The organism is Virgibacillus halodenitrificans (genome assembly GCF_001878675.1).
GTDB lineage: Bacteria > Bacillota > Bacilli > Bacillales > Amphibacillaceae > Virgibacillus_Q > Virgibacillus_Q halodenitrificans.
In genome coordinates this window covers 3,747,545-3,862,887 of the sequence record NZ_CP017962.1, presented here as the reverse complement: position 1 = coordinate 3,862,887, position 115,343 = coordinate 3,747,545, and the positions used below count along the sequence as shown (strand labels likewise).

Here is a 115,343-nt window from a genome sequence, read left to right as displayed (position 1 = left end):
ACCATTAAAAGAAGCATTTAAAGCTTATGATTTAATGAAGCGTCCAGAGCTTAGCTATGAATTGGTTGATCAAATGCTTCCAGAGCATGCGAACCTTCCTGTTGATGTACAGGAACAGGTTGGCATTCAAATTAAGTATGAAGGATATATTAATAAAGCAAAAGAACAAGTTGCCCGCATGTTGAAAATGGAAGACAAAAAAATTCCAGAGGATATCGATTACGATGCAATTAGCGGTATTGCAACTGAAGCGCGAGAGAAGCTTAAAAAAGTTCGCCCTCTATCTGTAGGTCAGGCATCACGGATATCTGGTGTAAATCCGGCAGATGTTTCCATATTACTTGTGTATATTGAACAAGGGAACATTGCCAGGGTAGCAAATTAGGTTTTGAATACATGATGCTTTACAGAGAGAAAATGCTTTATTAGAATTTTAAGAGGCTGCCATAAAGGTAGTCTCTTATCCCATACATATATAAGGAGATAAGTCTTTATGAATCCAGAACAATTTTCACTTGCATTGATGGATAAAGGTATTGAGTTAAATGATCACCAAAAAAAGCAGTTTTCTATTTATTATGAGACATTAATTGAGTGGAATGAAAAAATTAATTTAACTGCACTTACAGATAAACAGGATGTTTATTTAAAACATTTTTATGATTCTATTTCTGCAGCATTTTATGTAGATTTTAATACAGTAGAAAATATATGTGATGTTGGGGCAGGAGCTGGTTTTCCAAGTCTGCCATTAAAAATTTGCTTTCCGCACTTACAAGTAACTATTGTTGATTCGTTAAAAAAGCGAATTGGTTTTTTAAATGAATTAGCAACAAAATTGGAAATAGATAATGTGGCATTTTATCATGATCGTGCTGAGAACTTTGGCAAGCATACACAGTTTAGAGAAACATTTGACATTGTTACAGCAAGAGCTGTAGCTCGAATGTCCGTTTTGAGTGAATTATGTCTCCCTTTAGTTAAAAAAGGTGGCAGTTTCGTAGCAATGAAGGGTGCACAGGCGAAAGAGGAAATATCTGTTGGAGCGTCTGCCATTGAATTATTAGGTGGTACGTTACGTGAAACTTATACCTTTACCCTTCCAAATGAAGATAGTGAGCGATCCATTGTAATCGTCGAAAAAACAAAAAAAACCCCAAAAAAATACCCAAGAAAAGCCGGCACACCAAACAAAGATCCAATAGAATAGTTTAATAGATGTGGAGAAAGAAGCAACAATATATTTACTGATTTAATACTTTTATTCTAGTAAATGTGGTAAAATGGTAATAGGAACAGACGAAAAAATGAACTACGCAACAGGTTTGTTGTTGCGTTTTTTCTTATTAATTGTTTTTAATTAATTATTTATGTGATTACGTCTATTCATAGAAAATGTTTCACGTGGAACATTTTCTATTTTATACATAGATTGATAGTTTGTTAAAGTATATAAAGGTGGTGTCTTATAGTGGTAAAGCCTTTTAATAGAATCTTTGGTTTGGGAGACAACAAGGCAGATGCTGAACCGGAAGAGGTAGATTTCCATCCAGATGAAGTGGTTCAATTACCTGTACAAAATATTGAACCAAACCGTTATCAGCCAAGGTCTATCTTTAATGAGGAAAAGATAAAAGAACTTGCCCAGACTATTCATACACATGGGATGATTCAGCCCATTGTGGTTCGTAAGATAGAGGATGAAGAAAATAAATATGAATTGATTGCAGGTGAGCGAAGGTGGCGTGCCGTTCAATCACTTGGTTGGGAAAATGTTTCAGCTATTATTCGAGAAATGACGAATGCTGAAACAGCCTCTGTAGCATTGATTGAGAACCTGCAAAGGGAAGAATTAACCGTTATAGAAGAAGCAACAGCTTATGGGAAATTACTGGAGTTGCATGGGATTACACAGGAGGCTTTAGCTCAGCGTCTTGGTAAAAGCCAATCTACTATAGCGAATAAGATTCGGTTATTAAAACTCCCTGAAGAGGTACAGCAATCTATTTTAAATAAAGAAATTACTGAGCGACATGCTAGAGCACTAATCAAATTGGGAGATCCAGAGAAGCAATTAAAAGTATTGAAGGAAATCCTGGAAAACGATTTAAATGTAAAGCAAACAGAAGAGAAAATTGCTAAAATGAATGAGCCTCAGGCTGAGCCGAAAAAGAAAAAAACGAAGTTAAAAGGCTTTAACAAAGATATTCGGATCGCAATGAATACCATTCGCCAATCCCTAAGTATGGTTTCGGATACAGGTGTAGAAGTAGAATCAGATGAACAAGAGTTGGATGACTGTTATCAAATTACAATTAAAATACCTAAGAAGAAATAATTTATCTTATACTTCATGTTCAACGCCCATCTTAGTTAAGGTGGGCTTTTTGCCAATAAATATTAAGTGAGAGAAGTATGAGTGATATAAGGACTTCAAAAGATCCACTATGTTTAAAATAACTTAATGATTAAATGAGATTAATAATGAATTACAATTCGCATTTTATTCGGCATTTTTTCTTTATTAATGATAGAATAATATGTATATAGTTTAGGTAGGTGTCAACATGGGAAAAATAATGTCCATCGCAAATCAAAAAGGTGGCGTAGGGAAAACAACTTCATCTGTTAATCTGAGTGCATGTCTTGCACATTTGGGTAATAAAGTATTGCTTGTAGATACAGATCCCCAAGGAAATGCAACTAGTGGGGTGGGAGTTAATAAAGCAGATGTAAAGCATTGTATTTACAATGTACTTGTAGAAGATATGCCAGCAGAAGAAGTATGTATCCCGACAAGTGTAAACAACTTAGATATTATTCCGGCAACCATTCAACTTGCAGGTGCGGAAATAGAACTTGTACCTACAATTTCAAGAGAAATTCGCTTGAAGAAATCATTAGAAGAACTGAAAGAGACGTATGATTATATAATTATAGATTGTCCACCATCCTTAGGGCTACTAACCTTGAACGCCTTGACCTCCTCGGATACAGTGTTAATACCGGTGCAGTGTGAATATTATGCGTTGGAAGGGTTAAGTCAGCTTCTAAATACCATCCGTTTAGTCCAAAAACACCTCAATAAGCAATTAATGATTGAGGGTGTATTATTAACAATGTTAGATGCTAGAACAAATCTTGGTATCCAGGTTATAGAAGAAGTAAAGAAATATTTTCAGGATAAAGTGTATAATTCCATCATACCTAGAAATGTAAGGTTAGGCGAAGCACCCAGCCATGGACAACCGATTATCACATATGATCCAAAATCAAGGGGCGCAGAAGTATATTTGGAGTTAGCAAAGGAAGTGATGGCCAATGGCGAAAGGGTTAGGTAAAGGGATTAATGCTTTCTTTCCAGATATTGAAGAAAAAGAGGATGACATCATTCAAGAAATTGCAATTACTGAGTGTAGACCGAATCCATATCAACCAAGAAAGACATTTCATGCAGATGCAATTGAGGAATTAAAGGATTCCATTCTTGAATATGGGATTATTCAACCTCTTATTGTCAGAAAGAGTATTAAAGGCTATGAAATTGTAGTCGGTGAGAGACGTTTTCGAGCAGCAAAGGAAGCAGGGCTTGATAAGATCCCTGTTGTCATCAAGGAATTAACCGATGATAAAATGATGGAACTGGCTTTACTTGAAAATTTACAGCGTGAGGATCTAACACCAATTGAAGAAGCACAAGCGTACGCTAATTTGATGACAGAATTGAAGGTTACACAGGAAGAATTGGCGAAAAAGTTAGGGAAAAGTCGTTCTCACATTGCAAACATCGTCCGTCTTCTCTCTTTGCCTGAACAGGTAATTGCATATATTAATAATGGAGAATTATCGATGGGGCACGGCAGAGCTTTGTTAGGTTTGAAGGAAAAGGATAGAATAATTCCTTTTGTAAACAAAATCCGTCATGAAAAACTAAATGTGCGACAGGTTGAACAACTGATTAATCAGCTAAATGAAAGACCTGTAAAGAAAAAAGAGAAACCGAAAAAGGATATATTTTTACAGGAAAGAGAGTCGATCCTTAGAGAGAGGTTTGGCACATCTGTAAATATTCATCGAGGTAAAAGAAAAGGGAAAATCGAGATTGAATTTTACAATGATGAAGACCTGGAACGTATCATTGAAACACTTGAAAAGTAAATAATGCTTCATTTTTTGGACGATTATCTTTAAAAAAGCGTTAGAGCTGGAACTGAACAGGCTCCTGCTATTAAGCTTTATGTAGTTCAAAATCTTATAGTTTTTAATGGAAGGACTGGCGTAAGAGATCGTCAGTCCTTTATTATCATTTTATATAGGGGGAAGGCAAATGATATATTTTGATCAGGCTGCATCCTCATTTCCGAAGCCACCACAGGTTGTTGAAGCAATGGTCCGTGTAATGACCACGACAGGTGCTAATCCAGGAAGAGGCGGACACAAAATAGCTAGGGAAGCAGCCGATATCATTCGTAGAACAAGAGAAAAAGCAGCAAATATCTTTGGTTGTACGGATCCTAAAAAAGCGCTTTTTTATAATAATGCGACGGTAGCCTTAAACCAGGCAATTAAAGGGTTAAGCTGGGAGCATGGAGATCATGTTATTTCTACTTCCTTGGAGCATAACTCTGTAAGAAGACCTCTTGAATACATAAAAGAAGCATTTGGTGTAGAGATAACTTATATACCGTGGTCCTCAGATGAAGAACAATTTACAAAAGCAATTCAGCAAGAGATAAAGGGAAAAACAAAATTAGTAGCACTGACTCATGCCTCGAATGTGACTGGTGCAGTACTCCCTATAGATAAAATATTAGATGTAGTGAGAAATAAAGGAATTATTACATTAGTGGATGCATCACAAACTGCCGGCCATATCCCTATCCATATGAAAGAGCAAGGGATTGATATGCTTGCTTTCCCGGGGCACAAGGGCTTACTTGGTCCACAAGGTACAGGAATGCTTTTGTTGGAAGGTGATATCACTTTAAATCCTTTACATCATGGTGGGACAGGCAGTTTTTCTGATACCCCACATCAACCAGAAAACTTACCGGAAAAATTGGAGAGTGGCACGTTAAACACACCTGGAATTGCGGGGCTTTATGCGGCCTTGGAATGCTATGAAGAGCGAAAAGGTGAAAATGTTCCACGTGAAACAATCTTGATTAGAAGGTTGGAAGCCGGGTTAGAAAAGATCCCGGGAGTAATTTGTTATGGTGTGGAAAACCATAAGCTGAAAATGCCAATTGTTGCTTTCAACATTCAAGAGGTTAACTCACAAGAAATAGCAACCATTTTAGATTCACATTACCAAATTGGAGTACGTGCTGGTTTACATTGCAGCCCGTTAGGCCATGAAACTCTAAACACGCATGGGCAAGGGGTTGTCCGTGCAAGCTTAGGTATATATAATACGGAAAAAGAAGTAGACACTTTTCTAAATGCAATAAAAGAAGTAGCAATGGCTTACGCAGATTTTGATTAATTGGAGTTGGGTTGAATGGTTTTATATGGAACATTGGTAAATGGGGTATTAATTATTGTAGGAAGTCTGTTAGGATTATTTTTTACGAAAATTCCTGAAAGATATAAAGAAACTGTTATGCACGGAATAGGGCTTGCTGTTATTCTAATTGGATTACAAATGGCATTTTCCACCGAAGTTATTATTATTGTGTTATTAAGTTTATTGACGGGGGCTGTGATTGGGGAGTTACTACATGTGGAAGAAGGGTTAAATCGTCTGGGTTCCTGGATTGGAAGTAAATTTGCCAGTGATACAGGTGATGGATTCAGTGTGTCTCAAGGATTTGTTACTGCCTCCCTTATATTTGTTATTGGTGCTATGTCTGTCATAGGTGCCTTAGACAGTGGGCTTCGCGGAGATCATGAGATTTTGATTACGAAAGGGGTTATTGACGGTTTTGTTGCACTTGTGCTTACCACGACACTGGGCTATGGAGTTATCTTCTCTGTTGTTCCTGTAGTTGTATACCAAGGGGGAATTGCTTTATTGGCAACACAAATAGATAGATGGTTACCAGAAGCGTTTTTAAATGGTCTTATCGTGGAACTGACCGCTGTAGGTGGACTATTAATTCTGGCGATTGGTCTAAATCTATTAAAAATAACGAATATACGGATAGGGAATCTATTACCATCTATCTTAACAGTAGCTTTTATTTATTACATTTATCAGTTTTTTGTTTAAATCCCTATTTACATGCAAAAAATGCTGTTGAAAAAACCAGATTTATTCTATTTTTTAGCTAAAATTAGAATGAGTCTGGTTTTTTAGGTTCTAATATATATTGGGGTTCTGCAGTGATATGGAGAATAGAAAAAATACGAACAAACTAAGAATATAGAGGCTGCATAAATCACCGCTACGGGGAAATATTCCGCTTTCCGCGGGCGGCTGATGAGCCTCCTCACGCTACGCGTTCCGGGGTCTCATCGAGGCCTCTCCTCCCGCAGGAGTCTCCATATTTCCCCTTCGCTAAGAATTGCTTTTTAGAAATAAATGACTTTAGTTTTAGGAGAAAAAAGCTCGTTTAACATCTTAAAAGATAAGTGGAAAGACCACTCCGCATTTGAATTTTGAAGATGATACAAAATGATTGGAATGGAAGATGGCAATCTATGAATGTCACGTCCTGGGACTGGGGCTGGGGCTGCGCTAACTCGCCCCATCAAAGAGCGTTTGCGCTAACTCGCCCCACCGAAAACATTTGGGATTGCGTTTGCTTGTCCCGTCAAAAATAACTGTGGCAACGATTGCATGACCAACTTCCTCGAAAAAGGAAACCGCTTTTTAGGGTGGCGTAATACTTATAGTAGTTTTCACTAGTTTGCAGTTTCCTTCTAACTATGAATAAACAAAATACGATTGTATCCTCTCATTTGCAGCATAACCGTTTTTATAAGGATGTTAGCTAAAGCAAGGTGCTTCCACTTACATCGTTTTTTCTTTGTTTATTGGTAAAACAATTGCAGGCTGGGTGTGTTGATAACAAAGCCGCTGATCTATATATGCCAATAACTCGGAAATTTTTGTTGCCATATCCATTACGATTGATAATCTGGTATTTTGTAATACAGCATATTCCATAAACCCACTTATATTAACTACCCCAGTCACATGAATATCTCCCACATCAGGTAGACGCTTATTTAAGGCGGCTCCGGGGCTAATTGGGCCTGTTCCAGCTATAAGCTGACCAATGGATGTGTTTTTGCCGAGGCAGGCATCTATTGCGATAATAAAGGGGTTCCTGTGTTTTGACTTTATTTTATCCAGATAATCTTGCAGGTTAGTTGCATGCACAGGTTGATGCAACGTACCATAGATTGTTAAATGTTTCGGATTGAGCGAGGACAACAAGGAGCCAGCCAGTGGACCAAGCGCATCCCCTGTAGATCGATCTGTTCCAATAAAAACAACAATATAATCTCGTGGAGTTGTGGGAAACCAGGAGATTAATTTTTCTCCTAAAGAAGTTTTTAGCTCTGCTTCCTGGTAAAACATACGAAAACTTTCATTTTTATTTTTGAAACGATTTATAAGACTCATAGCTTATCCTCCAGAAACATATTGGTATAGTATACGGAAATTTTCAAAAATCTATACATGGATTCTAAAATATTGGAGGAAAAGTAATGATACGTGCGGGGCTGAAATGGATGTTTTTAATCATAGGAACAACAATTGGGGCAGGGTATGCATCGGGCAGGGAATTATGGCAATTTTTTGGGCATGAAAGTGGACTGGCTATTCTATTGTTTATTATTTTCTTTTCTATCTGTTGTATGGTAATTATGGATATAAGTCACAAAAAAGAATCTACGCAATACTTGCCTGTATTAAAGGAAATTGTTGGGATAAAATTAACCGGTGTATATGATGTCATGATTTTTTTGTATCTATTTACAACTACTGTCGTAATGATTGCGGGGAGTGGGGCAACTGGAAGAGCGTTTAATTTTCCATATATTTGGGGAATAGGTATTATGATATTTGCCTTGATTATTTTATTTATTAAGGATATAAATGGATTATTATCAGTTAATCAATTTGTGTTGCCTCTATTATTAGGTGGGCTGTTATTTGTATTGATTATGTTTACGTACGATCAGAATCTTTCTCTATTTTCCCATTGGCATGAGCAACGAAATTGGACGGCAGCATTTCCTTTTACAGCGTTAAATATTTTACCGTTAATTGCTGTGCTTGGTGCGATTGGAAATAAAGTTAAATCAAAAGGTGAAATTGTAATAGCATGTGTTGGAAGTGGCTTGATTTTAGGGATTATTACATATATATATAATAATAGTCTTATACAGATTGCGGACGAGATCCTCGTGTATGAAATTCCTTTATTCGCCATTTTAAAGCACTATCCATTGGAAATGCTTATCTTCATGAGTATCTTATTATGGTTTGCTATATTTACAACAGCAGCCTCGGGTGTGTTAGGTATTGTAACAAGGGTACAGGAATTTTTTCGGTTACCATTGTGGATCATTGTTGTTATCACACTAATCACTATGCTGCCATTGACTGCATTTGGGTTTTCAACCTTGGTAAGTTATCTTTACCCAATCTATGGGATACTAAATTTATATGTACTTGTCCGATTATTGCTATTTCCATTGTGGAAAAGAACAGATTCCCCTCCCACCTCATAAAAAACAACACACATAGAATTACTATAGAAAAGCACCAGGGAACATAGGAGGTATAAGCATGGCTACAAAAAACGAAGTAGATTTAGGTGAAGATATAGAAAAAGTTAATGAAGATATAGGGCATTTATGGGATTTTTTGTTCTCTCCCGACCTGTGGATTTCCATTGGAATTGCCGCATTGAAGATTTTCTTCATTGTAATTGTTGCCTTAACATTTGTTCGTATATCCAGAAATCTGGTTGACAGACTGTTTAAACGGCGGGAAAAGGGGCCAATTCGGCTTACAGAACGACGCGAGAATACGTTAAAAAAATTAATTAAAAACGTTGTGGCATATGTCGTTTACTTTATTGCGATTATGATGATCCTGGATAATGTGCTTGGATTTCAAGTTGGAGCTCTATTAGCAGGGGCGGGGGTTGCCGGCTTAGCTATTGGTTTTGGAGCGCAGAATCTCGTTCGTGATATTATTTCCGGCTTTTTCATTATCTTTGAAGATCAATTTTCTGTAGGAGACTATGTCGGTGTAGCCGGAATAGAGGGCACTGTAGAAGAGATTGGACTTCGTACTACCAAGGTGCTTAGCTGGACAGGTGAAATGAATATTCTACCTAATGGGAACGTCACCCAGGTAATCAATTATTCGGTACACAATGGGTTATCTATAGTAGATATAAATATTCCTTATGAAAGCAATGTGGCGGAAGCGGAGCCGCTCATTGAGGAAATCGTGGAAACCTTACCAGATAAATATGACTTTATTGTAGGTAAACCGGAAATTATTGGGGTACAGAATTTGGATGTATCTCACTTTGTAATTAGAGTTATTGCAGAAACACTTCCAGGCTTCCAATGGGCAGGTGAACGGAATATCCGCAGGGAAATTCAACATAAGCTATATCAGGAAGGAGTCGAAATACCATCACCACGTATTGTTATGTATTCCGGAAATGAAAAAGATAATATTTTAGACAAAAACAGAGAGCGTGGCCAATAACTTTTGTTATAATGAGAGTAAAAAAAGGAGAAAGAGTTATGGCGGAAACTGAGTTTGGACTAAATGATGTTGTACAAATGAAAAAACCTCATCCGTGTGGAGAAAACAAATGGAAAATTATTCGCATGGGGATGGATATTCGAATTAAATGTTTAGGCTGTGGCCATAGTGTTATGATTCCGCGCAGAGAATTCACAAAAAAGCTGAAAAAGGTTATTGAAAAGGCGGAGCAGGAGTAAAAAGAAGCCACCTGTACTTACACTTTAAATCCTAATGGACCGAGCTTAAGAACTGATGAAAGAGATAGCTAAATAAATAATAAAAAATAGACGAAAGAAACGATTTAATGGTACGATAGGAGCGGAACGGTTAAATTCGTAGATTTGGTCGGTGAAAAAGCAAAAACAGGCCTTTGGATAGCGCCTGTTTTTGCTTTTTGTTAACTTGTCAATTTGAAAGCAAGTATCTATAATTAGGATGACTAACGCGTTCATATGAATGAAATCCTTAAGGAGTGAAAGTTGCATGGCATTAACAGCAGGAATCGTCGGGCTTCCCAACGTAGGAAAATCAACACTTTTTAATGCTATTACACAAGCTGGTGCAGAGGCTGCAAACTATCCATTTGCTACCATTGACCCGAATGTGGGAATTGTTGAAGTGCCTGATCATCGTTTAAATAAATTAACAGAACTAGTAAAGCCAAAAAAGACAGTACCAACAGCATTTGAGTTCACAGATATAGCTGGTATTGTGAAAGGCGCAAGTAAAGGGGAAGGATTGGGGAACCAATTTTTATCTCATATTCGCCAGGTTGATGCAATCTGTCAGGTGGTACGTTGTTTTGAGGATGAAAACATCACCCATGTGTCAGGAAAGGTTGACCCAATAGAAGATATTGAAGTAATTAATTTAGAGTTAATTTTAGCAGACTTAGAAACTGTTAATAAACGGCTCCAACGTGTAGAGAAACTTGCCAGACAGAAGGATAAAGAAGCAGTTGCTGAGCAGACAGTCCTTGAAAAGATAAAGGAAGGGCTGGAAGAAGAAATTCCAGCTCGTGCATTGGAATATTCAGAAGACCAATGGAAGATTGTAAAAGGTCTTCATTTACTAACAAGTAAACCAACCTTGTATGTAGCAAATGTAAGTGAGGAAGAAGTAGCCGACCCTGAGGGCAATACTTATGTCCAACAGGTGAAGGAATATGCTGCAAAGGAAAATGCTGAGGTTATCGTGATATGTGCAAAGATCGAAGAGGAAATTTCTGAACTTGATCAAGAAGAAAAGGAAATGTTCCTGGAAGATTTGGGTATTACCGAGTCCGGCCTGGATAAATTGATCAAAGCTTCCTATAACCTACTTGGGTTGGCGACTTATTTCACAGCTGGAGAACAAGAAGTACGTGCATGGACATTTCGTAAAGGAATCAAAGCCCCACAGGCAGCGGGTATTATTCATACAGACTTCGAAAGAGGTTTTATCCGTGCAGAAACAGTTTCCTATGGAGACCTAGTGGAAGCAGGCGCCATGGCTCAGGCCCGTGAAAAAGGGAAAGTCCGCTTAGAAGGTAAAGAGTATATTGTGCAAGATGGAGATGTTATTCATTTCCGATTTAATGTGTAAGGACTAGCAAAGACGTGACAAGAAAAATTAGTATATTGCTCTAAGTTAACAAATTATAAACGATCTTAGACCAAGCAAAGGTACAAGCACCTTGCCAAACAAATGATGAAGTTTTATTAAAAGGTTAATAACGTAAAAAAGGATCTCTCGAAGGCTTGTTATTTTAAAAAAGATTTGGTATAATACAACATTGTGAGTAATTAAATTTACGATTACTCCTTGCTCTCATGAAATATTGGGAGCCGTTAAGACCAAAAGGAGGTGTAACGGATGAGAAAATACGAAATCATGTACATCATCCGCCCAGACATGGAAGAAGAAGCTCAAACAGCTTTGATTGAGCGTTTCAATGGCATTTTAACTGATAATGGGGCGGAGATTGAAAAAGTTGATGAAAAAGGCAAGAAGCGTCTTGCTTATGAAATCAATGATTACCGTGATGGATACTATGTTATCATTAACTTCAGCAGTGATGAAAAAGCAATCAATGAATTTGATCGTTTAGCTAAGTTCTCTGATGATATTATTCGTCATATTGCAGTTCGAGAAGATGATCAATAATAAGGAGTGGTTCTGATGTTAAATCGTGTCGTACTTGTCGGCAGGTTAACGAAGGATCCTGATTTACGTTATACACCAAACGGAGTTGCAGTAGCTAACTTCACCATAGCAGTTAATCGACCTTTTTCAAATCAGCAGGGCAATCGCGAAGCTGACTTTATTAACTGTGTTGTTTGGCGTAGACCGGCAGAAAATCTCGCTAATTTCATGAAAAAAGGTAGCATGATTGGTGTAGATGGCCGTGTACAAACACGTACATTTGAAGGACAAGATGGTAAAACTGTTTTTGTTACAGAAATTGTGGCAGACAGTGTACAATTTTTAGAATCAAAAGGCTCGTCTCAGGATAGAGGTCAGGGTGCATCAGGATTCCAGCAAAACAGTAACCAGAACCAATTTCAACCGAATCAGAACCAAAATCAAAACCAGAATCAACCTCAAGAGGACCCTTTTAGAAATAATGGGGAACCTATCGATATATCAGATGATGATCTTCCTTTCTAAGAAGGAAGCGTAAATAAATTGAAGGAGTGATATAAATGGCAGCTCGTCGCGGACGTGCAAAGCGTCGTAAAGTGTGTTATTTCACTGCAAACGGTATTACCCACATCGATTATAAAGATGTTGACTTGCTAAGACGTTTCATTTCAGAGCGTGGGAAAATTCTTCCTCGTCGTGTAACTGGAACTTCTGCAAAATACCAACGTAAACTTACAAGAGCAATTAAACGTGCTCGTACAATGGCATTATTGCCTTTCGTAGCAGAGTAATAGTATAAGGTTATTCTAAATAACTTAAACGTAACCCGGATCATGGATAATGATTCGGGTTATTTTATGTTCCTCTAATTTTGATTTTGCAGTTTTAGAGGTTCTAATAAATATGTTGAGACTTTCTAATGATTAGGAAAATACACTCCGAATTAACTTTTGGTGAAATTGTAAACAGGGTTTTGGGAAAATAACGTATGGTAAGCAAACTATAGCTAATTCTTAAATATCTTCGGCAGATACTTCCACTCTGCTGCCGATTAATATCGTCTCCGGCAGATACTTCCACTCTGCTGCTGATTAATATCCTCTTCGGCAGATACTTCCGCTCTGCTGCCGATTAATATCGTCTCCGGCAGATACTTCCACTCTGCTGCTGATTAATATCGTCTCCGGAGGATATTTCCACTCTCCAGCTGATTAATATCGTCTCCGGCAGATACTTCTGCTCTCCAGCCGATTAATCCCTTCTCCGGCGGATACTCCCACTCTGCAGCCGATTAATCCCTTCTCCAGCTGATACATAAGATTGTCTCCATCCTCTAGTTCGCAATTACCTCCAATATGAATGTACCACAAGAAAAAACCTTCAAAATTGGCATTCAGCCGGGTTTGAAGGTTTTTTAAAATACAGTAAACAGTTTTTAATTCTTTTTTCTGCGTTTCGGATATATAGAAATAATGGCAACTAAAAATGCAAAGGAATAAATAAAAAATAAGCCAAGATAGCTGTCATTCACTTTGAATAGTAAGGCGAGTACCGTGTATAACAGAAAAGGAATGGTTGTTGTAAAAGCCGTCATTTTCCAAAGGATAGCGAAGCGTAATTTTCGGTCCATCAGCTTAGCTATTCCTGTCCCAATATAAGCTATAACAGAAATCATAATGAAAACGAGAACAGTCATTGGTAAGTAATAGAAAATAAAAAAGTAAATAAACAGAAAGAATATATTTAATTCTGCACTTATCCCCTCCGCAGATGTCAGCCTGTCAACAAGGGAAGGCACAGAGACAATAAACAAGAGTAAAAACATGTAGATGACAGCAATGTCCATTCCAATTCGATTGAGCCAGAATGTTGCCTTTTTGGATGGCAGTTTGATACTATGGAGAAACGTTTGCAAAAAAATCAATGGACTTCATCCTTTAATGGTAAATAATTAAGATAGAGTAGTTTTTAATCAATAAAATAAGATGCTGTTCCAGGTGTCACAAATGATGCTAAGAACACAACCAAAAACTAGAAATTTAATATGTTGCCAACATAGTATTTTGTAGTTGGCGGCCCTTTCTATTATAATTGATAAGAGTGAATAAAAACTGCTTTAGCCATGAATAATCCATGACAATTTCATGTGCTGGGCACTGTATGTCGCTATATTATAAAAGGTAATTTATTCCCTGGAAAATAGTTATTTCCACCAATTTCGACACCCTTTTCGAGGGAAATCATGTTATCATATTATAATGACATAAATATAGAATGTAGTCGAGGTGCTTTATGAATCAGTCAAAACGATTAAAAGAAGGGGCACTTTTAACAGCTATTTTCATTGTATTGATATTAGTTAGTGTATTCGTTCCTGTTCTATCTTTTTTCGCAATGTTTGTATTGCCGGTTCCCTTTGTGATCTATGCATCACGTTATGACTGGCGGCCAGCATTGATCATGCTTGCTGTTTCCATGTTATTATCTATCCTGTTTGCTACCTTATTTTCATTACCAGTTACACTTCTAATGGGGTTAGGCGGGATTATGATTGGAAGTGCAATCTATCGTAAACTAACTCCATATGAGACTTGGGCACGAGGAACATTTGGGTTTATTATTGGTCTATTGTTTGCTTTCGTTTTTACGCAATATGTATTTGGTGTGAATTGGGTAAATGAACTTGAGAATATGATGAATGAATCGATGGATATGACGATAAATACGTTTGAACAATTTGGAATGGGTGAACAGACAGAGGAAGCCCGCGAAATGCTGGAAGCTTCTTTAGATATGCTTGTAAATCTGTTACCTGTATTTATTGCTCTAATTGCAATAGGATTAGCTTTTCTTAGCCAATGGGTAAGCTATAAAATAATTCGACGGTTGGATAATAAAGAGATTAAGTTTCCACCATTTCGTCACTTGCGATTTCCCGTATCGCTAATATGGGTATATTTCTTTGCATTGATTATCACACTAATCGTTTCAGAGCAATCAAACATTTTTCATTTAGCGGCAGAGAACTTACTTGTGTTGACAGGGGTCCTCATGGCAATTCAAGGATTTTCATTTATTTTCTACTATGCGCATCATAAGAATATGTCTAAAGCGATTCCGATCCTAATTGTTGTACTTACGATCCTATTTCCTATGCTGTTTTTCTATCTCGTACGGATTTTAGGTATTATTGATTTGGGATTCGGATTAAGAGATCGTCTTTCAAAGAAAGAGTAGTGATGGAAGAGAAAAAAGGCGTCAATTCGTAGGGAGCTGAATTTTATGCAAGACCTAAAAAAGAAGCCAACATTTCGGAGCCATTTATGGGTGATTTATTTATTATCCATTCTCCTGTTATTTGGGATTTGGTATTTTCAATGGATTCTTGGCTTGATTATGACCCTGTTGCTTGCTGCTTCTTTCTACTACAGTATAAGGTCAGAAATTATTTTACAAAATGAAGCAGAAAAATATATAACCACTTTATCTCATCGGATAAAAAAGGTGGGGGAAGAGGCATTGCTGGAAATGCCTTTTGGTATCGTTTTGTATAATGAGGATTATAAGGTGGAATGGACCAATCCATATATGAATCAATTTGCCGAGGACGATACATTAGTTGGTAAGTCTTTACATTCCCTTGGGGATGAATTAATTCCGATGATTAAAGAAGACAAGGAAGAAATATGGTTCGAGCTGGAGGGCTATAAGTTTCAGACAACCGTAAAAAAAGAAGAGCGTTTGCTATACCTTTTTGATCGTACATCCCAGGTAGAGCTGCAAACACTTTACTATAACGACCAAACAGTGCTTGCAATTATCTTTTTGGATAATTATGAGGAAATCACGCAAAACATGGATGATACGACGAAAAGTCAGTTGAACTCACAAGTAACTTCAGTGTTAAATGAGTGGTCGAAAAGCTATGGTCTATACTTGAAGAGAACATCTCAGGAGAGATTTCTTGCGGTTGGCTCAAAGGAAATTTTAAAGAAGCTGGAAAAGGTTAAATTCGATATTTTAGATGAAGTACGTGAATTAAACGGGGAGCAAAACAATCCTGTGACATTAAGTATTGGAGTGGGCGCAGGCAATGTAGAGCTACCTGTACTTGGACAATTAGCTCAATCAAGCTTAGATTTAGCACTTGGCCGTGGTGGTGACCAGGTTGCCATCAAAGATGAAACAGGGAAGGTTCGATTCTACGGTGGTAAAACCAACCCGATGGAAAAACGGACCAGAGTACGTGCACGTGTTATCTCACATGCGTTGAAGGAATTGGTGAAGGTTAGTGATAATGTCATAATTATGGGACATAAATCACCTGATATGGATTCCTTAGGCGCAGCAATTGGGATTTTAAATATCGCTAAAGCAAATGGCGTAGAGGGCCATATTGTGTTCGATCCGGATGATGTAGATACAGGTGTATACCGATTAGTGGAAGCAATTAAAGAAGATGAAGATGTCTGGCAGTATTTTATTGATCCAGATCATGCAGAGGCAATTACAGGAAATAGAAGCTTGGTAGTCATCGTGGATACACATAAACCTAGTATGGTAGCACATGAACCATTGCTTCATTTATCCGAATATAAAGTTGTCATTGACCATCATCGGAGAGCTGAAGAATTTATTGAAAATCCTACCCTTGTTTATATGGAACCATATGCGTCCTCTGCTTCGGAGTTAATTACAGAGCTATTGGAATACCAGCCGAAAGCATTAAAGTTAAAAATGCTTGAAGCAACGGCTTTATTGGCAGGAATTATTGTCGATACGAAGAGCTTTACATTGCGTACAGGGTCAAGAACCTTTGATGCAGCAAGTTATTTGCGAGCTAAAGGTGCGGACACTGTATTAGTTCAGCAATTTATGAAGGAAGACCTTGATATTTACGTTAAGCGTAGTAAATTGGTTGAACGTTCTGAAGTATATCGGGGACATATAGCTATTTCGAAGGCCGAGGAAGGTCAGGCTTATGGACCTGTACTTATAGCACAGGCGGCAGATACGCTGCTTACCATGAGTGGAATTGATGCTTCATTCGTTATTTCAGAAAGAAAAGATGATAGAATAGGAATAAGCGCACGTTCCTTAGGTAACGTGAATGTGCAGGTTATTATGGAAAAAATGAATGGTGGCGGGCATTTGACGAATGCAGCTACTCAAATAGAAGATACAACTATAGAAGATGCAGCAAATTTATTAAAAGATATACTTGATGAGTATTATGAGGGGAGAGAAACAGAATGAAAGTAATTCTATTAAAAGACGTGAAGGGCAAAGGAAAAAAAGGGGAAGTAAAGAACGTTTCTGATGGCTATGCACGTAACTACCTTTTAAAAAATAATTTAGCTGAAGAAGCAACAGCTGGTAATTTGAAAGCATTAGAAGCTCAACAGCGTAAGACAGAGCAGTTGGAACAGGAAGAAAAAGAGGAAGCAATGGATCTGAAAGACACGCTTGCAGATCTAACTGTTGAATTAAAAGCTAAATCAGGCGATAATGGCCGACTTTTTGGCTCTATTACAAGCAAGCAAATAGCCGAAGCCTTGCAAAAAGAGCATGGACATAAAGTTGATAAGCGGAAGATTGAACTGGATGAGCCAATTCGTGCATTGGGTTACACAACAGTACCTGTGAAATTGCATCCAGAGGTTTCCGGCTCTATTAAAGTTCATGTTTCAGAGAAATAAGGACAACGATTATCTTATTTACAATTTACGACGTTAGAAAAATTGGGAAGGCGGGCTCACTTTTTGGTGAGCCTTCTTCTATCCTCAAGGGAGGGGGCAGCAAATGAGTGAAGTATGGAGTGATCGTACACCACCGCATAATTTGGAAGCAGAGCAATCCATTTTGGGAGCTGTATTTTTAGATCCTGAGGCATTTTCGACTGCATCGGAATCTTTAATACCGGAAGATTTTTACCGTGCAAGTCATCAGCGGATTTTTTCTGCAATGATGAAGCTTGCTGATCGTGGTGAACCAATTGATGTTGTTACTGTTACATCCTTTTTGCATAATGCAAAGCAACTAGAAGAGATTGGTGGCGTTTCTTATCTATCTGAGCTGGCAGAAAGTGTGCCGACAGCTGCCAATATAGGGTACTATTGTAAAATCGTTGAGGAAAAAGCTCTCTTACGGAGACTTATTCGTTCAGCAACAGACATTGTTACATCAGGATTTGAGCGGGAAGATGAAGTAGAAGATGTTTTAAATGAAGCAGAGAAGTCCATTCTGGAGGTTTCCGGCCGCAAAAATTCCGGAGCATTTAAAGCAATTAAAGATGTACTTATTGATGTATATGATAATATTGAACAGCTTCATCATCAAAGCGCTGACGTAACCGGGATTCCTACTGGTTTTCGTGATTTGGATAAGATTACTTCCGGTTTCCAGCGAAATGACTTAATTATCGTTGCTGCAAGACCATCTGTTGGTAAGACGGCATTTGCCTTAAACGTTGCTCAAAACGTCGCTGTTAATACAGATGAAAATGTAGCGATATTTAGTTTAGAAATGGGAGCTGACCAACTGGTACAACGTATGCTTTGTGCAGAAGGGAATATTGATGCACAGCGCATGCGTAATGGTCAGCTGCAGGCCGATGACTGGAGTAAGCTTACGATGGCAATGGGAAGTCTATCAAATGCAGGTATTTACATTGATGATACACCGGGAATCCGTGTTGCTGACATTCGCTCAAAGTGTCGTCGTTTGAAACAAGAACATGGTCTTGGAATGATTTTAATTGATTATTTACAGCTCATCCAAGGTAGTGTTAACTCAAAGGAAAACAGACAGCAGGAAGTATCTGAAATATCACGTTCCCTTAAAGGGCTGGCTCGTGAATTAAATGTGCCATTAATTGCTTTATCTCAGCTTTCTCGTGGAGTAGAATCACGTCAGGATAAACGTCCGATGATGTCTGACTTACGTGAGTCAGGAAGTATTGAGCAGGATGCGGACATTGTAGGATTCTTATATCGTGATGATTATTATGATACAGAATCAGAGAAACAGAATATTATAGAAATCATTATTTCCAAGCAACGTAATGGTCCTGTCGGTAATGTAGAGCTGGCCTTCGTTAAGGAATACAATAAATTCGTTGATCTGGATCATCGCTATTCAGAAAGTGATGTCCCGCCAGCACCAGTGCAAGTATAGATAACAGCCTTTTATAGGGCTGTTTTTTTGTGTTTTATTTTTCGGGATCGGAAGCTAGTTCATGAAAATAAAGTAGCTATTCCTTAAAGTCAGACACTACATAAGGTGCTAAGGTTACTTGGGCTCTGCAGCGGATTATTCTCGTCTATTGCCGATTGACACTTCTTACAGTGAATAGTCCCTACTTACTGCTAATTAAAACAACCAATTGCATAGCTATAAATCTCTCGCTCCCACTTCCTTTCAACTATCCTATTAACTTACGGTTCTGTAGCTCAGCCAACTGAATAACCGTTAACCTTCTATTAATCTATGAAAATAACCGAACGATAAAATATTATATTAACTTATTGTTCGCATTTAGGATTGACGACATAAAGGAATACTGGTAAAATAACAGTTGTGATTATTAAAACCATATGATTTAGATAAATTAAGTGGAGGTGCGCTATGTCCTCAGTAGTAGTAGTTGGAACGCAATGGGGCGATGAAGGGAAAGGTAAGATTACTGACTTTCTATCGCAAAATGCCGAGGTGGTTGCTCGTTATCAAGGAGGGAACAACGCTGGGCATACAATTAAGTTTGATAATGTGACATATAAATTACATTTAATTCCTTCAGGGATATTTTTTGACGATAAAATCTGTGTCTTGGGTAACGGAATGGTTATTGACCCCAAAGCATTTGTAGAAGAGGTTGCCTATTTACATGAACGCAATGTATCTACAGACAATTTACGTATAAGTAACCGGGCACATGTTATTTTACCTTATCATTTAAAATTGGATATCTTGCAGGAAGAGGAAAAAGGCGTCAATAAAATTGGGACAACTAAAAAGGGAATTGGCCCTGCCTATATGGACAAGGCAGCACGGATGGGCATTCGGATTGCTGACTTGTTGGATAAAGATGCTTTTCGGGAAAAACTCGAGCAAAATCTGAAAGAAAAGAATCGCTTGTTTGAAAAAGTGTACGAAGTTGATCCCCTGCATGTGGAAGATATTTTAGAAGAGTATTATGAATATGGCCAGCAAATGGCTCCATATGTTTGTGATACGTCTGTTGTATTGAATGATGCGCTTGATGAAGGCCGACGTGTGTTATTCGAAGGTGCACAGGGCGTCATGCTTGATATTGACCAAGGAACGTATCCGTTTGTAACTTCCTCCAATCCGATAGCAGGTGGGGTTACTATCGGATCAGGTGTTGGTCCGACTAAAATCAATCATGTTGTAGGTGTTTCGAAAGCATATACTACACGTGTGGGCGATGGTCCGTTCCCTACTGAGCTTCATGATGAGATTGGTGATCAGATTCGTGAGGTCGGACGAGAGTATGGAACAACTACTGGGAGGCCGCGAAGAGTTGGTTGGTTTGATAGTGTAGTTGTACGCCATGCACGTCGCGTCAGCGGCATTACTGATTTATCTTTAAACTCTATTGATGTACTTACAGGAATTGAAACATTGAAAATTTGTGTTGCCTATAAGTATAAAGGTGAGGTTATCCATGAGTTTCCGGCAAGTCTATCCGCTCTTGCTGAATGTGAGCCGGTGTATGAGGAAATGCCAGGCTGGACAGAGGATATTACCAATGTGAAAAGTTTGGACGAATTACCTGCGAATGCGCGTCATTACCTTGAGCGTATTTCTCAACTGACACAAATTCCATTGTCCGTCTTCTCTGTAGGTCCAGACCGCTCGCAGACGAATATAGTAAGAAGTGTTTATAGCTCTTAATATAAAATTAACCTGAAAAGGGGTTGTCTCTATCTAGTGGAGATGACCTCTTTTTGTAAGTGGTTGAGATCTGTTATGGCGTTTGCGTTTATGAAAGACATTGCTGTGGGATTTTACGCGCTCAATGTCCGTCATTCCGCTTATGAAAGACATTCCGGCCTGATTTTGCGTTCGCAATGTCCATCATGCCACTTATGAAAGACATTGCTGTGGGATTTCGCGCGCGCAATGTCCGTCATCGCCCTTATGAAAGACATTGCTTCCGCTTCGATTTAGCGCGCGCAATGTCCGTCATGCGGATTATGAAAGACATTCCCGCCTGATTTCGTGCTTTCAATGTCCGTCATCCCACTTATGAAAGACATTCCCGCATGATTTCGCGCTCACAATGTCCGTCACCCTACTCATGAAAGACATCCCCGCCCTATTTCACGGGCGCAATGTCCATCATGCCACTTATGATAAACAATGCCACATGATTTCACGCGCGCAATGTCCGTCACCCTACTCATGAAAGACATCCCCCAAGCCCCCAACATGAGATAAACTATATTTTTCCTTTTGCTAATACACGCCAATGAAAGACATTTACCTGAAAGTACGATAAAATAAAACTTAGTAATATGTTAAAGTAAGAGTTAGATTGTAATTAATAAAGGATGTGTCGAAGATGGGTCAAAAGATATTAGTTGTAGATGATGAACAACCAATTGCAGATATATTGAAATTCAACTTAGAAAAAGAAGGTTATGAGGTTGTATTAGCACATGATGGCGATGAGGCAATTGAGGTTGCTGAAGCTGAAAAGCCGGATTTAATTTTATTGGATATTATGCTTCCCAATCGTGATGGCAATGAAGTATGCAGGGAAATCCGGAAAACACAGTCCATGCCAATTATTATGCTGACAGCCAAAGATTCGGAAATTGATAAGGTGCTTGGTCTTGAGTTAGGTGCAGATGATTATGTGACAAAGCCTTTCAGTAACCGGGAGGTAATTGCACGTGTGAAGGCGAACCTGCGTAGACAGCAAGCTGTTCCGGACGATAAAGTAAAAGCTACAAAGGACATAGAGATCGGGGCGCTTGTTATTCATCCTGATGCATATGTAGTATCACGAAATGGGGTTCAGATTGAGCTTACCCATAGAGAATTCGAGCTGCTTCATTATTTAGCAAGACATATGGGACAAGTAATGACGCGTGAGCATCTATTGGAAACTGTGTGGGGTTATGATTACTTTGGCGATGTGCGGACTGTTGACGTAACAGTAAGAAGACTTCGCGAAAAAATAGAGGAGAACCCTAGTAACCCTACGTGGATCGTTACAAGAAGAGGTGTGGGCTATTATTTACGCAATCCTGAGCAGGAGTAATTGCTAATGAACAAAGTCGGTTTTTTTCGCTCTATACAATTAAAGTTTATAATTATTTATATTTTATTATTACTTGTGGCGATTCAGGTTATTGGATCTTTTTTCACCAATGAATTGGAAGCAGAGCTCCGGGAAAACTTCTTTACGTCCATTAACGATCGTGTGCAGCTCTTAAGCTATAATTTGGAGCAAGCATTTAATAGGGAGCGAATGGAGGATGGGGAAGGACCCACATTACAGCAAGAGGTTCAAAGCATTATTTCAGATGTTGGGCCAGATGATATTACGAGCCTGCAAGTAATTAATAACCAAAGCCGGATTATTGCTACAAATGATTATAGTTCGCAGGGAGATATCGGAAAGAAAACAACGAGAGATATGGTACAGCAAGCATTGGTAACAGATTCTGTGCAGTCAGGGGAAATGTTTGATCAGGCAACCAGGCAGCAGGTTTTTGTCCTTGCCCAACCTATTTTAGATAGTGACGGTGTGGCCGTTGGGGTCATTTATTTAAAGGCATCTATGGAAGGTGTAAATGAACAGCTGCAAAATATTAATGAAATTTTTCTTAAGGGCTCCATCCTTGCAGTAACAGTGTCTGCTTTTATAGGTATATTGGTAGCAAGGACGATTACAAAACCGATCATTGAAATGCGGAGACAGGCCCAGACAATGGCTAGAGGCGATTTTACCCAAAAGGTAAATGTGTATGGTCGAGATGAAATTGGTCACCTGGCAGAAACCTTTAATGATTTGAACAGCCGATTAAAACACTCCTATGCAACGATTGAAGAAGAGCGGCGAAAGCTAAGCTCGGTTCTATCCAATATGTCAGATGGTGTAATTGCTACAGACAATGTCGGGGCTGTTACGTTAATGAATGAAGCAGCAGGAAGATTAATTGGTCATAATCCGGATGAAATTATTGGAGAAAATCTGCTGGATATCTTTCAATTAGAAGAGAAGATCGTTGATATAACAGAGCTTCATGACAGTGGATCGATTATTATTGATTTAAGTACAGAGGAACAAGAGTCACTAGTACGTGCTAACTTCTCTACAGTGCTGGATGATGAGGACGAGCTTACCGGGTTTATTACCGTAATCAGTGATGTAACAGAGCAAGAGAAAATTGAACAGGAACGCCGTGATTTCGTATCCAATGTATCTCATGAGCTGCGTACACCATTAACCACAATGCGAAGTTATATTGAAGCATTGACAGATGGTGCATGGGAAGATAAGGAAATTGCTCCTAAATTCCTTGGTGTTGCACAAAATGAAACGGAGCGTATGATTCGCATGGTAAATGATCTGTTACAGCTTTCTAAAATGGATGCAAAGGAACATCCGTTAAAGAAAGAAAGGACAGAATTCATTAATTATTTTCATGGGATAATTGATCGCTTTGAAATGAACGTACCTGAACATATTTCACTAAAACGCGAGCTTCCGAAAGGGAAATTCAATGTTTGGCTCGATCAGGATAAGATGACACAAGTGCTTGATAATATTATATCCAATGCGATTAAATATTCACCAGAGGGTGGTAAAATAACACTCCGTGTGGAAAACAGGCGCCATCATATTCTTGTCAGCATCCAGGATGAGGGTATGGGAATTGCTTATGATAAACTTGAAAAGATTTTTGAACGTTTTTATCGGGCAGATAAGGCCAGAACACGTAAATTGGGTGGTACTGGATTAGGACTTGCCATTGCAAAAGAGCTGGTAGAAGCACATCACGGTAAAATCTGGGCAAAAAGTAAAGAAGGTAAAGGGACAGCAATCCTCTTTACACTTCCGCTAATGAATCAGAAGCGGAGGGGATTATAATGAAACTGGAAACAGCTAAGTCATTTGCTCTGGTTGTATTGGTCGGTGTCAGTTTGTTATTAACCTTTGGTTTATGGACATACCAACCCAATCAAACCCCAGTAGGCGGACCAGATTTGTTGAAGGAAATTGATATTGGTGGGATGAAAGAAACTAAAAAATCTTTAATTGAACCGATAAGTGTTATTTTTCATACAAATGGGGCACATTTTGGTTATGATGAGCCTGATAAGCGCCAAGGGTTTTACAATGAGCTGCAATCTACGGTTCTCTACGATTTTAGAGCTGGAGAGAAAAAAGGTGATATTCAACCATATGACATCGAGATGATCTATCCAGATGATCTCCCTATGGAAATTTTGCCGTATTTATTTTCTTTTAAAGACGATATAGAGGAATTTCCTACATGGTCCTTTGACCGCATGTACTTTACGTTTATAGAAGAATCCTCTTCGTTAAAAATACAATTTATCTCCATTGATAACAGACATAAAGCAACAGCTGTAATTAATGATTCACAAATCTATAGTAGGCTATGGAAAACGATTGATTCACAAAAGAATCTTACAGAATACCTTGTCTTTAAGGAAGGTAAAAGAGATATCTTTTTTCCAAGCGGAAGCCCTGATGTAAAAAAATGGTCTTTATCTGTAAGTAGTATTCCGGCAACAAAGCTTGTAAATGATTTATTCCTGGATCCATCCAGAGTAAGTCGTTCCATTGCATCCTCTATTACGGAGGGAGAAGTATACTTCACGGATGGGGTACGAGAACTCAGTGTGGATCACAATGGTAATAGAATGGAGTTCTTTAACCCCATTACATCTCAATATCAGCAGAAGAATCCCTTGGAATTATTAGACAGCAGTATTGAAAAAGTTAACGGACATAAGGGCTGGACAGAGGAATTTAATTTAATGGATATCGAGCCATCGATAAATAAAATAACATATCAAATGTTTTACAGAGGATATCCGGTCTTCAATAAGTATAATATGGCTTCCATTAGCCAAGAATTCCGAAATCAAGATCTATACCGTTATCAACGCTCTTTGTTTAAATTAAATAATTCATTAGGAAAAGAATCCGTATATATTTCGTCAGGTGAAGAAGTATTAAAGGAAATTGAGGGTATGGATAGTCAAAAGAAGCAAAACATTTTGGACATCAAGCTAGGATATGAGCTTAAATATCAAGAAAATGACCTTAGTGATTACGTGACGCTCGAGCCCACTTGGTATGTAAACTATAATGGGGCATGGGAGCAAATAAATACCACTGGTAATAACAAAGCGGAAGGAGGAAGTTAAGGATGCAGTGGAATCAAATAAAAACACTATTTATCCTTTGCTTTCTAATTCTGGATGTTTATTTACTAATGCAATTTATGGAAAAGCAGGAACGGGCAGATGTTGGTGTGTTGACCAGTCAGGAAGAGACTTCCTTTGAATCTAAGCTGGAACAAGAGGATATTACCATTAGTGATAACGAAGTAGAAATTGAAAAAGATTCTTATATTTCTGTACTAAGGAGAGAATACAGTGATAAAGAATTAAGCCAACTAGCAGATTTGGATAAACAGGATGTTGAAGTAATTGATAAAAACTTGATTGTTTCCAAATTTGAAGAGCCGATTGCTATTCCTGATAAAGCACAGTCTGCCGATATTAGTAAACTGGTGAAGAGTCATATTATCCACCCGGAGGATTTTACGTTTTGGGGGTGGAATAAAGATAGAAATGCATTGCTTTTTTTTCAGGAAAAAGAGAATAGGCCAATTTACTTTAATGAAAACGGCATGCTCCTTGTTTATTTAAACAAGGATAATGAGATGGAATATTATACCCAGACAATGCTTGGCGAAGCAGAGGAACAAGGGGATTTGCGGACACTTACGAAACCAATGAAAGCAATTGAAATATTGTATAATGCGAATGAGCTATATGCTGAGGATAATATTACCAATACGGAGATTGGTTACCATACAAGGATTCCGTTAGCCAATGGCAAGCAAGTGTTTGCGCCAACCTATAAAATAACCGTGAATGACGAACGCAACTATTTTATTAATGCGATTGAGGGACATATTTTCGCAAGTAATGACACCGAGTTTATTGGCGATGCCATTCAATCGACGTTAAGTAAGATCAAGAAATTAGAGGATGAGGTAGAATGGAAAGATAGCATTCTACAGCTTTTAAATCAAAAATTGCAAGTAGAAGGTAGTAGAGGTGAGGAGTAATGACATTGCGTTTTAGTGTACTGGCTTCTGGCAGTACAGGGAATGCATTTTATATAGAATCAGAAAAGGAAAAAATTCTTGTAGATGCTGGCTTGAGCGGGAAGCAAATCGATCGTTTATTTCAAGAAATCAACATCGACCCATCCAAGCTGACAGGAATTTTGGTTACTCATGAGCATAGTGATCACATTAAAGGCTTGGGGATAGTGGCTCGCAAATATAACCTACCTATTTATGCCAATGAGAAAACCTGGAAAGCCATGGAGCGCTCAATTGGAAAGCTTACGACAGACCAAAAATTTCATTTCGGTATGGAGGAAGTAAAAACATTTGGTGACATGGATATCGAATCGTTTGGAGTATCACATGATGCCGCGGAACCGATGTTTTATACTTTTCATCATGATAATAAGAAGGTTGCGCTTGTTACAGATCTTGGGTATGTATCTGAACGGATCAAAAAAACCGTCGAGGATGCAGATGCTTATATTTTTGAGGCAAATCATGATGTAAGTATGCTACGTATGGGAAGATACCCTTGGAATGTAAAAAGACGTATTCTTGGTGATTCAGGTCACGTATCCAATGAAGACTGCGGCCTCGCATTAACAGATATTATTAGTAATCGTACGAAACGTATCTATTTGGCGCATTTAAGCCTGGATAATAATATGAAGGATCTTGCCCGCATGTCTGTGGAAAGTGTGCTGCAGGAGCGGGGCATTAAAATTGATTTGCATGATACTGATCCAAATTCCCCGACATCCTTATATGAAGTAGTATAATTGGTAGGTGCTATTTACTTTGAAAACAGCGTTTCATTAAAGAAACGCTCCCTTTTCTTAGTCTAGCTCCAGCGCCCAGCAACTAGCAGGGGTTCTTGATGGGGCGAGCATTTAGCGCAGCCCCAAACTTCGATCTCCTTTCTACGATAAGTCAACATCGATTCGCTATATAGCTCATCGTGTTTCCTTTATCTCACGCAGGAGACCTCCAGTTTGTACGTTGCTAAACGGGCGCTTGCGCTTTTCTTAGTTTAATTTTTCATAAATAAGGAATAACTATATTGATTATGTTTATTTTTTAGGATAGGGGTTGGATATATGGGATACTACGATCAAAATTACAGACCAAATCCGCATAGAAAAAAATCCGGCGGGTGGTTAGTCCCCGTTTTGCTAGGAATAATTATTGGTATATTATTAGTTGTTGTGGTTATGCCATCCATTCAGGAATCAGGGTTATTACCTGGTAATGAAACTGCTGGAGATTCCTCCAGTTCAGGAGTGAAGCAAGATGGCGATTCAGTAAATTCCACAGTTAATGTGGATGTAAATACTCAAATAACAGATGTAGTTGAAAAAGTATCCCCGGCGGTAGTTGGTGTTGTGAATCTTCAACGGCAAGGTGATTTCTGGCAGCAGCAACAAGAGGATCAGGAAGCGGGAACGGGTTCTGGTGTTATTTATAAGAAAAAAGATGGAACCGCCTTCGTTGTAACAAATCACCACGTAATTGAAGGTGCGGATACAGTGGAAGTAGTACTTGCAGATGAGACAAGTATTAAAGCGGAAATAGTCGGAAGTGATTTATTTTCAGATTTAGCTGTATTACGCATGGATGGAGCGGATGTGGATCAAGCCATTGAAGTGGGCTCATCTGGTGATGTGAAAGTGGGAGAACCTGCTATTGCAATTGGTAACCCACTTGGCCTGATGTTTTCCGGATCTGTTACACAAGGGGTAATTAGCGGTAAAGAACGTACCATTCCACAGGATTTTAACCAGGACGGGCGTGCAGACTGGCAAGCAGAGGTTATACAAACAGATGCAGCCATTAACCCTGGTAACAGTGGTGGAGCGTTAATAAACATAGACGGCCAGCTTATCGGTATAAACTCGATGAAAATTAATCAGACAGCTGTAGAGGGAATTGGTTTTGCTATCCCTGTCGATTCAGCTATGCCGATTATTAATGAGCTCGAAACACAGGGAGAAGTGACTCGACCATATATTGGTGTGGAAATCTATTCATTGGATGAAGTGCCACAGTCGGAATGGAGAAACTCTCTTAATTTACCGAAAGAGATTGAGGGCGGCGTATATGTGTGGAGCGTGGAACCATTGTCTCCAGCAGATAAGGCCGGCTTAAAACGTCTTGATGTTATTACAGAGCTTGATGGAAAACCAGTAATGAATATGATTGATTTACGTAAGATTCTTTATCAGGAAAAGAAAATAGGTGATGAAGTGAAAATCACTTATTATCGTGATGGAGAGAAGAAAGAAACAACGTTAAAATTAGGAGAGCAATAAAACGAAAGCTATCTTTCACCGTTTAGGCGGAAGATAGCTTTTATTATCCACAGAATTATAAAGTTATGCACAGTTTGTGGATATAATTAAAGTCGAAAATCAATATATGGTGTCGAAATTTTGTGCGGTAACAAAATAGCTACGAACATTTGTGCATATGTGGATTAAATTGTGGATAACTAGTAGATTTTAACATATAAAAGATGCTTATCCACTGGTTTTCAACAGAAAATGGTTAGTTTCCAAAAGTTATGCACATTATACTTTTACGCGTACTTGCTGCCAGATAACTAATAAAAGAATAAGCATGACAATATCCAATCTTGCTTCAAAAGCAAAGGAAAGGAATCCTTCTGTTAGTAAGACTGGGATTTTTGTTAAATATAATGCGCCAAGCATAATTAAAATTAAAGGTGGTACTGCTAGATGAACATACATCCTCCCGACAAGAAGCATTCCACAAACCACCTCCGTAATGGCTATCAAAAATAAAGTTGCTTCAGGAAAAGGAATACCAAGATTGTGAAAGACCCCTCTAAAATCACTTACAAGCAATGCAACAATCCCAGAAGTAATAAAAACATAACCAACAGCATAGCAAATCCAAGGGTATGCCTGCATATGAAATTGTATTTTTTTCATTCGTTTTCCCTCCTTAAATAGTTAATTAACTTATGTATATGTTAATGAAAGGACAACCTTGACAAGCATTTCAAAATAGATGAAGGAAGTAGGCTTGAAGGGAAAACAATTTCTACTTACTAGGAGGGAGAGGGCCATGTCTAAGTGCTTCGAGTCGATCTTCTTGCTTAACACAGAGCAATAAACTTATAATCTACTGTAGTCTTCAGAAAATAATGTAAAGGAAGTACATAGATGATACGACGATTTTTCTCTTATTATAAGCCACATAAACGCTTATTTATTATTGATTTCACTGCTGCAGTCATTGTGGCTATTTTGGAACTGGCCTTCCCGGTTGCAGTCCAAAGCTTTATTGATAAATTACTGCCAGAGAAAAACTGGGATGTAATTATTACCGTTAGTATTTTATTATTACTGGTTTATTTATTAAGCTCTTTCCTTCAATATATTGTTACCTATTTAGGTCACAAACTTGGATTAAATATTGAAACAGACATGCGTCAGGATCTTTTTAAGCATGTGCAGAGTCAATCGTTCCGTTTTTTTGACAATACAAAAACCGGTCATATTATGAGTCGGATAACAAATGATTTATTCGATATAGGTGAACTGGCACATCATGGACCGGAAGATTTTTTTATTTCCATTATGACTTTTATTGGTGCGTTTATTATTATGTTTACAATTAATATGAAGCTCGCCTTTATTATTTTAATTGCAGTACCCATTCTTATTTTTCTTATTGCCTTTAGTAATATAAAAATGAATAAAGCGTGGCGAACGATGTATGAGAATATTGCCAGTGTTAATGCAAGAGTAGAAGATGCGGTTTCTGGTGTCCGTGTCGTTCAGTCGTTTACCAATGAAGCTTTTGAAATGGAGCGGTTTACAAAAGATAACTATAAGTTTCGAAGGGCAAAGGCAGGAGCATATAAAGTAATGGCAATTGTCCATTCCAATATCTATATGCTTATGCGGCTCATTACGCTGCTCGTACTTGTTGTTGGAGCTTGGTTCACATACACTGGGCAGCTTTCTACGGGAGAACTGGTGAGTTTTGTACTTTTTGTAAATGTGTTATTTAATCCGATTCAAAAAATAACCGCCCTATTGGAATTGTATCCAAAAGGGATGGCTGGATTTAAACGATTTACTGAATTACTTGATACAGAAGCAGAGGTACAAGACCAACCGAATGCTAAGCAAATAAGCCATCTAAACGGAGATATTTCATTCAATAAGGTGACCTTTGGTTATGAGAAAACACAAGAGCCTGTACTAAATGCGTTGAGTTTTTCTATCCAAGCAGGAGAAACCATTGCCTTTGTTGGTCCATCAGGTGCTGGAAAAACAACTATATGTTCCTTAATTCCTCGTTTTTATGATGTGGAAAGTGGGAGTATTACAATTGATGGAATAGATCTTAGAGATATGACGAAAGAGTCGTTACGAAAGCAAATTGGGATTGTCCAACAGGATGTGTTTCTGTTTACAGGCACGCTGAAAGAAAATATTGCTTATGGAAATAGAGATGCTACAGATGAGGAAATTAAGCATGCAGCAAGACAGGCACATATGGAGGAATTTATTAATGAACTGCCTGATGGATACGAGACACAGGTTGGAGAACGAGGACTTAAGCTTTCCGGAGGGCAAAAGCAGCGAATTGCTATTGCACGAATGTTTTTAAAGAACCCTCCAATTCTCATATTAGACGAAGCTACATCTGCGCTTGATACAGAGACAGAAACGATTATTCAGAAGGCGTTAACTGAGCTGGCAAAAGAACGTACAACACTTATAATTGCCCACCGGTTAGCAACAATTAAAAATGCGGATCGGATTATGGTCGTTACAAAATCAGGTATTGAAGAAGAAGGCAGTCACGAAGAATTACTTCAGCGTGACGGTATTTTTGCTCATCTGCATAAGGTACAGATGAAATAAAGTGTTTACTTCTATTCAGGAAAGGGAAAATAACTGAATTACATTATTTTCAGAAAAATTATACACATTTGCTTGTGCGTAAATGTGGATAAGTAGTTAAAATAACTTCAAAATTTGTCGATATTTCCCGGGAAATACTGAGTAAAAAATGAAAATAATTAAGTATTATAGTTGTTTTAAAGGGTGGATATTTTTTGAGCTGTTAATGCAGCGAAGCCGGAGATGGTTCAGAGATGTATTGCTGGAGGGTATTTCTCTGGTAATAAGTATTTTTAACGTCATCTGTATTTCTTAAAATTGGATACTTATTTTTTTTGAATTTCATGCTGAATTTCCAGCTTTAGCGGGAATAATAAAGGTAGAAGGAGTGGAAAGATGAAAAAAGTAGTAATCGCGATACTCATTATGCTTTTACTTTCGGCATGTATGAGTAATACGGAGGAAAATACAAAAAAGGAAAATACGGATGGGACAGGCTCTATTACGTTTGAGGAAACGGGGATTACCGAAGATACCTTGCAAAAGTTTCCTGAGTATAAAACCTTTAAGAAAAATATAGATTTACAAACATATCATGCCCAAATGAAGGATGAAAGTAACGAAAAACGTGTGATTGTCTTTTTGAATGATAAGCAAAAAGAAATTTATAAAAGTGTTTATCTAAAAGGTACAAAAAGAGTGAAAATTATTAAGCTAAGTGAGGATGAAGTGATGGTTAATAAAGTGCTTAGCTAGGGAATAGCTGTTTTCAGATATTAATGCATAGAAGAAGCAGAGATAACTCGAACGTAAATAAAATAAATAATAAAAAGAAGCACGCAGCTTAAGAGCAACGTGCTTCTTTTTATTAGGAGGATGTCCATGCTCCGCCATTAATGTGAATAGCTTGTCCGGTCATATAAGAGGATTCATCCGCAGCGAGCATAACATATGGCCAAGCATGCTCGGATGGTTGACCTGGTCTTTCCATTAAAGTATCCTGTCCAAAGTTTTCTACTCCGTCTTCATCAAAGGAAGATGGGATAAGCGGTGTCCAAACAGGACCGGGTGCAACTGAATTTGCACGAATACCTTTTTTGGCCAGACTCTGAGCAATACTTCTTGTCCATGCTGTAATAGCGCCTTTTGTAGCAGAATAATCCATGAAAATTGGATTACCTCGATAAGCATTAATGGAAGAAGTGCTAATAATAGAGTCTCCTTCCTTCATATGTCGTACAGCAGCTTTTGTTAAATAAAACTGTGAAAAGAAGTTAGTCCGGAATACTTCCTCAAATTGCTCGCTGGAAATCTCCAGAACATCTTCTCGTACATATTGAATTGCTGCATTATTAACTAATATATTTATCTTACCAAATTCCTCTACTGTTTTTTCCACGAGGTCAATACAATGTGACTCATCCTTTATATCACCAGGGAGAAGTAAACAACTAGCACCTTCTTTTTCAACTAGCTTCTTTGTTTCTTCCGCATCATCATGTTCATCGAGGTAAGATATTGCTACATTCGCGCCCTCTTTGGCATAAAGGATGGCAACCGCTCTGCCAATTCCGCTATCCCCACCTGTGATAAGCGCTGCCTTTCCTTCTAATTTATTACTTCCCTTATAGTTCAATGGTTGCGCAGGCTGAGGATTCATTTTCGATTCTATTCCAGGCTGCTTCTCCTGTTTTTGTCTAGGTGTACTTCCTTTTTGCATTTCTCTTGGATCCATGTTCAGCTACCTCCTTGAAGTTTTTATGTCTATGCTGTATGTTAGTCTATTCCACAGCTGGGGAAGGCCAAAACCTTATTTCAAAAGATGATATACTGCTCAGAAATCAAACCCTCAACAAGTATTTTAAAGCCAAATAAAAAAGAAATTCCCTGACAGTAGGAATTCCTCAACTTAATTAATCCTGTTTACTCTTAGTAGGATCGCAGTCTGGATACGCTAGGTCGGTGGATTCGGCTAGTTTTATAAGATAATAGCATTCCTCTCTAGCCATATGATCTGCCATTAATGCAGAAAATGTACTTAGCACCGTGTTGTTTAATTCCATTTCTTCAATCTCTCCAAGAAAAGTGCGGAAAAGGTTCATTTCAATTTCTACGTCACTATTAAAACGATCGAGTGCAGGAAAGGACTGGATGTTGGCACGTAGATAGCCTGTCAGCTCTACAGCCTTCAGGTAAAAATCACTAAAATGGTTCGTAAATTCCTTACTTTTTTCCTTTAATCTTTTTTCCACTCCATCAAGTTCATCATTTATCGCCCCAGCATGACCATAGGCATCTGCCAGCCAAAGCAGGTGGTGATGCAGCTCATGGAAAATGGGAGGTGAATCACCTTGCTTCAAATACTGGATTACCCGTTCATATTCCTCCAGTTCATTTACCATATGGTTAATAAATGTAGGGGATAAATGAATTCCAATCTTTCCAACTAACTGTCTTCGGATGAGGGAAAGTTTAAACTTTTTTAATTCTTCTACAGCTGCTTCCGCTTCTTTTGTGAAAGTAATGGCATTGGAGTTGGACAAGGAATTAGTGTTCTTTAATAGTTGCTCAAAAACCACAATAAAATCCTTGGCAATTTGAATATCTTCTTTTTCGGTTGGGTAAAGAGAGTCCCGAATAAAAGTTGCATGATCACCTAATACCTGCAGCCAAAATTGATGTTCAAATGTAGCATCTTTCAAGTACTCTGCCAATAACGCTCACTCCTTAAAACATTTCATCGATTTAATGTATTCCGTTAATGATGAAAATAGTAGTATTAATTTAAAATAGATTTCATAGCAGAGTGAGAGTATCTTCTGTAATAAAGTATTCAGCCGCAGGACAGCATAATCGCCCGGAGAGGGAAAGAATCCGCCGCAGGACAGAATAATCAGCCGGAGAGTGAAAGAATCCGCCGCAGGACAGCATAATCGGCAGAAGAGCGAGAGAATCCGCCACAGAGCAGAATAATCAGCCGGAGAGTGAAAGAATCCGCCGCAGGACAGAATAATCAGCCGGAGAGTGAAAGAATCCGCCGCAGGATAGAATAATCAGCCGGAGAACGAAAGAATCCGCCGCAGGATAGACTAATCGTCCGGAGAGTGAAAGAATCCGCTGTTCCTATCGAGGGACTAAGCTCACCATACATTATTTACCAAACCACCGTATACATTGCTATCAAGTTACTTGGTAGTTCACCCATTTTGCGCATCAAAGGAAGACCTTAACATCCTTTTAGAATCAAAAAAAGCACTGGGGATGTTATCATCCTCAGTGCTTGTTTCATCCGAATTTTTATTTTTTAGTAGCCGACTTCAACGGCGGCATTTACCATATACATTAAGTCATTTTCGTCATTTTTGTCTTTCAGCAAAATTCCACTGGATGTAGCCATGCCTCCATCGGTTACATCGACGGTAACAACACCATAAGGAATCGCTTCTTTTACTTTTTCAACATCCAGTTTTTCACGATCAAGCGGGACTGCTAGTCTGACATTCACCTTCATACTTTCAAGTCGCTCACCTGGAAGATTTTTTTCAATGCCAGGCATTGAGTTAGATAAAATCGCATTTTCCACAGCACGAACAGCTGCCTTCGTCACATTTTGCCCGTGCACATCGACCCCTGTTCCTGTTTGTATAAATAAAACTTGATCCATGGATAACACTCCTTTATGCTTTGGGGATCTTTCTATAAGAACATTTCCCAAACTGAGGTTGTATAAAACATCGGCCGTGAAGACAAAAATTACTACTTAAGAGTGGTTCATTTTATCAAGCTGATTCAGTAGTTCGTCCAACTTCTTTGATAAAATTAGAATATCTTCATATTTTTGTTCTTTTTTATAAGCATGATACATTTTATTCCTAACATGTTCTACTTTTATTTCTATTTCTTTTTTTGTAGGCAAAATACTTCACTCCAATTCTCATATCCATTGATACCCGTATACGAATATTTAAAACACTTTATTGCATTGAAGATTAAAATGTCAAATAATTATCAAATTTATATAGTAGTTTTAAAGGAAGGCCTTATATATGGGAAAATATGTTAAGCTGAAAAATATGATTTATTATGGAAGGAGCAGCAAAATGTTCATTTTATTCCTAAGTGGGCTTGTTTTAGGCTTGGTTATTCATGCAGTAACGTATATTTTCCGAAAGAGATGGGGCGATAGACAAAGGGCACTGGTCGTAGGAATTTCTGGAGCTGTGTTATTTATGGTCAGCATAACTGTGATTGGTGGTTTTGCAGGAATGCCGTTTGGTGTTATAAGCGCAGGAATTTTTAGTGTTGCGATTTTAATGGTTATCTTTAAAAACAATACGGTATGGAAAAAGGTAGTATACACTTCCGTCATAACGACAGTGCTTTGTTATTCCGTATTTATTTATTTCACCCAAACAGATTATTGGGTAATAAAAAAGAGTCAGTATTACCTAGGTGATGAGGTGGGGGCATACTTTCAAAAATTGCAGGATGAGCCTACTATTGAGGGTTATAAAACATTTACTATTTTAGAAGGAAATAAAAGCATTATCCTTTCTTTAGGTGAAAAGATGGCCGGAAATGATATTGAGGTGCTTGATGTGGAAGAACAGTCAAACACGACAATTGTGAAAATAAGAAGCTACTATAATCAATCTTCTGAGAAGAATCCAGTGATTGGTATTGGTCTGGACAGGTTAAAGGAAAATATTGTGATTATGGATACAAATGGTACGGTGTATGAAGAGGTGGAATAGGGCATTCGATGTCCTCCACCTCTTCGGGAAATTAACTAAAATTGAGATTCATAATTTCCGTTTTGATAGACTTTATATAGCCCAACTGTTCCGGAGCCACCATTTTTCTGCATCGACTTAGAAATGAGTTCCACACGATAATAGGCCCCTGACTCATCTGTATGTAACGAACCACCCATGTCATCAAAAAGAAAACCTTCTTCTGTCTCCATGTCCAGTTCCTTTTTTAAGTAAGAAACGGCTGCTTCCCCACTCATAATTTTCGTCTGATCTGCGGGACTTTCTTTTTTCTCAGGATGCTCTGTGTTTTGTGAATGAGCATTTTCTTGCTCTTTCTCCATATTATTACCCTGTACTTGCTGCTCTGCTTGGGTGTTATCCGATTCTTTTTTCGCATGTTCAGTCTGTTCCTTGTTATTTTCTCCCTCATTGGGTTCGTTTTCTGTGCTAGATTGCGATGGAGCTTCTTTCTTTTCTATCAGCTTCTCCTGTCCTTTGTGTTCAGCTGCATGTGAATCTGTAGCATCATCGCCACAAGCAGCAAGTAAGCATAGAGTGATCCAGAGCATGGTAATTAGTAAGGCTACTTTTCTTTTCAAATGTTTTTCCTCCTTGCATTGTGTTGATTTTATAGATAAATCCAAAAAAATCGTAACATAATTAGGAATAGAAGGACAATGACCCTCAACTAGCATGATATAAATACATAATTCTATTTACTTTCTCGCGAAAACTGTCGATAATAAAAGTGGAATGTATTTTAATACATCATGATGGAGGAATCAGCATGTTTAATCAGCCTGAGTTATCTGGCTTTAACATCATAGAAGGGGACTATTCAAGCTCTATTATTATTTTATCTATCATTATAGCTATTTTTGCTTCTTATACAGCGCTTGTTATGAACCAACGAGTCCGTCAGAATAGTTTTTTCAATAAGCATCTCTGGTCAGTACTTGCTGCTTTTTCGATGGGCGTTGGGATTTGGTCCATGCATTTTATTGGGATGAGTGCGATGATGTTGCCGGTCCATATGCATTATGATCGGGTATTAACCATTGTTTCCATTATTCCAGCGATTGTGGCAGCATTTATTGCTTTTCATGTTGCTAATAATCCTCAGCCAACAAAGCGATCTCATTTTCTAGGTGGTTTATCTATGGGGGCGGGGATATCGCTCATGCATTACATTGGAATGGACTCCATGCACATGGAGGGTGTGTCATATTATTATCACCTGCCACTTTTTACACTTAGTATAGTCGTTGCTATAATCGTTTCTTTCGTAGCCTTATATGTCTTTTCCGTTTTGCAAAATCAGATGAAAAACTGGCTGCAACGGTTAATTGTGGCTGTCATAATGGGGATTGCCATATCCAGCATGCATTATATCGGCATGGCTGCTGTTGTTTTTTATGTACCAAAGGATTTTACTTTTGTAACACATATGCAAATGGAGGATATGCATTTTTTGCTGACCTTAATTATCAATGGCTTGGGAATAACGCTGCTATTATTTCTTTTAATGGAATTATTTGATCGGTTTGTTTCGAATAGAATAAATTATTATGACTCCATGACGAAGCTACCGAATTACAGGGAGTTTGAACGGAGGTTTTCTACTTCTACTTATTCTGCTATTGCCTTAATTGATATGGATAAAATGGATAAAAGAGGTTCCTTACATGGCTATATGGCTGTAGATGAGCTGATGAAAAAGGTCGCTGCCCGGTTATTTGAGCACAAGCCATCATCCATGGAGATTTATCGCATGGAAGGTCGTAAGTTTGCATTTGTCAGCCATAAATGGGTGGACAAGGATAAATTGGCAGCTTCCATGCAGAAAATGGTTGAAAGTCTATCTGCACCTTTTCCTCTAAAAGATAGGAATGTTACTATCTCCACTGTTTGTGCGATTGCAATGCAAGAGGAGGATAACAAGAGAAATTCGCTCTATGCTAATGCACTTGCTATTCTCCAAGATCCTAACATCCAATATACCAATCAGCTGGTTTTTTATGATGAAAATGTGCATCGGTATATGTTTGAACAGGGAATTTTACAAGATGTAGATAAAGCCTTTGCAGAAGATCAATTTTTTATTGTATATCAGCCAAAAATGAATATGCTGGATGGACATATGGTCGGTGTGGAGGCATTACTTCGATGGCAACACCCCGCGCAGGGGTTGATTAGCCCAGGGGTGTTTATCCCAATCCTGGAAAAGAATCATCGAATACAGGATGTAACACGCTGGGTTATAAAAGAAGTTTGTAAGCAGCTACAGCAGTGGCAGCTGGATAGTAAAGTGAATTGTCCTGTATCCATTAACATCCCAGGTGAATGTCTCACATCACACTCCCAGGTGAATTATTTAAAGGAAATGACAGAGACATATCAGATAGACCCTAAGTGGATTGAATTAGAGATAACAGAAACAAGCTTTGTAGCATCTATTCAACAGGCATTACGGGGAGTTGCTGCTCTTCGGAAAGAGGGATTTTCCATTGCACTTGATGATTTTGGTACAGGTGTTTCGTCGTTGTCATATTTGAAGCAAATGCCCATCAGTACGTTAAAAATAGATAAGTCATTTTTGGATGATGTACCACATTCGCGAAAGGACGCATCAATAATTCAGTCCATCATTTCATTAGGAAGATCTTTGGATTTGAATATTGTCGTTGAAGGTGCGGAAACAAAGGAACAGATTCATTTCCTTGCAGATTTCTGTGATAACCCTATTATTCAGGGATACTATTATTCGAAGCCATTGCCTGCACTCGAGCTTTCTGAATGGTATAACAGGTTCACAAAGCCAGAAACTGTATAATGTTTGAACGAGCAATCCAGAATAACAACAGCTGGGTTGCTTTTTTGGTTATCATTCTTCTTAAAAGGGTACTAGCTTCATAGAGGAATAGAGAGGAAGGGGAGATCGGTATGGCAAATACGAAGCCTGTTGTGGCAATAGCAGGAGCAAGCGGCTATATTGGACAGAATTTAATTGAAAAGTTAGAAGGTCGGGTAAATATTATTGGCTTATCAAGAAATGGGGACAAGCGTGAGGATACGGATTCCGTTACATGGCGCTCTTGTGATTTATTTTCCTTAGCTGATGCAGAGAAAGGATTAAAGGGAGCAGATATTGCTGTTTACCTTGTACATTCAATGATGCCCTCTGCTAAGCTTACGCAGGGTGATTTTGAAGATATGGATGTTATCCTTGCAGATAATTTTGCCCAAGCAGCTAAAAAACAAGGAATAAAAAAACTAATCTATTTGGGTGGAATTATTCCAGACCATGCTCCTAAACTATCCAGGCATTTAAAAAGTCGTCTGGAGGTAGAGAGAATCCTCCGGGCTTATGGGACACCAGTTACCGCATTAAGAGCAGGGCTGATTGTAGGACCAAAGGGATCCTCCTTCCCAATTCTAGCAAAGCTTGTGAAGCGGTTGCCTAGCATGATTTTACCCAAATGGACGAGAACAAACACACAGCCTGTTGCCCTCCCGGATGTTATGAACTCGCTAGGAAAACTTACAATGGAAGAGGAGCCGCAAAATAGATCCATAGATATTGGCGGACCTGATGTGATGACATATCGATCGATGATGGAGCAAACAGCAGAAATAATGGGGAAAAAGCGCTTTATGTTTAATGTCCCATTCTTTTCCGTCAGTTTATCCCGACTATGGCTGCGCCTTGTCACGCAAACCCCTAAAGAGATTGTTTACCCGCTTGTGGAAAGCTTGGAACATGAAATGACGGTTCAGGATAGCCACTTTGTGGAAGGGATTAGCCAAGGAAGCATCTCATTTAGGGAGGCTGCAGCATATGCCATGGAGGCAGATAACCAGGAGAACAAGAAACCAACAAAGAAAAAGCCGATCATCACTCCCCTCAAGCAAGATGTGCGCTCCGTACAGCGTGTGTGCTTGCCGGAGGGTTGCAGTGCCGACTGGGTGGGCAGATATTATGTGAAATGGCTGGAGGTTTTTCTGAATCCATGGATAAAAACGTCCACAGATGAGAATTTAAATTGTAAGATAGGTTTTCTCGGTAATAAAACCTCTATGCTGGAATTATCTTATTCGGCAGAGCGGAGTACAGAAGATAGAGCACTCTATTATATTACCGGTGGTTTTTTAACAGATCGCAAAGAAAATGAGCGAGGTAGAATGGAGTTCCGTAAAATCCCAGGAGCCAATGAGGCAATCATTGCAGTACATGATTTCACCCCAGCATTGCCGTGGTTTATCTACCATTACACACAAGCGAATATGCATTTATTTGTTATGTATGCCTTCCGTAAACATATGAAGAAGTTAAGTGAAGGACAGGCCTCTGAACAGGTCCAGCTATATGTCTAACAAGCTTCTCATAGAATTCTAATCCAATTCACAGGATTATTTCATAGGAGAGGAGTATACTAACTTTAGTAACATGATAGAAGAAGGAGAGAAACATCAATGAAAAAGCTTATCCTCCTAGCTGGCTTGTTATTTATTATAACTGCATTAGCAGCATGTGGAGACAATGAACAATCAACAGATACAGCAGATAACGAAGGAAACGAATCAACGGCAACAGAAGATGAGAATCAAAATTCGGATACAGAAAAGCCTGAAGATAAGGAAGTAACCAACGGAAATACGGAAAATAATGAGGAGGCAGCTGATATCGATCTAACAAAACTGCCAGAATACTCGCCAATTAAAAACCATATTGATTTAGATGCACATCACCCTGTAGTTGTGGAGGATAATGAGGGAAAACGAATTATTCTGTTCCGCAATGAGAAAAATCAGGAAAAATATAAAAGCATTTTTATAAAAGAAGAAGAGCGTGTGAAGATTATTGACCTGGATAAAGGAGAAATTTTTAACGGCTTGCTAAAATAGAAATGAGCGGGTAGCTATTGTTTAGCTGCCCGTTTTTTTTATGGCAGATTTGAGACAAAGCTGCTGCTCCCCGCGACAGGAAGAGCATCACCCGAGACAACGCGTGCCGTCCCCCGAGACAGAAAGCGCACTCCCCGCGACAGTAGGGGCGCTATCCGCGACAGTGCGCGCTGCCCCCGAGACAGGGAGAGCGCCATCCGCGAGAGTGCGCACCACACCCGCGACAGCGCGCGCCGCACCCGAGACAAGAGGGGCGCCATCCGAGACAAGCAAGCCCTCAACCGCGACAACATCAGCGCTATCCGCGACAGCCCACCCCTCAACCGCGACACACAATAACCTATCCTCTCCCCCCAACCCCCAATTGACTAAAAATTATAACAATTATATACTAAACCTACAGTCGAAAGGAGGACTCTTTTTGAAAAATATTGGTAATCACATACAGTATCAGATTTATATGAACATGCACGACCCCGATCCGAACAGACTGCCAGTTGTGTATGAGGAGTGGGAAAGGCTAGTCCGAGAAAAATTAGAGGATGGGCCGTATTACTATGTTGCAGGTGGAGCTGGCGGGGAAAATACAATGAACGCAAATTTGAAAGCGCTTAACCAATGGAAGATACTTCCACGCATGCTGCGAAATGTAGAGGATAGAGACTTATCCGTTTCGCTGTTTGGAAAGACTTATTCTTTTCCTGTGATGCACGCACCAATTGGTGTACAATCTATCATTCATCCAGAAGGTGAGATTGGCTCCGCACTTGCTTGTGCAGATGTAGGAGTGCCTTATATAGCAAGCTCAGCTTCTACCATTCCCATGGAAAAAATAGCAGAAAGTATGGGTGAGGCGGACAGATGGTTTCAATTATATTGGAGCAAAGACCCGGACATTACTGCAAGCTTTCTTCGTAGAGCGGAGGCTTCCGGTTATTCTGCAATTGTAGTCACATTGGATACACCGATGATGGCATGGCGCGAATATGATTTAAAAAATGTGTATTTACCATTCCTCGCTGGTGAAGGTGTTGGCAATTATTTTACAGATCCAGCATTTAACGCCAAGCTGGATAAATCCCCGAAGGAAGACCCACAGGCTGCTATAATGCATTGGACACAAATCTTTGGAAATGCCGGATTAACATGGGAGGATATCGATTTTCTTAAAGCAAATACAAGCCTCCCCATTATTTTAAAAGGAATTCTCCATCCGGATGATGCGAAATTGGCATTGGATCACGGTGTAGATGGCATTATTGTTTCCAATCATGGAGGAAGACAGGTCGATGGAGCAATTGGTGCGTTGGAGGCACTCCCTCTTGTATGTGAGGTGATTGATGGCCGGATACCCGTACTGATGGACAGTGGAATCCGAAGAGGTGCAGATATCATTAAAGCAATGGCATTGGGAGCGAGCGCTGTCCTTATTGGCAGACCACTCATGTATGGACTTGCTGTTGCGGGCCAGCAGGGAGTAAAGGAAGTTATGCAAAACATGATTGCAGATTTGGATATTACGTTAGGGCTCACAGGAGAAAAAGCTGTCCAGGATTTAAATACAAGCATATTGAAAAAATCTGTCGCAGAATAGCGGCATAGAGGAGAAAAAGTCATGGAATATGATGTAATTGTGGTCGGTGCAGGTCTGGCAGGATTGGTGGCAACCGCTGAAATAGCGGATGGTGGGAAAAAGGTTCTCCTATTGGATCAAGAACCGGAAGCATCTATTGGCGGTCAGGCCTGGTGGTCCTTTGGTGGATTATTTCTGGTTGACTCACCTGAACAGCGGCGAATGGGGATTAAGGATTCCCAAGAGCTTGCCTGGCAGGACTGGTTGGGAACTGCTGGTTATGATCAAGAGGATGACGCAGATTACTGGGGGAAAAAGTGGGCAGAGGCCTATGTTAATTTTGCAGCAGGAGAGAAGCGCGAATGGTTGACTAGCATGGGCGTGAAATTCTTTCCAGTTGTCGGTTGGGCAGAACGAGGCGGTTATCATGCTGGTGGTCACGGTAATTCCGTCCCCCGCTTTCACATTACATGGGGCACCGGTCCAGGAATCGTCGAACCATTTGTACGACGCGTCAGGGAGCATATAAAAACAGGGAAGGTGATCTACAAACCACGTCATCGGGTTGATGAATTGATTCAAGAAAATGGCCGGATCACAGGTGTTCAGGGCTCTGTACTTGTTCCAAGTATGGCTTTACGCGGGGAGAAGAGTCCACAGGATGTGGTGCGCGTGTTTGAAGCAAAAGCAGAAGCTATCCTCATAACAAGTGGTGGGATCGGAGCCAACTTTGATCTTATCCGGGAAAACTGGCCAGCACGACTGGGAATCCCTCCGGAACAAATGTTGTCAGGAGTACCTGCCCATGTGGATGGACGTATGTTGCTAATTTCAGAGGAAGCGGGTGGGCGAATCGTAAACAAGGATCGCATGTGGCATTATACCGAGGGAATAAAAAACTGGAATCCGATTTGGGAAAAGCACGGAATCCGTATACTCCCAGGGCCATCTTCTGTTTGGCTTGATGCTACAGGGCATCGACTTCCTTCTCCTAATTTTCCTGGTTTTGACACACTGGGGACATTAAAGGCGATTAAGGATACCGGCTATGACTATTCCTGGTTTATCCTTACTAAGAAGATTATCGAAAAGGAATTTGCTCTTTCCGGCTCGGAACAGAATCCTGATTTAACAGGAAAAAGCATCTCCAAAGTACTTAGTCGAGTCCGACCTGGTGCCCCAGACCCGGTTCAGGCATTTCTTGATAAGGGCGAAGACTTCCTTACTGCCGATACAATTGATAACCTCGTCATGAAAATGAACAAACTTACTGGAGCAAATCGATTGAATGTGGATCGTGTGGTAGAGCAGATCCGTGCCCGTGACCGGGAAATCGATAATACTTTTACAAAAGATCTTCAAATTACCGCAATGCGAGGGGCACGAAACTACCTTGGTGATAAACTAATCCGCGTGGCCAAGCCACATAAAATCCTTGATTATCGAAATGGACCATTAATTGCTGTTCGCCTTCATATTATTAGCCGAAAAACACTGGGAGGATTGCAAAATAACTTATCAGCACAGGTGCTGGATGAGCAGGGTGAGGTCATTCCTGGACTCTATGCAGCAGGAGAAGTAGCCGGCTTTGGTGGAGGAGGGCTGCATGGCTATCGCTCTCTTGAAGGCACGTTCCTCGGAGGCTGTTTGTTTTCCGGAAGGGTTGCTGGAAGAGCGATTGTATCGGATTTAACATAGATATTGAACTTGTTTAAGGATTGCTTTCCACTTTTCCACATAGGATATAGAAACAATGCTGTAAGAGGTGATGCTGCATGTACAAAGATACGAAAAAAGCAATTAAAATAAATCTATGGATCGGGGGAATCACCCTTCTATTCTTTGTTATCCTATCGATGGCTACGGATCAATGGGGCTTCTTCTTTTGGGCGCTTTGGAGTGTCTTTCTTGTATTTGTGATTAGCCTTTCGCAAATTAGAAAACATGAAAAAGCGAATAACCCCAAGCCCCCACCTGGTTGAATAATAGACCTTAACTTTTTGTCCAGCCGAAAAAAGGGAATAGAAAACGAGGAGGGATCGTAATGAAATACAAGACAGAAGATGAATATGAAATGATACCAGTAACGGCGGAATGGCTGACTAAGGAATTAGAGAAGCTGCCTGAATGGGAGCAGCTTGATGACAAATGGATTGCCCGACAGTATAAATTCGCCAGCTATATGGATGGAGTGCAATTTGCCAATCAGATTGCCGAATATGCAGAAAAGCGGCAGCATCACCCATTCATTGCCATCGATTACAAAAAGGTCACGTTGAAAATTTCCTCCTGGCGGGCAAAAGGAGTAACCGAATTGGATTTAGAAATGGTTCGTGACTTTGATGAAATATATGAAAAAGAAAAGAAATGATCTCTTTATCGATAAGGACAAAGCCCGATTTTAATCTATTTCGGGCTGACCCTATTTTTATTAACGTAACAAACGTTCCTTCCACACTTAAGAAAAACGTGCCAGCAGACGTTCAAGCTCTTCCCTTTGCTCTTCTTCTGTTTCCAAATATTCTTCCGGGATGCCCTCCCGTTTTTGTGCCGCCATTTCAGCTTGCTCCCTCTTATTCTTGATAAACCAATCAGGTATTTGCTCCTGTCTTAATTGGTCAAAAAGGTTCGTCTTTTGTTCTTTCTCTTCTTTGCGAACACGGTAATTATTCTCTTCCTCTTTGGCAGCAGCTACATCTTCAATACCTTTATTTCTCCATGCATGCAAAATAGCCTTCACATATCCCCAATGACTTTTTCCCTGCTCTAATGAACGCTTCATTGCTTGGATAACAAGCGCATCTCCAACATCATCTATCCAATAAATAAGTTCTTCTGTAATATATGTATTTGGTTCACCGAAATTATCGAAGTAAAATAATTTAGCGCCTGTAGCAGCTTCTTCTTCTTGTTTCTCTTTTATTTTTGTTTTTTGTTTATGTTTAATTAATGGGCTCAACTTGTGGCTCAGTTTTTGGTCCGAAGTGTAGTCCACTTTCTCTTCATGTGGTTCCATTTCTGAAGATGTATCGGCATATAATTGGACCACATGGTAGACCGCAGCTTGATTTCCTCCTTGGGAAGTCACTTGAATAAATCCGTTTTCTTCTAATTCTATTCGAGCTCGCTTAAAACTACTAGCTGATAATCCAGATTTATCCTGCAGCTTGGAAGCAGCTACGGTAAACGTTTTTCGCCAAAGCAGTTTATTATTGATGTCGATCAATGTTAGCCAAAGGGATCTGGCCTGTATTGAAATTGGCTCCAGATCAATTTTCAAATGGAATGCATTCATTTGTTTAATATAATTCATCTTGTCTTCTCCTTTAAAAACCTCTTTATAACTACTATCGAAGGAGGAAGATAAAAGGGGGCATCCAAAAGAGAATTTTTATTCTGAAAGGTAAATTTCCCGTCTGTCAGGTGAAAATAGATGGACAAGAAAGGCTAAAAAAAGTCACCATTTCAAGGGAACTACCGTGTATAGGTGAAAAAGATTGTTGTGTGCTTCTCCTGGTAGAACAAAGAAGCACACACCAACATCCAGTAAACACAGTAAATTAATCTCTCGCCAGCCCTCTTTCAAATGCTGCCAAGTGATTAACAGAGGCATTACGTAATTGGGTGAAAACTGTCCTGACATCTGCAGGGAGTTCCATGGATAAAAATCGATCGTACATGGAAATATTATCAATTTCTCCATCAACTCCAGCAGCAAATGCTTCTTTCAAATTTCCGGGTGTAGTTACGAAAGCCTGAGCTGTATTTTCTGGTACAGAAATTTGGTACATATCAAATAGTGGGAGTAACGCGTAAATATGTCTTAATTCTGCTTCTTTTATTTGGGAAAATGTCCGGACGTTGCCAAAGGTCTGGAGGATATTATCATACCTTGCTTGTGCCAGAAATTCGTCTTGCAGAGCATAAGTGAGCATTTGAGGTAATGTTAGTGTAGTCGCATTTAATGCGCCTTTTGCTCCAAAGTCGGGGATCTGGCGAGTGTGATTTTTGCCATTATAATTAGCTAACATAAAATACATAAACCACACTGCATGGTTTTGTTCATCTGCAGCTACACGACGGAATTTCTCTTTTATTGTTGGATCCTCCGCCCGATCAGAAATACCTAAATAGAAATCAACCGTATTTTGTTCATCCTGAAATGCATAATCAATTCCAGCCAGGTAGTCATCTGGGCATCCTTCCATTAAAGTGTGGGATGGCTGCATACCGGTTAGCTGCATATAAATGGAGCTGAATATCTGAAGATGCCGGCCTTCATCCCGCTGTATTTCTTGAATTCTTTTCCTTTCCCATTCCGTAGGTGCTAATTTTGCCAATTTTCCATAGCAAGAAATGGCGCTATATTCACCGTTAATAGCTTTTTGAATGTCTTCTATAAGCGAAGCATCCTGTGAAGGACGGTTAGTATGGTTGTAGAAATCATTGGAATACATAGTCTTCCTCCTTAAAATTTACCTCTTATCCATGTTATGCATAAGGATTGGGCAAGAGTGCTTGTTCAGTTTCTTGAAAAGAATATAAGGTTCTTACTAAAGGAGGCTTGAATTTGATAAAATGAATGTAGAATGAAAAACAAAGGATGAAAACAATGAAAATAACCATCGTGTCGGTAGGGAAGCTAAAGGAAAAATATTTGAAGCAGGGTATCGCGGAATATATGAAACGACTCAGCGCCTATGCGACTGTAAATATCATGGAAGTACCAGATGAAAAGGCACCTGAAAACATGAGTAAGGCAGAGGAAGAGGAAGTAAAGCGCAAAGAGGGACAACGCATTCTCTCTCATCTTAATCAGGACACGTTTGTTATCACACTGGAGATTGAAGGCAAGATGCTGACATCCAAACAGCTTGCGGCTAAGCTGGATGGGCTCGCCACATACGGGAAAAGCAAAATAGCTTTCGTAATCGGAGGATCTCTCGGGCTAAGTGAAGAAGTTACCAAACGAAGTGATCTTGCTCTATCTTTTTCAAAAATGACATTTCCACACCAGCTTATGCGGATGATTTTATTGGAGCAAGTGTACAGGGCGTACCGGATAAATAAGGGACAGCCATATCATAAGTAGCAGAAACAACATGTAGACATGTCCGCCAATGAGGATTTTTAAATCGTAGGGGAGGGTGAAACCGTATGGAGAAAGCCAAAAAGAAAACCCCCTTTCAAGGGAGTAATCGTGAGTTATTTTATGTAGGTTATATTTTGCTCGTATCATTACTTTCTAATATCCTGCCGTTTCATGTGAAATATGCATTTATCCCGTTACTTGTAGTTTTGGCGGTCAATATATACGTACATACGGAGCATTTTGTGAAAATGAAGCTAGCTTTAGTGATTGGGTTTATTTTACTCATTTTACTGATTTGAAACGTCTTTGTAAGCACATCTCCCTGTTGCTTCGTAACACTCTCGATAAATACTCCACTGACAGCCAACCCCCGCCAGATGTTATAATTTCAGCTAACAGGGTAAAGCCATAGAGATACATATTTTTTTTAAAAATTTCTATGGTCTAAAATAGTGCAAATATCCTCATAAATTGGGGGTTTCTGTCGAATAGTGTATAGATAAGAACCTTTAAATAAAACGGAATGTAGTAATGGAACAAGTATAAGAGGAATAAGAATAGATGTACGCTGAAATAACCCGATTTATAGAGTCATAAAAATATATAATGTGAGGGATTATCGTGACGACGGAAAATAGACGAATTAATAAATCCTATTATCAAACGATTTTAGATAAAAGCAAACAAGGACACCCAGTAAGCATATTGGGCGATATGTACATGGAAGAAATGCAAAAACAGTGGCCAGATCTTTCTTCCATTCGCTATGCCCAGGGAGAAATTTATTACCAGAATAACGATTATGAAGCAGCGATCTTTAAATGGCAGCAGCCACTGGAAGAGGAGCTTATTCCATGGGCACAGAAGAATATAGCTGATGCACATGTAGAGTTGGGATTGTTGGAGGAAGCAGAAGGACTTTATTTGCAGGTTGATTCCCCATCCCTTGTATTGAAGTCGGAAGTACTTATGCAGCTATTCTCGTTATATGTACAGCAAGGAAATCAGCGAAAAGCAGTTAGTACGATAAAGGAAGCGGTAAGTCTAAATCCTGATTATTCCCGTGTAACAGAGATAGCCCAGACATACTTCGAGGACATAGGTGAGTGGGATCATGCAGTAGAACTCGCAGTGAATGAAACGATTCGAACTAAAACCAGCTATTGGATGGGAGTTTTATCAGGCTATGTGCAGCAAGGGCTAACGGTTGGTTACAGACCGGATTATTTTAATGATTTGCTTGTACATATACTTGCAATGGATCGAGACCGTTTTGAAGACATGACAGAGGTGTTATGGAATAGCTATCGACAAAGCCCGTATTATATCGAGTGGTTACGTGTGATTAACCAGCTTCTCCTGGAAGCTCATGAGGAGCTGCCATATGTTTGGAGGAAGCTTCCGGCATTATACCAAGAGGCTTACTTCGACTTGATTAATGGCGATTATTTAATCAGGGAGATTTCAGACTTAATCCAGCAGCATTTAACGAATTGGTTGGATATAACAGCAGAATCAGATGCGTTGGCTTCTTCCGCTGCTATACTGGCATGGGATAAAACGATCCCTTCGATGCTTGATGAACAACTTGTCAGCAAAGCCGAATATCAATTTGAAACCACAACACCACAGCAGCATGACTCAAAGGATGGCATGATCCTATTTGAAGCCATTAAAGCATGGGCTAAAAAAGAGGGATTGCTCCATGATTTAACAGAAGTCACAGATCCTATTCTACGTAATTCCGACATGGAAGCGGCGAGTCCGTCGAGCATACGGGAAGTATTGAAGGTAGCCATTGAATTTCTGCTGGAACAAAGAGTCGAATTGGAAAAAGGTATCGAGGAAGAGATCGAATGGAATGAAGCATTACTGGCAAGCTTGCAGAATATCCATCAACAGCTCGGAGATATGGAGCAAGAAACTACCGAGCATATGACAGAATCCTTCCGTACGATGAAAAATAATCTATCCAAACGCGTTATGACTGAACTGCCGAAGCAATTACAAAAAAGTGCCAGCATCATTCAGGATGACAGTGACTTTTCCAAGATCAATGAGGAACTAAACGAGGAAATGAACAGACGAATTGTCGTCTTTATGAAAAACTTCGTCCATCATGATGTGAAACAAGCGGTACAGCAATGGATTAATGAATGTAAAAGAGAATTCCAGGAAAATCAAGCAGCATGTAACGAATTCAGCCAGACGGTTAATCAGCAATACAACGAAGAGAAGATTGACCTGCAGGCCGATTTTAAAGTGCTCGAGGATTGGCAGAGAGATTTGGAACGGATTTCCCGCGGTATGCTACGCTTTGAGAAAATGAATATTTTCATGCGTAATACACCATCCCAGTTATTTTTAAAGGGTGCAGGCAAGCTATTCAGCTCCATTTCCAAGAATAACGAAATGCTTCATAGCAGATATAAAAATTATATTGAAAATGAGGATTACACGCCAACAGCAAAGGAAATTATCGACCCGTTCATGCAGCAATTGGAATTGTTTGAAGGATCGATCGAGTGGGATGTGAACAGGTTCTTCGCCAGCCCTGTAGATATTGTGAGCCAGGAAACGGAAAAGGTAGAAGCAGATATTGAAAGCCATACTGCTGACTTACAAAAGATGCATGACAAACCGGAAACCTACCGTGATCCATTAACTTTGTTTGAAGTGAGACGCCGTCAGTACGAATTGACGAATACAATCAGCAAGGTCTAAAGCCAAAAAGCTATCTGAAATCTGTAATCAACTATCATCTTTATAAATTTTCATCATATAATTTTTAGAGGTGATAAATATGGCAAGAGTAGCATACACAGAGAATGACGTGAACTTAGTGGCAAGGATGATGCGGGCAGAGGCTGAGGGAGAAGGGCAGCTGGGGATGCTGATGGTTGGTAATGTCATCGTCAACCGTTTAGTTGCCAATTGCTTAGACTTTCGAGATTTACGATCCATATACGACGTAATTTTTCAAATACAGGGAGGCAATTACTCTTTCGAGGCCGTCCAAAAAGGCAATGTTTTTTACAACAGAGCACGTGGTGTTGAAAAGAGATTAGCCAAAAGAGTGCTAGATTCCTGGAGAGAGCACCCATCCAGGTTTGCGCTATGGTATTTTAATCCATATGCTCCATGCCCTCCAACATGGTATGGTCAGCCATTTACAGGACAATATAAGCTTCATTGCTTTTACGAACCAGCGGCGAATACATGTGAGGGTGTGTATATGGGATAGGTGGTTGGAAGCCTTGTGTGAGGGGGACTCATGCAGGGCTTTTTGCTTTGGTTTTATGTATTCTAAGGAAGTGGGGGACCCATTGATTTCCACTACAGGGGGACGCTTTCCACCGGCATGGCTTCAGCCGCTTCCTCCGCTACGCTCCGTCCAGGGTCTTCAGCTCATGCTATTCCGGTAGGAGTCGCCCCCTTCCGCTCCAATCAATTAGTATATGCGTTTATTTTATTGATTTATTTTCCATTGACCTTATACTCAGTAACTTATTTCACCATAAAAAATAATTTCCCGAAGCGATGTATTTTGCTTATAATTGAAATGAATGTGAGATAAATAGAAATAACCCCAGCTCCTTTTTGAGGAACTGGGGATATTTTTGTTAGAGCGACTAGTTGATGCGTTTGTTTATCCTAGGTGTGTTGGCTTTCTATGCAATTACATGTCCCTGGCGGTGTCCAGTGTCAATCTAACCAGGTTTCCATTTGCATCACCCAAAAACGATAAGGCAAAGGCAAATGGAAGCACAAAAACATACATATTTAGTTTCACCCATTTTCGCAGCAATAGCACCCCTCCTTCTTAAGACTAAGTATAATCGGAAAGAGATAAAATATTCAATTATTTTCATTTTTAGATAGTAGTTTTAAGCCATATTTAACTGTTTCAACTCTTGGCAAGCTTAGAATTTTTGGTTTAATTTGGTAGAATAAAGATAGAGCATTCTGGAAATTAACAAACAATACCGATGAGGAGGATAAAAAATGAGTGAGAAGAACATGGATCAGGTGGTCAGAGACTTAACACTAATGCTGCTTTACTTAACTTCGTGGGAGGAAGAGGGCGTTGATGGGGAGTATCACCGAGCTTGGAAAGGCTATCCATTTGAAGTGTTGGATCAACTAAGAGATGAAGAAGAATTAATTTCAGGAAGCAATCGGTCAAAGTCAGTCTACATGGGAAAAGAAGCAGTGGAGGAAGCGCAGCGTTTGTTGGAGAATTATGGGGTGATGGAGTAGAATACAGTTGCTTTTAGAATATGAAAATGATAATTAATTTCCAAAATTATCCTCAATTCGTGGTAAAATTAAGAAAAGAATATGTGTAATTCTTCCTTAAGATATCCAACGGTCTGGAAGTACCAACGATGTAAAAACTATGATAGTTAATTACTGTTGCGACAAACAAGTAAAATGATGTAAGAATTCGAAAAAAAACCTAATTAAAAGGTGTGTATAAATGAATAAACGTGATTACTTAATAAAAACTTTTTCACGAACTAAAAGAAAAGATTATGAGAATTATATTTTAACTGCGATTTGGCACAAATTAGATAACATGGATATTAAACCTGTGAGCCAACAGTATATTAAACGTCAAAATGGTACCCATGCATTGATGGATTTGTATTTTCCGCAGCTACACATTGGGATAGAAGTGGATGAAGCGTATCATCAAGATAATCAAAAAGAAGACAAACTTCGTATGGATGATATTATCTCTGCTGTTAGTGAAGAATCTATTAGAGATTTTAAATGGTTTAGAGTTGATGCTACCAGGTCGTTAGAAGAGATAAATGATAGAATTAATGAGATCCTATCATTTATTAAAAATAAGGCATCCAAAACTACATTAAAATGGAAGACATATGAAGAAGAATTAAAAGAATTGAAGCAACAAGAGTATTTATCCATTTACGATGACTTGTCATTTATGGACATAAAGGACATTGCAAATACTGTGTTTGGGAAGAACGCCAAAAGATATCAACGCAGTTATTTTAATGTGGGAGGTAAAATGTGGTTATGGTGTCCTAAGCTCTCAATTATTGTAAACGAGAATGCTCTCTCAGTAGCTGGTGGTTGGCTAAACTTCTTGGCAGAGGACTGGTCATATATTGATGAATCTCATCAAGACGATACAATTGTTGAAGAAAGAAAAAACAACTATATGGAAGAAGTCAACTTTGGTCGTGAAAGAGCCGTATTTGCAAAATATAAAGATAATCTTGGCTTTAATAGATATAGGTTTGTTGGGACTTTTAAGATATCAGGTATCTCCCCTGAAAATAGGAATTTTATTAGGTATTTACGTGTAGATGATAAGGTGAAAATTGTAAAGTAGTCTATGAATAGACTGTAATATTTGATGAAAACAGCAATTGTAATATTTATCGACAATTGTAACGAGTTCCCGAAGTAATAGGCAATAAAACTAAAAAGTGAATATAGGTTATATCAACAATGTCAGTCATTCTTAGGAGAAGTTAGGTAAAGGGACTTTTATGGATGACTGGCATTTTTGTGTTTGTGAGTGACTGCTTCTATGTTATAGGACAGATAATCTCAAATATACTTTAAAATTTAAGGAGGTGATAAAAGTGGCTGTTAAACATATACCAACTGGAATTGTGCATAGTGGGACAAAAGGTGGAAGTACTGGTTGTGGATTTAATACGAAGGAAAGTTCTAGTCACTGGGTAAATACTAGTTCCAAAATAACTTGTGACAAAAATGGTTGTAAGAACTAGCTCTACAAAATAAAGTGGCATACTTCCAGAAGAGACAGGCAATTTAACTTACAATACTATTTTCTTTGCTTGTAATTGAATTTTAGAGAGAAATAAATAACGACCCTGTAAAATTCCTGGGTCGTTATTTTAGGCTTGAAGCATTTTTTAACTTGGTAATTTTTAATCCCTTTTTAACTTAAAAAGCATTTAATGAGCCAAATCAACTACTAATCTCGAAGAAAATTCTGGGGTATTGTACTTAACTCCTTCTTTCTTCAAATCTAATTCAGCAATGAACGATTCATTTTTAACATAATAGTTGATACTTGAGACGATAGGGCTTTTATCTATTTGAACTATACCACCTTCCCTATCTAAGTCTCCTCCAACTTTGCCGTAAGGAATTTTTATAAATAGCTTGCCATTTTCCTCCTCAATGGAATAATCGCTGATGTCATTGTTTAGGTCGAGCACGACTCTTGTTGAGTCTGAATGAACACCATACCGAATATTTTCTATATATGGTACGGAGACAGTTACATCACGACTTGCTATAAGATTTTTATAGGTAGCTATAACTTTCCCTTTACCTTCTTTCGTAGGTTGAAAAATTCCATCATTTATTTTTCCAATATTGTTTGTAACCTCCCACTTAATGGAAGATGGGGAAATTTCAAGTTTCTTCCCCTCTTTATCAAATCCCTGTACTTTTAAATCAACACTTTTTCCAGGGGTAATTGATATATCTAACGGTAATATCCCTAAATAACTTCTCTCCTTATAAGGACCTGTCTTTTTTGGGAATGGAACATAAAGAAGGTATTGGTTGCGAACTTCTGTTACCCACCTATCTAGCTCGGATTGCCAAGAATCTATTATTTTATTAACAGGTTCATCATTTTTTATCATAGTAGGTACTTCTGGATCACCAATTAGATTTGCATAACTTGACGTCATTTCAAATTTATCCGGGTTTTGATCTCTCATAGCATCAACTAAATTTAGCCCTAATTCTACTAAATTTATTTTTGTAGGTTCTTTTATATGAACCTGAACACCTCCAACTCTTTCCCCGCTATACTTACCAAACATAGGAGTATAATAGGCTGGGCGGAAGGTAACGCCATCAATATTTCGTTTTTTCATTTCTTGAGCTAAAGCTTCGCCATCCAACCATGGTGCGCCTACTAACTCAAAAGGCTTTGTTGTACCTAATCCAACGGAAAGGGTTGTATCATCTAACAATTCCGTTCCAACATATAAATAAGCAGATTCCTTTGTTGGTATGTTTGGTGAAGGTTGGACCCAAGGCAGGCCAGTATCTTCGTAATGCATCGTTCGTTTCCACCCCTTCATTTTGGAAACCTTCAAATTCACTCCCATGCTATATTCGTGATTCCACATGGTAGCTAATTCCCCTACAGTCATTCCGTGTCTTACTGGTAGCAAAAATCTTCCCATAAAACTAACCGTATCTTTCGAGCGAAGTGGCCCTTCAACTTTTTCGCCATCTATAGGGTTTGGCCGATCTAGCACAATTAGTTCCTTATCAAATTCAGCTGCTGCTTCCATGGCGAAACCTAACGTATAAATATATGTGTATACGTTCGATCCAATGTCCTGTATGTCAAACAGGAGTACATCAACATCTTTTACCATATCCTTTGTAGGTTTCCAGGTAGGACCATATAAGCTATATACAGGTAAACCAGTTTTTTCATCAACATATGATTCAATATATTTTCCTGCTTCCTGGTCCCCTCTTATTCCATGCTCTGGCCCAAATAAAGCTGTTAAATTTACGTCAGGATGCTCAAATAATAGATCAATATCACTTTTAAGGTTAGTATCGACCCCAGTGGGGTTTGTTATTAAACCGACTTTCTTACCCTTAACCCAATCAACGTGTTTATCTAAAAAGGTTTCAATACCTGGAGTGACTTTCTTGCCTTTTTCCTTTGCTTCAGTCTCAGTCCCATTAATATATAGCACTAATCCCAATATAGTCAGGAATATAAAAGTAAGTTTACCAAATTTCATAACTACACCTCACAAAATTTTGTCAGCCTTTACCTTAATTTTTCTTCATTTCTAACCTCTCTATTACCTTTGATAATCGCTCCATCTTTTGTTCCGTTTCTATTTGCCTTTTATACATCTCAATCATTTCTTTAATAAGATCTTTTTCAGAGATTACCGTCATTAGATGATCCTGCGCATGCATTAACAATACTTGTAGATTCTTTAATTCACCATTTGAATCTTGTTGCAAGAATTTGGTTTGGATTTTATGGGCAGCTAGTAATTCATCCGATGCAAGCTTAATTTTTTCGTCTGTTCCTTCAAATTCACCATTCCTGGCATCAGCTAAGGCTTCATGTAAATAAACTTTGGCATTCCCAGCATGCATTATAATCGACATGGAAAAGTTATCAACGTTCATTTATATCCCTCCATAGTGCACGAGTTGTACGTTTTGCTCGTCTAGACATTTTCTAATTCTGTTGCTTACTAAGATTTCTACCTCTTTCATTCTCATTTGTTGATAACTACTTGTCTTCGTTAACCAGGTATCTAAAAAGCCGGGATGGCACATTATTTCAGAGGTACCTTGATCTAGATTGGTAATCATGTTTATCAAGTATTCTTCTGTCAAATTATTTTCACCATAAAAATTAAAATGAAAATAATCTGTCCTTGGCACTGTTGCTGTTACTGTAGTATTAGTAAAGACTCTTACAGGTAATTTATAATCATGAGCTACCTCATAAACTATCTCTAGCGCACCGGGAATATGCAGATGCATATGATGGTGACTATCAATATGTGTCACATCTATCCCCCAGGAAAGGAGAAGTTCTAGTTGTCTTTTTAACTCTTCTTTAATGTCAGTTCCTTTTGCATTTTCAACTAAGTCCTTGCCTTTAAGAAAATTATTTTTATTATCCGTTAAGCTAGGTACTGAAGGAGAAAGAGGTTGGCCTGCATCTAAAACAAAATGCAAACCAATTCCTAAATAAGAATAGTGTTTGGCTTCCTGCAAGCAATCCTTTGAAAAACTTGTATTAACCATGGCAGTCGTGCTGGAAACCAGGCCATATTGATGGGCATATAGAATCCCAGCAGTTACGCCAGGGCTTAATCCAAAGTCATCTGCATTTATAATTAATCGACGTTGTTTAAGATCCATATAGAGTCACCTACTTTATTTCGCTTTCATCATCTTCTCGGAAGCCTCATCTTTTTTTGTTTCACTTTCTTCTGCCAGTAATTGCTTATCATACAAACGGAAAAACGGATAATATATTGCCATTGCTACAAAGATATTGAGCATCATTAATACTCCGCCACGCCAGTCACCAGTGGTTAATATTCCTGAGAATGGTGGAGGAGTCGTCCATGGTACAATGACATAAGGCTTTCCAACGAAACCGAGAGTCATGGAAAAATAAGTAATCATACCAACTGCTAGTGGTGCCAATATAAACGGAATAACAAGCAGAGGATTCATTACCACAGGTGCTCCAAAAATAACCGGCTCACTAATATTAAACATACTAGCCCATATAGAACCCCTGCCCAACCCTTTTAAATGCTTCGAACGTGCACGCCAAACGAATAAAATGGTTAAAGCTAAGGCCATGCCTGATCCACCTACAGCCCACCAAATCGCCATAAATGGCTGCCCTACTACGTGAGGCAATGCCTCTCCTGCTTGATGTGCTGCAACATTTTGATCTGTAAGACTATACCAGATTGGAGCCATGATACTGGCAACAACTGAAATTCCGTGAATACCAAACGACCAGAGTAAATGAATAAGAATGATAGCAACCATTGCACCCCAGAAACTTCCTCCAACCATTTGTAAGGGTTCTCTTAGAAGTGCCGCAACTACTCCGTGGAGCGATAAATCTAGTGAAGTTTTTAAAATGACATCCACACCCCATACAATAAAAACAATTACTGCCCCCGGTATTAGTGCTGTAAATGCTCTCCACACAGAGGGAGGGACTCCGTCTGGCATACGGATAATAATGTTCTTTCGTTCAAAAAGGCGGTATATTTCTACCGTGAATATAGCTAATACGATTGCTATAAATAAGCCTTCACTTCCCATTAAATTAAGCGGAATGTTACCCTCTTCTGTCATAGGAGTAGCAACAAAAAAGGCAGCTATACTCAGCACCCCTGCTGATAGTCCATCCATTCCGTAACTTTTCGCAAGATTATAGGCTATGGAGAAAACGGCTATTAAACCCAAAAGTCCGAATGTCGCATTTACAGGAATATTTAGTGTCGGAGCATAAGGTTTCATGTATTCCGCCCAAGAAGGCACAGGCGGAGAAGATATGATAAGAAAGATACTACCTATAATTAGCAACGGCATTATTGCAATAATTCCGTCTCTTATTGCCTTTAAATGCCGCTGCTCAGCCAATTTTCCGGCAACTGGCATAAAGTAACGTTCCATAAATGAATTAAATCGTTCCATCATTGTTAATCCTCTCCTTTAGATTAATCCCAATGCTTGATCCAACACTTTCTCACCGTCGGTTGTTCCATAGGCCCTCATTTCTATGATGTCAATGGGAACATTTGCAGAATTAGCCTTTTTGAATAACTCATTCTTTTTGTAGCGGATCTGAGGGCCTATTAAGACAACATCAGCGCTCTTTAATTGTTCATCAATATCGTCAACAGAATGTGCTTCAATTTCTACGTCTAATCCTCGTTTTCCGGCAGCTTCTTTCATCCTTTCCACAAGCAAACTAGTACTCATTCCTAATGCACAAAGTAAAGTTATTTTCATTTATATTGACTCCTTTATAGCGTAAAATTTATTTTAATGAAATGCTGGTAAATAATGCTCATTAACCTCGAGCATTTCGTTAAGAACTTTTTTAGCTACATCAGTAGATGGTAATAGTGGATGCATAGCTAATGCTTGAAATGCAAGGTTCCAACTCCCCTTCACAGCGGCCTCTATCGTTAATTCCTCATAAGCTTTTACATGTTGAAGCAATCCTCTAATTTGGGGACTAACATCTCCTACCAACATTGGTGTAACCTGGTGCTTTTCTACAACACAATTCACTTCAATACTTACGTTATCCGGCAAACAAGCTATTGTCCCGTTATTTCTTACATTCAGGGTGTGTATATTGCCAGTATTGAGATGGAGAGAGCAGATCAAATTTATAGCAGCTTCTGAATAAAATGCGCCACCCCGCTGATCAAGTTCCTTTGGTTTCTGAGTTAAATCAGGATTTTTAAATAACTCAAATAGCCCTTTTTCTATTTCTTGTACCTGATCTGCTCTTGTTTTATTTTCTCTATATTGTTCAAGCTGTTCTTTCAAAATTTTATCTGTCTGATAGTAATATTTATGATAGCCACAAGGTATGGCTCCTAATGATTGCAAGAAGTCAACATCCCAACCAAAATCAGGGATATTTTTAGCCTCGTAACTCTGTGATTTTCCTGTAAGGATATCATCTATTTTTGACTCGCCATTTATAAAAAGACCAGTGATCCATATCAAATGATTAATTCCAGTGAAATTGATGCTAACTTCTTCTATTGGCACATGATAGATGTCTGCAAATTTTTTATAGAAATTTATAGGATTATTGCATAAGCCGATCACCTTTACTGAACTGTGTTTTAGAACTGCTTCCGTTATAATGCCTGCAGGGTTTGTAAAGTTTAGTAGCCATGCATCTGGCGCAAGTTCTTCTATGTCTTTACAAATATCAAGGATGACTGGTATGGTTCTTAGCGCCTTCATAAAACCGCCAGCGCCAGTAGTTTCTTGTCCAATAACGCCATGTTTAATAGAAATATATTCATCATATTTTCTCATTTTCAATTGGCCTACCCTGATTTGAGTAATAACATAGGACGCGTCTTTAATGGCCTCCCTTCGATTTAAGGTTGCGACTATTTTAATTGAAGTGTGACTTTCTTTAACCATTCTATTTGCAAGTTTTTCAATAATAGCAAGCTTTTCTTCACCCTCTTTAACATCAACCAACCAAATTTCAGAAACGTTTAGGATGTCTTGATTCTTCAAAATGCCTTCAATTAATTCTGGTGTATAGGAAGATCCTCCTCCCACAACGGTAAGCTTAATGACACTCACCCTCCTTTAAAATAGATTTATTGCTATATACCTATAGTATTGTGTAAGCGCATTCATTAAAAGGCAGTATTTTTCCGTTGGCAAAGGAAATTAAATAAATAAAAAAAGCAAAGGAGTTTCCCTTTGCTTTTAAAGTTGCTGTACTACCTTAAGCACCTGGTGGTATGTCTTGCAATCAAGCAACTGATGTACTGTTGATCTATTATCAACCAATCTTACCAGAGAGTGGAACATAGGCTTCAAATCTTCTTTTTTACTCTTATTTACGTTTAGTAAAAAGACGACTTGAACAGGTTTATCACCCCAAACAATTGGTTTTTTTAATGTCATCAAACACCAAAAGGTTTTATCGGTTTTTTGCTCAATGGGGTGGGGTATTGCTACTAAGTTACCAAAGCTAGTGGGAGCGTAACTTTCTCTCTCCAGGACAGAATCAATGTAATCTTCTCCTACGAGCCCCCTTTCCAACAGATGATTCCCAAGGAATGTAATAACCTCCTTTGGTGAACTAAGATCATAATTTATAAAGGTATGCTCTTTTTCCAAATACCATCTATCCTTTTTCTTTTCTCCATCTATAGCGGTTTCAATTTGTTTAATATCCGTTTCTCCAAGAATGGTGCTCACATAGATGAGAGGAATACTAGTTTGCATATCAATTGGTACGGTAGTAATTATAAAATCTAGGTCACTGGGTATCGTGTTCTCCAAGTTATATAGTTCCGTAGTTCCAATGATTTCTAATTGATCACTAAATTGATTGGTAAGTTTATAAGAAAGAAGTTCGGCACTACCCATTCCCGACGCACACACAATTAGGCAACGCTTTTTGCGAACGTTTCTCGTTTTTAACCGTTCTTGGGCAGCTTCGATATGTAGAGCCAAAAAACCAATTTCATCCTCATTTAGTTGAATCTCCATTACCTCAGCAAGTACTTTGGAACCAATCAAAGCAGCTTCAAAAGAAAGTGGATAGGATGTTTTAATTTCTTCCAGCATGGGATTATAAATATTCATGCCCTGTTTGTATCGATTAATTGCCGGTTGTAAATGTAAGCATAAGTTAAATAATAATTTATTATCTCCAGCTAAATGTAAAGAACATTTCTCTTCTATACGCTGAATCATGCTTTGAGCTAATTCTACTATTTTCGTGTCCATTATTTTATTTAAATCAGCTCGAGTTCCATCTAAGTTATTTGATAGTTTCGTTCCCTTTAAATGTAAAGCTAAATATGCAATTTCCTTTTCCGGGAAAACTATATCTATGTCTCTCTCGATATCCGTTAGAATTTTCCGTCCAACTTCATATTCTTTTGTGTCTCTTAGTTCTAGATAGTCTTCGCTGTTTATATCAAACATATTACTCTCTTTAATTCTTCTGCATGCTAGAACAATATGGGTAAATAGATTTTGTAAACAAACATCTGCAACCACTATATGATGCTTCCGCAAATTATTTATTAAATGAGTATAAATTAAATTCGTTTCCTCTGAAGAAAAGTTACCCAATTGAGCTACGTCGTACTTTTTTCCATCTAATTTCTCACGCAAAAGGTAGGCAGAGATACAAAAGCGAATCTGTTTTTCATCCCCTTTTACTATCACTCCGTAATTTGGTTTGTGTTCCAGTTGCAAATTATAACTATCAAGGATGCCTCGTACTTCCTTCAAGTCAGTTTGCAATGTAGATCGACTAATAAACAGCATGTCGGATAAATCATCTAACTTAACATAGGATGTATTCATTAATAGAGTTTCCAGTATAAATTTAATTCTGGATTCCGGTTCTATGGGGACGTTACTTCCAATCTTATTCCACTTTCCTAAGAGGTCTATGAAATAACGTTTATCTTGCTTAAGTGAAAAGCCCTTCCCGCGGATGGAAGTAATACATAAATTTTCCGTTTCTAAACTACGGTTAATCTCTTTTATATCATTTCGGATGGTCTTAGAACTCACGTGTAATGCCGCAGCAAGTTCACTGCTTGTTACATCCGTATCAACTTTAATAAGATATTGTATAATCTTTATCCATCGAGAATTCATTTTCATCCCTCGTTATTAGAAAATTATATATATTATAACATAATTAGGGTGAATGTTTGGTTAATAGATTTACATGGGTTAAGTTGTTGGCTTACTGCCTATGTGGGGAATAATATATTGTTATAGGACATGATGTAGACTAAATATTACCAAATTTATCCTAAATATATGGTAGAATAAAGGAGGGGGTTATGGTTTAATGTCTGTTGAGTTAAGTAAGAAATTTTCAATAATTTTTGATCGACAAAATATTACAAAATGCGGAAAGTGACAGGCACCTGAACCAAGAATATTTTACTGGGGCAAGATCTAAAAATTGAAAAAAGACAGTCTAATATATGAATCACCTGATCGTAGTGCTTTAACCAATAGTAAAGATATGATAATAGAAGAAAATATAAAAAATATTAATATAATAGAAAACATTGATATAGAAAGCTTAAAAAAACAGTATAATATATGTTGAAGTATGTTTATAGAGCAAAATTAAAGAGTATGATTTAAACTGTAAAATTATATTTAAATTCTATATTATAATAAGGATGAAATTGATAGTAACTTTATTGGAGGTGCAAAATGTCTAATGTAATACTTTTAAGAATAGACTCACAGATTATGAATATAAACAAGGTTATTTGTCGTCACATAGACAACCTTGCCACTTCACCAAGAGGCATAGTTTCACAGGACATCCTGTCTCAACTACGCAACTTTGTGGAACATATAATGCTGAAGATTTACGCCAACGGCCAAGACATAGATAACAACTATGATAATATCTGCGCAGCAGTTGGCTTTGTAAAAACACAGGGCAAACTAAAAGTACTGAGGCAGTTTCATGATTATTTGCAAATCGTAGCATCACACTATACGCTTGACGAGGAAAACTCAGAGCGGTTAATGCTAAAATATTATGAATACCTTTTGAAAATCAAAAACCTCATGCATGATAGGTTTTCCCTTGCAGTTCTTTGCAATCTTGACAAGTTTCCGCTGAACATGGATTCAAACATGCAGGAGTATTATGAAAAGATTGCCGCCAAGGTAGAACACTATAATATACAGAGTGTTGGAAAATCCGATAAATACTATATTCAAAAAATTAAGCCAGTCTTTGTCGATCAACGAGTTTACTATGAGGTAACTTTTACACCTGCTAATGATTATGCGAGCAAGTTTAACCGTGTTATCGCTTTTACGCGTTTAGAAATAACCGACAACTATGCAGTCAAATTTGCCCTTGCTCAAGACAGTATTGAAATCCTCGGCAAATCAATGCCTATCATTGTTATCGTAGGTTGGGAAGTCGCAATTCGAGATTGTGAGTTTAAAAATTTTACAAGTCTGATTAGAGGAACAGCCGTTAAGACAGGCTATGCAGAACAACAGGGGATCTCATTATTTTTAACATCGACCGGGTTTAATCTTACGGAACTAATTAATTTTCCCGATGAGGAATTTCAAAAGATTAAACAGCAAGCTACAGAACGATCCAAGACGGTTGTTTTCTTCGATGATTTAGAGCGTTGTCGTGCAATAACAAATGCAAACGGTACGGGCAAAAATCTTCTACATTATTTACTTTACCGTATGAATAATAAAATTATAAAGAACCAGCATCATAGCCTTGCAAACAATAATTTGTCCGGGCTTTTTGTGAAAAACGGTTGTATCCCGTTCGACAGGATGCCCTTTAATTCCTCGCCATTAGGACATAATCCCAGACTAGTCGATTTATTCGCTTGCATTAATGCCGAGGAACGGCAGCATGAAATACTTGCACGTCTGATTAGAAACAACACCGAAATTAAAGGAGAACTTTTTACGTCCGTAAAGAATATTGTTGGATTTGATGATATAGTAGCATTAGTAAAAAACTATAACTCTACTTTATGGCACGGTCATCTTGAGAACAGTAGATTAGTGATTGAAGCTGGTCAAATCTTCATTAATGGATATAAAAACAATACACGGTTTATTATTGGTGAACTTGAAGAGCTAGCAAAAAGCGGAGTTGAGAACTACTCAAATTCGGTAAAAGCATGGTTGAGCGAACCTAACCACGGTGTTGACTGTGACGAGAAAAAAGAGGCTTTAACTCAAATGTTTGAACACTCAAGAGTGGCTCTAATGTACGGATCGGCCGGCACGGGAAAGTCTACGCTCATAAACCACATAGCACATTTCTTTGCTGATAAGAAAAAGCTGTTCTTAGCACAGACCAACCCCGCTGTGGATAATTTGAAACGCCGGGTGAAAGCTTCCAACTGCACATTCTCAACGATTACAAAGTTTGTAAAAAGACAAAGCATTATTACTGACTATGACTTGCTAATAATAGACGAGTGCAGTACGGTGAACAATGGAGATATGAAGAATATTCTTAGCAAAGCTACATTTAAATTGTTGGTTTTGGTAGGGGATTCATATCAAATATCCTCTATCCGATTTGGTAACTGGTTCAGTGTGGCTCGTGAGTTTGTTCCCAAAAGCTCGGTGTTTGAATTAACCAAGCCTTATCGGAGCAACAACGAGGAATTGCTTACGTTATGGAGCAGAGTACGCGAGATGGATGATAACATTCTGGAAGCTATTACACGGCAAGGCTATTCCAACACGTTAGACGTTTCAATTTTTGCCCGTGCTGAAGCAGACGAAATAATTCTTTGTCTTAATTACGATGGCCTGTACGGCATAAATAACATTAATCGTTTTTTACAAGAGAGCAATCCAAGCGTTCCAGTGTTGTGGGGAGTTCAGCAATATAAGGTCAACGATCCAATTTTATTCAATGAATCTGACCGCTTTGCTCCTCTTATTTACAACAACATGAAAGGTCGGATAGTAGGGATAGAAATTCTTGATAGTGAAAAACCCACAGAACGTATACAGTTTGATATCGAACTGGGTATTACAATCAACGGCGTAGATGCCTACAATCAAGATTTTGAGCTATTGGACAATTTAGAAAGCGGTAACTCTGTAATACGTTTTTGTGTCAACAAACTTAAAAGCACAGATGAAGATGATGAAGGGTCTTCAAAATCGGTCGTTCCATTCCAAGTTGCATATGCCGTTTCTATCCACAAGGCACAAGGGTTGGAGTACAACTCTGTTAAAGTGGTCATAAATGATGAAGTTGAGGAACTTATAACACATAATATATTCTACACCGCTATTACCCGTGCGAGAAATAAGCTTAAAATCTATTGGACACCTGAGGTCGAGCAAAAGGTGTTGAGTAGCATAAAACCAAAAAACAACAATAAAGATATACAGTTGCTGAAAAATGGCATCCAATGATGTCTTTGGATAACAGTTTATTTAAAATAGTAAAAAAGCCTTTTAGCACTTAAAAGGGCATTTAAGAAATTTCACGACAAATTAGTGTAATTAAAAAACTATGGATATGTGATGATCGGTAAAAGATATTTCTTAGTTGATAAAATCTACGAGTTAGACTTAAAGAAGATAGCACCTTGAATACCCTCCAAAATGAGAGGTTTATGCTGTCACCTTGTCGAGAATTATATCATTACATGATGTTGAAAAAGGGATATGAAGCTAGTGATGCGGACGCATTGGTTCGTAAATACGCGAGGAGTGCACTAGCAAGGAATGCAGAAATAAGTGAATTATCGTTAGCTAAGATGTTTGAAGCTATTAAAAAGGATAATAACTAGTTGAGGAATACAATGGAAAAAGAGCGATTTGATGGACTGGGTAAATTTATAAACAATGCTGCTACTATTAGGAAACAACTGTGAAGTATAGCGTGGAGCGTTTATTTTAGATCATGAGGGTACTGGAATGGCAAAGAAAGAATTGGTAATAGTATTGGAAATTACAGTTTACGTCATACGTAAATAGTTAAAGGTACTAGTTATAAAGTTTATAAAGCAAAAATCAACGGAGGTTACATTTAATAAAGCTTTTAGAGAAGAATTAAAAAGTTAATTGAATGTAAAACTACCAGCTTCATGTGTTTCACATACACCTACACATGTGGAGTTTGAGCACAACGGTACAGATAGAAATTAGAAAAAGCCTGGTATACCGCACTCTAAGCTCATGATGATAAAGACATTACACACTCTCACCATAGGGGAGTCTGATGTTATTGGTTGCTAGTATCAAGCCAAGAGTAGACACTTATAGCCTGAAAATTATTATAAAGCGTTGGAAAACTCCAAGCCCTTATTTTTGCTTCTTAAATAACCACGTTGAACCGTATCAAAATTAACGATAAACAAAAGCGAGGATAAGGGTCTACTCCCCTTGCTCTTTCCTACAAAAAAGACCGTTCCCATAACAGGAACGGTCTCCTTCCAACTTTCCATAAACCAACACCATCACCAACTTACCCCTCAATCGTCCCTGCATCTGCGGGATGGACACCATGACGATAATAATCTTTATACTCCGGTTTCATAGGTTCGCGTCCAAGAATAATATCAGCTGCTTTTTCTGCCAGCATCAATACCGGTGCATGGATATTTCCATTGGTTGTAGTTGGCATGGCGGATGCATCTACTACTCGTACATTGTCCAGCCCATGAACTTTCATGGTATTTGGGTCTACGACAGCCATTGGGTCAGAGGCTGGTCCCATTTTGGCTGTGCATGATGGGTGAAGTGCTGTTTCTCCGTCTTTCTTGACCCATTCCAGAATTTCCTCATCTGTTTGGACAGATGGTCCGGGTGAAATTTCACCAGTGGTGTAAGGTTTCAATGCCGGTTGGGAAAGGATGTCTCGTGCAACACGTATTGCTTCCACCCACTCACGACGATCCTCTTCGGTAGATAAATAGTTACATACAATACTTGGATGCTCAAAAGGATTACGGGAACGGATCTTCAGGCTTCCTCTGGAGTTGGAATACATTGGTCCAACATGTACCTGGAATCCGTGGTCTGTATCTGCCTTTTGCCCATCATAGCGCACTGCTAGCGGCAGGAAGTGGAACATGAGGTTTGGATAGTCAACTTCATCATTCGAACGGACAAAAGCGCCACCTTCAAAATGATTGGATGATGCTGGACCAGTACGCCCTAGTAACCATTGCAAGCCAATCCAAGGCATTTTAGCTTTATTTAAGCTTGGTTGCATGGAAACTGGCTGTGGGCATGCATGCTGGATATATACCTCAAGATGATCCTCCAGGTTTTCCCCTACCCCTGGCAAGTGAACAATCGGGTCGATGCCTAATGAGCGTAAATGCTCTGCGTCTCCTACACCAGACAATTGTAATAGCTGTGGTGTGTTGAATGCACCACCGGAAAGAATGACTTCCCCTGCGTTAACGTGATAGGTTTTTCCATTCCTTTGGTATGTTACTCCTTGTGCTTTGGTACCATCGAAATTGATACTTGTAACAAACGCACGTGTCTCTACAGTTAGGTTTTTGCGGCGCATCGCTGGACGCAAATAGGCCCGTGAGGCAGAAACGCGTCTGCCATTATGCACTTGACTGTCAAATGGACCGAAGCCTTCTTGACGAAAACCGTTAACATCAGGTGTTCTTGCATAACCAGCTTCCACACCCGCTTCAAAAAAGGCTTGGAATAAAGGATTTTTTGCAGGCCCGCGCTTTAATTTTATAGGGCCATGATGCCCGCGGTAGTCATCCGTAGAATCAGATCCGAAGGCTGCCTCCAGACGTTTGAAGTATGGAAGGCAATGGGCAAAATCCCAATTTTCCATCCCTGGTTCAGATCCCCACTTCTCATAGTCCAATGGATTTCCGCGTTGATAAATCATGCCATTGATCGAGCTTGATCCTCCAAGCACCTTGCCTCTTGCATGGGCCACACGCCGTCCATCCATATAGGGCTCCGGATCTGTAGAATAGATCCAGTCATAAAAGCGATTGCCTGATGGGAACATTAAAGCTGCAGGCATTTGGATAAATAGATCCCAAAAGTAATCATTTCGTCCTGCTTCCAGAACAAGCACACTCCTATTCTTATCTGCACTTAGACGGTTCCCGAGTACAGAACCTGCACTGCCACCACCAATAATTACGTAATCATATGTTTGATTCATGTGATATACCTCCTTGAAGATAGTTAAATAAAATTCAGTACTCTGAAAAACGTTATCTTCAATTTATTTTTTATTAAGTTTATTTTATTTATTAAATATAATTTTAACGAATTGGCCAAAAGTAATGCACCATGAATTGAATCATGGCACAGCTTTTCTTTTTGGGAATCCGCCAAGACGTATGGCGGAAATACTCCATATAGTTCTAAACCTTCCTACGTAAGAAGAGTTAGAGCTATGAGTCTATTAAAATCTTAGTTAAACCATTGAACAGGTTCCGGCTGCGTATTGCGATAAATATGTTTTACCTCAGTATATTCCTCCATGCCTTCACGGCCAAGTTCACGGCCGATGCCTGATTGCTTATAACCGCCCCACGGTGCTTGGGCAAAATATGGATGGAAGTCATTGATCCACACGGTACCCATTCGTAAGCGTGCGGCAACAAAATCCGCTTTACTCAAATCCTGTGTCCAGACGGCACCAGCCAGGCCATAAATTGTATCGTTCGCTAGTTTGACAGCTTCCTCTTTCGTCTGGAAGGTTTCTACAGTTAGTACCGGCCCAAATACCTCTTCCTGGACAATACGCATATCGCTTGTGCAATTTGTAAATATGGTAGGTAAATAGAAAAATCCGTTTTGCAATGCATGATCATCCGGGCGCTTTCCTCCAACAGCCAGTTTAGCACCTTCTTTTTTGCCTATTTCCACATAGTTTTCCACTTTTGCACGGTGTTCTGCTGAAATCATTGGACCACTTTGTGTGTTTTCATCAAAACCATTGCCTAATTTGATTTGTTTCGTTCGTTCAATCAATGCTTCCACGAATTCATCATGGATGCTTTCTTCAATTAAAAGCCTTGATCCTGCAGAGCAAACCTGTCCTGCATGGAAAAATACCGCATTTAATGCCTGGTCAACAGCTGTATCAAAGTCAGCATCAGCAAAGACGATATTCGGATTCTTTCCGCCAAGCTCAAGGGCAATTTTTTTCACATTATGGCTTGCTGCCTGCATGATAGTTTTCCCTGTTTCAATGCCACCCGTAAATGAAATTAAATCAACGTCAAGATTGGCAGCTAATTCAGCACCCGCAGATTTTCCGGAACCAAGTACTAAGTTGGCAACACCTTTTGGTACACCAGCCTCTTCGATTAGTTCAAAGACTTTTACGGTCGTTAATGGTGTAATCTCACTCGGCTTCATCACAAGGGTGTTTCCTGCAGCCAAAGCTGGGGCAAGCTTCCATGCGGCTTGGAGTAAAGGGTAATTCCATGGCGTGATCTGGCCACAGACACCGACAGGCTCGCGAACAACCTTACTTTCACTGTTTGGTATCGGTGAGGCAATGACTTCGCCACCATCTTTATCTGCCAGACCCCCAAAATAAAAGAATACATTCGCAATGTCGGCCATATCTGCACGACTTTCTTCGACTGTTTTACCTGTATCCAATGTCTCGAGTTCAGCTAATTCCTCCAGATCGCGCTGGATTAATGCACCTATTTTATAAACGATCTCCCCGCGTTCGCTGGCAGGTAATGTACTCCAGTTGCCTTCATCAAATGCAACCCGCGCAGCTTGAATAGCTGCTTTTGTGTCTTCCGCATTTCCTTCTGCAGCTGTTGTAATAACTTCTTGATTGTAGGGGTTAATGATATTGCGTGTCTCTCCGGATTTGGCATGCAGCCATTCCCCATTTATATACATCTTCTGTAATTTCACATCATCACTCCTAAGCGATTCTATTGTTAAATTTGTTAAATAAAAATTTAATGTTCTTAATACATTAATACTAACAATACTCTCATTTACTTGTCAAATAAACGTGGAAAGGACTGTTGCTGCATTGGCAGCGCTATTTCTTTATAAAGAAATACCGTTGGTTAAATTTTTATTCATCTTGAAAAAGTGTAAAATTGTTTCATTACCTATATAGCAACAAGGAAAGAAGCTAAATGAATTATAGCGATTTGACAAATCAAAATTTTTCTTTAATGTATTAGATATAGATTTTTTGTTAAAAAAATATTTAATAAATTTATTTTATTTAATAAAAGGGAGGCGAGACAACGTATCATCTCATGTAATTTAAATACACACTTGGAAAAAAGGTGTTTTTTTACTGGATGTTAGCTAAAAACTAAAAGGGAAAGGTGTTTATAATTAATGAATTTTAAAAGAATAGGTCAATTATTTTTAATTACTATACTAATTTTTGTACTTGCAGCATGTGGATCAACTAGTGAAGATGCAGATTCGGATAGCAGTTCTGATGAATCAAAAGATAGCAAAGGGACAATTACGATCGGGCAGATTAATTGGCCTGAAAATATTGCAGTTACAAATTTATGGAAGACTATTTTAGAAGATAAAGGATATGAAGTTGAATTTAAACTGCTTGAAATGGGTCCACAGATGGCTGCATTAGCATCAGGAGATTTAGATATCGCACCGGAAATTTGGTTGCCGGTCCAGGATAAGAGTTATTATGAACAGTTTAAAGATCAAGCCAATTTCTTTGAAGAACCGTGGTATGAAAATGGTAGAGTTGGATTGGCTGTTCCAACATATATGGAAGATATAAATAGTATTGAGGACTTGAATGAAAATAAAGATAAATTCAATGGGGAAATAATTGGCTTTGAGTCTGGAGCAGGAACTATGTTGGTTACACAGGATGTCATTGATGAATATGGTCTTGAGTATGAATTAACAGCGAGCAGTACAGCGGCAATGATTTCATCTATTAAGAAGGCGGTTAAAGATAAGGAACCGATCGTTGCTCCACTATGGAAGCCACATTATATATTCTCTGAAGTGGATCTGAAGTTCTTAGAAGATCCGAAGAAAACCTTTGGTGAGGTAGAGAAAATTTATATGGCAACACGGGAGGAATTTGATGCAGATCATGAAAAGGTCAGTAAATGGCTGACAAACTTTAAACTGGATGATGAGCAGCTTGGTGATTTAATGATTAACATTCAAGAAAGTGAAGACAATCCGATTGAGGGTGCCCAAAAATGGGTGGAAGAAAATCAAGATGTCATTGACAATTGGATGAAGTAAACAGAGGCAAAGAGACGATACTCGATAAGGGGATCGTCTCTTTTGTGAAGGAGGAAGCCTTGAAGGCAGGGTAAAACTGGTGCCAAATTTCATTTGCTTCTTTGCCATACTAATTATAAAATAAAAGAAACGTTTAATTTATTATAAACGAACTAAATAACATGTCGCTATTTTACGATAGTAACTATTATAATAGAAGCTTCCTGACTCGCATGATATAAGGCAAATGCAATCTACAAAAAAGAGGTGCCACCATGGAAGGAAAACAGAATAATTTACCCAATGGAAATGCTAAAGAAAAGATTGACCAGGTTGAACACATGATGATTAATACAATCTCAGAAACAATGGATTTGTATGGCGTTACTCCTTCAGTAGGACGTTTGTATGCAACCATGTATTTTAAACATGAACCGATTACTCTCGATGAAATGAAAGACGCACTCGGTATGAGTAAACCAAGCATGAGTACTTCCGTCCGTAAGCTGCAAGAGATCAATATCGTTCAAAAGGTATGGCAGAAGGGCTCGCGAAAGGACTCCTTCATAGCTGAAAAGAATTTCTTCAATTACTTTACTCAATTTTATGGGATGAAGTGGGAACGTGAAGTGAGTATGTATTTGGCTAGTCTGAAGAAGGCCCAGGCACTACTTAAAGAGGTAATCGAGGATAGTGAGACAGATGAAGCATCAAGAGAAAAGGCTGAATTGGATTATCAGCAACTCGCAGATGCCATGGTCTATTATCGTTGGTTGGACAAGCTTACAAAGCTTACTAAATCCGGTGAAATATTTGATTATATACCTGTAGATGATGTGGATGAAGTGTAGTTATGGTGCGTGTCACTCACCGAATATAAACCCTTTAAACTATTAAGTTAGTTTGGAGGGTTTTGTTTTTAGTTTTAATATTGAGAAAGCAGCATACTTATTGAAGAGAAGAAACTGGGTGAAGAGGCAGTTGTTAAGGCTTACTTGACAACTGAAAAAGGTAGGAAGAATTACAAACCAAGGACTACATGAATTGATTATTATTCAATTAAAAGTGCTTTTTACATGTTACAACAAGTAATAGCGTTTAACCCCACCCCCAAAAGAGGAACTAACCAATAATACAAACAAAATCAACAAAGGAGCGATTATTATGTCTATTTTCTCCAACCAAGCACTAAAAAACGAACATGCACTCATCACTGGAGCAACTGGTGGCATTGGTGCGGCTACGGCAAAGACGCTTGCAGGGATGGGGGCTGCTGTGACGATTACTGGTAGAAATGAGGAGAAGCTGGAAAATGTTGCGGAGGATATTCGAAGCACACATCCTGATGCAAATATATGCAAGCAGCTTGCTGATCTTGGTAAAGATAGCGATCGGGAAACACTTGTAGAGCAGGCGGAGAAGGCTTGTGGGCCAATTACGTTACTTGTGAATAATGCCGGAATTGCGGGTGGCAGTACAGTGGATGGGCTGACGAAAGACAAGCTGGAGAGCATCATGGATATTAATTATACATCGACCGTTTTACTGACACAGCTTGTTTACAAGAAGATGCTGGAGAAGAAGCGTGGCGCGATTGTTAATGTATCCTCCCTGTCCGGTTTGCGTGGGACTCATGGGAATACTGCCTATGCAGGTTCCAAATTTGCGCTGATCGGCTTTACGCAATCGATGGCTGTGGAGGCGATTGAACATGGCATCCGAGTAAATGCAGTATGCCCGGGATGGGTGGATACAGCGATGGGTCAGCAGTCTGTAGAAAATAAAGCAGCACGTACCGGTACTTCCGTGGAAGAGCTGCTTCAGTCCTCTGTTCCTTCTGGACGCATGTCGGAACCAGAGGAAGTGGCTAATACGATTGCCTTCTTACTGACAGATGCAGCGGCGAATATTGTGGGTGAGTCTGTGAAAATCTCTGGTGGTACGGTAATGCGCTAGCAAGCCATCCGTATTTATTTTGTTCGCAAATCATTAATGCATTCGATACACTACAAGTTACTAGGCTATTTTGAATAATGGATATAAACGTAAAGACCTGGGTCTCACCTCGGGTCTTTGATATAAGGCTTTCTTTTCTTATTGGACACAGGGGAAAAGTCCCCTCTATTCATAGGGTAGAAATTTAACTAACTTGTGTCCATCCATCTTTACTAGCACCAGTGATAGCAAGCTATTCTGCTTAATTTAATTATTTAGTATGAAGTAACAATTGATTTAAATCCATTATTTTAATTTTCTTTTTCGGTAACTGTTTAATCAATCCGCGTTCTTCCAGAGTAGTAAATTTGCGGCTGATTGTTTCTGGTGTTGTACCAAGATACGAGGCTAAATCCTTTTTGGACATTGGTAAGGTAACTGTGGGACTATTGTCATTGCCCTTTTCAACATTTTCAGCCAAAAAAGATATAATACGGACTTCTACATTTTCGATCGCTACTTGAGTAGTTTGTTTTTCAGAATCCATCAAGCGTATTGTTACTTCTGAAAGTAGTTTTAATGAGATCTGGGGGTATTCCATTAAATATTTCTGTAAATCCTCTCGTTGTATTAAACAAATAGATGTATTTTGTAGTGCTTCCGCATAATTTCCATGAATACTTCCAGAATGAAAAATGGCCAATTCCCCTGTGAAATCACCCGGATTTAGAATGCGAACAAGTTGTTCTTTTCCAGAATCAGATAAGTGGTAAATTCTAACTTTCCCTGAATTGATAATATATAAGGCATCATCTTCCTCATCTGCACGGAATAATATTTCCCCTTTATGCAGATGAAGTGTCTTGGCAGATTTCGCAATTAAATCCATTTGTGAACCTTCTAGATGATTGAAAATGGGAACGCTTCGAATACATTCTACATGCCCTTGTTGGTGATGAGAACATTGATTTTGTTCCAAAATAATCTCTCCTTTCTATCTGAAGCCTAAGATAGTTTCTTAGGCTTCAGGTTCCATTCTTTTTATTAAATTAAGCGGGTTTAACCTTTGATTTTACAACTGGGTATCCTAGATTTTCAATTGCCTTTTCGATCTCGTTAATGGAGGTTTTTTCTGAATCAAAATCTGCTTTTACTTTGCTGGCATTGAATAATACTTTTAAGCTATCTTGATGAACTCCGTTTATTCCTTTCACCGCATTTTCAATCTTTTGAATACACGATGGACAAGATAAGGTTTCTAATTGAATAACTGCTTTTTCCATGAATTATTCCCCTCTCATCTTATATTTAATTGATTTTTTTTCTTATTTACAACGTTAGTATAGCTCAGATTCACCGAAATTTAATTGACGCAAATCAAGTTTTAATAAGAAAGGGGATTATTTTGTCCTTCCCACCTAAATAATCCACCTTTATCATTTGTTAAGCACGCGTTCTGTTAAAATCATTTTCTCTACGGTATCGAAGCAATCTCATACCATTCAAGATAACTACTAAGATACTTGCTTCGTGAACCAACATTCCGATTGACATATTCATCCATTCACTAAATAGTAAGCTTGTAAGTAAAATTAATACTACACCAATTGCTATTGTAATGTTCTGTTTCATGTTTCTTGAAGTTATTTTTGTTAAGCCTAATGCGTGTGGTAAACGACTAAAGTCAGAATTCATTAAAACGACATCCGATGTTTCAATTGCTACGTCTGTCCCACTTCCCATAGCAATTCCGATATTCGCTAAGGCTAATGAAGGACTATCATTTACTCCGTCACCAACAAAAGCAACGATTTGGCCTTTTGCTTGTAAATTTTCGATATATGCCGCTTTTTTTTCGGGAAGCATATGGCCGTGTGCTTCTGTTAACTTGAGTTCTCGAGCAACTAAATCCACAGTCCCTTGATTGTCTCCTGAAAGTACGACCAGATTTTTGACCCCAAGCATTTTTAAGCTTCGAAGAACTTTTCTAACACCTGGACGGATTTGATCTCGAATGCCCATCAGAATTTTTAATTCTCCATCGACCGCAGTTAGCACAAGGGAATCCCCGTTTTTTTCAAAGAGTTCAACATCTTTTTTAACTTTTTTGCTTAATTTTACATTTTCTTTTTCCATTAAAGCTACACTACCAACAGCGATACGATGAACCCCTATTTTTGCTACAATTCCTTCCCCTTTAATTACTTCTGTTTTCTCAACAGTAGAGAAAGTTGTCTTGCCAATATCCCGGAGGACAGCTTTGGCTATTGGATGGTCCGATTCACGTTCCACACTTGCTAAGTACCCTAGAATTTCTTCCGTATTGTCTCCATAAAATTCTTTTTCAACAACTTCAGGGTTTCCTACTGTCAACGTTCCTGTCTTATCAAAAACAATCGTATCTACTTTGCTAAAGTCATTGATAACTTCACTACCTTTTAGGAGGACACCATTGCGTGCACCGTTGCCAATACCGGCAACATTGGATACAGGTACCCCGATAACTAATGCACCTGGACATCCTAATACCAAGATAGTAATCGCCAGCTCACTATCACGACTGAAAAGCCAAACAATGAAGGAAAGCACTAAAACAGCTGGCGTATAGTATTTTGAGAAGCGATCAATAAACCGTTCTGCTTCTGATTTGGAATCTTGCGCTTCTTCAACTAATTCAATAATTCTACCAAATGTTGTATCTTCTCCTATACGGTCGGCTCGAATTTGTAGCGTTCCATTTTCTAAGATTGTACCTGCAAAGACTTCAGAATCAACCCTTTTTCTTACGGGGACAGACTCTCCAGTAATGCTTGCTTCATTTATGTGCCCTTCCCCTGTTAATACGGTTCCATCTACAGGGACTTTTGCTCCCGTTTTGACTAATAAAATGTCACCTTCATCTACATTATCGACATTAACTTCTTCATACTCTTTATTTTCCATTTGTTTTAAAGCACTTTCAGGCGCCAGATCTGTTAATTCTTTAATGGCAGAACGTGTCTTATTCAAGGTGCGTTGTTCCAAGTAAGAACCAAATAAGAATAAAAAGGTAACGATAGACGATTCTTCATAGTTTTGAATTAATAATGCACCAAGTACTGCAATGGTAACTAAAACATCAATACTGACAACTTTTACTTTTAATGCCTGATATGCTTGGATCATAATTGGCGCTACACCAAGTATAGATGCAACGATGAGCGACCAATTGAAAATAATCATGTTGTCTAAGACAAATCGTCCAGAAAATGCAAATATAATTAAAATTGCAATAATCATTGTAATGGAATTCTTTTTACTTAATATATATCTTTGCATGTTGATCCCCCCAATTTTGTTTTCATTTTTATCCCTCGTTGTTGACTCTAGTATAGGAGGTTTCTATGAAATAAAAATTGATTCGGATCAAGTTCTATTTTAAAAGTGAAAGATTATAAATCTAATTCAGAGGCTCCAGAAGAAAGCAGGTTAGTTATAAGTAACCCTAACACTAATAGAAATGCACAGTAGAAGTTTGTGAAGCAAAGTACTATTCAATCACTTTCCTTTAGTAGAGAGGGACTATATTTCAAAAAAAACAAGTTTGAATAAAACAGCTTTAGCGGAATTATATCAACTCCCACTCAAAATATTACGCTTCATGTTAAAATATTTATGAAGAAGGAAAACAGCATTAAAGCGTACCCTTTGAGTATTATTTACAAGTTCACAAGGAAGCTTCAAAAGAAGTAAAAAGCAATCCAGAAGTTTAGCCTCATCCCCAAAAGAGGAATTAACTAATAAAATAATATTTGTGAATAACTGAATATAACTAAGAAGCCCAATTAGGAGGTAAGCCTGTGAACATATTACTACTAGGAGCAACGGGGCGGGTTGGAAGTGCCCTGCTGGAAAAAATGCTGCAGGATGGCCATGAGGTTGTAACACTTGCCCGATCACCTGAGAAAATAACGGCTGATCACCCGCGTTTGCATGTCGTCCCGGGAGATGTATTGGATACGGAAGCATTGGAAAAAGCTATGACGCGTCTTTCCGTAGAAGCGGTAGTAAGTGCATTAAACACAGATAAAAATAATGTACTCTCCCGCTATACGCCAGCACTTGTTCAGCTTATGAACCATCATCATGTCAAAAGGTATATTGCCATTGGGACAGCAGGTATTTTAAACAGCAGGAAAAATCCTGACATCTATCGTTTTCAGTCCAATGAGTCAAAACGAAAATCCACGACTGCAGCAGAGGATCATTTAGCTGCATATCAGTTTTTACAGAAATCAGATCTTGACTGGACACTTGTTTGCCCAACCTATTTGCCTGATGGAGAAGAAATAGGGAATTATCGTATGGAAGCAGATGTGCTACCAGTGGATGGCAAGAAGATTTCGGTACAAGACACAGCTGCGTTTGCTTATAAACAGCTGACAGAGGGCAAATTTATCCGGAAACGTGTCGGAATTGCTTATTAGATTCCTATATCTCGAAAAAGAGGTTACGTGCTAATCAAAAGATTAGAAGGAAACAAGATGAGCAATGGAAGACAGTTCCCACCCTACCACAATTTTTTTTGCAAATAGAAGGAGGCAGACAATGACATATTGGCTAACAAATGTACGCATAGAAACCGGCTTTCATAAAGAGAATGGACAAGTGATTGGCACCGAAGCTGAATTAAAGCATGTGGTGATTGACGAAGGAAGCATTAGTAGAATCGTAGCCCTAGAGGAGCCGATTCCGGCGGATGTCGATGTGAAGGACGCGGAAGGAATGCTGTTACTTCCTTCTTTCATTGAAAAACATGTCCACTTGGATAAAACCTATATGGGAGATAAATGGAGAGCAAGCAGGCCGGCAAGTAGTGTCTTAGAAAGAAGTACGATTGAAAAAAATACGTTAGCTTCCATGCACACAACTACTGAGGAGCGAGCCAATGCGTTGTTGGAAGTTCTAGTAGCTGCAGGCTCGACCCATGTAAGGACACATGTGGATATATATCCAGAGGTCGGGCTGCAAAATCTCGAAGGTGTTAAGCGGGCACTTGCTAATTTTGACGGTAAATTCAGTTCAGAAATAGTGGCGTTTGCCCAGCATGGATTGTTGAGCAGTGGCACGGAAGAGTTAATGCGCGAGGCTGTAAAGAATGGTGCAAGTATTGTAGGCTCTGTGGATCCGGCGACAGTGGATCAGGATATAGAAAAATCATTGGTAACATTAATGGATATTGCAGTGGAAGGGAATGCGGCGATCGATATCCATTTGCATGATCCTGGACATCTGGGGAACTTCACGATGAAGCGACTTGCCTATTTAACCAAGCAAGCTGGATGGCAAGGAAAGGTAGCAGTGAGTCATGCATTTGGCTTGGGAGATGTTTCCGAGGAAGAAGCGATCGATATGGCCCATATTTTAAAAGATGCAGGCATATCTATCATTACAAGTCTGCCTATTGATCGAGGGGTCCCTGTATCTTTACTAGATGAGGTTGGAGTCGAAGTAGCCGTTGCGAATGATAACATTTTTGATTCCTGGTGGCCAACAGGCAATGGGGACTTACTTGAAAGAATCGGCCGCCTTGTTGAGACAAACCGATGGACAGATGAAGTGGCGCTTTCGCAAGCCTTACGTTATATAACAGGAGGTATTACTCCATTGAATCGTGATGGCAATCAAGCTTGGCCAAAGCTGGGAGTGGAAGCAAATATGGTCCTGGTTGATGCAAGCTGTTCAGCAGAAGCAGTTGCAAGACGTGCTGAGAGGAAGGCTGTGTTTTATCAAGGTAATCTGGCTGCTGGAGGGTTGGGTAAGCTATAACATACCAAGGGGAGCTAGATAGAATGGTAAAGCTATTACTACCTGTTTTATGTATTGCGTTGCTACTAGGCTGTCAGACTAACTATCAATCGACAGAGAACACCAAAAACCAGGAGGCAGAGGAGGAAAGCAATATGAAAGAGCAATACTTTCAAGCGGCTGAGCAGGGGGATGTTGCAAAGCTGAAAGAGGTAATCGAGGCTGGGATCGACATTAATGTTACGGATGATGAAGGACGGACAGCGGCAATGATTGCTACTTATGCGAACAAACCGGAAGCTGTTAAGCTCCTTATAGAAAAAGGAATTAATATTGATCTCCGGGACAATATGCAAAACAATCCATTTCTTTATGCAGGTGCAGAAGGTTATTTGGAAATTCTGAAGCTAACAATAGAAGCAGGGGCAGACCCAAGCTTATTAAACCGATATGGTGGTACGGCTTTGATTCCTGCAGCTGAACATGGTCATATTGATGTCATAAAGGAATTAGTTGAAAACACGGAAGTTGATGTAAACCATATAAACAATTTGGGTTGGACAGCCTTATTAGAACCGATTATTCTCAGCGATGGTGGAGAAAAACAACAGGATACCATTCAAATATTAATTCAACATGGTGCAGACGTGAATATCCCGGATAATGACGGCGTAACACCACTTGCCCACGCTAAAACGAAGAGATTTACAGAAATAGTTGAAATACTTCAACGTGCCGGTGCAGAATAGTTTTAATAAGAACTTACCTATAAGATTCAACACGAATATTTAGATAGTAATCGATTTGATTATTATCTAAATATTCATTATAATAAAAGTGGTTAAACATCCTCCGTACAGTCCTCACTTCGAAAAAGGAAGTGTTATAAATGCCCCTGAATATACCTTTACGACCAAACTCCTCATCGATAACAGTAATGGAAGATGCTGGTTTTTATAAACAAAAATCAGCAAACCAAGCTGGAAGAGAAAAATTATTGAAACATGTTCCTCTGGAAAAGTTAATGGATTTAAAAGTAGACTATGCTTTTAAACAGTTATTTGGAAGTGAAAAAAATAAGGATATAACTGTTGTATTTTTAAATGCCATTCTAAAAAAAACAGGTCGAAAAGTCATAAAAGAAATAGCATTCACCAGCACGGAGGCCAGAGGTGAATATGTAGATGACAAGCAGTCAAGGCTTGATTTTCTTGCAATAACAGATGACAATGAACGAATTAACGTGGAAATTCAGTTTACCAACAAATATGACATGGTAAAACGATCTGTCTACTATTGGGCAGGCGTCTACCGTAGTCCTTTGCAGAAAAGGATGAGCTACAAAGAATTACAGCCAGTGATTGCCATTAATATAATGAATTTCAATTTATTTCAACAGACAGATCGGTTTAATACAATGTATCATTTATATGAAGATGAGGAAAAATTTAAGTTGACGGATGTCATGGGATTTCATTTTATAGAAATGCCAAAATTAATAAGCGATTGGAAGAATGGTAAACTGGATCCATGGAACGATGTTTTAGTTAGATGGCTCTTAATGCTTGGTATGGTAGATTATCGAAATAAAAAGGTTTACGATGATATTTATCAAGAGTTGGAGGCGATTGCTATGAAGGATAAATCGGTGCGTGCTGCCTTTCAAAACTGGGAGCAACTCAGTATGACACAGGAAGAATATTTTGCTTATGAATCGCGTTTAAAGCAAATTAATGATGAAGAAGCGGCCCAGCGTGAAGCAGAACTCAGGCTGCAGGAAGCGAAAGAGAAGGCAATTAGGGAAGGAAGAGAAGAAGGTTTTGTCAAAGGATTAGAAGAAGGAAAAAAAGATGGCAGAGTGGAAGGAAAGCAAGAAGGATTAGCTAAAGGAATTGCGGAAGGAAAAGCGGAAGGAAAAGCGGAAGGAATCGCTGAGGGGATAAAAGAAGGAGAGAAATTCACAAAAGAGAAAATTGCGCGACGTTTATTAATGAATGACATGGATAGTGAAACCGTGGCAGAAACAACTGGGCTATCCATTGAACGAGTTATTCAACTTCAACGTGAAATATAGTCTAACTGTGAGTTAAATGTAAAAAGGAAATGAAATCTAATTAAGAATCTATTTCCTTTTTGTGTTATAAAAGTAAGCTGCCACATCTCAATTAATCTATATATCAGAAGATCTAGCTCGCCTTTTTCTAGTACTAAAGAAGGATATTGTATCTTTTTGTCGAATATAAAAAAGACACTAGATAAAAGGGGAATGGAGAATGAGTTGTGATATTTGTGCACCACAAGAAAAGGGATATACCGTATGTTTTTCAGATAAGCAAGATGCACAGCGACTTTTAAGTTATTTTAATAGCCTTCCAACAGTAAATTGGAAGAGGATAGATCCTGCAAACGTGTGGATGATCGAGTCCATCTTTTTTGACTTTATGGATTATGCGGAGGCGCATCTAGGTGAGAGACATATAGTTGCCGCTTTGGCAGATGTCCGCAAGCCGTTAAAGTATAAAACCCCTTTGAAACCAATTGCTCAATTTAAACAGGAGCGTGAAGCGAGCTGGATAGATGATGTAATACAAAACGAATCGATCGCTACCCATTATCAGCCAATCGTTAGTTGGACAACTGGTACATTAGAAATCGTAGGCCATGAATTATTGTCGAGGGGCTTGGACAACGAAGGGAAGATTATTCCTCCTTTTAAAATGTTTGAGGCTGCTAAGATTAGAAATCGTACATTCTCCTTGGATAGGGCATGCAGAATTACTTGTGTAAAAAATGCGGAAGCTGTGGGAGATAAGCTTATATTTATTAATTTTATACCTACAGCTATTTATGTACCGGAGCATTGCCTGGCAACTACGATTAAATTAATTGAAAAACTGCATATAAAGCCTGAACAGGTCGTTTTCGAGGTCGTTGAAACAGAACAGATAGATGATGTGGCGCATTTAAAATCGATCTTAAATTATTATCGGTCACACGGGTTTAAGTATGCGCTGGATGATGTGGGAGTAGGTTATAACGATGTTGAGATGTTATCCAATATGGAGCCTGACTTTGTGAAGTTAGCGATGGAGTATACAAATGGAGTGAGTCAGGACGCGCAAAAACAACATGTGGCAAAGTCTGTGTTGACAATTGCACATAATATGGGCGCAAAGGCATTGGCAGAAGGTGTAGAGCAGGAAGAGGACTTATTGTACTTAGCTGATATGGGATATGATCTATTCCAAGGCTATTATTTAGGAAAGCCAACTGCAGCCCCTGCAACAAGGATAGGAAAAAATGCAGTAAGCTAACATTTAATATAAAAGCTAGGTAAGACCAGATGTCTTGGCTAGCTTATTTCTTGCTAATCGCATCTCCTATATTTGCATTCTTCTTTTCTATTAGGGAAGGCTTCGCTCACCCCCATACTGTTTACATTTAAATCACTTTCAATCCCAGCAGTGTATTCAGCATGCCCGTTTACTGTTCCGTCAATTGCTATACCACCCATTTGACTCACATAAATATCGTTAATCTCCACTGATTTAATGTCTTCAAAGTTTTTAAAGAGATAATCTTCTACATTTTTCTTTGCTTTGTCTACATTAATCTCATCCTCAATTTCATTACCAGAGTTCAAATTACAGCTAGCTAATAGTATAACAAATGCTATAATAAAAAATATTTTTTTCATGTTATCCCTCCCAACGCTACTCCCTTTTAGAAAGGAGTAAAAAGATGACTATGAATGATAAACATTGAGGTAGCAGGTCACTATTGGTTACATCGAACAATTGACAGCAAACCTATAAATCTATGGTGTAGAAATCTTTAATGAGGGCATGGGAATGTCAATTGATAATGTTACCACTGAAAAAACTTGTACGTTCATTGCGCGCAACATCGTGGAAATGGCATTACAAGATGAGTTGGAAGGTTAATAATATAAGGAGACGCTTAGGCATCTTTTTTTGTTAATCACAGTCTCTTCCCTTTTCATTCTACTTTTCTGTTAGGGATGACTTCTACACTTCACCTAATTATAAGATTAATAATCACAAATTTTTTCTTTACATTCTTCTTTTACCTCAGGGAAACCCTTTGTTTCTCCTAAACTTTGAACGCTTAGTTCTTTGGGATCTACACTTGCCGAGAAATCAACCTTGTCATTTACAGTTTCCCGAATCATCAATCCACCCATTGGATCGCTAGTATCATTTGAAAATGTAATCTTATTCGTCGAGTTGAATATTGTTGATATTGGTATAGTTATTCACAAGGTAGCTTTCCACATTTGCTTTAGCATTTTGTATTGTCTGTTGGTCATACTCGTTTTCTTGTTCAGAATTCACCTTACAAACAGCTAGTAACAACATAATGAACAGAATAATAAGTAGTTTTTTCAAAAGCTTCGCCGTCTATCGTCATAGCACCCATGGGATTTATATACGGTTCTGTTAATTCAATAGATTGAACTTCTTTATAATTATTTTGAACGTAACTTTTTGTAACACTTTTTGCTTTAGAAATAGTTTCATCATCAAATGCATTTTTTTCAGAGTTCACATTACAACCTCCTAATAGTATAATAATGGAAATGAATAGAAATAAAGTAAGACCTTTCAATTTAAATCACCTCAATATAATTTATAAATGGGGGTATTTTTGTGGGCAATATAAAAGATTATGCAGCGAGGATTTCAGAAGAAACATATAATAATGCAGTTGAAACACTTGAAATAAAAAAGAGTACGGGCGAAATGTCTTATTGGAAAACAAAAGAAACCATCAATGACAAAGACACTGGGCTTCAAGGCTACGTTTTACAAAATCCTGAAACTGAAGAAGTAGTAGTCAGTTTTAGAGGCACCGAACTTCCGAGAATGGTGGAAAAGCAAGTGCCACAAGGATCTCCCTCTTAGGCTGCTCGCTTAGCTGGTGCCGGTGGAGGGGCCACTTTAAAAGATGGTAACATTGTGGAAATGACACCACAAGATGAGATGGAAGGTTAATAAATATAAGAGAGACGCTTAGGCGTCTCTTTATTGTTAATCACATCTTCTTTCTTTACATTCTTCTTTTCTGTTAGGGAAATCGTCACCCACAGCCATATTACTTACACGTAAATCACTTTCGATTCCTGCAGTGTATTTAGCATGACCATTCACTGTACCATCTACTGCTATACCACCCATAGGGTCGATATAAATATCTTTGATTTCCACAGACTTAACATCTTCGAAGTTATTAAAAAGATATGATTCAACGTTTTCCTTTGCTTTGTCTACATTTATTTCATCCTCAATTTTATTGTCAGAGTTCACATTACAGCCCCCTAATAGTATAATTAATCCTATAATTAAAAAAATTTTTTTCATGTTATCCCCCCCCCAACGTTCCCCCTTTTAGAAAGGAGTAAAAAGATGGCTATAAATGATCAATTAGCAAGTAGAATATCTGCTAGGACCTATGTGGACAATGTTAACGAAGTCTATTATGAAGCAAGAAACGGAAAAGCGTCTGCTTGGTCAACAGTTGACACCATTCAAGATAAAGACACCGGACTCAAAGGGTATGTTCTACAAAACCCAGATACGGAAGAAGTAGTGATCAGCTTTAGAGGTACAGAACTTCCTAAAGTTGAGAAAAAGCAGGTAGAACAGAAATATGTAGGATCTCCCTCTCAAGACGCTCGCTTAGCTGGTGCCGGCGGCGGTGCCACTTTAAAAGATGGTAACATTGTTTATGATGGCAATAGCATCACAGGTATTGATAAAGCTGAAAAAGATCTAACAGAAGATATTCAAGGTATTGTTTTTGGTGATCCCAATTATACCAAAAAAGATATGGAACAACAGAGTATATAGCATCACCTTCTCAAGATGCTGCTTTATCAACTGGTAAAGCAAAATTAAACTCCAACGAAAAAACCATCACCTATGTAAACAAAAACCAATTTACAGAATCAGAAAAAATAATAGCTGACACCGTAAAAAAATATGGAGCAGACAACATTACTTTTGTTGGGCATTCACTTGGAGGTGGTTTGGCTCAGTATTATGCAGTTAAACATGATTCCAATGCAATCACATTTGCTGCAGCTGATGTTTATTCTTTATTGTCCGAGGAAGAACAGCAAGAGGTTGCTAAAGGGAAATTTAAAGACAACATTATATCTTACACATATCCAGACGACTTTGTGGGTACTTTTTATAACGATTCCATTGGTTCGGTCTACTATATGTCTGAGCCCAAAGATAGTTCGAAAGGAATTAGTACACATAAGATTAAAAATTATATGGTTGAAGACTTGTATGATAAAGAAGGATATTTTTTACCCAGCACCCTTTATGATGAAAAAATTCATAGACAATTAGCTTCTTCGCCATTAAAAATGAAGAACAAAGGGGTCGAAAATTTTTACATTCGTATTCAGGGTAGTCTCATGGCGGCGTATGTTAAAGAATTGGAAGGCAGCTCTGAACTAATCGAAGCAACACGAAAAGCGCTGGTGAATTTTCTTGATTATTATGTGGAATCAATGACCGAGTTAAAAAATACATATCTAGCTAAAGTAGGCACTGGTCAATACGATAAATTGAGTACAGCGCACGTCAATGAATATTTCGCAGATTACACTAACATCGACGAAGAAGGAGGTCCTATGCTGTTAGACATCGAAGAATTTGAAGGATTAATGTCTATGATAGGAAAAGCCTTGTCGGATACAGATGAGATCGCCTACCATATGGAAAAAATGAGCAATGATTTTAACAAAGCTGATACACAGCTTGCTCAGTGGTTGCAATTAAAAAAGTAAAAGTGTGGTGATACGATGGACGATTTAACTGAAGGGTGGGAGGATTTTTGGGAGACGCAAAGCCAAAAGAAAGAATTAAAATCAAACATCAAAGCTGACCTGGAGACAAAAGCAGCCTTTTTTAAAGCTTATCTACAACACTGTTATGCCTTGCACTCTCTATCTGAAAAACATAGAGGAATTTTAAGTAAGATAGAAAACAGCTTTGATGGGGAAGCGAATGAAGCTTTAGGACTTCGCTTTGAAGAGAATAGTAAACAACTGGAACAATTAGATAAAATGTATGAGAATGTGAAAGATAGCATAAAGACTAAATCGGGTTTCTGGTAAAATCGAATCTATATCCTCCGCAACTACCTTGCTCAATAATAAATAGATGAGAGATTTTTGATAGCTGAAATTACTTTTACATACAAGTTAGACAAGACAGAAGAACAATTCTTGGCTAGCTTATTTTTGTTTAAAATAGAAAACTTCTAATGACTAATTATACATTTAACACGGACAATATTTCTGACGAATTAAAGCTAAATAGTCTCTATCAATAAACCCAATCATGGAACATGAAAAAAGACTGTTTATCTATCTTTCTATCCTTAAATAATACAGAATTCTCGAAATATATCATCTACTATGCTATCATTATAAAAATAACCAAAAAAGCAACATAATTCATGCTAGATTCAGAGGGCATACGAATTCTACTAATTTCAGCCAACAATCAAGGAGGAAACAGGATGACAGTAACGACTGACAGCAATGCATTACTTCGACGAGATGTGAATATGCTCGGCAGTATTTTGGGGGAAATTTTAGTACTCCATGGTGGCAAGGAGCTATTTGACAAAGTAGAAACAATTCGGGAAATGACGAAAAGTATTCGTAAAACATATGATGCGGATACGTATCAAACACTAAAAAATGAAATTAGCACACTACAGCCGCCTATGAGACAGCAGGTGATTAGAGCTTTTTCTATTTATTTTCATTTAATTAATATTGCGGAACAAAATCATCGTATTCGCCGGAGACGCGAGTATTTATTGAAGGAGGAGGAGAGTCAGTCCTTCTCTTTGGAAAAGACAGTATCCAACGTGAAAAACTATGACCTCACAAATGAGGATATTCAGGACGTACTTAATGAATTATCTGTGGAACTAATTATGACAGCACATCCAACAGAGGCGACCAAGCGTACCGTGTTAGAAATCCAAAAACGAATTTCTGAAATTTTACGGAAGTTAGACAATCCACAAACAACAAAAAATGAGCGCGCATATGTGGAGGAAAGTTTATTTAATGAGGTTACAGCATTATGGCATACAGATGAACTGCGCCATCGGAAGCCTGAAGTGCTTGATGAAGTGAAAAACGGTCTTTATTATTTTGATCAAACACTATTCCATACTTTACCAGACGTTTTTCAGGATCTGGAGATGCAGCTACAATCCCAAATTTCTGAGGAGGACTGGAAGGTACCAAACTTTATTCAGTTTGGGTCGTGGATTGGCGGTGACCGGGATGGTAATCCAAATGTAACGCCAGAAATTACGTGGAAGACGTTGGGGATGCAACGGGAGCTTATTTTGAAGAAATACGATAGCACCATTGTTGATCTAATGAGACGTTTTAGTCAGTCAAGTGAACGTATTACCATTAACCCTCAATTTATTGAAAAGGTAGAGCAAGAGGAGGGTACCTATTTAGTAGATAAAGAGAAATGGCCAGTGAAGTCCGAGGTATATCGCCGTAAGTTTGCCATTATTTTAAAGCGGCTACGGGAAACAGGAAAAACGGAAAACGGCTATCAGTTTTCGGAGGAGCTGGCAAATGATCTTATTGAAATTAAGGAGCATGCAGAGGCACATCTGCCGAAACCAAAAAAGCTGAAGACGCTTCGTAAAGCAATTCGCCAGGTGCAGATGTTTGGTTTCCATCTGGCAACCCTTGATGTGCGGAACCATAGTGGGGAGCATGAAGCTGCTATTCATGAGATTTTGAAGGCAGTACATGTCACAGATGATTATTCTAACTTGACCGAAGAGGAAAAGCAGAAAATTCTTCTCGAGGTTCTAAATGATCAACGCCCATTACTACTGTTTGATGGCAGTTATTCTGAGGCAACACAAAAGATGTTGCGTGTATTCCGGATGATTAAAAAAGCCCATGAAGAGTTTGGTAAGCGTGCAATTGAAGTTTATTTAATTAGCATGACAGAAGCACCGAGTGACCTATTGGAAGTCATGGTACTAGCTAAAGAAGCGGGTATCTATCGACTTTATCCGGATGGAAGTGTAGAAAGTGACATTGATGTTGCACCACTTTTAGAGACAATTGATGATCTGATTGCTGGTCCGAAAATTATGCAAACATTATTCGATACAGATGTATATCGGAAACAGCTCCAATCACGCGACAGACGTCAGGAAATCATGCTCGGCTACTCGGACGGAAGTAAGGATGGCGGTACATTAAGTGCAAACTGGCGATTATTTAAAGCACAGTTGGAAATTCATAATACAGCAAGAGAATATGATATCCGTCTGAAGTTTTTCCATGGTCGTGGTGGTTCATTAGGCCGCGGGGGCGGTTCTTTAAATACAAGTATTCTTTCCCAACCAATGGAAACCTTGGGCGATGGTGTAAAAATTACGGAGCAAGGGGAAGTACTTTCCTCCAGGTATTTACTTGAAGATATCGCCTATCGTAATCTGGAGCAAGCTGCTGCAGCCTTATTTGAAGCGTGTGCCAAGGTGTCCAGTTCTTCTGACCAGGTTGAACTGCGTCAAAAAGAATGGGAGGATGCCATGGAGGCTATTTCAGAAAAATCCCTAAGAAAATACCAATCGCTCGTGTTTGGCGACCCTGACTTTCTGACGTATTTCAATCAGGCAACTCCATTAACAGAGTTAGGTGCTTTAAATATTGGTTCACGACCAATGAGCCGGAAAAACAGTCAGCGTTTTGAGGATTTGCGGGCAATTCCGTGGGTATTCGCCTGGACGCAATCCAGACATATGCTCCCTGCTTGGTATGCAGCGGGAACAGGTTTGCAATCCTTCATTGAAGAGAATGGAAGTAACTTAGAAATTTTGCAAACAATGTATAAGGAGTGGTCCTTCTTCCATTCCACTATTAATAACTTACAGATGGCCTTGATGAAAGCTGATATGAAGACTGCGAAGGAATATTTAGAGTTGGTAGAGGATCCTGTGTTGGCAAATCGGATTTATGAAGATATTGCCGAGGAGTATGAACGTACGAAGAAGGCGCTGCTGCAGATTTCCGGAAACGAAGAGCTGCTAAGTCACACGTCTAATATAAAAGAGTCCGTGCATCTTCGTAATCCATATGTTGATCCACTTAATTTCCTGCAGGTTGATTTGATCCAAAAGCTAAGAGAAACGTCAAATCCATCCGAAGAACTGGTGACAGAAGTGTTACTTACAATTAATGGTGTTGCTGCAGGTTTAGTGAATACAGGTTGATAAATAAAAACAAGCTGGTAATGATGCCAGCTTGTTTTTTAATGTAAATAGAAGTATTGCTTGTTGTAGAAATGATAGATTGTCCTTTTAACCCCGCTTCATTAACGGATCCAATACCATATCTGCAGATACACGAATGGGATACAATCCCTTGGCATTCCACAGTGTAATTCCTTGAGATAGAGATATATAGTAAGCTGCCAGCTCCATTTCATCCCCATCACGAAAAAGACCAGTCTGTTGTCCTTCAGCTATAATTCTGCCAATCCCTTTTAATGCCGTCGTATATTGGTCGATAATTTGTTCTTTTGTATCCTGAGAAAGGAAATCGGCTTGCATTGCCTCCATAAGAAGCATGTGCCGGTCTAATGCCACATCAAAATCTCCCTTAAATGTAAGCTCTGTCAACCAGCGTAGCTTGTCATATGGTGTACCGTTATTACTTTCTGCCTCTTCAACCGCTTGGCTAAATAATTCCAGTACATTTGTAATGAGTGCAACATAAATCTCTTCCTTGGATTTAAAATAATGATATAGCAATCCGTGACTGAGATTGATGGAGGAAGTTATATCGCTTATTTTTGTGCCTGCAAATCCTTTACGGGCGAAGATCTTTAATGCAGCATTACTAATTTCCTCATATCGTTGATCACGTATCTTCTTAAATTGTTCTTCACTTCTAGCCATTCTTTTTGCCTCACTTTATTTAAAACATGTAACTATAATGCATTTATTATAGCATTAGTGGAAAAATAAAAGGAGCTTCAACTAAAAATCGCTTTATTTTTCTAATTTGCCACTAAAATTTATTGATTGATTTGTTAGTCAATACATTATATGATGGATATGCAAATAATATATTTAATGAAAAAGGGGAGATATAAATGGGAAAATTACAGGGCAAAGTAGCAATAATTACTGGCGGCGCTGGTGGTATTGGTAGCGGAATGGCAACAGCTTTTGTTAAGGAAGGTGCAAAGGTTGCTATTGTCGATCTTAACGAAGAAGCAGGCCAGAAAACAGTTAAAAAACTTCAGGAGTACCAACCGGAATGTATGTTTATCCAAGCAAATTTAATGGAGCATGATAAGCTTGCGGGAGTAGTTAAGCAGGTTGCAGATCAATTGGGTACGATTGATATTCTTGTAAATAATGCACACGCATCCAAAATGGCTTCAATTGAAGATATAACTCAAAAAGAAATGGATCTATCCTTTAATACAGGATTTTATCCAACATTCTACTTTATGCAGGCAGCACTTCCTTACTTAAAGGAAACAAAAGGAAAAATTATTAACTTCGCATCAGGCGCTGGAATTAAAGGCGATGTGAACCAAGGATCCTATGCAGCTGCAAAAGAGGCTATTCGCGGAATTACACGTGTTGCTGCGAATGAGTTTGGTCCATATGGTATTAATGTAAATATTATTTCTCCGATTGCTAAATCTGAAGGAATGATTCAATGGGCAGAGGCTAACCCGGAATATTATCAAAGAATGCTTTCCGGTATTCCATTAAGAAGAGCAGGCGAAATTGAAGCAGATATCGGTAGAGTAGCAGTTTTCTTAGCAAGTGAGGATTCAGATTATATTACAGGGCAAACGATTATGGTGGACGGAGGATCCATCCAGCTTCGTTAAATAATAAAACATTGATCCACAAGTCTGATAAAACAGGCTTGTGGATTTTAAAGGGAGAATAAACTATGCGGGGAACAAAAGGGAAGATTCATTTTGCATGGTGGGTCTTATTAGGCTTATCGATTATGATTGGACTGGCACGTGGAGGAATAAATAATGCTGGTGGATTGTTTTTGGCACCAGTATCACAGGATTTAGGGATCGGAATTGGAAACTTAACTATCTATCTTAGTATTTCTTCCATTGTAACAATGTTTTTCTTACCATTGGCAGGTAAAATGATGGCTAAATATGACATTCGCGGCCTTTTGATTATTGCTATTATCCTACAAGCAGGCTCGTTTGCACTATTTGGCTTGATGGATTCTGTGTGGGGCTGGTATGTGCTTTCTGTGCCGATGGCTTTTGGCGCAATTTTTGTTACGACAATGGCAGGTCCTGTATTAATTAATCGTTGGTTTAAAGAAAAAAATGGACTGGCAATGGGTATCATGATGGCAGCGGTTGGCTTGTTTGGTGCGTTCATTCAACCATTAGCCGGAAGCTTAATTGGAGAGCAGGGCTGGCGTCAAGCTTACATCATCTTAGGTGTGGCGGCGATTATTATCGTAGTTCCTGTTATATTATTGTTTATTAGAAAGAAGCCAGAAGAAAAAGGCTTGTTACCATATGGCATGCTTCAGGTGCCAGAGGGTGAAAAGCAGTCTCAGCCTGCAGAGCGTGGGGTAACCATGGCGGATGCTAAGAAATCATTGGCATTTTACTCCATGCTTCTGTTCCTGTTCTTTATGACAGCAATTGGCAGCTTTGCACAGCATATTGGACCATATGCGATGGGAATCGGCTACGAGGTTGATTTCGCAGGAAAAGTAATGGGTGCATTCATGGTAGGTATGCTCGTTGGAGCTCTTGCGTTTGGCTTTATGTCAGATAAAATTGGAGCGAAAAATACTGCTATTATCTCTATGCTAAGTGGAATTGTAGCTGTTAGTTTATTAATCTTTGTCCCAGGAAATGCGGCTATCTTCACATTAGCAATTGGTATTTTTGGTTTTGTAACAGCATCCATTGGAACATTGGGACCATTGCTAACGTCTTCTATATTTGGTAATAAAGAATATAGTCAAATCTATGCATCTATTGGAATTGGTTTAGCAGTAGCTGGTATTGTGGCATTGCCTGGTTATGGTTATGTTTATGATTTAACTGGAAGCTACACACTTGTATTGTATACCATTATTGCAATGCTAATTATTAATATTGTCCTTGTTACGCTTGCTTTCAAAGGAAAGAAAAAGCTGGAGGATGAAGGATTGTATAATTAATAGATACGAAAAAAACGCAGATATGAAGTCTGCGTTTTTTTGTTCTAGTATATATGTTGAGGTTATTCAATGGTTCGAAAAATAGATAAAAACTCCGAAGTAACTTTCGTGTTTAGATTATATAAATTAACTATGTTGCTGGAAAGCTCATTGAAGTAGTTGAAGAGGTAAGCCCGATTGATTTCCGTTGCATGCGGACGCTTTCCGCCGGCATGGCTTCAGCCGCTTCCTCCGCTACGCTACGTCCAGGGTCTTCAGCTCATGCTATTCCGGCAGGAGTCGCCGCACTCCACTCCAATCAATTCTTACACAGCACATTCTGGGTGTATGCGAACACAGTTTTTCTTCGTAGATATAATAATTAATAGTAGCGAAGGGGGAATATGGAGACTCCTGCGGGAGGAGAGGCCTCGATGAGATCCCCGAACGCGTAGCGTGAGGAAGCTCATCAGCCGCCCGCGGAAAGCGGAATATTTCCCCGTAGCGGTGTTTTACGCAGCCTCTATCTTCTTAGTTACTTCGGGGCCTTAATTATCAACACTCCATTCATCTGAATCTAACTGAGGGAGTTTATTTCAACAACGAATATACGAGATGTGTTTGTATCTTAACATTTTCAGTAGTACCGCGTTTTTTTTGTTGATATAGATGGTTAATGGACAAAAGCAGAGATTATTGAATTAGTTGTAAAAAAGAGCCTCACTCTGATATCGTGCTTCTATTTTCTACTAGTAAAATAGCTTTGGCTTGTGCTTGTTTGCTGTTGGGGCTGACTTTTTCTCTCTATAATCCTCGTTCATAGTCAAGGAACCGCAGTGATCATCAAATTCAAATGGAATAACTTGTTCATACGGTGGCGGAGTTAGTTTTACATTTGCGGAATGTCTGTATGGTGTATCAATGTTATGATCCTCTGTATCTCTTTCCTCGCGTAATTGATCCACAGCTAGTTCTCCTACCTGTCTTCCTAAACGTAATCCTTGCTCATTATCTACTGGGAAATGGACCCCTGCATATAAGCGGGATTGTGCAGCTTCTTCAGCTAGCTCGTGCAGGCGACGTCTTTCTGCAGGGAAAAAGTATGAAAGAACAGTTTCCGCAGCACCGGCGACAGCCGCATGACCAGATGGATAAGAAGGGTGTCTCGGCGTACAAAGGAAGGTTGCCAGGTTGTGATCTAATTGGTTTGGACGGGCGACAAACCATTTGAATTTATAAGACCATGTTAAAACAAATGCATCATTTATTGCCGCATGCAGTGCTGCTAATATTCTTGCACCCCTCGGAGCCTCTACGCCATAGGAATCGATTAGTTGATCTGCAATCGGTGTCCATTGCTTAGTAGCTACTCCTGATCCCCAGTATGTGGCAATTGTTTTTTGTTCCCTCGTTAACTTTCGCTGCGTTCGTTGTACAACAGCTAATTGTTTATACCAGTCGATCGACTCCGGATGACGAATTTTAAAGTGAATCGTCTTTCCATTGAAGGCTGATACCCATTCATCCTGTTGGTATCGAATAAAGTATGTTGTCCAGCTGCCGGCATAAGGAGCTTCGGCATTGTCAGGTGCTTTCGTTTCTCCTGCATACGGAAGTTCATTCCAACGGGGATAATCAGTATGTGGTGATCTTTTACTCATTGTCTTGCACCTCATTTCTAAACATATATAACTACAATATGTATAGAATGGGTTCTCGTATAGTTGATATATCACGGAAATGAACGAAAGAATAAATGTTAAAATAACATTTTTATACTTTTTCACAAGGACAACCGCCTCTTTTCCCGCTATAATGTAGATACAGAAATCTTTGTCGGGGAGTTTAGTCATGGTACAAAAACATAGATATAAATTATTGCTGGATAAAGTGAATCAATATAATTCAGGGGATAAAGGGATTACAAGAATTGCTTATACAGACCTGGAACAAACGTGCACACATGCCTTTATGCGCTTGTGTATTGCGGAGGGCATGGAGGTACGTCTGGACCCAAGTGGAAATATGATTGCACGGAGACAAGGTAGAAATAATGAGCTGCCCCCCGTTCTTATGGGATCGCATTTGGATACGGTTTATCAAGGAGGGCGCTATGACGGGGCGGTTGGAGTAACGGCTGCACTGGAAGTAGTGAAACGTATGAATGAAAAAAACATCATAACAGAGCATCCAATCGAGATTATTTCCTTTGCCTGTGAAGAATCTGCCCGCTTTGGTGTCTCCACGCTTGGTAGTAAAGCAATGACAGGTGCACTGGAAAAAGAGAAATATAGACAGCTCAAAGATCGTGATGGGATTACGGTTGAAAAGGCATTTTCTTTATGTGCGTTGGATTATGACCAAATTGATCAGGCGAGCAGGGCGGATGAGAAAATAAAAGCCTTTTTCGAATTGCACGTAGAGCAAGGGCCTGTATTATTAAACAACAAAAAGAAAATTGGGATTGTCACTGGAATTGCTGCACCAATTCGATTTTCAGTAAAGATGCTCGGCAAGGCTTCCCACTCAGGTACTACACCAATGAACATGAGAAAGGATGCACTTCTTGGTGCCGCTGAGTTATCTCTCGAGCTGGAACGAGCTGCGAAGCTTGAAGAAGCGGCTGGCACAGTTGCTACGATTGGGTATTTGAATTTACCTAATGGAGCGATGAATATTGTGCCAGGAGAGGTAGAGCTTAAAATTGATATTCGTTCCACTTGCTTGGAATCAAGGCAACGGGTGGCTGAACATGTCCATCATGCTATCGCTAAGATCCAAGCCGAAAGGGAGCTGGACATCGAAACAGTTGAAATTGCTTCGGAAGAGCCTGTGCAATTATCGGCAGAGATGAATCAAGATCTTGTAACTATTTGCGAAGAAAAATCGCTATCCTATCAGCAGATGCATAGTGGCGCAGGTCATGATGCAATGAATATGGCAAAACTTTGCCCTGTTGGCCTTATTTTCGTTCCTTCTGTAGATGGGCTTAGTCACCATCCCAATGAATTTACGGAGCTGGGCGATATTTTAGCAGAAATCGATGTGTTGGAAGAAGCGGTAGTGCAATGCGCGAGGGTAGCTGACTAAAGAGACAAGCTTAATAAAGTTAAATATATTTAAATAAATAAAGGGTACACAGACGCAATTTTTCATTGCGTGCGTGTACCCTCTTTGCTGTCTTCATACTTTGCAGAAATGAACCCAAGCGTTATACCCAGTAATGCACCACCCAATACTTCCAGCGGTTGATGGCCAAGAATTTCCTTTAACTCCTTCTCTTTGGCAACAAACTCAAAGCTAGGAAATTCTCCTGATAGGTCAGCAAATTTATCCTCCAACTCATTAACAAGCTGAGCAATCTCCCCTGTATGCCGGCGAATCCCTTGCGCATCATACATTACAATCACTCCAAATACGGTAGCTAGTGCAGTTTCCGTATGGCGCGAGCCTTTATTTGCAGCAATATACGTTGCCAATGCAGAGACCCCCGCAGAATGAGAACTCGGCATCCCGCCTGTCGTTGCTGCCTGCTTGATATCCCATTTCCCTGTCAGCCTTTTATGTGTAAGGATCTTAAGCCCTTGCGCGATCCCAATAGATGCTAATGCGGTGATAATTCCTTTATTCATCTTTGTTTCCACTATGTAACCTCCCATAAATCTGTCTATTCATTTCTTACCCTTAATAAGAAGTTTTTATGCGAGGGAAGAAATTCCTACGTCTTTTTCCCACTATTCATTACTATAAAAATTTTGTACGCTAGTTGTAGAGAAATATTAAAAGGGGAGGATGGCTATGAATATAACAAATGATTACAGAAGGAAATTATGCAGCCCGGCAGACGTGATAACTTTTATTAAACCGGAAACGGATTTGATCACACCACTACTTGCAGGCGAGCCATACGGTCTAATGAAACAATTGGAGACTGCAGGACATTTGCAGGGGAATCGTCTTTTTCAAATGTTTTCAACAAGAGATGTGTTGGAGGTAGACCCGGAAAAGGTAAAACTGATATCAATGTTTATGGGAGCAACCGAGCGTAAGGCGTTTAAGGAAGGCAAGTTAGATCTACTGCCAAATCACTTTTCAGATATACCAGCACTGTTAAAGCAAACAGCAAGAAATCCAGTAGTAATGGCAGTGGTTTCCCCAATGGACAAAAATGGCTACTTCTCACTAGGTGCCAATTGTGATCATACTGCTGCACTGCTATCAACGGCTGAAACCGTATTACTTGAAGTAAATGAGAATATGCCTCGTACCTTTGGGGAAAATCAAATACATATTTCGCAAGTTACAGCCCTAATTGAAAATCACCAAGCGTTACCTGAGGCCCCCGCTGTATTGCGCCAGTCAGAAAAGGATAAACGCATTGGAGAGCATGTTGCTGAACTTATCCATAATGGAGATGTGCTGCAAATTGGTTTTGGTTCTATTCCCAATGCCATTATGGATTATTTAAAGCATCATAGAAATTTGAGTATACATACGGAAATGATTCCAGAAAAAATTATCGACTTATTTGATAGTGGTGCCGTAACAAATGAAAATAATCCATTCTATAAAGAAAAAATGACAGCAACCTTCGCTTATGGTTCCAGATCTCTGTATGATTTCCTACATGAAAATAAGGATGTTTATATGCTTCCTGTAAACAAGACAAACTATATTTGTGAGCTGCAGGCAGTGAAGAATTTAGTAACGGTAAATGCAGGGGTAGAGGTTGATTTTCTTGGCCAGGTCAATTCCGAAATGGTAGGAGGAAATTACTGGTCTTCCACGGGGGGGCAAGCTGATTTCCAATTAGCTTCCCGCATTTCAGAAGGAGGCAAGGGGTTTATTTGTCTGCACTCAACAGCGAAACAAGATACAATTTCAAAAATAGTCCCTACATTAAAGCCAGGCACTCCTGTGACCACTTCCAAAAACGATGTTGATTATATTGTAACAGAGTATGGTGTAGCAAAATTACGGGGGAAGGCAATTAGAGAACGCACGAAAGCATTAATTGATATCGCCCATCCTGCTTTTAGGGAAGAGCTGCTTTTTGAAGCAAAAAAACTAGGATATGTATAAGCGTAATATAGCGCTGCTTCCATTGCTTTCTCGTTTTTCTTGCCCTATACTAACATGACAGAATACTTGGTTGAAGGAAGGATGAATAAGCATGACATTTGAAGAAATACTCCCACAAGTAAAGGCAGGTAAAAAGGTAATCCGTCAGGGCTGGGGAGGCCCTGAGCTATATGTGAAGCTTGTTGGTGAAACAGAGCATGATGGAGAAAGATTGAATCCATATTTTTTGATTAATGTAGAGGGGGAGGGCTACACCATGTTCAGCCCAACCGTTTGCGACATTCTTGCTGATGATTGGCAGATTGTTGAGCAGGAAGCCCGCCGCTAATGGAAAATAAGATGAGATTTCCTGAGTTTAACGGAAAAACAGTATTTGTAACCGGCGCAGGTTCAGGTATTGGCCGAGCACAAGCATTAGCTTTTTTAGAAAATGGTGCAAATGTAGTTGGCTTTGATCTCGTTGGAAAAGGATTAAACGAATTTTTTCAGCAATATGAAGCTCGATTTTTGTTTATCGAGGGCAGTGTTTCAGAAAAGAAAGTCGTTGAAGAAGCGGTTCAGCATGCTTTAGCTGAATTTGGCAGAATTGATATTTTACTAAATACAGCTGGTGTGCTGGATGGCTATGCAAAAACCTTGGATACGGATGAAGCATTATGGGACAGGGTTATGAATACAAACATAAAAGGCACTTACTTTGTAACGAATGCCATTCTTCCCCATATGATAGAAAATGCCTCTGGGGTCATCGTGAATATGGCTTCGATTGCAGGGCTTGTTGCTGGTGGGGGAGGAGCTGCTTATACAGCTTCTAAGCATGCCATTATCGGTTATACCAAGCAGCTTGATCTGGATTATTGCCGTGAAGGAGTCCGCGCAAATGCGATTGCACCGGGAGCTATTCAAACTCCAATGAATGCAGCTGATTTTGCTGGGGATGGTGCGATGGCCGATTGGGTAGCAAGTGAAACACCTGCCGGGCGCTGGGCTCAGCCAGAGGAGGTTGCTGGTCTGACGCTTTTTTTGGCAAGTAATGCAGCAGATTACATACATGGAGCAGTTATGCCAATGGATGGTGGCTGGACAATAAAGTAAAGAATGCCTATTCGAATTTAAAATAGTTTGCTATAATAGGCAGGCAGGCTTGCAAAGGTCTGCACTACGGCACTTGGTCTTCCTTTGGTCGTAGTTATTACTAAGACAGTAGGAAACTGTCTTACAAAGGAGATAGTAAATTGAATAAAACGATTTCGAACACATCGGTTACCACATCCGTCAGCGAACTAACTAAAGTAGCGCTCATTGTAGCACTATATGTAGTTGTTACAGCCTGGTTTGCAGTATTTAGCTTTGGAGCTATCCAGCTAAGAATGTCAGAGATGTTCAATTATCTCGCACTCTATCATAAACGATATGTCCTTGCTGTAACATTAGGTGTAGTGTTTGCTAATTTCATGTCCCCAACATGGATGCTCGATGTACCTATTGGTGGACTTGCAACATTTTTAGTACTAATTTTATGCCGTGCTGCTACGAAAAACATTTCAAATCAAATAGTAAAGATGGCAGTAACTGCTGTAATTTTTGCATTATCTATGTTTACAGTTGCTGGACAACTATCAATTATGCTTGATTTGCCGTTCTTTTACACATGGCTTACCGTAGGACTTGGAGAATTATTATCCATGACGGTTGGTGGATTTTTTGTATATATGTTAAGTAAGAAAATTGATTTAAGCAAATAGTAAAGAGGCTGGAAGGAATATTACCTTTCAGCCTCTTTTGGTATGTAAAAAGCCCAAGCGGGAGTTCTCATTTGCTTGAGCAAGGGTGGGCCTGAGTTCTTATTCTGCTTCGGTAAGTACGTAGCGTTCTTTTCTTAATGCTTGCTGCAACGAGCTGAAAGTGGTCATCTTAGAAAAATCAAGTCCCAGCTGTACAGATGTCTGGGCAATCTCCGGGCGAATTCCTGTAAAAGTAACTTCAATTCCCAGCAAATTTAAAACTTGTGTCACTTGAAAAATTTGATTTGCTACCATTGTATCGATGACCGAAACCCCTGATAAGTCAATAAATAGCCTGGTAATCTCCTCATCCATACATTTATTAGGGACTACCTCTGCGATCTTCCTGGCCCTGAAAGTATCAATTTCTCCAATTACCGGTAATACCCCAATGGTATCATTAAGCTTAATAATAGGTGCGCCGAGTTCATCAATAAGACTTTGTTGGGCTGATAGTCGGGTGTTCATCAGTTCTGCATATGTACGGGTAAATGCAATATTTAACTCGTCAAATGCTAAGTGAATCGTCTCACCCCATTTTAAGATGACCTCTGTGGGAATTGTTTCTTCCTGCTCATTTACAAATCGTTCAATTTGCCAACCAAAAACTTTTCTGACCCTGCTTAGGGCATCGATGACATCAGGGAATGGCGTGTTGCTGGCAACCCTGCTTTCTGCAACCAAATGAGCCCATTCGATCTTATTTTGTTCAAAATTACCTTCGTCCCCGAGAAGACTACTTGCTATAGTCAGATTCGTCATTTTATTCTGCTTGCGAAGCGTCTGTTCTGCTTCTGACCCTGCATCTATCGAATAAACGGAATCAGAAGTATTGTCTCTAAGTGCGAGCCATTCGTCTGTAATTTTTGTCGTGTTATCCAAAATATATGTATATAATCTTTGATTCCAATCCGCCATTGTTATTCTTACTCCTTTATAGTGGAAGTATATTGCCAAGCTGCCATTTTTAAGAGCAAGTGGCGCTCATTTTTCTTCTGTTCTCATATTACCAAATTTCTTCACAGATGCATAAGATTTATATGCTCCTTTCCATTTTTCCACTAAAAAGAATTATCATTCATTATTGTTATTATAATCAAAAAACGAAACCTAATCTTCCGGGAAGCGTAAAAAAGAATAGATGCTAACCGGAAATGGAGGGGTAAGGTTTTGGCTATGAAAGAAAGAAAAGAAGACAGACGTATGCGAAGAGCAGAAGTCATTTCTGATATAATCAGCTGGATACCGGAATTGCTGTTCCTGCCAATCAGATTAGTTATTTGGTTGTTAAGAGGGCTAGTGAGCCTTGTTAAAGGAGTGCTCGGAAATTGGTAGAAGTGAGGTTGCGAAAAGAATTATGGAAGGAGAATGAAAATGGGGACGAATTTTACGTCGTAACCGTTGCTTATTCTTCAGAAACTTATACAGGAGACTTAACGATGGATGCAACGGAATCTATTCATTTAGCATTTTTTCACCCGAATGAATTACCAACGCCCCTCGTTAAAAGTCATGAAAAGATCTTGAAAGAATTCCTGGCATGGGGCTGATGACGGACATTGGGAGCGAGAAACTGGGTGTGAATGTCTATCATGAGTGAGATGACGGACATTGGGAGCGTGAAACCGCGTGAGAATGTCTATCATGAGTGAGATGACGGACATTGGGAGAGTGAAACTGGGTGTGAATGTCTATCATGAGTGAGATGACGGACATTGGGAGCGTGAAACCGCGTGAGAATGTCTATCATGAGAGCGATGACGGACATTGGGAGCGAGAAACTGGGTGTGAATGTCTATCATGATGTAGATGGCGGACATTGGGAGCGAGAAACCGGGTGTGAATGTCTATCATAAGGTTGATGAGGGACATTGGGAACGCGAAACTGGGTGTGAATGTCTATCATGAGTGAGATGACGGACATTGGGAGCGTGAAAATGCCTGACAATGTCTATCATCAGGCATAAGTCGGACATTCAGAGATGCAGTTTAATAGATTCTCCCTACAGCTTTCTACTGCCCATCATCAATCCCTCATCATTCCATCTCAAATCTCCGGCTCCTCTCCAAAACCTTCCCCCACGCTTACATTCAGTTATACACTTTCTCAAGGACTTGCTTTTTATGAACATTAGAAGCTCGGCGAGAACGTCTCCACTGCAATAGAACGACCACCCCAATGAAGCCTATTCCAACTAAATCCGATATTACCCCCGGATACATCATGAAAAAGCCAATTGATATTAATAGCATACGTTCAAGCATGCTTGCTTTTCTGACCAACCAGCCAATTAAGCCGGCTGCGAGCATGACGACACCGAGGAGGGCGGAAAGTACAGAAGTAAGAATTGCCCCGAGAGAACCATTTAACAATAATGAAGGTTCAAAAACGAACAGGAATGGCACGATAAAGCCAACCAGACCAAGTCTGACAGCCTCTATGCCAACCCTGTTCGGATTGGCGTCAGCAATTCCCGCTGCAGCAAAAGCAGCAACTGCCACCGGAGGCGTGATTGCTGAAAAAATAGAAAAATAGACTATGAATAAATGTGCTGCCATGATAGGTACACCCAGTTCAATGAGGGCTGGTGCTGCAAGCATTGCTGTTAAGATATATGCAGCAGCAACAGGCATGCCCATTCCGAGAATGATACATATTACCATAATGAGCAATAAGGTTGGCAAAAGCATTCCCTCTGTTAACCCTAGCACAATACTAGTTAATTTACCGCCAAGCCCAGTCGACATAATCCCTGCGATAACTAATCCTGCTGCGGCACAGGCGGTAGTTACGGGGATGGCTGATTTGGCGCCATCAATCATTGCTGCCGTAATTCCCTTCCAGCCCATACGTGTATTTTTTCTGAAAAAGCTAATAAGAATAACGGAAATAATACCGTAGAAGCCTGTTCGAGAAGCGCTGGCGCCCCCCAATAAAAAGGTAATTAACACGACTAATGGCACGAAGTAATGCCAGCCATCTTTTAAAACGGCCGAAATTTTTGGAATAGAATCTTTGGAAGCTCTGGGAAGATCCAGGCGTAATGCTTCAAAGTGTACCATTGCCAATAAAGATACATAATAAAGTATTCCTGGAACGATTGCTGCAAGTACAATTGCCTCATATGGTAATTGTGTAACGGCAGCCATTAAAAAGGCCGAGGACCCCATGATTGGTGGCAGGATGCTCCCACCTGTAGAGGCAGCGGCTTCTACAGCTGCAGCAAATGTTGGCTTATAGCCAGTTTTCTTGCTTACTGGAATAGTAAATGCTCCAGTTGTTACGACATTTGCAGTTGGACTCCCGGAAATAGAACCGAAAAAGGCGCTTGCCAACACAGCTACCTTTGCGGCGCCACCTTTGGTTCTTCCGGCAATGGCCGTGGAAAGCTGAAAGAAGAATTCTCCAGCTCCTGCTTTATTTAAAAAGGCACCGAACAGAATAAACATAAAGACAAAGGAGGCTGCCACAGAGATTGGTGACCCCCAGAGGCCATTCAAGCTAAAAGCCAGATCATCGAGCACCTCCACGTTGGTAAAAGGCCGATGTCCAAGCATCCCCTCAAAAAAATGTCCCCATCGTGCATAACCTATGCCGATTAATGAAATAATTACAATCGGTAAACCGATCGTCCTGCGGGCAGCCTCTAAACTAAGCAGGACGAATACCAATCCAAAAAATATATCTGCACTTGTTAGTGGCTCCATTATAGGAATGCGGACAGCAATTCGCTCGGCGTGAAGGCTGTAATACACTCCGGCCGCTAATGCAAGCAGCACAGCAACATAATCGAAAAATACAACAGCCTTGGATTTTGCAGTACGCTTAATTAAAAAGGTTAAACCTAAAATAAGTGCAAGGTGAATAGCCATTTGGTTCATTGGGTTTAATTTCCCCCAAGTGACAGACCAAATTTGAAACAAGCTTAATATAATAGCAATACACACAAATAGTTGTGAACGTAATTTTGTTAAGCTGTGTTTCTCCTCTGCCAAAATGATCCCCGTAAATATCTTCTTCACAATAACCCCTCATTCCATAGGAACTCTCTCCATGTTGGTCCTGACAAACTAGTTATCTATCCATCCATCCCTTTTCCTTAAAAAACTTTACTGCGCCAGGGTGAAGAGGGACATCTCCAACATCCATCATGTTTTCTCCAGACAAATTCTCAAATTCCTTATGTACCGTTTTTAAATAATCCAAATTCTCATAAATAGCTTTGGTAACTTGATAAACTTCCTCTTCGGATACATTTTGGTTTACAAGTAGAATAGCTGGTGTATTTACCGTGTTAATATCATCTTTTTGAAAATTGTAGCTTTCTGCTTGGATCTTTCCTGTCAGCATTCCAAGCTCATCTGCAACAGACTGATTTACCTGTTGTTCCAAGGCAAGCATTTTTAAATCAATGGTTGTGGAGGCTTCCAAAATATCACTCGAAGGTACAGAAACTGCATCACCCGTTATGTCTACTCGCTTATCTGCCATCAATTCAAATGTTTTTGCCCCACTTAAATGATCGACTGACCCGCCCCAGGAGATGATATCCTCATACGTTACACCATACTCGTCGAGCATTTTTCTGGTGATGATTTCGCCCGCAGAGCCTTTTTGATCTACAGCCAAGTGAATCGGAGCTTTATTCTCTACAATTTCTTTTAGTGAATCATATGCCAAATCTGCTCTGGCAACTAACTGATAGTAGTTTGCAGGAATAACAACACTTACAGCTCGAATATCCTCATATGGCTGGTCATATGGTTCTTCTCCTTTGTATGCGGCATAAGCCGTCATCGTATAGGACAATCCATATGGCACCTTATTCATCCCAACAGTTGGTGGATTTTCCACAATGCCACCTGGTTCTACGGTAATAACGGATCCGTCATGCTTTCTGCGAATGGACTCAGCAATTCCTTCTGTAAAAACAGACCATGCTCCCCCTGTTCTTCCACCAATTATGATGGTTTGAAGAGCTGTATTTTTTCCCTCTGTTTGCTCAGAGCTAGCTGATCCTGACGCCCCGCATGCGGTTAGAAATAGTAGAATTAATAATGACAGCAGTAAACTATTCCTCTTCATTATCATCTGTCTATTGCTCCTTTGCTGATGATTTCTTTGGCCCTGGTTTTACTTGTAAGCTAATGTCCAAAGCAGTTACAGAGTGGGTTAGAAATCCCAAAGAAATATAATCTACCCCTGTGTGTTGATATGTTGCCAAATTATCAAGTGTGATACCACCAGACGCTTCTGTAATAATAGAATCAGGTACATATTTGTTGAATTGAATTACTTCTGCAGGAGAACGATTATCAAACATAATAATGTCAGCACCTGCTTCCACAGCTTCGAGAACTTCTTCCTTCGTTTCGGTTTCCACTTCAATTTTCACCATATGGCCAATTTTTTCCCGCACCTGGTGGACTGCTTTTGTTATGGAGCCGGCAAATGAAATATGATTATCCTTAATCATTACCCCATGCTCCAGGCCGAAGCGATGATTTCTTCCACCACCGCATGTCACCGCATATTTATCGAACATTCGTAAGCCAGGTGTAGTTTTTCGTGTGTCACAAATATGTATGGATGGATCGTTTAATTCGCTGACGCTTCTTGCTGTAATAGTCGCAATTCCGCTCATTCGTTGGATAAGATTTAAGATAACCCGCTCTCCGGCAAGTAACGGAACAATTGGCCCGTGCGCCTCGGCAAGTACATCTCCGCCCCTCACTTGATCCCCGTCTTGAAAAAATACTACTACAGTAATGGAAGGATTTAGAAGCATATAGGCCTCTTCAATAATCTCCAAACCCGCCACCACCCCTGACTCTTTAGCGATAAAAACGCCATGGCCTGGCTGATTTGGAGGAAAAATGGATTCACTTGTTATATCTGTATCCCCTATGTCCTCTATCAGAAATTGCTGTACTAAATTTCGTAGTTTTAATTTGTTCATTTCTAAACCCCTTATTGGATATTGTGATATTTTTCACATTTAAACCCCTGTTTTCCTATTGCTGTTACACCTGATTGAAATGTAAAGTACATTTTTATATTATTAAGTATACAGGTGTCTTGTCATCTATATTTACACAAGTTTTAGCGAAAGGCAAGCGTTTTTTTGCTATAATATATGGCATAAGGAAATTGCGGATTCAGGAAGGTGCTACATAATGAATGAGGAACAGAAAATGTCATCAATAAAAAGGCAAAACCTAATTATGAAGTTGTTACGCGATGCAGAGGAGCCAATTACTGGCAGTGAATTTGCAAAGCAAACGAATGTCAGCAGACAGGTAATTGTGCAGGATGTCTCAATATTAAAAGCAAAAAAAGAACCAATTATGGCCACAAGCCAAGGGTATGTACTGCTGGGCAAGCAGAAGAGTCAAGGTCTTCTGGAACGAATTGTTGTATGTAAACATACACCCAAGCAAACACAGGAAGAATTGAATATTTTTGTTGACCATGGAGTTAAGGTGAAGGATGTCATTGTTGAACACGCGGTTTATGGTGACCTGACCGCATCTGTCATGGTAAGCAATCGGGCAGAAGCAAACCGATTTATTGAAAAGATACAGGAAACGAATGCAGTCTATCTTTCGAGCCTTACGAATGGAATTCATCTTCATACATTGGAGGCAGATACGCAGGAAAAGCTGGATGCCGCCTGTGATGCTTTGAAGAAAGCTGGGATATTGGTGGAATAGTTTCTTATGGGAAGCTTAAAAAGACGGACAGCTTCCAGCAGTTGGAGCTGTCCGTCCAGCTTAAATGATTAAGAATAAGTGCTTGAAAGTAGCTTATACTGATCCACTGATATAAGACAAAACAGTTATACTCAAAACTAAACCAATAATAATTCCTGTGGCAAGTCCAGATTGCTTTCGCCGGGAAAAAGTAATCCCGACTATTGAAGTAATTAGACCGAACATGGGAATGAATGGTGTGATCCAATAAAGAAAAAATGAAAATATGCCTAACAATAATCCGGCAAGTGACCAATAATTTTTTTCTACTGCTGCATATTACTTTGGTGAACTAGCTTTTAATCCTGTCTTCATAATTCCACCTCTTCCATCTACTAATTATTACCATATTATCATATATTTCGTTATTAATTGCCTTAAATTATAAAACCATAATAAAATAGAAAAGAAGCGAAAAGAATCTATTATGAAAGTCGGACAAACTGAAATGAGGTAAAATGAGTTGAATGATATAGAAGAAGATTCGAACATGAAGAAAAGTGATTTTAGAGCTACTATAAAAAAATTGGTAGAGCATAAAAATTTTCAATCTGCTGTTATTGCGATTATTGTTTTAAACGGGATCGTCATTACCGCAGAGACTTATTTTATTGGAAATACTTTTTTGCAAGCAGTGGATCGGATTATTATCTGGGTCTTTGTCGTGGAGCTTTTGCTTAAAATGATCGGGCTTGGTGTGAAGGGCTACTTCTCAAAGAAATGGAATATTTTTGACTTTGTCATTGTAGCAGGGAGTTTAGTGTTTTATACTACACCGTTTGTTAGTGTAATGCGATTGCTACGGGTGCTAAGATTACTCCGAATGATTCCCGCCATTCCTGCGTTACGAAAGATTGTTGATTCCCTTATGAAATCTATCCCTGCACTGACTGGGATCCTTGGTTTATCAATGCTGATTTTCTCTATTTATGCGATTATTGGAACGACTTATTTTAGGGATGTGCTACCTGGAGAGTTTTTTGGCAGCTTCCATACGTCACTGTTTACCTTATTGCAGGTAGTTACTTTTGAATCGTGGGCAAGTCAGGTTGCCCGACCGGTTATGAGTGAAGTCCCATGGGCGTGGGTCTATTTTGTTTCGTTTATCATTATCGGTGCATTGGTTATTTTAAACTTGATTGTTGCTGTAATCCTAAGTTACCTGGGTCAAGAGGAGGAGGATCACAGAGGCGGGCAGATGGATCGGTTATATAATGAGAATGCTGAAATTAAACAAGAGCTGCGGGAAATCAAAGCGCTGTTGGCGGATAAAAAAACAAATAATGACAGTGAATGAATGTCTTTAAAAGTAATTGATGACCGGCATTCCGCTTATGAAAGACATTGTCATGTGGTTTTGTAGCCTGAATGTCCGTCATCAGCATCATGATAGACATTCCCGTGCGATTTCGTGCTCTCAATGTCCGTCATCGCCCTTATGATAGACATTCCCGCATGATTTCGTGCTCTCAATGTCCGTCATCAGCATCATGAAAGACATTCCCGCATGATTTCGCACTCTCAATGTCCGTCATCAGCATCATGAAAGACATTTCCGTGCGATTTTGCGCTCGCAATGTCCGTCATCGCCCTTATGAAAGACATTGCCGCATGATTTTGTGCTCGCAATGTCCGTCATCAGCATCATGAAAGACATTTCCGTGTGATTTCGCGCTCTCAATGTCCATCATCGCCCTTATGATAGACATTCCCGCGAGATTTCTAGGTCTCAATGTCCGTCATCAGCATCATGAAAGATATTGCCGTGCGATTTTGCGCTCTCAATGTCCGTCATTGACATTATGATAGACATTCCCGCATGATTTCGTGCTCGCAATGTCCGTCATCAGCATCATGAAAGACATTGCCATGCGATTTTGCGCTCTCAATGTCCGTCATTGGTATCATGAAAGACATTGCCATGTGATTTCGAGGTCTAAATGTCCATCATCGCGCTCCCAATGTCCCTTACGTCTGTAAGAGCATTCATCAGAGTAACAAAATAACCTTGCAGCATTTCATAGAAAGGTTACAAGGTTGTTTTTATACTATGTTCTTTTTTTAAAAGTTATTAGGAGGGAAGGCCGACTAAAAGCGGCCTTTGCATTAACTTCACCGTACTCCTAATCATGTTCTCAAAGACGAGAATGGTTAAGTCATTCCTCCCTGCATAAAAAGTAACACCGATGCACACTTTTATTGCCAGATGCCTCGGTGTTGCTAAACAGCGCTTCATAAATTACCAATCTTTTTAAGCTTGGTTATCCACACGTTTTTTTAATAAGCCAAGTAAAACTGCAGATACGATAGAGCCAATAACTACAGCTAGTAGATATAGAAGCCAGCCGCCTTCTACAAGTGGGAATACAAAGATACCGCCATGAGGAGCTTGCAGTCCGATATTGAACATCATACTTAAACCTCCGGTCACAGCAGAACCAACCATAAGAGATGGAATAACCCGAAGCGGGTCTGCTGCTGCAAAGGGAATTGCCCCTTCTGTAATAAAAGATAGGCCCATGATATAGTTTACTTTTCCAGCCTCACGTTCTTGCTGGTTAAATTTATTACGAAATACGGTTGTTGCGACTGCGATTGCTAATGGAGGAACCATACCTGCAGCCATGATCGCTGCCATTGGTTCGTACACGCCACTTGCAATTAACCCCGTACCAAATAAATATGCTGCTTTATTAACTGGACCACCCATATCAAATGCCATCATAAGCCCAAGTACAATTCCGAGAAATACAGCATTGCCTGTGCCAAGGCCTGTCAACCAATCTGAGATTGCAGTATTTAACAGACTAAATGGTTTATTGACAACAAAGAACATAAGGAAGCCAGTAATGGCAATTCCGAGTAATGGATAAAGCAGGATCGTTTTGATTCCTTCCAATGAAGATGGTAATCTGGACAGTGCTTTTTTAAGACCGACAACTAAATAACCACCAAGAAAACCTGCTACAATACCTCCGAGAAAGCCTGCGCCACTACTTGCTGCCATTAAACCGCCAACCATACCCGGAGCAAAACCTGGACGATCAGCAATACTCATTGCAATAAAACCAGCCAATACTGGAATCATCAGGGCAAACGCATTTCCGCCACCAATCGTATTTAATGCTTCAGCAATTACAGAATAAGATGGGTCATCTGGAATATGTGCATTTACACCAAATAAGAATCCTAAAGCAATCAAAATTCCGCCACCAATAACGAATGGAAGCATATTGGAAACCCCACTCATTAGATGCTTATAAATTGTTGCGCCAATGCTTTTTCCTTTTTGTTCTTCTTGATCATCGGCACTGGAATTATTGTTTTTATATATTGCTGCCTCTTGCTTTAAAGCCCGGTCAATTAATTCTTTAGGCTTGCGAATCCCCTCTGCTACAGGAACTTCAATGACATGCTTACCACTGAAGCGACCCATGGCAACATTGGTGTCTGCTGCAACAATGACAGCAACAGCCTTTTCAATATCCTCTGCCGTCAGCACGTTTTTAGCTCCCCCAGAACCATTTGTCTCTACCTTTATATCCACGCCCATTTCTTCTGCTTTTGATTTAAGGGAATCAGCAGACATATACGTATGGGCAATTCCAGTTGGACATGCAGTCACTGCCACGACAAAAGGTTTACTCTCATCTGAAACTACGGGTTGCTCTTCTTCTTTATCACTTTCATCATAGTGATTAATGATGGAAAGAATGTCATCCTCTGTTTTTGCTTCCAAAAGCTGTTTGCGTACCTCTTCACGCATTAAGATTGTAGATAGTCTTGCGAGTGCTTGTAAGTGAGTATCGTTTGCCCCTTCTGGTGCTGCAATCATGAAAAATAAATGAGAGGGCTGTCCATCTAGTGATTCATATTCTATACCACTTACAGATCTTCCAAACGCAATGGCAGGTTGCTTTACAGCCTTTGTTTTTGCGTGTGGAATGGCAATCCCATCACCAATTCCTGTTGTACTTTGTTCTTCTCTATTTAAAATCTGTTGTTTAAACTCTGCTCGATCTGATAATTTCCCAGCCTTTTCCAATACGGATACTAATTCTTCGACTGTATCCAGCTTATTGGAACTACTTAAAGAAAGATTAATGGTGTCTTTGGTTAACAGTTCAGTTATTCTCATGTCCATTCTCCTCCATCTGGTTTGTTAGTTTTACCTGTGGTAACAGACTCTCAACTTTCTCTTTACTGCATAACCCGTTCGAAAATGCTGTAGCACTGCCTGCAGCTACACTGTATTGGAAAGCTTCCTTCACTGCTCTTGTTTTAAGATATGTTGCAACAAATCCTGCTACCATCGAATCTCCTGCTCCTACAGATCCCTTGACCTCACCTTTGGGGACTGTGGCAATATAACAGACATCCTTACTAATAAAGACAGCGCCTTCCCCTGCAAGAGAGACAATGACATGCTGGGCTCCTTGTTTAACAAGCTCCCGGCCATAAGGAATGGCATCTTCACACGAGGAAATCGTGACATTAAATAGATCGCCAAGCTCGTGATGATTTGGTTTGATTAAAAAAGGCTGATATGGCAGTACCTTTTTAAGCAAGTCTCCTTCTGCATCTACTACAAAAGCAGCGCCATTATGGTGACATAGCTTCACTAACTTTTCATAGATTGTTGATGGTAGACTGGATGGAATGCTTCCGGCCAGAATAAGCATATCTTCACTGGTTAGATTGCTAATCCGGTGCTCAAGTTCTTGTAAATTCGCCTCCGTGATGGCAGGTCCCTTCGCATTTATTTCCGTTTCTTCATTTGCCCTTAGCTTCACGTTAATTCGTGTATCCTCTTCCACATAGACAAAATTGGTTTTAATCTGCTTCGATAGCAGGTAATCTTCAATATATTTTCCAGTGAATCCACCAAGGAAGCCGAGAGCTTCACTTTGGAGTCCTAATGTATTCAATACTTGAGACACATTAATTCCCTTTCCTCCGGGGTACTTAGCCTCACTGCTCGTTCGGTTCAACTCTCCCAAATGCACTTGGTCCATTTGCACAATATAATCGAGAGACGGGTTAAGTGTTAGTGTATAGATCATGGTGTAACCACCTTTATTTTCGTTTTAGTGCTTAGCTGTTCTTCTGTATCTGTTTCAATCTGGTTCGTAATAATAGTTGCGGTATGCAAGTCGCTTATTTTTGAAAAAGCGATCTCCGAGAACTTGGAATCATCAGCAAGTACATAAGCTTCTCTGGAGAGAGATATAGCTAGTTGTTTAACTTGGGCCTCCTCTTGATCGGGAGTGGTATATCCGAATTGTGGATGGATTCCATTTACACCCATAAAACATTTATCAAAACGATATTGCTGCAAGCTGTCAAGCGTACCTCTTCCGATCATTGCCTTTGTCTTCGGTTTTGCATAACCACCTAGAACATATGTCGGAATATTTCTTTCCAAAAGTTTGTCTACATGCATTAATCCGTTTGTAACGACAACAATTTTTTCAGGAAGATGAGGGATGAGTTCAAATATTGTGGAACCTGCATCAAGATAAATACTGTCCCCCTCTTCTATTAAACTTGCAGCGTACACGGCTATTTTTTGTTTTGTTTGAAGGTTTTTGGATGATTTCTCTATCATACTTGGTTCCTGTAGCTTCCCCTGTAGGCTGGAAGCTCCCCCATGAACTCTCTTTAAATATTTTTTCTCTTCAAGCTGTGTGAGGTCTCTGCGAATAGTTGATTCTGACGACTGTGTCAGCTCCACTAACTCTTGAAGTTTAACAGTATGCTTTTCTTTTAAACTATCTATAATAATTTGATGACGCTCTGATTCCAACAAAAGATCATCTCCTAAAACGCTTTCATTAATTATATTTCTATTATAGCTCCGTACAGAATAAAATTCAACCATTTTCAATCAAAAACATTCATTAACGATCAGTGAGAGTGAATGATTTATTTGAAAAGTATTATGATGGACATTGCCGTTCGATTTCAGAGTCGCAATGTCCGTCATTGTACTTATGATAGACAATGCCGCTTGAAAACCTGCCCCCAATGTCCGTCATCGCGCTTATGATAGACATTCTCGCATGAAAACCTGCCCCCAATGTCCGTCATCGGCATCATGAAAGACATTGCCGCATGAAATCCGTCTCCCAATGTCTATCATCCCGCTTATGATAGGCTCTCCAGCATGGCTCCTGTTCTCTTAGAGCAGTAAAAAAACCTTGCAGCCTTTTCGGAGAAAGGGTGCAAGGTTTTTTCGTCTTACATTGTATTTACAATTAATCCGATATGAGTAAAGTAATTCATGATACCGAATGCCGTCAATAGAAAACCAGATACATACATGCAGCTATACGATACTCGGATTATCCATTTTGCCGGCTTCAATTTTAAAGTAAAGGTAAATAGAAAAGCTCCAATTCCAGTAAGAGCATAAAGAGCAGAAATAAAGATTGCTTCGACCATTGGGTATTCGGCAAAAGCACCTGAAATAGGCTCTTGAGGTGGTGCTGCAAATAGCTGGTACGTAACCCCGGCAATTCCAATGGCAATTAAAGCAAGACCCATGGCCGCACTAAAATATGACATTGGCTTCATTAAGTCAGGTAGGTCCCCTTTTAGCTGCTCCGAAACGGCTTTGCGATCTTTTGGGTTAATTCCTTGTTTCATGTATACATTGGATTTCCTCCAAAGTAAAATGGCTGCAGCAAATAATAGCACCCCAAATGCTAAGGAAGGTTCGCCAAAGATAATATCATCAAACGGGAAACCAATCTCAGCCAACGGCCAGGTTAAACTCATATGGGCACCAGTAAGTACTAATATAAAGCCTAGTACACCAAATCCCATAGCCCAGCCTTCTAGTTGACCTATTTTATTTTGCCTGAGTCGTTTTAAAAAACGCAAAATCAATAATAATCCTACTCCTGCTGCCACACACATAATGGTATTATATACTTGCGTGGCTGCCCAATCGATAGTCATGTGAATTCCTCCCTGTCCTTCTTTTTTCTATATAGGATAAATTCCCTATATACAAATGGAAGAAACATAAGAACAAGGAGTTAGAATCTTTTAGGCTCTTAGAATCCTTAGCCATCACTCTGTTTTTTATTCTTTTCCTTAATCACCGAATGATTATATTTTTTCAATAAATGGGCGAAAGACTCACATTCTTCCTCGGTCCATTCCTCGAGTGCCCGCTCCAATCCTGCAAAGCGTCTCTTCCTGTTCTCGTCCAGCATTTTTTCACCCGGCTCCGTAATTTGATAAAAGAATGCCCTGCCATCATCCGGATTGGGAACTTTTTCTACATATTGCTTATCTACAAGAGTCGCAGCTTGTCTGCTGATTGTTGAGATATCAAGGTTCAATTCTTTAGCCAATGATTTAACACCTGCAGGCCCATGAGTAGTAAGTTGACGTAAAATGACAAAGCTAGATCGATCCAGGCTCCCGTCCCGTCTTTCTGACAAAACGATGCGTCTTATGAAATCAGTCACTTCGTTTTCAATGGTTTCCAAAGCTTGTCTCTTCATATTTTTCACCTCTGTGAAGATCTTCTTAACTACATGATAGCATGATTCAGCAAGGAAAACTTGACAATAATCCTCGTTTAGTTGTATTATACAAGTAAATAGTTGTACAGTACAACTAAATGAGCTTTACGAATTGTAGAAAGGATGTGTGGAAATGATAGCAGAGGAAGTAATGATTTCTGATGTTTATAAAGTTAACCAGAAAGATACGATTCGTTCCGTGATAAATTATTTTATTGATTATCGTATTAGTGGTCTTCCGGTAATTAATGATGAAGAGAAAATAGTTGGCTATATAAGCGATGGTGACATTATGCGTTATATTGGCAAACATAAGGATATTTTCGTTGATTCCTTATATAACGTTACTGTTTTTAAAGGAGATAAAGAGGATTTCGAGGCACGTATCCAGCATGTGTTGGATCTGAATGTAATGAAACTGGCAAAAAAGAAAATAGTTAAAGTAGATGTAACTGCGCACATAGAGAACGTTGCAGCTATATTAGGTAAAAAACAAATTAAAAAACTACCGGTAGAAAAAGATGAGAAGCTAGTAGGAATTATTAGCCGTGGTGATGTGATCCGCCATGCATTTCAACGTTTTTTATAAGTAATATTATTTTCATAGGATAGGGGATTTTTTATGACATCAACAACAATAGAAAAAGAATCAAGCTTATTAAAACAACCAAAAGCCGTATGGGCTGTTTTTTTTGCGTCAATTATCGCATTTATGGGTCTTGGTCTGGTTGACCCGATACTGCCTGCCATATCAAATCAGCTAGAAGCGACAGAAAGTCAGACGGCCTTGCTGTTTACGAGTTATAATGCTGTAATGGCAGTCGCCATGCTTGTAACAGGAACTATTACTTCACGTATTGGTATGAAAAACACTCTCTTGTCCGGGATTGTGATTATTGCCCTATTTTCTGCTTTGGGTGGTCTTTCCAATGGAATCTGGGAGCTTGTCGGCTTGCGAGGTGGCTGGGGACTTGGTAATGCCTTATTTGTAGCAACAGCTTTAACAGCTATTGTTACTCTTTCCAAAAGTGGAAATGCCAAAGCAATTATATTATATGAGGCCGCTATTGGACTGGGGATTTCCGTAGGTCCGTTAATCGGAGGAGAGTTAGGCGCCATTTCCTGGAGAGGGCCTTTCCTTGGTGTAGCCACCTTAATGGTCATTGCTTTTATTGGTTTATCTATTTTAATGCCTAAATCCGAAAAGGTCACAACTGAAACAAAGAAGACTTCGATTCTTGATCCTTTCCGGGCATTGAAGCATCGTTCTTTGCTTGTGTTTGGTATTGCGGCAGCATTATATAACTTTGGCTTTTTTACGCTATTGGCATATGCCCCTTTTGTATTAGGGTTGGATGAACGTGGTCTTGGCTACGTATTTCTTGGTTGGGGGATTTTATTGGCAGTCACCTCTGTGTTCATGGCACCAAAACTGCAGCATCGATTTGGGACAGTAAAATCAATGTGTGCCATGCTGACTTTATTTGCATTACTTCTTCTAGCTATGGGAATCTGGACATCGATCCAGTGGGTTGTCATTGCGGCTGTCATTGTTGCAGGGGCTTTACTTGGTAATAACAACACCTTAATAACGACTGCTGTAATGAATGCAAGTCCTGTGGAACGGTCTACCGCTTCAGCCGCATATAGCTTTCTTCGGTTTATTGGAGGAGCCATCGCACCATATCTTGCCGGTAAGCTTGCGGAAGTATTTAATTCAAGCATGCCTTTTGTTGTGGCAGCTGTGTTTGTTTTTCTATCCGTGATGTTTATTTGGTACAATACCAAGCATATTTCTCATGTGGATGAAGTGGAGGTAGCCCACTAGAGAAGTTTAGAGCAAAAAACTATGTATACTATTAAAAACAAACTAAGATTAGTGGGTAAGGTCATCAACGGATGATTTTGCCCGCTATTTTTATTTTTGGAGACTGGGACATAACTAAATAGAGCTATTATAAAGACGAACGATCTAAAGTATGGGAACCCCGCTCCGGAAAAACGCTTCGCTTTCCGTGGGCGCTGCTAAGCCTCCTCGTGCTACGCACTCCGGAGTCTAATCTAGGCTTTTTCTCCCACTGGAGTCTACGCGTTTTACCTCCGCTAATTTGTTACAAAAAGAATCCAAACCATGATTCATTAGTAGTACGAATCGGTTCGGATTTTCAATGTATAAAATTCTTTTGTCCCAGCCTCCAATCCATACATAATAGAGTTCGATACTATAAATTAATCCTCCTCTTCCAATTCCACTAATTTTTCCGTTACTGCTTCTTTCTCCTTTTCTGCAATTTCACTTGAAATCACATCATTTGTTTCAAGTAATTCAACCGTTTCATGCTGAGCATATAGCGCATATTTTCTTAAGACAATTTGCTGTTCCTGTTTTAAGTTTGGATATTTTTCCAGGAGCTGATGCATTTCTTCATGGAGCTTATCCAATTTTTCTTTATATGCATGAACAATCTCAGCGGATACGGGCTCAGCGATAAATAAATTTTTCTTTACCTTGTTTATTTCTTGGATAGCAGCTTCATATTGATGAGAATGTGCAATAATCTCCTCATACTCTTCATGGCCCTCAGGCTTACGGCTAATTCCGAGCCAAGATAACAGTCCTTTAATAGTAAGACCTTGGATGACAAGAGAGAATAGAACAACACTGAATGCCACAATTAATATATCTTCACGTCCGGGAAAGTCTCTAGGGAGGCTTAGAACTAGCGCAATAGAAAG

General features: G+C 39.2%; 110 protein-coding genes (2 of these 110 running past the window's edge). 70 read left to right on the top strand and 40 right to left on the bottom strand.

Going from position 1 to position 115,343, the window contains the following annotated elements; genetic code table 11:
* From mnmG to BME96_RS18990, 7 genes are all read left to right on the top strand, one after another.
* Window positions 1-385 carry the 3' end of a tRNA uridine-5-carboxymethylaminomethyl(34) synthesis enzyme MnmG gene (mnmG, locus tag BME96_RS19020; RefSeq protein ID WP_071649922.1) on the top strand. 1,502 nt of this gene lie to the left of the window's left edge, so 385 of the gene's 1,887 nt are visible here — the last part of the coding sequence; its start codon lies beyond the left edge, outside the window; it ends in the stop codon at window positions 383-385.
* Window positions 386-493: 108 nt separating this feature from the next.
* The gene (gene rsmG / locus BME96_RS19015) at window positions 494-1,210 is read left to right on the top strand and encodes a 16S rRNA (guanine(527)-N(7))-methyltransferase RsmG (protein ID WP_071649921.1); all 717 of its coding nucleotides are present in this window, start codon (window positions 494-496) and stop codon (window positions 1,208-1,210) included.
* Between the two features lie 261 nt (window positions 1,211-1,471).
* Complete coding sequence (gene noc, locus BME96_RS19010) at window positions 1,472-2,338, top strand: nucleoid occlusion protein (protein WP_019377828.1); 867 nt, start codon at window positions 1,472-1,474, stop codon at window positions 2,336-2,338.
* Window positions 2,339-2,567: 229 nt separating this feature from the next.
* Entirely contained in the window at window positions 2,568-3,341 is a 774-nt protein-coding gene (locus BME96_RS19005; RefSeq protein WP_019377829.1) for a ParA family protein, read from the top strand.
* The gene (locus BME96_RS19000; RefSeq protein ID WP_019377830.1) at window positions 3,322-4,158 is read left to right on the top strand and encodes a ParB/RepB/Spo0J family partition protein; all 837 of its coding nucleotides are present in this window, start codon (window positions 3,322-3,324) and stop codon (window positions 4,156-4,158) included. The genes BME96_RS19005 and BME96_RS19000 overlap by 20 nt, the downstream gene beginning before the upstream one ends.
* 169 nt (window positions 4,159-4,327) lie before the next feature.
* Window positions 4,328-5,485 carry an aminotransferase class V-fold PLP-dependent enzyme gene (locus BME96_RS18995; RefSeq protein ID WP_071649920.1) on the top strand — a complete coding sequence of 386 codons (1,158 nt, stop codon included), beginning with the start codon at window positions 4,328-4,330 and terminating at the stop codon, window positions 5,483-5,485.
* Window positions 5,486-5,500: 15 nt separating this feature from the next.
* The gene (locus BME96_RS18990) at window positions 5,501-6,211 is read left to right on the top strand and encodes a DUF554 domain-containing protein (protein ID WP_019377832.1); all 711 of its coding nucleotides are present in this window, start codon (window positions 5,501-5,503) and stop codon (window positions 6,209-6,211) included.
* A 744-nt stretch (window positions 6,212-6,955) separates the two neighbouring features.
* Here the strand turns inward: BME96_RS18990 and yyaC are convergent.
* A complete protein-coding gene (gene yyaC / locus BME96_RS18985) occupies window positions 6,956-7,573 on the bottom strand; it encodes a spore protease YyaC (protein WP_071649919.1) in 618 nt (205 codons plus the stop codon).
* An 86-nt stretch (window positions 7,574-7,659) separates the two neighbouring features.
* On the opposite strand from yyaC, the gene BME96_RS18980 reads away from it, so the two are divergent.
* From BME96_RS18980 to rpsR, 7 genes are all read left to right on the top strand, one after another.
* Entirely contained in the window at window positions 7,660-8,688 is a 1,029-nt protein-coding gene (locus BME96_RS18980) for a YkvI family membrane protein (protein ID WP_071649918.1), read from the top strand.
* 58 nt (window positions 8,689-8,746) lie between these two features.
* Window positions 8,747-9,685: a mechanosensitive ion channel family protein gene (locus BME96_RS18975; RefSeq protein ID WP_077358997.1), complete on the top strand. Its 939-nt coding sequence runs from the start codon at window positions 8,747-8,749 to the stop codon at window positions 9,683-9,685.
* A 38-nt stretch (window positions 9,686-9,723) separates the two neighbouring features.
* Window positions 9,724-9,924 (top strand): DUF951 domain-containing protein, encoded by a 201-nt coding sequence (locus BME96_RS18970; protein WP_019375775.1) that lies wholly within the window; start codon window positions 9,724-9,726, stop codon window positions 9,922-9,924.
* A gap of 286 nt (window positions 9,925-10,210) precedes the next feature.
* Complete coding sequence (gene ychF / locus BME96_RS18965) at window positions 10,211-11,311, top strand: redox-regulated ATPase YchF (protein WP_019375776.1); 1,101 nt, start codon at window positions 10,211-10,213, stop codon at window positions 11,309-11,311.
* A 270-nt stretch (window positions 11,312-11,581) separates the two neighbouring features.
* A complete protein-coding gene (gene rpsF / locus BME96_RS18960) occupies window positions 11,582-11,872 on the top strand; it encodes a 30S ribosomal protein S6 (protein ID WP_019375777.1) in 291 nt (96 codons plus the stop codon).
* Window positions 11,873-11,887: 15 nt separating this feature from the next.
* Complete coding sequence (ssb, locus tag BME96_RS18955) at window positions 11,888-12,376, top strand: single-stranded DNA-binding protein (protein WP_019375778.1); 489 nt, start codon at window positions 11,888-11,890, stop codon at window positions 12,374-12,376.
* Window positions 12,377-12,411: 35 nt separating this feature from the next.
* Entirely contained in the window at window positions 12,412-12,642 is a 231-nt protein-coding gene (gene rpsR, locus BME96_RS18950; protein WP_019375779.1) for a 30S ribosomal protein S18, read from the top strand.
* Window positions 12,643-13,286: 644 nt separating this feature from the next.
* On the opposite strand, the gene BME96_RS18945 is transcribed toward rpsR, so the two are convergent.
* The gene (locus BME96_RS18945) at window positions 13,287-13,775 is read right to left on the bottom strand and encodes a DUF1189 family protein (protein WP_060678562.1); all 489 of its coding nucleotides are present in this window, start codon (window positions 13,773-13,775) and stop codon (window positions 13,287-13,289) included.
* Window positions 13,776-14,143: 368 nt separating this feature from the next.
* Here BME96_RS18945 and BME96_RS18940 point away from each other — a divergent pair, with 368 nt between their 5' ends.
* The 11 genes from BME96_RS18940 to BME96_RS18890 all read left to right on the top strand — a co-directional run bounded on the left by BME96_RS18940 (window position 14,144) and on the right by BME96_RS18890 (window position 28,535).
* Window positions 14,144-15,088, top strand: coding sequence for a YybS family protein (locus BME96_RS18940; RefSeq protein ID WP_071649917.1), 945 nt, complete (start codon window positions 14,144-14,146; stop codon window positions 15,086-15,088).
* Window positions 15,089-15,133: 45 nt separating this feature from the next.
* Window positions 15,134-17,107 carry a DHH family phosphoesterase gene (locus BME96_RS18935; protein WP_019375782.1) on the top strand — a complete coding sequence of 658 codons (1,974 nt, stop codon included), beginning with the start codon at window positions 15,134-15,136 and terminating at the stop codon, window positions 17,105-17,107.
* Window positions 17,104-17,550, top strand: a complete 447-nt coding sequence (rplI, locus tag BME96_RS18930; protein ID WP_019375783.1) for a 50S ribosomal protein L9 — start codon at window positions 17,104-17,106, stop codon at window positions 17,548-17,550. The genes BME96_RS18935 and rplI overlap by 4 nt, the downstream gene beginning before the upstream one ends.
* Window positions 17,551-17,653: 103 nt before the next feature.
* Window positions 17,654-19,027 carry a replicative DNA helicase gene (dnaB, locus tag BME96_RS18925; protein WP_019375784.1) on the top strand — a complete coding sequence of 458 codons (1,374 nt, stop codon included), beginning with the start codon at window positions 17,654-17,656 and terminating at the stop codon, window positions 19,025-19,027.
* Window positions 19,028-19,477: 450 nt separating this feature from the next.
* Window positions 19,478-20,767: an adenylosuccinate synthase gene (locus BME96_RS18920; protein WP_019375785.1), complete on the top strand. Its 1,290-nt coding sequence runs from the start codon at window positions 19,478-19,480 to the stop codon at window positions 20,765-20,767.
* A 670-nt stretch (window positions 20,768-21,437) separates the two neighbouring features.
* Window positions 21,438-22,142 (top strand): response regulator YycF, encoded by a 705-nt coding sequence (yycF, locus tag BME96_RS18915; RefSeq protein ID WP_019375787.1) that lies wholly within the window; start codon window positions 21,438-21,440, stop codon window positions 22,140-22,142.
* A gap of 6 nt (window positions 22,143-22,148) precedes the next feature.
* Complete coding sequence (gene walK, locus BME96_RS18910; protein ID WP_060678565.1) at window positions 22,149-23,978, top strand: cell wall metabolism sensor histidine kinase WalK; 1,830 nt, start codon at window positions 22,149-22,151, stop codon at window positions 23,976-23,978.
* Complete coding sequence (locus BME96_RS18905) at window positions 23,978-25,288, top strand: YycH family regulatory protein (protein ID WP_060678566.1); 1,311 nt, start codon at window positions 23,978-23,980, stop codon at window positions 25,286-25,288. The genes walK and BME96_RS18905 overlap by 1 nt, the downstream gene beginning before the upstream one ends.
* Before the next feature lie 2 nt (window positions 25,289-25,290).
* Window positions 25,291-26,220, top strand: a complete 930-nt coding sequence (locus BME96_RS18900) for a two-component system regulatory protein YycI (RefSeq protein ID WP_019375790.1) — start codon at window positions 25,291-25,293, stop codon at window positions 26,218-26,220.
* Window positions 26,220-27,005 (top strand): MBL fold metallo-hydrolase, encoded by a 786-nt coding sequence (locus tag BME96_RS18895; protein ID WP_019375791.1) that lies wholly within the window; start codon window positions 26,220-26,222, stop codon window positions 27,003-27,005. Before BME96_RS18900 ends, BME96_RS18895 begins: the two co-directional genes overlap by 1 nt.
* Window positions 27,006-27,323: 318 nt before the next feature.
* Window positions 27,324-28,535, top strand: coding sequence for a S1C family serine protease (locus BME96_RS18890; RefSeq protein ID WP_071649916.1), 1,212 nt, complete (start codon window positions 27,324-27,326; stop codon window positions 28,533-28,535).
* A gap of 258 nt (window positions 28,536-28,793) precedes the next feature.
* On the opposite strand, the gene BME96_RS18885 is transcribed toward BME96_RS18890, so the two are convergent.
* Window positions 28,794-29,177, bottom strand: coding sequence for a DoxX family protein (locus BME96_RS18885; protein WP_019375793.1), 384 nt, complete (start codon window positions 29,175-29,177; stop codon window positions 28,794-28,796).
* Window positions 29,178-29,411: 234 nt separating this feature from the next.
* On the opposite strand from BME96_RS18885, the gene BME96_RS18880 reads away from it, so the two are divergent.
* Window positions 29,412-31,127: an ABC transporter ATP-binding protein gene (locus tag BME96_RS18880; RefSeq protein WP_071649915.1), complete on the top strand. Its 1,716-nt coding sequence runs from the start codon at window positions 29,412-29,414 to the stop codon at window positions 31,125-31,127.
* Between the two features lie 375 nt (window positions 31,128-31,502).
* Window positions 31,503-31,862, top strand: coding sequence for a membrane lipoprotein lipid attachment site-containing protein (locus BME96_RS18875; RefSeq protein WP_060678571.1), 360 nt, complete (start codon window positions 31,503-31,505; stop codon window positions 31,860-31,862).
* 112 nt (window positions 31,863-31,974) lie between these two features.
* On the opposite strand, the gene BME96_RS18870 is transcribed toward BME96_RS18875, so the two are convergent.
* From BME96_RS18870 to BME96_RS18855, 4 genes are all read right to left on the bottom strand, one after another.
* Window positions 31,975-32,841 carry an SDR family oxidoreductase gene (locus BME96_RS18870; protein WP_019375796.1) on the bottom strand — a complete coding sequence of 289 codons (867 nt, stop codon included), beginning with the start codon at window positions 32,839-32,841 and terminating at the stop codon, window positions 31,975-31,977.
* A gap of 178 nt (window positions 32,842-33,019) precedes the next feature.
* Window positions 33,020-33,820 (bottom strand): DUF2935 domain-containing protein, encoded by an 801-nt coding sequence (locus BME96_RS18865; protein ID WP_071649914.1) that lies wholly within the window; start codon window positions 33,818-33,820, stop codon window positions 33,020-33,022.
* A gap of 590 nt (window positions 33,821-34,410) precedes the next feature.
* On the bottom strand, window positions 34,411-34,770 hold the full coding sequence (locus tag BME96_RS18860) for a Lin0512 family protein (RefSeq protein WP_071649913.1): 360 nt from the start codon (window positions 34,768-34,770) through the stop codon (window positions 34,411-34,413).
* 96 nt (window positions 34,771-34,866) lie between these two features.
* Complete coding sequence (locus tag BME96_RS18855) at window positions 34,867-35,022, bottom strand: Spo0E family sporulation regulatory protein-aspartic acid phosphatase (protein ID WP_083547532.1); 156 nt, start codon at window positions 35,020-35,022, stop codon at window positions 34,867-34,869.
* A 130-nt stretch (window positions 35,023-35,152) separates the two neighbouring features.
* On the opposite strand from BME96_RS18855, the gene BME96_RS18850 reads away from it, so the two are divergent.
* Complete coding sequence (locus BME96_RS18850) at window positions 35,153-35,860, top strand: YesK family protein (RefSeq protein WP_083547529.1); 708 nt, start codon at window positions 35,153-35,155, stop codon at window positions 35,858-35,860.
* A gap of 35 nt (window positions 35,861-35,895) precedes the next feature.
* Here BME96_RS18850 and BME96_RS18845 read toward each other — a convergent pair whose 3' ends face one another.
* Entirely contained in the window at window positions 35,896-36,459 is a 564-nt protein-coding gene (locus tag BME96_RS18845; RefSeq protein WP_019375801.1) for a hypothetical protein, read from the bottom strand.
* 188 nt (window positions 36,460-36,647) lie between these two features.
* Here BME96_RS18845 and BME96_RS18840 point away from each other — a divergent pair, with 188 nt between their 5' ends.
* The 7 genes from BME96_RS18840 (at window position 36,648) to BME96_RS18805 (ending at window position 44,709) form a co-directional block, all read left to right on the top strand.
* Complete coding sequence (locus tag BME96_RS18840) at window positions 36,648-38,693, top strand: bifunctional diguanylate cyclase/phosphodiesterase (RefSeq protein ID WP_071649912.1); 2,046 nt, start codon at window positions 36,648-36,650, stop codon at window positions 38,691-38,693.
* Window positions 38,694-38,803: 110 nt separating this feature from the next.
* On the top strand, window positions 38,804-40,234 hold the full coding sequence (locus BME96_RS18835) for an NAD(P)H-binding protein (protein ID WP_071649911.1): 1,431 nt from the start codon (window positions 38,804-38,806) through the stop codon (window positions 40,232-40,234).
* A gap of 99 nt (window positions 40,235-40,333) precedes the next feature.
* Window positions 40,334-40,765, top strand: a complete 432-nt coding sequence (locus tag BME96_RS18830; RefSeq protein ID WP_071649910.1) for a hypothetical protein — start codon at window positions 40,334-40,336, stop codon at window positions 40,763-40,765.
* 421 nt (window positions 40,766-41,186) lie between these two features.
* A complete protein-coding gene (locus BME96_RS18820; RefSeq protein WP_156036080.1) occupies window positions 41,187-42,359 on the top strand; it encodes a lactate 2-monooxygenase in 1,173 nt (390 codons plus the stop codon).
* A gap of 21 nt (window positions 42,360-42,380) precedes the next feature.
* Window positions 42,381-44,036, top strand: a complete 1,656-nt coding sequence (locus tag BME96_RS18815; protein ID WP_071649908.1) for an FAD-binding dehydrogenase — start codon at window positions 42,381-42,383, stop codon at window positions 44,034-44,036.
* A 77-nt stretch (window positions 44,037-44,113) separates the two neighbouring features.
* Window positions 44,114-44,320 carry a hypothetical protein gene (locus tag BME96_RS18810; RefSeq protein WP_060678580.1) on the top strand — a complete coding sequence of 69 codons (207 nt, stop codon included), beginning with the start codon at window positions 44,114-44,116 and terminating at the stop codon, window positions 44,318-44,320.
* Between the two features lie 62 nt (window positions 44,321-44,382).
* Window positions 44,383-44,709, top strand: a complete 327-nt coding sequence (locus BME96_RS18805) for a 4a-hydroxytetrahydrobiopterin dehydratase (protein ID WP_083547527.1) — start codon at window positions 44,383-44,385, stop codon at window positions 44,707-44,709.
* An 87-nt stretch (window positions 44,710-44,796) separates the two neighbouring features.
* Here the strand turns inward: BME96_RS18805 and BME96_RS18800 are convergent, their stop codons facing one another.
* Window positions 44,797-45,651, bottom strand: a complete 855-nt coding sequence (locus BME96_RS18800) for a DnaD domain-containing protein (RefSeq protein WP_071649907.1) — start codon at window positions 45,649-45,651, stop codon at window positions 44,797-44,799.
* 247 nt (window positions 45,652-45,898) lie between these two features.
* Complete coding sequence (locus BME96_RS18795; protein ID WP_071649906.1) at window positions 45,899-46,795, bottom strand: ferritin family protein; 897 nt, start codon at window positions 46,793-46,795, stop codon at window positions 45,899-45,901.
* 155 nt (window positions 46,796-46,950) lie between these two features.
* On the opposite strand from BME96_RS18795, the gene rlmH reads away from it, so the two are divergent.
* From rlmH to BME96_RS18775, 4 genes are all read left to right on the top strand, one after another.
* Window positions 46,951-47,430, top strand: a complete 480-nt coding sequence (gene rlmH / locus BME96_RS18790) for a 23S rRNA (pseudouridine(1915)-N(3))-methyltransferase RlmH (protein WP_071649905.1) — start codon at window positions 46,951-46,953, stop codon at window positions 47,428-47,430.
* A gap of 65 nt (window positions 47,431-47,495) precedes the next feature.
* Window positions 47,496-47,729: a hypothetical protein gene (locus tag BME96_RS18785; RefSeq protein ID WP_060678583.1), complete on the top strand. Its 234-nt coding sequence runs from the start codon at window positions 47,496-47,498 to the stop codon at window positions 47,727-47,729.
* A gap of 322 nt (window positions 47,730-48,051) precedes the next feature.
* Window positions 48,052-50,154 (top strand): tetratricopeptide repeat protein, encoded by a 2,103-nt coding sequence (locus tag BME96_RS18780; RefSeq protein ID WP_071649904.1) that lies wholly within the window; start codon window positions 48,052-48,054, stop codon window positions 50,152-50,154.
* 79 nt (window positions 50,155-50,233) lie between these two features.
* Window positions 50,234-50,674 carry a cell wall hydrolase gene (locus tag BME96_RS18775; protein WP_019375826.1) on the top strand — a complete coding sequence of 147 codons (441 nt, stop codon included), beginning with the start codon at window positions 50,234-50,236 and terminating at the stop codon, window positions 50,672-50,674.
* Window positions 50,675-51,109: 435 nt separating this feature from the next.
* Here BME96_RS18775 and BME96_RS20095 read toward each other — a convergent pair whose 3' ends face one another.
* Entirely contained in the window at window positions 51,110-51,238 is a 129-nt protein-coding gene (locus BME96_RS20095; RefSeq protein ID WP_019375827.1) for a hypothetical protein, read from the bottom strand.
* 197 nt (window positions 51,239-51,435) lie between these two features.
* On the opposite strand from BME96_RS20095, the gene BME96_RS18770 reads away from it, so the two are divergent.
* The 3 genes from BME96_RS18770 (at window position 51,436) to BME96_RS19715 (ending at window position 53,201) form a co-directional block, all read left to right on the top strand.
* Window positions 51,436-51,690, top strand: coding sequence for a DUF6429 family protein (locus BME96_RS18770; RefSeq protein WP_071649903.1), 255 nt, complete (start codon window positions 51,436-51,438; stop codon window positions 51,688-51,690).
* A gap of 220 nt (window positions 51,691-51,910) precedes the next feature.
* The gene (locus BME96_RS18765) at window positions 51,911-52,795 is read left to right on the top strand and encodes an AbaSI family restriction endonuclease (protein WP_071649902.1); all 885 of its coding nucleotides are present in this window, start codon (window positions 51,911-51,913) and stop codon (window positions 52,793-52,795) included.
* A gap of 256 nt (window positions 52,796-53,051) precedes the next feature.
* Complete coding sequence (locus tag BME96_RS19715; RefSeq protein ID WP_156036077.1) at window positions 53,052-53,201, top strand: hypothetical protein; 150 nt, start codon at window positions 53,052-53,054, stop codon at window positions 53,199-53,201.
* Window positions 53,202-53,390: 189 nt separating this feature from the next.
* Here the strand turns inward: BME96_RS19715 and BME96_RS18760 are convergent, their stop codons facing one another.
* The 7 genes from BME96_RS18760 to BME96_RS18730 all read right to left on the bottom strand — a co-directional run bounded on the left by BME96_RS18760 (window position 53,391) and on the right by BME96_RS18730 (window position 61,377).
* Entirely contained in the window at window positions 53,391-55,223 is a 1,833-nt protein-coding gene (locus BME96_RS18760) for an exo-beta-N-acetylmuramidase NamZ family protein (RefSeq protein ID WP_071649901.1), read from the bottom strand.
* Between the two features lie 34 nt (window positions 55,224-55,257).
* Entirely contained in the window at window positions 55,258-55,626 is a 369-nt protein-coding gene (locus BME96_RS18755) for a PTS sugar transporter subunit IIA (RefSeq protein WP_071649900.1), read from the bottom strand.
* Window positions 55,627-56,373: a ChbG/HpnK family deacetylase gene (locus BME96_RS18750; protein ID WP_071649899.1), complete on the bottom strand. Its 747-nt coding sequence runs from the start codon at window positions 56,371-56,373 to the stop codon at window positions 55,627-55,629.
* Between the two features lie 15 nt (window positions 56,374-56,388).
* A complete protein-coding gene (celB, locus tag BME96_RS18745) occupies window positions 56,389-57,678 on the bottom strand; it encodes a PTS cellobiose transporter subunit IIC (RefSeq protein WP_071650067.1) in 1,290 nt (429 codons plus the stop codon).
* Window positions 57,679-57,696: 18 nt separating this feature from the next.
* Entirely contained in the window at window positions 57,697-57,996 is a 300-nt protein-coding gene (locus BME96_RS18740) for a PTS sugar transporter subunit IIB (protein WP_071649898.1), read from the bottom strand.
* Between the two features lie 33 nt (window positions 57,997-58,029).
* Window positions 58,030-59,328 (bottom strand): 6-phospho-beta-glucosidase, encoded by a 1,299-nt coding sequence (locus tag BME96_RS18735; protein WP_071649897.1) that lies wholly within the window; start codon window positions 59,326-59,328, stop codon window positions 58,030-58,032.
* Between the two features lie 129 nt (window positions 59,329-59,457).
* Entirely contained in the window at window positions 59,458-61,377 is a 1,920-nt protein-coding gene (locus BME96_RS18730; RefSeq protein ID WP_071649896.1) for a BglG family transcription antiterminator, read from the bottom strand.
* Window positions 61,378-61,953: 576 nt separating this feature from the next.
* Between BME96_RS18730 and BME96_RS18725 the strand changes: the two genes are divergently transcribed.
* Both BME96_RS18725 and BME96_RS18720 read left to right on the top strand, forming a co-directional pair.
* Window positions 61,954-64,680: an ATP-dependent DNA helicase gene (locus tag BME96_RS18725; protein WP_071649895.1), complete on the top strand. Its 2,727-nt coding sequence runs from the start codon at window positions 61,954-61,956 to the stop codon at window positions 64,678-64,680.
* 176 nt (window positions 64,681-64,856) lie between these two features.
* Window positions 64,857-65,060: a hypothetical protein gene (locus tag BME96_RS18720; RefSeq protein WP_071649894.1), complete on the top strand. Its 204-nt coding sequence runs from the start codon at window positions 64,857-64,859 to the stop codon at window positions 65,058-65,060.
* A gap of 677 nt (window positions 65,061-65,737) precedes the next feature.
* Here BME96_RS18720 and betA read toward each other — a convergent pair.
* Both betA and betB read right to left on the bottom strand, forming a co-directional pair.
* On the bottom strand, window positions 65,738-67,423 hold the full coding sequence (gene betA, locus BME96_RS18715) for a choline dehydrogenase (RefSeq protein WP_071649893.1): 1,686 nt from the start codon (window positions 67,421-67,423) through the stop codon (window positions 65,738-65,740).
* 254 nt (window positions 67,424-67,677) lie between these two features.
* Window positions 67,678-69,135, bottom strand: a complete 1,458-nt coding sequence (betB, locus tag BME96_RS18710) for a betaine-aldehyde dehydrogenase (RefSeq protein ID WP_071650066.1) — start codon at window positions 69,133-69,135, stop codon at window positions 67,678-67,680.
* Between the two features lie 459 nt (window positions 69,136-69,594).
* On the opposite strand from betB, the gene BME96_RS18705 reads away from it, so the two are divergent.
* From BME96_RS18705 to BME96_RS18695, 3 genes are all read left to right on the top strand, one after another.
* Complete coding sequence (locus BME96_RS18705; protein ID WP_071649892.1) at window positions 69,595-70,494, top strand: glycine betaine ABC transporter substrate-binding protein; 900 nt, start codon at window positions 69,595-69,597, stop codon at window positions 70,492-70,494.
* A gap of 254 nt (window positions 70,495-70,748) precedes the next feature.
* Window positions 70,749-71,324, top strand: a complete 576-nt coding sequence (gene cudC / locus BME96_RS18700) for a choline uptake/conversion transcriptional regulator CudC (protein ID WP_071649891.1) — start codon at window positions 70,749-70,751, stop codon at window positions 71,322-71,324.
* 313 nt (window positions 71,325-71,637) lie between these two features.
* Window positions 71,638-72,429 (top strand): SDR family NAD(P)-dependent oxidoreductase, encoded by a 792-nt coding sequence (locus BME96_RS18695; protein ID WP_071649890.1) that lies wholly within the window; start codon window positions 71,638-71,640, stop codon window positions 72,427-72,429.
* Window positions 72,430-72,679: 250 nt separating this feature from the next.
* Here BME96_RS18695 and BME96_RS18690 read toward each other — a convergent pair whose 3' ends face one another.
* From BME96_RS18690 to BME96_RS18680, 3 genes are all read right to left on the bottom strand, one after another.
* Window positions 72,680-73,387 carry a Crp/Fnr family transcriptional regulator gene (locus BME96_RS18690; protein ID WP_071649889.1) on the bottom strand — a complete coding sequence of 236 codons (708 nt, stop codon included), beginning with the start codon at window positions 73,385-73,387 and terminating at the stop codon, window positions 72,680-72,682.
* 70 nt (window positions 73,388-73,457) lie between these two features.
* Entirely contained in the window at window positions 73,458-73,691 is a 234-nt protein-coding gene (locus BME96_RS18685) for a heavy-metal-associated domain-containing protein (RefSeq protein ID WP_019375851.1), read from the bottom strand.
* Window positions 73,692-73,851: 160 nt separating this feature from the next.
* Window positions 73,852-75,726 carry a heavy metal translocating P-type ATPase gene (locus tag BME96_RS18680; protein WP_071649888.1) on the bottom strand — a complete coding sequence of 625 codons (1,875 nt, stop codon included), beginning with the start codon at window positions 75,724-75,726 and terminating at the stop codon, window positions 73,852-73,854.
* Between the two features lie 521 nt (window positions 75,727-76,247).
* Here BME96_RS18680 and BME96_RS18675 point away from each other — a divergent pair.
* From BME96_RS18675 to BME96_RS18655, 5 genes are all read left to right on the top strand, one after another.
* Complete coding sequence (locus tag BME96_RS18675) at window positions 76,248-76,874, top strand: NAD(P)-dependent oxidoreductase (RefSeq protein WP_071649887.1); 627 nt, start codon at window positions 76,248-76,250, stop codon at window positions 76,872-76,874.
* A gap of 121 nt (window positions 76,875-76,995) precedes the next feature.
* The gene (locus BME96_RS18670) at window positions 76,996-78,216 is read left to right on the top strand and encodes an amidohydrolase (RefSeq protein ID WP_071649886.1); all 1,221 of its coding nucleotides are present in this window, start codon (window positions 76,996-76,998) and stop codon (window positions 78,214-78,216) included.
* 23 nt (window positions 78,217-78,239) lie between these two features.
* Complete coding sequence (locus BME96_RS18665) at window positions 78,240-78,944, top strand: ankyrin repeat domain-containing protein (protein WP_408068404.1); 705 nt, start codon at window positions 78,240-78,242, stop codon at window positions 78,942-78,944.
* 140 nt (window positions 78,945-79,084) lie between these two features.
* Window positions 79,085-80,269: an Rpn family recombination-promoting nuclease/putative transposase gene (locus tag BME96_RS18660; RefSeq protein WP_083547522.1), complete on the top strand. Its 1,185-nt coding sequence runs from the start codon at window positions 79,085-79,087 to the stop codon at window positions 80,267-80,269.
* A gap of 199 nt (window positions 80,270-80,468) precedes the next feature.
* Entirely contained in the window at window positions 80,469-81,509 is a 1,041-nt protein-coding gene (locus BME96_RS18655; RefSeq protein ID WP_071649885.1) for an EAL domain-containing protein, read from the top strand.
* Between the two features lie 53 nt (window positions 81,510-81,562).
* On the opposite strand, the gene BME96_RS18650 is transcribed toward BME96_RS18655, so the two are convergent.
* From BME96_RS18650 to BME96_RS18645, 3 genes are all read right to left on the bottom strand, one after another.
* Window positions 81,563-81,892 (bottom strand): membrane lipoprotein lipid attachment site-containing protein, encoded by a 330-nt coding sequence (locus BME96_RS18650; RefSeq protein WP_060678605.1) that lies wholly within the window; start codon window positions 81,890-81,892, stop codon window positions 81,563-81,565.
* 354 nt (window positions 81,893-82,246) lie between these two features.
* On the bottom strand, window positions 82,247-82,387 hold the full coding sequence (locus BME96_RS19710) for a hypothetical protein (protein ID WP_156036073.1): 141 nt from the start codon (window positions 82,385-82,387) through the stop codon (window positions 82,247-82,249).
* A gap of 164 nt (window positions 82,388-82,551) precedes the next feature.
* Window positions 82,552-82,764: a hypothetical protein gene (locus BME96_RS18645; protein WP_071649884.1), complete on the bottom strand. Its 213-nt coding sequence runs from the start codon at window positions 82,762-82,764 to the stop codon at window positions 82,552-82,554.
* A gap of 101 nt (window positions 82,765-82,865) precedes the next feature.
* Between BME96_RS18645 and BME96_RS18640 the strand changes: the two genes are divergently transcribed.
* Window positions 82,866-83,120, top strand: a complete 255-nt coding sequence (locus tag BME96_RS18640; protein ID WP_060678609.1) for a hypothetical protein — start codon at window positions 82,866-82,868, stop codon at window positions 83,118-83,120.
* A gap of 126 nt (window positions 83,121-83,246) precedes the next feature.
* On the opposite strand, the gene BME96_RS18635 is transcribed toward BME96_RS18640, so the two are convergent.
* A complete protein-coding gene (locus BME96_RS18635) occupies window positions 83,247-83,522 on the bottom strand; it encodes a hypothetical protein (RefSeq protein WP_060678610.1) in 276 nt (91 codons plus the stop codon).
* Between the two features lie 99 nt (window positions 83,523-83,621).
* Here BME96_RS18635 and BME96_RS18630 point away from each other — a divergent pair, with 99 nt between their 5' ends.
* The 4 genes from BME96_RS18630 to ppc all read left to right on the top strand — a co-directional run bounded on the left by BME96_RS18630 (window position 83,622) and on the right by ppc (window position 88,506).
* Entirely contained in the window at window positions 83,622-84,065 is a 444-nt protein-coding gene (locus tag BME96_RS18630) for a hypothetical protein (protein ID WP_060678611.1), read from the top strand.
* Window positions 84,062-85,018, top strand: a complete 957-nt coding sequence (locus tag BME96_RS18625; protein WP_156036070.1) for an alpha/beta fold hydrolase — start codon at window positions 84,062-84,064, stop codon at window positions 85,016-85,018. Before BME96_RS18630 ends, BME96_RS18625 begins: the two co-directional genes overlap by 4 nt.
* A 15-nt stretch (window positions 85,019-85,033) precedes the next feature.
* Window positions 85,034-85,348 carry a hypothetical protein gene (locus BME96_RS18620; protein WP_071649881.1) on the top strand — a complete coding sequence of 105 codons (315 nt, stop codon included), beginning with the start codon at window positions 85,034-85,036 and terminating at the stop codon, window positions 85,346-85,348.
* Window positions 85,349-85,755: 407 nt separating this feature from the next.
* The gene (gene ppc / locus BME96_RS18615) at window positions 85,756-88,506 is read left to right on the top strand and encodes a phosphoenolpyruvate carboxylase (RefSeq protein WP_071649880.1); all 2,751 of its coding nucleotides are present in this window, start codon (window positions 85,756-85,758) and stop codon (window positions 88,504-88,506) included.
* An 87-nt stretch (window positions 88,507-88,593) separates the two neighbouring features.
* On the opposite strand, the gene BME96_RS18610 is transcribed toward ppc, so the two are convergent.
* Window positions 88,594-89,193, bottom strand: coding sequence for a TetR/AcrR family transcriptional regulator (locus BME96_RS18610; protein WP_071649879.1), 600 nt, complete (start codon window positions 89,191-89,193; stop codon window positions 88,594-88,596).
* A gap of 197 nt (window positions 89,194-89,390) precedes the next feature.
* On the opposite strand from BME96_RS18610, the gene BME96_RS18605 reads away from it, so the two are divergent.
* Both BME96_RS18605 and BME96_RS18600 read left to right on the top strand, forming a co-directional pair.
* Entirely contained in the window at window positions 89,391-90,146 is a 756-nt protein-coding gene (locus BME96_RS18605; protein ID WP_060678616.1) for an SDR family NAD(P)-dependent oxidoreductase, read from the top strand.
* Window positions 90,147-90,211: 65 nt separating this feature from the next.
* Complete coding sequence (locus BME96_RS18600) at window positions 90,212-91,471, top strand: MFS transporter (RefSeq protein ID WP_071649878.1); 1,260 nt, start codon at window positions 90,212-90,214, stop codon at window positions 91,469-91,471.
* Window positions 91,472-92,199: 728 nt separating this feature from the next.
* Here BME96_RS18600 and BME96_RS18595 read toward each other — a convergent pair.
* Window positions 92,200-93,111 carry a vanadium-dependent haloperoxidase gene (locus BME96_RS18595; protein WP_071649877.1) on the bottom strand — a complete coding sequence of 304 codons (912 nt, stop codon included), beginning with the start codon at window positions 93,109-93,111 and terminating at the stop codon, window positions 92,200-92,202.
* A gap of 190 nt (window positions 93,112-93,301) precedes the next feature.
* Between BME96_RS18595 and BME96_RS18590 the strand changes: the two genes are divergently transcribed.
* Window positions 93,302-94,540 carry a Zn-dependent hydrolase gene (locus BME96_RS18590; protein WP_071649876.1) on the top strand — a complete coding sequence of 413 codons (1,239 nt, stop codon included), beginning with the start codon at window positions 93,302-93,304 and terminating at the stop codon, window positions 94,538-94,540.
* Between the two features lie 62 nt (window positions 94,541-94,602).
* On the opposite strand, the gene BME96_RS18585 is transcribed toward BME96_RS18590, so the two are convergent.
* Complete coding sequence (locus tag BME96_RS18585) at window positions 94,603-95,082, bottom strand: divergent PAP2 family protein (RefSeq protein ID WP_071650063.1); 480 nt, start codon at window positions 95,080-95,082, stop codon at window positions 94,603-94,605.
* A 166-nt stretch (window positions 95,083-95,248) separates the two neighbouring features.
* On the opposite strand from BME96_RS18585, the gene BME96_RS18580 reads away from it, so the two are divergent.
* The 4 genes from BME96_RS18580 to BME96_RS18565 all read left to right on the top strand — a co-directional run bounded on the left by BME96_RS18580 (window position 95,249) and on the right by BME96_RS18565 (window position 98,277).
* The gene (locus tag BME96_RS18580; RefSeq protein ID WP_071649875.1) at window positions 95,249-96,532 is read left to right on the top strand and encodes an acetyl-CoA hydrolase/transferase family protein; all 1,284 of its coding nucleotides are present in this window, start codon (window positions 95,249-95,251) and stop codon (window positions 96,530-96,532) included.
* Window positions 96,533-96,623: 91 nt separating this feature from the next.
* The gene (locus BME96_RS18575) at window positions 96,624-96,860 is read left to right on the top strand and encodes a DUF2829 domain-containing protein (RefSeq protein ID WP_060678621.1); all 237 of its coding nucleotides are present in this window, start codon (window positions 96,624-96,626) and stop codon (window positions 96,858-96,860) included.
* Window positions 96,860-97,627 carry a 3-oxoacyl-ACP reductase gene (locus BME96_RS18570; RefSeq protein ID WP_231478655.1) on the top strand — a complete coding sequence of 256 codons (768 nt, stop codon included), beginning with the start codon at window positions 96,860-96,862 and terminating at the stop codon, window positions 97,625-97,627. The genes BME96_RS18575 and BME96_RS18570 overlap by 1 nt, the downstream gene beginning before the upstream one ends.
* A gap of 140 nt (window positions 97,628-97,767) precedes the next feature.
* On the top strand, window positions 97,768-98,277 hold the full coding sequence (locus BME96_RS18565) for a QueT transporter family protein (protein ID WP_040956816.1): 510 nt from the start codon (window positions 97,768-97,770) through the stop codon (window positions 98,275-98,277).
* A 99-nt stretch (window positions 98,278-98,376) separates the two neighbouring features.
* Here BME96_RS18565 and BME96_RS18560 read toward each other — a convergent pair whose 3' ends face one another.
* A complete protein-coding gene (locus BME96_RS18560) occupies window positions 98,377-99,234 on the bottom strand; it encodes an STAS domain-containing protein (protein ID WP_071649874.1) in 858 nt (285 codons plus the stop codon).
* 252 nt (window positions 99,235-99,486) lie between these two features.
* Between BME96_RS18560 and BME96_RS19705 the strand changes: the two genes are divergently transcribed.
* Entirely contained in the window at window positions 99,487-99,651 is a 165-nt protein-coding gene (locus BME96_RS19705; protein WP_019375888.1) for a hypothetical protein, read from the top strand.
* Window positions 99,645-99,866: an NUDIX hydrolase gene (locus BME96_RS18555; RefSeq protein ID WP_197035837.1), complete on the top strand. Its 222-nt coding sequence runs from the start codon at window positions 99,645-99,647 to the stop codon at window positions 99,864-99,866. Before BME96_RS19705 ends, BME96_RS18555 begins: the two co-directional genes overlap by 7 nt.
* A 541-nt stretch (window positions 99,867-100,407) precedes the next feature.
* On the opposite strand, the gene BME96_RS18550 is transcribed toward BME96_RS18555, so the two are convergent.
* The 3 genes from BME96_RS18550 to nadC are packed head-to-tail and all read right to left on the bottom strand — an operon-like array spanning window position 100,408 to window position 104,276.
* The gene (locus tag BME96_RS18550) at window positions 100,408-102,339 is read right to left on the bottom strand and encodes a TRAP transporter permease (RefSeq protein WP_175618872.1); all 1,932 of its coding nucleotides are present in this window, start codon (window positions 102,337-102,339) and stop codon (window positions 100,408-100,410) included.
* A 52-nt stretch (window positions 102,340-102,391) separates the two neighbouring features.
* Entirely contained in the window at window positions 102,392-103,408 is a 1,017-nt protein-coding gene (locus BME96_RS18545; RefSeq protein WP_071649873.1) for a TAXI family TRAP transporter solute-binding subunit, read from the bottom strand.
* Window positions 103,409-103,412: 4 nt separating this feature from the next.
* A complete protein-coding gene (gene nadC, locus BME96_RS18540; protein WP_071649872.1) occupies window positions 103,413-104,276 on the bottom strand; it encodes a carboxylating nicotinate-nucleotide diphosphorylase in 864 nt (287 codons plus the stop codon).
* 217 nt (window positions 104,277-104,493) lie between these two features.
* Here nadC and BME96_RS18535 point away from each other — a divergent pair, with 217 nt between their 5' ends.
* On the top strand, window positions 104,494-105,030 hold the full coding sequence (locus tag BME96_RS18535; protein ID WP_071649871.1) for a transcription repressor NadR: 537 nt from the start codon (window positions 104,494-104,496) through the stop codon (window positions 105,028-105,030).
* A gap of 502 nt (window positions 105,031-105,532) precedes the next feature.
* Window positions 105,533-106,366, top strand: coding sequence for an ion transporter (locus tag BME96_RS18530; RefSeq protein WP_083547521.1), 834 nt, complete (start codon window positions 105,533-105,535; stop codon window positions 106,364-106,366).
* Between the two features lie 954 nt (window positions 106,367-107,320).
* Here the strand turns inward: BME96_RS18530 and BME96_RS18525 are convergent.
* From BME96_RS18525 to BME96_RS18505, 5 genes are all read right to left on the bottom strand, one after another.
* Entirely contained in the window at window positions 107,321-109,207 is a 1,887-nt protein-coding gene (locus BME96_RS18525) for a PTS fructose transporter subunit IIABC (protein WP_071649870.1), read from the bottom strand.
* The gene (gene pfkB / locus BME96_RS18520; protein WP_071649869.1) at window positions 109,194-110,132 is read right to left on the bottom strand and encodes a 1-phosphofructokinase; all 939 of its coding nucleotides are present in this window, start codon (window positions 110,130-110,132) and stop codon (window positions 109,194-109,196) included. Before pfkB ends, BME96_RS18525 begins: the two co-directional genes overlap by 14 nt.
* The gene (locus tag BME96_RS18515) at window positions 110,129-110,878 is read right to left on the bottom strand and encodes a DeoR/GlpR family DNA-binding transcription regulator (RefSeq protein ID WP_060680971.1); all 750 of its coding nucleotides are present in this window, start codon (window positions 110,876-110,878) and stop codon (window positions 110,129-110,131) included. Before BME96_RS18515 ends, pfkB begins: the two co-directional genes overlap by 4 nt.
* Window positions 110,879-111,309: 431 nt before the next feature.
* The gene (locus BME96_RS18510; RefSeq protein WP_071649868.1) at window positions 111,310-112,032 is read right to left on the bottom strand and encodes a DUF981 family protein; all 723 of its coding nucleotides are present in this window, start codon (window positions 112,030-112,032) and stop codon (window positions 111,310-111,312) included.
* Window positions 112,033-112,139: 107 nt separating this feature from the next.
* Complete coding sequence (locus tag BME96_RS18505) at window positions 112,140-112,586, bottom strand: MarR family winged helix-turn-helix transcriptional regulator (RefSeq protein ID WP_060680967.1); 447 nt, start codon at window positions 112,584-112,586, stop codon at window positions 112,140-112,142.
* Window positions 112,587-112,740: 154 nt separating this feature from the next.
* Here BME96_RS18505 and BME96_RS18500 point away from each other — a divergent pair, with 154 nt between their 5' ends.
* Window positions 112,741-113,196 (top strand): CBS domain-containing protein, encoded by a 456-nt coding sequence (locus tag BME96_RS18500; RefSeq protein ID WP_071649867.1) that lies wholly within the window; start codon window positions 112,741-112,743, stop codon window positions 113,194-113,196.
* A 33-nt stretch (window positions 113,197-113,229) separates the two neighbouring features.
* Complete coding sequence (locus BME96_RS18495) at window positions 113,230-114,435, top strand: MFS transporter (protein WP_060680963.1); 1,206 nt, start codon at window positions 113,230-113,232, stop codon at window positions 114,433-114,435.
* Window positions 114,436-114,836: 401 nt separating this feature from the next.
* Here the strand turns inward: BME96_RS18495 and BME96_RS18490 are convergent, their stop codons facing one another.
* Window positions 114,837-115,343, bottom strand: partial view of a cation:proton antiporter gene (locus BME96_RS18490; protein WP_071649866.1) — the final stretch only. Its footprint extends 1,071 nt past the window's final position; the window shows 507 of its 1,578 coding nt (coding positions 1,072-1,578); the start codon falls outside the window, past its right edge; its stop codon occupies window positions 114,837-114,839.

Excerpts from the sequence above, each read along its gene's own strand:
- rsmG (WP_071649921.1), top strand. The coding sequence starts at position 494 with ATGAATCCAGAACAATTTTCACTTGCATTGATGGATAAAGGTATTGAG.
- BME96_RS19005 (WP_019377829.1), top strand. The coding sequence starts at position 2,568 with ATGGGAAAAATAATGTCCATCGCAAATCAAAAAGGTGGCGTAGGGAAA.
- BME96_RS19000 (WP_019377830.1), top strand. The coding sequence starts at position 3,322 with ATGGCGAAAGGGTTAGGTAAAGGGATTAATGCTTTCTTTCCAGATATT.
- BME96_RS18995 (WP_071649920.1), top strand. The coding sequence starts at position 4,328 with ATGATATATTTTGATCAGGCTGCATCCTCATTTCCGAAGCCACCACAG.
- BME96_RS18990 (WP_019377832.1), top strand. The coding sequence starts at position 5,501 with ATGGTTTTATATGGAACATTGGTAAATGGGGTATTAATTATTGTAGGA.
- yyaC (WP_071649919.1), bottom strand. The coding sequence starts at position 7,573 with ATGAGTCTTATAAATCGTTTCAAAAATAAAAATGAAAGTTTTCGTATG.
- BME96_RS18980 (WP_071649918.1), top strand. The coding sequence starts at position 7,660 with ATGATACGTGCGGGGCTGAAATGGATGTTTTTAATCATAGGAACAACA.
- BME96_RS18975 (WP_077358997.1), top strand. The coding sequence starts at position 8,747 with ATGGCTACAAAAAACGAAGTAGATTTAGGTGAAGATATAGAAAAAGTT.
- BME96_RS18970 (WP_019375775.1), top strand. The coding sequence starts at position 9,724 with ATGGCGGAAACTGAGTTTGGACTAAATGATGTTGTACAAATGAAAAAA.
- ychF (WP_019375776.1), top strand. The coding sequence starts at position 10,211 with ATGGCATTAACAGCAGGAATCGTCGGGCTTCCCAACGTAGGAAAATCA.
- rpsF (WP_019375777.1), top strand. The coding sequence starts at position 11,582 with ATGAGAAAATACGAAATCATGTACATCATCCGCCCAGACATGGAAGAA.
- ssb (WP_019375778.1), top strand. The coding sequence starts at position 11,888 with ATGTTAAATCGTGTCGTACTTGTCGGCAGGTTAACGAAGGATCCTGAT.
- rpsR (WP_019375779.1), top strand. The coding sequence starts at position 12,412 with ATGGCAGCTCGTCGCGGACGTGCAAAGCGTCGTAAAGTGTGTTATTTC.
- BME96_RS18940 (WP_071649917.1), top strand. The coding sequence starts at position 14,144 with ATGAATCAGTCAAAACGATTAAAAGAAGGGGCACTTTTAACAGCTATT.
- BME96_RS18935 (WP_019375782.1), top strand. The coding sequence starts at position 15,134 with ATGCAAGACCTAAAAAAGAAGCCAACATTTCGGAGCCATTTATGGGTG.
- rplI (WP_019375783.1), top strand. The coding sequence starts at position 17,104 with ATGAAAGTAATTCTATTAAAAGACGTGAAGGGCAAAGGAAAAAAAGGG.
- dnaB (WP_019375784.1), top strand. The coding sequence starts at position 17,654 with ATGAGTGAAGTATGGAGTGATCGTACACCACCGCATAATTTGGAAGCA.
- BME96_RS18920 (WP_019375785.1), top strand. The coding sequence starts at position 19,478 with ATGTCCTCAGTAGTAGTAGTTGGAACGCAATGGGGCGATGAAGGGAAA.
- yycF (WP_019375787.1), top strand. The coding sequence starts at position 21,438 with ATGGGTCAAAAGATATTAGTTGTAGATGATGAACAACCAATTGCAGAT.
- walK (WP_060678565.1), top strand. The coding sequence starts at position 22,149 with ATGAACAAAGTCGGTTTTTTTCGCTCTATACAATTAAAGTTTATAATT.
- BME96_RS18905 (WP_060678566.1), top strand. The coding sequence starts at position 23,978 with ATGAAACTGGAAACAGCTAAGTCATTTGCTCTGGTTGTATTGGTCGGT.
- BME96_RS18900 (WP_019375790.1), top strand. The coding sequence starts at position 25,291 with ATGCAGTGGAATCAAATAAAAACACTATTTATCCTTTGCTTTCTAATT.
- BME96_RS18895 (WP_019375791.1), top strand. The coding sequence starts at position 26,220 with ATGACATTGCGTTTTAGTGTACTGGCTTCTGGCAGTACAGGGAATGCA.
- BME96_RS18890 (WP_071649916.1), top strand. The coding sequence starts at position 27,324 with ATGGGATACTACGATCAAAATTACAGACCAAATCCGCATAGAAAAAAA.
- BME96_RS18885 (WP_019375793.1), bottom strand. The coding sequence starts at position 29,177 with ATGAAAAAAATACAATTTCATATGCAGGCATACCCTTGGATTTGCTAT.
- BME96_RS18880 (WP_071649915.1), top strand. The coding sequence starts at position 29,412 with ATGATACGACGATTTTTCTCTTATTATAAGCCACATAAACGCTTATTT.
- BME96_RS18875 (WP_060678571.1), top strand. The coding sequence starts at position 31,503 with ATGAAAAAAGTAGTAATCGCGATACTCATTATGCTTTTACTTTCGGCA.
- BME96_RS18870 (WP_019375796.1), bottom strand. The coding sequence starts at position 32,841 with ATGGATCCAAGAGAAATGCAAAAAGGAAGTACACCTAGACAAAAACAG.
- BME96_RS18860 (WP_071649913.1), bottom strand. The coding sequence starts at position 34,770 with ATGGATCAAGTTTTATTTATACAAACAGGAACAGGGGTCGATGTGCAC.
- BME96_RS18850 (WP_083547529.1), top strand. The coding sequence starts at position 35,153 with ATGGGAAAATATGTTAAGCTGAAAAATATGATTTATTATGGAAGGAGC.
- BME96_RS18840 (WP_071649912.1), top strand. The coding sequence starts at position 36,648 with ATGTTTAATCAGCCTGAGTTATCTGGCTTTAACATCATAGAAGGGGAC.
- BME96_RS18835 (WP_071649911.1), top strand. The coding sequence starts at position 38,804 with ATGGCAAATACGAAGCCTGTTGTGGCAATAGCAGGAGCAAGCGGCTAT.
- BME96_RS18830 (WP_071649910.1), top strand. The coding sequence starts at position 40,334 with ATGAAAAAGCTTATCCTCCTAGCTGGCTTGTTATTTATTATAACTGCA.
- BME96_RS18815 (WP_071649908.1), top strand. The coding sequence starts at position 42,381 with ATGGAATATGATGTAATTGTGGTCGGTGCAGGTCTGGCAGGATTGGTG.
- BME96_RS18810 (WP_060678580.1), top strand. The coding sequence starts at position 44,114 with ATGTACAAAGATACGAAAAAAGCAATTAAAATAAATCTATGGATCGGG.
- BME96_RS18805 (WP_083547527.1), top strand. The coding sequence starts at position 44,383 with ATGAAATACAAGACAGAAGATGAATATGAAATGATACCAGTAACGGCG.
- BME96_RS18800 (WP_071649907.1), bottom strand. The coding sequence starts at position 45,651 with ATGAATTATATTAAACAAATGAATGCATTCCATTTGAAAATTGATCTG.
- BME96_RS18795 (WP_071649906.1), bottom strand. The coding sequence starts at position 46,795 with ATGTATTCCAATGATTTCTACAACCATACTAACCGTCCTTCACAGGAT.
- rlmH (WP_071649905.1), top strand. The coding sequence starts at position 46,951 with ATGAAAATAACCATCGTGTCGGTAGGGAAGCTAAAGGAAAAATATTTG.
- BME96_RS18785 (WP_060678583.1), top strand. The coding sequence starts at position 47,496 with ATGGAGAAAGCCAAAAAGAAAACCCCCTTTCAAGGGAGTAATCGTGAG.
- BME96_RS18775 (WP_019375826.1), top strand. The coding sequence starts at position 50,234 with ATGGCAAGAGTAGCATACACAGAGAATGACGTGAACTTAGTGGCAAGG.
- BME96_RS18770 (WP_071649903.1), top strand. The coding sequence starts at position 51,436 with ATGAGTGAGAAGAACATGGATCAGGTGGTCAGAGACTTAACACTAATG.
- BME96_RS18765 (WP_071649902.1), top strand. The coding sequence starts at position 51,911 with ATGAATAAACGTGATTACTTAATAAAAACTTTTTCACGAACTAAAAGA.
- BME96_RS18760 (WP_071649901.1), bottom strand. The coding sequence starts at position 55,223 with ATGAAATTTGGTAAACTTACTTTTATATTCCTGACTATATTGGGATTA.
- BME96_RS18755 (WP_071649900.1), bottom strand. The coding sequence starts at position 55,626 with ATGAACGTTGATAACTTTTCCATGTCGATTATAATGCATGCTGGGAAT.
- BME96_RS18750 (WP_071649899.1), bottom strand. The coding sequence starts at position 56,373 with ATGGATCTTAAACAACGTCGATTAATTATAAATGCAGATGACTTTGGA.
- celB (WP_071650067.1), bottom strand. The coding sequence starts at position 57,678 with ATGGAACGATTTAATTCATTTATGGAACGTTACTTTATGCCAGTTGCC.
- BME96_RS18740 (WP_071649898.1), bottom strand. The coding sequence starts at position 57,996 with ATGAAAATAACTTTACTTTGTGCATTAGGAATGAGTACTAGTTTGCTT.
- BME96_RS18730 (WP_071649896.1), bottom strand. The coding sequence starts at position 61,377 with ATGAATTCTCGATGGATAAAGATTATACAATATCTTATTAAAGTTGAT.
- BME96_RS18725 (WP_071649895.1), top strand. The coding sequence starts at position 61,954 with ATGTCTAATGTAATACTTTTAAGAATAGACTCACAGATTATGAATATA.
- betA (WP_071649893.1), bottom strand. The coding sequence starts at position 67,423 with ATGAATCAAACATATGATTACGTAATTATTGGTGGTGGCAGTGCAGGT.
- betB (WP_071650066.1), bottom strand. The coding sequence starts at position 69,135 with ATGTATATAAATGGGGAATGGCTGCATGCCAAATCCGGAGAGACACGC.
- BME96_RS18705 (WP_071649892.1), top strand. The coding sequence starts at position 69,595 with ATGAATTTTAAAAGAATAGGTCAATTATTTTTAATTACTATACTAATT.
- cudC (WP_071649891.1), top strand. The coding sequence starts at position 70,749 with ATGGAAGGAAAACAGAATAATTTACCCAATGGAAATGCTAAAGAAAAG.
- BME96_RS18695 (WP_071649890.1), top strand. The coding sequence starts at position 71,638 with ATGTCTATTTTCTCCAACCAAGCACTAAAAAACGAACATGCACTCATC.
- BME96_RS18685 (WP_019375851.1), bottom strand. The coding sequence starts at position 73,691 with ATGGAAAAAGCAGTTATTCAATTAGAAACCTTATCTTGTCCATCGTGT.
- BME96_RS18680 (WP_071649888.1), bottom strand. The coding sequence starts at position 75,726 with ATGCAAAGATATATATTAAGTAAAAAGAATTCCATTACAATGATTATT.
- BME96_RS18670 (WP_071649886.1), top strand. The coding sequence starts at position 76,996 with ATGACATATTGGCTAACAAATGTACGCATAGAAACCGGCTTTCATAAA.
- BME96_RS18665 (WP_408068404.1), top strand. The coding sequence starts at position 78,240 with ATGGTAAAGCTATTACTACCTGTTTTATGTATTGCGTTGCTACTAGGC.
- BME96_RS18660 (WP_083547522.1), top strand. The coding sequence starts at position 79,085 with ATGCCCCTGAATATACCTTTACGACCAAACTCCTCATCGATAACAGTA.
- BME96_RS18655 (WP_071649885.1), top strand. The coding sequence starts at position 80,469 with ATGAGTTGTGATATTTGTGCACCACAAGAAAAGGGATATACCGTATGT.
- BME96_RS18650 (WP_060678605.1), bottom strand. The coding sequence starts at position 81,892 with ATGAAAAAAATATTTTTTATTATAGCATTTGTTATACTATTAGCTAGC.
- BME96_RS19710 (WP_156036073.1), bottom strand. The coding sequence starts at position 82,387 with ATGATTCGGGAAACTGTAAATGACAAGGTTGATTTCTCGGCAAGTGTA.
- BME96_RS18630 (WP_060678611.1), top strand. The coding sequence starts at position 83,622 with ATGGCTATAAATGATCAATTAGCAAGTAGAATATCTGCTAGGACCTAT.
- BME96_RS18620 (WP_071649881.1), top strand. The coding sequence starts at position 85,034 with ATGGACGATTTAACTGAAGGGTGGGAGGATTTTTGGGAGACGCAAAGC.
- ppc (WP_071649880.1), top strand. The coding sequence starts at position 85,756 with ATGACAGTAACGACTGACAGCAATGCATTACTTCGACGAGATGTGAAT.
- BME96_RS18610 (WP_071649879.1), bottom strand. The coding sequence starts at position 89,193 with ATGGCTAGAAGTGAAGAACAATTTAAGAAGATACGTGATCAACGATAT.
- BME96_RS18605 (WP_060678616.1), top strand. The coding sequence starts at position 89,391 with ATGGGAAAATTACAGGGCAAAGTAGCAATAATTACTGGCGGCGCTGGT.
- BME96_RS18600 (WP_071649878.1), top strand. The coding sequence starts at position 90,212 with ATGCGGGGAACAAAAGGGAAGATTCATTTTGCATGGTGGGTCTTATTA.
- BME96_RS18595 (WP_071649877.1), bottom strand. The coding sequence starts at position 93,111 with ATGAGTAAAAGATCACCACATACTGATTATCCCCGTTGGAATGAACTT.
- BME96_RS18590 (WP_071649876.1), top strand. The coding sequence starts at position 93,302 with ATGGTACAAAAACATAGATATAAATTATTGCTGGATAAAGTGAATCAA.
- BME96_RS18585 (WP_071650063.1), bottom strand. The coding sequence starts at position 95,082 with ATGAATAAAGGAATTATCACCGCATTAGCATCTATTGGGATCGCGCAA.
- BME96_RS18580 (WP_071649875.1), top strand. The coding sequence starts at position 95,249 with ATGAATATAACAAATGATTACAGAAGGAAATTATGCAGCCCGGCAGAC.
- BME96_RS18575 (WP_060678621.1), top strand. The coding sequence starts at position 96,624 with ATGACATTTGAAGAAATACTCCCACAAGTAAAGGCAGGTAAAAAGGTA.
- BME96_RS18570 (WP_231478655.1), top strand. The coding sequence starts at position 96,860 with ATGGAAAATAAGATGAGATTTCCTGAGTTTAACGGAAAAACAGTATTT.
- BME96_RS18560 (WP_071649874.1), bottom strand. The coding sequence starts at position 99,234 with ATGGCGGATTGGAATCAAAGATTATATACATATATTTTGGATAACACG.
- BME96_RS18545 (WP_071649873.1), bottom strand. The coding sequence starts at position 103,408 with ATGATAATGAAGAGGAATAGTTTACTGCTGTCATTATTAATTCTACTA.
- nadC (WP_071649872.1), bottom strand. The coding sequence starts at position 104,276 with ATGAACAAATTAAAACTACGAAATTTAGTACAGCAATTTCTGATAGAG.
- BME96_RS18535 (WP_071649871.1), top strand. The coding sequence starts at position 104,494 with ATGAATGAGGAACAGAAAATGTCATCAATAAAAAGGCAAAACCTAATT.
- BME96_RS18525 (WP_071649870.1), bottom strand. The coding sequence starts at position 109,207 with ATGAGAATAACTGAACTGTTAACCAAAGACACCATTAATCTTTCTTTA.
- pfkB (WP_071649869.1), bottom strand. The coding sequence starts at position 110,132 with ATGATCTATACACTAACACTTAACCCGTCTCTCGATTATATTGTGCAA.
- BME96_RS18510 (WP_071649868.1), bottom strand. The coding sequence starts at position 112,032 with ATGACTATCGATTGGGCAGCCACGCAAGTATATAATACCATTATGTGT.
- BME96_RS18505 (WP_060680967.1), bottom strand. The coding sequence starts at position 112,586 with ATGAAGAGACAAGCTTTGGAAACCATTGAAAACGAAGTGACTGATTTC.
- BME96_RS18500 (WP_071649867.1), top strand. The coding sequence starts at position 112,741 with ATGATAGCAGAGGAAGTAATGATTTCTGATGTTTATAAAGTTAACCAG.
- BME96_RS18495 (WP_060680963.1), top strand. The coding sequence starts at position 113,230 with ATGACATCAACAACAATAGAAAAAGAATCAAGCTTATTAAAACAACCA.